This window comes from Cyclobacterium sp. 10D3-21, from assembly GCF_055809755.1.
The window spans coordinates 1,384,116-1,499,458 of sequence record NZ_CM147924.1 but is presented as its reverse complement, the minus strand read 5'-3'; the positions used below and the strand labels follow the sequence as shown (position 1 = coordinate 1,499,458).

Below are 115,343 nucleotides of genomic sequence, written 5' to 3'. Positions count from 1 at the left end.
CATTTTGGCATTTTCCAGCGTAACACATAGTTTCGTGAATTCTTCGGAAGTATGCTTGTTATAAAACTCCATCCAGCCACATCTGGACCCAGGCCATGGAAATTCTTTTGAAATCCCTTTTAACGAAATACCAGGCAGGTCATTTCCGAGAATTTCAGCCAGACTTATGGCCTCATAACCATTGTAAGTAATGTTTTGGTAAATTTCGTCTGCAATCAGCAGTAGATTAAATTCTCTGGCAATCTCAACAAAACGATCCAATACTTCCCTTGGGTAAACCATCCCAGTAGGATTGTCCGGATTAATGATAAGGATACCCACTACGGAGGTATTGTATTTCACCTTATTGTATAAATCCTCCATATCAGGATACCAGTTGTTGTCTGGATCCAATTTATAGGTAAGTGGAGCGGAATTGGCATGTGCGGCTTCTGCAGAGCTGTGGGTAGAGTAAGCAGGTGAAGGACCAATGATCCTCGCTGTGGGGGTAAGAAACTGGTACAGTTTGGCAATACCATCCCCCAGGCCATTGAAAAACAAAATGTCTTCAGCACCAATTTTAACACCGCCTTTTTCGTTGTTTAAATCTGCCAGAAATCTCCGGGTGGCTGGCATACCTTTGCTATCTGCATAGCCATAGCTGTGATCGTCCTGAACGAGTTCGGAAACTATTTCCTTCATCCAGGCTGGTATGGTATTGTTTTTCTGTATAGGGTCCCCTATATTCTCCCAGGTAATGTCATACCCGAGTTCTTCGATCATTCTTGCCTTTTTGACAATTCCTCTGATCTCGTAATTCAATTCTTCGGCGCCTGGGCGCAATAGCAATTGTCTCATCATATTCAAACGCGATGCTAGCTTTAAAACACAAATAAACGAAAAAGGGAAATAAACTGGGCGATAATTTGAAAAAAGGAGGGCTTATAAGTTCAAACTTTTATTTATAGCTGGTTACTGGCCCTGAAAACTGGCCCTTCAGCCAATTGAAATCAAGCCCCCTTCACCTCGTTTTAGTGCCGTCCACCGACTGACTACAAACCAATTCTAAAATTTCTTAATGCATTGTTGAAAACATACATTCTATTGCTAACTGAAAAAAAATCAAAACCAACTTTAGCTTCCTTGCTAGCCAGGTATAAAAAAAATCCCTTTGCTGCATCAAAATGCAACAAAGGGAAAACACCAGTTTATGGTACTTATTTAAGTTTTTTGTATTTAATCCTTTTTGGCATTAAATCACCTAAACGCTTTTTCTTGTTTTCTTCGTAATCTGAGAAATTCCCTTCAAACCAATAAACACTACTGTCCCCTTCAAATGCTAGAATATGCGTACAGATCCTATCCAGGAACCAGCGGTCGTGAGAAATAACTACTGCACAACCTCCAAAATTCTCCAATGCTTCTTCCAAAGCTCTTAGAGTATTCACATCCAAATCATTGGTAGGTTCATCCAGCAACAAAAGGTTGCCTCCTTTTTTCAAGGTCATGGCCAAGTGAACACGATTTCTTTCACCACCTGACAGCACACCGACTTTCTTACCCTGATCAGATCCTCCAAAATTAAAACGGCTTACATAAGCCCTTGAATTCACTTCTTTATTTCCCAGTTGTACAAACTCATTCCCATCGGAGATCGTCTCATATACTGTTTTATCAGGTAATAGGGTATCATGTTCCTGATCAACGTAAGCGATCTCTACGGTCTCCCCAATTTCAAAATGGCCGGCATCAGGTTTTTCTTCTCCAGTGATAAGGTTGAAAAGCGTGGATTTACCTGCACCATTTGGGCCAATCACCCCCACTATACCTCCCTGAGGCAGGGAAAACGTGAGGTCGTCAAATAGCAATTTATCCCCAAAGGCTTTAGAAACACCTTTTACCTCAATCACTTTACTTCCCAATCTTGGGCCCGGTGGAATGTACAATTCAAGCTTGGATTCCTTTTCCATGGCGTCTTGACCTACGAGTTTGTCATAAGCATTTAACCTGGCCTTTCCTTTAGATTGCTTGGCTTTAGGAGACATTCGTATCCATTCCAATTCTCTTTCGAGCGTCTTCTGCCTTTTCGATTCTGTCTTCTCTTCCTTTTTTAACCGGTCTTGTTTTTGTTCCAACCAGCTGGAATAATTCCCTTTCCAAGGAATCCCCTCTCCTCTATCCAATTCAAGAATCCAACCAGCGACATTATCCAAGAAATAACGATCGTGGGTTACTGCTATTACGGTTCCTTTATAATTCTTTAAGTGTTCTTCCAGCCATAGCACTGATTCTGCATCCAGGTGATTGGTAGGTTCATCAAGCAACAACACATCGGGTTCCTGTAAGAGCAAACGACAAAGCGCCACCCTTCTTTTCTCACCACCTGACAAGTTTTCTACCATTGCTTCAGCAGGAGGAAGACGAAGGGCATCCATGGCTTTTTCAAGCATGGTCTCTAGTTCCCAGGCATTTACTGCATCTAGCTTTTCCTGAACATCTCCCTGCTTATCGATCAATTTTTGCATGGCATCCGGATCATCCATCAGACCAGGATCCATGAATTTCTCATTGATGGCTTCAAATTCTTTAAGCAAATTAACTGTTTCACTTACAGCTTCTTCAACAACCTCTTTCACTGTTTTGGCAGGGTCCAATACTGGTTCTTGCTCCAACATCCCTACTGAATAGCCATCAGACCATACTAACTCTCCTTGAAATTCAGTTTCCGTTCCTGCAATAATTCTTAGCAAAGAACTTTTCCCTGAACCATTAAGTCCAAGTACACCGATTTTAGCACCATAAAAAAACGAAAGATAGATATCTTTAAGTACTCTTTTCTGTGGAGGGTACACTTTTGAAACTCCCGCCATAGAAAAAATTATTTTTTCATTACTCATGGTTTATTTTCGTTTAATTTAAACGGTAAAGATGGTAAAAAATCGGCTTTCTTAGGATAAATGGAGCATATTTAATTAATTTGCAGAAATCCATACCGCCACTAAAAATTTACAACCAATCTTTTGATCATGACTGAGCATCCATTTGGATATATTATAGAAGGTAAAATTTATCTGAAAGGCTTTTTAGGCCAGAAAGACCGTGTGATAGGAGAGGTAAAAGAAGATGAAGCCTCCACCTTTCGTTATTTTGAAGATAGATTTGAAGCCGTAAAACAAAAGGTAGAAAAACTGAAAAGCGACATTGAGGAAAACCAAAATAAGGGCTCTTTCCTAATGAAACTTATTCACCTTAAATCATCTCTGTTGACTTTTGATGGATTGGGGGATTTCCCTGCCCTGATAAAGGAACTCGAAGCACAGGAAGCCATTTTAGAAGAAATCATCCAATCCAACAGGCAAAAAAACCTGGAGATAAAAAAAGAACTTCTCAAAGAAGCGGAGGCCTATAAAGAAAGTACCGACTGGAAAGAAACATCGGAAATTTTCAAGGAGCTGAAGCTAAAATGGCTAAAAACCGGGCCTGTAGAGAAAGAATTAGAAGAAGAGATAAACGAAAAATTTCAAGGTATCTTAGACGTCTTTTACGGCAATCGTAAAAATTATTTCGATGGTTTGGCTTTACAGGCAGAGCAAAACATCAAAGTTTATGAGAACCTTTTAGAACAAGCGAGAGAGGCGCACGACATGGCAGATGTAAAAACTGCTTTTGAGATCAGTAAGCGAATTCAAAAAGAATGGAAAATTTCAGGTCGGGTTCCAGCCTCAAAACGTCAGCCCATTTGGGATGAGTTCTCCAAATTAAACAACCGCATTTTCAGCAAGTTCAAACGAATGAGTCAAAATATCCCGACAATTAGTCCGGGGCTTATGATTAAGAGGATTGAAAAGTGGGCTGAAGAAATGAGGCAAATGTCAAAAGGAGAGGTGAACGAGTACAAAGTCAGCCAAGCTAAAAAACTGCAAGCTGAATGGAAAAAACTTCCTCCAAAAAAACCGAGGAATGCACAACAAAGTATTGGCTCTTTCGTATTCTTTTCAGAAATCATTTTTGAAAAATCTTTTCTTGACAATCTTTGCCACTCTAAATATGAGGGTTTCGCTGGGAAATCTGAAGAGGAGCAGAAATCCTTAAAAGTAAATTTATTAAAAGACCTTATTGCCAGGGATCAGCGAGAGCTAATTACTGTTACAGAAAATGCTGAAAATTTCAGAAGCCAGGAGGGTGAATTTGATCACATCATGCGGAAAAAAATTGCTGCCCACAAAAGAAAGGTTGATGTCAAAAACAGTATTTTAAAAGAACTTACAAACAATTAATCCGTAAATGTTTTAGTTTAGGAAAGTATTTCTATTTTTGCACCCCTTTAAGGGGATCTTTAAATTTGTGTAGATTATGTATTGGACTTTAGAACTTGCCTCCTATTTGGAAGACGCTCCGTGGCCAGCCACCAAGGATGAGTTAATTGATTTTGCTATTCGCTCTGGAGCACCTTTAGAGGTTGTCGAAAACCTCCAAGAGCTCGAAGATGATGGTGAACCTTACGAAAACATTGAGGAAATATGGCCTGACTATCCGACAAAAGACGACTTCTTCTTTAATGAAGACGAATATTAAGCACTAAGCCTTCTCTTTTAAAAGTGAAGGCTTTTTTCGCCACTTATATCCGTAAAGCCTTTTTTAGCTTCACCATTCCTTTTTTGCTGACAGGTAATTGTGTGCCGTCTTTAAGAAATACCAAATAGTTTTCTTTTTGATAGGGTTCTATTTTATTTATCGCTGTGATATTTACCAGGTGAGATCGGTGAATGCGAATGAAAGCTTGTGGATCAAGCATTTTTTCGTAGTAAGCCATCGTTCCTAATTTCAGATAGGACTTTCCCTCCGAATTGATCTTAACATAATCACCGTCGGCGCTAAAGGAAGCTAAATTAGAGACATTTAACACTTCTATTTTATTTCCTGTCTTCACAACGACTCTTTTTAAAAAGGCATCTGTGGAGATATCTTCCTTTACTCTGGCTAGCTTGGATTGAGTATCTGATGGATGTTCCTCAGTAACACTTACCCTCTGAATGGCCTGAGCCAACCTGTCCTTGGAAAAGGGTTTTAAAAGATAATCTATAGCCTGCAACTCAAAAGCCTTTATTGCATAGGTATCGTAGGCAGTGGTGAATATTACTTTGGGTGGATTCTCCAAAAGCTCCATTAACTCAAATCCTGTAATTTTAGGCATTTGTATATCCAAAAATATCAGGTCAGGTTTAAGCTCCCCAATCCCCTTGAACGCCTCAAACCCATCATTGAATTTACCCAATACTTCTATCTCAGGAAAATCCTCCAAATATTCCTGAAGTAAATCTTGTGCCAATGGCTCATCATCAACAATCAAACAACGTATCATTTTAGTTGGGGTATCTTTAAAGTGGCTGTAAACTGGCCGTTACTTTCCTTATAGGCAAGTAAATCTTTCCGACCAAAAATAAGAAATAACCTTCTTTGAAGACTTTCCAAACCAAAGCCGGTACCGGAGGCATGACCTGATTCGTCTCCACATGGGTTTTTCACTGTTATTAAGAGATCACTGTTTGCCTGACTGACATCAATTTGTATTAATATATCACCCGTCACACCATAAAGCCCATGTTTTACAGCATTTTCTACCAAGGCCTGCACCATGAGGGAAGGCAATTGTAAGGAGGATACGTTCTCAGGTAAATTGATTGCATAACTTAACCTGTGACCAAACCTGATTTTCTCCAACTTCAGGTATTGACCAATAATCTTCATTTCCCTTGCTACAGGTTCCCACTTCTTTGGATCCATCTTGAGGTTCCCTCTATAAAAATCCGCAAGCCCTTGAACCATCTCACGGGCTTTCTCAGGATCTCTTACCAATAAGGCATTAATGGAGTTTAGACTGTTGAAAAGAAAATGAGGTTGCATTTGCTGACGCAAGTAATGGAGTTCGGCATCAGTGGACAACTTCTGGCGGGACTCCTCTTGCTGAAGCCTATTGAAATCTTTGGTGCTGGACTTATTTGATAAAATAATAAGCCCTATCAAGTGAAACAGCAAGGTAGCTACGGTCCCCCTTATAAGTATTGAAGCATCGAATAAGGAAAGTGACCCTGGGTAATCCAACCAATTGGCTTCCCATATCAAGCGGTTCGAAAAGGTAAGTGTGCCAGCTATTGTAAGAGCAAATAAAATCGTCGGCCAGCTTTTAATCTTTCCAACAGGATAATAATTTAGCATTAACTTTATAAGAAAAGCGCCTATACCAAATGTGATAGTGCTAAGAATGGCATCAGCAATGCTCCATTCTAAATTACTTTGCCAATAGAAAGTGCTTCCAAAGACCCCTGCATAGACCATCAAAAGAAAAATCACATGATCTCCAAAATTATCATTGATCAAAAAGGATTCATGTGATTTTTCCATAGGGTCCTAAATTTTAGTAGGAAGATATCTCTATTCCTCCAAATATTACTGATCCCGTAAGGATCAATCTCTTGTCAGCATTTTGAACGTTCCCTTGCTGGGTATATCTTTTATCATCTATACCTGCTGCCAAATTACTCACGCCAATCTGAACATCCCAATGTGGAGGTACAATCAATTTCAACCCACCAAAGGCAACAGACACTTTCAATACCGCCTGACCTTGAATGTCCGCATGCATTAAATCTATATCAGCTCCACCAAAAACACTGGTAACTTCTCCGCCTTTAAAATCCTTGGACATAACCTTACGCTTAATCCCAGTAAGAAAGGCATCTACTTTAATGTAATTAATTCCATCCTGACCAAAAACACCTATACCTTCCGCTGTACCTTGGTCAAAACCCTTTTCCCATCCTTCCATATTAAAAGACTTGTTCCTGTTTTTCTTAACAATGATATACAAGCCCAATAAAATTAAGCCTATAGGGAATATTAAAGGCCCCATATGAAAGGGTAGGAACATCGTATCTTTTAAGAGAAAGAAACCTCCTATTAGGATCAAAACCACTGAACCTGTATTCTGAAACCTGTTCTTATAGCCCGAATAAATCCCGATAGCGATTAAAATCATCGGCCATGAAAAAATCCAATACGGGATAAAAAAGCCCAATTGCTTTAACAAAAGGAGTGATCCAATAACTAAAATTATTACACCTAGTGCAAAATTTCCATTTCTTTTTCCATTCATAACATTTGTATTTATTTGATGGATTAAAGGTAGGGTTACAGCGATTCAATAAATAGACCAGTTCGACTAATGAAAAAACTTTGCCGATAAACGACCTGATTTTACTGTTAATCAGCTTTTCTTTTACGTTCTAATAAATAGTCTGCATAACTCAAATCTTCAGGCGTGGTTAACTTGATGTTTTCATGATTTCCAGCAATCAAATGCACCTTCCACCCCATGTTTTCATAAACTGTTGCGTCGTCCGTAAAAAAGGGCTCTTCATCTGTAAGAAAAGCAGCTTTTATTTTTTTTAGCTGAAAAGTCTGTGGCGTCTGTACCAGCCTGAATTCATCCCTGTTTTTAAACTGGGAGATTCCGTTGGCATAGATCCTTCTAATAGAATCTTTTAAAGTCACCACGGCAATGGCACTTCCATGTGTCGCAGCCCCCTCAAAACTTTCCTCGATCACCTCTCTTGAAACAAATGGGCGTACGCCATCATGAATGGCCACCAGTCCCTCTTCTGTAGTAATGCTGTCAAGTCCATTCTGAACCGAGATAAACCTGCTAGCCCCTCCTATCACCAGTCTGTGCGGTAGGTTAAAACCAAACTTTTCGCACAAACATTGCCAATATTCGAATTGACTTCCCGGCAATACTAAAATCAAGTGTAGGGCAGGGTCATAGGCATTAAATACATTTAAAGTATGCATCAATACTGGCAATCCTCCAATGGGCAAAAATTGCTTGGGTATTTCTCCTCCCATCCTCACTCCTGCTCCTCCTGCTACTAAAATGGCATATTTCGCTTGTCCCTTTTCCATGGTTTCTATTAACTGACCAATAGTTTAGAACAAACCAAAGCAGAAAGCACTTCCGTCTGCCCACCATAGGAGACTTTCATGTTTTTATCATACGTTTCCACCTCCAGAATTTCTACCTCCACACCCAAAGCCAACCCTTTGCTATTGAGGTATTTCAAAAATTCATCGGTCGTTTTGCTTAATGCCTTCAAAGTTACCAATTCCTGCGGTTGGCAATCTGAAAGCAAGCGGAATTTCTGTGTGGCAATTTCTCCATTACTAGTGGGAATCGGTGATCCGTGAGGATCTCTCTCTGGAAAGCCTAAAATTTCATCCATCCTGTCAAAAAATGCAGTGGACTGGATATGCTCCAATTGTTCTGCTATTTCATGTACCTCTTCCCATCCAAACCCCATTTTCTCAACCAAATACATTTCTGTGAGTCTGTGTTTTCTGATGATCATTGCAGCCATCTTTCTACCTTTGGCGGTAATCTTTAGCGGTTTGTACTTTTCATACTCCAGTAAACCCATTCCGGCTAATTTTTTAACCATACTGTTTACTGAAGGAAGACTGACATCTAGCGCCTGAGCTATACTTGTAGTATTGACGTCATCAGATGCGATGGCTTGATTAAAAATCACTTTAAGGTAATTCTCTATAGATTGGCTATTGGTCATTGCTTTCTTATTTCATAACAAAGATAAAAAAATATTGAAATAAATTTGTTAGTCAAATCTAACTATTTAAATTTGCCATGACTAAATTAAAACTGAACTTAGCGAAACAAAGTTGATTTTAAGTGATACCCATTAGGTTAAGATTTGCGCGAGGAAATAACTAACCACAAGCAGCCAAAAATCTTTTAAAAATAAAAATTATAATGTTTGATACCATTGTTGACTATTTAAGTAGTATTTCCCCAGCTTACGCAGCATTAATAGCAACCACATTCACCTGGTTCGTTACAGCTGTTGGTGCTGCTTTCGTCTTCTTCTTTAAGAAGATGAACAGACCTTTTTTAGACACTATGATGGGATTTACCGGGGGTGTAATGATTGCCGCCAGTTTTTGGAGTTTATTGGCTCCGGCCATCACAATGAGCGGAGGAGAAGGCTTTACTAAAGTAATGCCCGCAGCCATAGGTTTCTTTGGTGGCGCATTGTTTATTTTTGTTTTAGACAAAATTTTACCGCATGTTCACATCAATTTCAAGAAAACAGAGGGAATAAAAACGCCATGGCAAAGAACCACATTATTGGTGTTGGCCATTACAATGCATAATATCCCTGAAGGACTTGCCGTTGGCGTTTTATTTGGGGGTGCGGCTTCGGGTGTACCGGAAGCCAGCATCGCTGGAGCGGTTATTTTAGCCATAGGTATAGGACTACAGAACCTCCCTGAAGGCATTGCTGTAGCTGTCCCCCTTAGAAGAATGGGGATGAGCAGAGGAAAGAGCTTTATGATGGGCCAAGCTTCCGCTTTGGTCGAACCAATCGCTGGTGTTTTAGGTGCCGTCGCTGTTTCAATATTCACCCCCATACTACCCTATTCTTTGGCTTTTGCAGCTGGGGCCATGATATTCGTTGTAATAGAAGAAGTTGTTCCTGAATCTCAACAGGGTGGCAATACCGACATGGCCACAATGGGATTCATTGGTGGCTTTATCATCATGATGGTATTGGACGTAGCACTCGGCTAAAACCTGACTATTTGCTTTGCTGCACTTCTGGGTTTACTGGATAAGGCAGTGGGTCTCCCTTTAATCCTGCAATGATATTCTCAACTGCACAGGTAGACATCTTGTCCCTTGTTTCCTTTGTTGCAGAGCCAATATGCGGAAAGACAACAGCGTTTTCCATTTCCAGTAGTGGATTGTCTTTGGACATCGGTTCAGGATTCGTCACATCCAATCCAGCCCCCCAAATGATTTGCTGACGCAAAGCTTCGGTAAGTTCATTTTCCTTGTGTACGGCACCTCTGGAAGTATTGATAAAAATGGCTGTAGGTTTCATTTTCTTAAACTGCTCCATGCCAAACATGCCTTTTGTTTCCGGTGTAAGTGCAGTATGGACGGAAACCACATCACTTTGAGCCAGTAGCTCATCCATGCTTACCTTCCGAGCCCCTAGTTCTTTCTCCGCTTGTTCATTGGTACTTCGGTTATGGTAGAGAATTTTCATCCCCCAAGACTGGGTCACTATTTTTGCAAGCTCTGCTCCTATTCTTCCTAAGCCCACTATACCCAAGGTTTTTCCAGCTAGATCAAAACCCAGGTCCTGGGTAGGCTGTGAAGGGCCCCATTCCCCTTTTTTTATTTTCTCATGAAGATAAAGCGCCTTTCGAGCGACTGTTAGCATCAGCAACAAGGCCGTTTCTGCGGTTGCTTTATTTAATACATTTGGCGTATTTCCCACAGGAACGCCATTCTCGGTAGCTGCCTTTATATCTACACCATCAAAACCGACAGAGTGAAGCGCTACTACTTTAAGGTGCTTGCATTCTTTGAAAAAACCTGCATCAAGACCCGCCTGACCTACACTTAAAAAAGCATCATGCCCTTTACAAAATTGAATGGCCTGGCCCCTATCCAGGATGGGTTTTTCCTTCCAGACGGTATAGGCAATTCCAGCCTCATCAAGTAATTTAAAACCTATTTCTGGAATAATTTTATTTATAAAAACTTTCATAAATTTTAATTTTGGCACCTGAAGGTGTTCGTGAAATCAATAATGGCGGGAAAGTACCCGCCATTATTTATAATTATTTAATATACCTAAAGTCAAATTTCTGGTCAAAATCCTTTAAAAAGGCAAGCATTAACCCAATCACATTTTCAATATCTTCCTTACTGGCTGTTTCTACAGTAGTATGCATGTACTTTAGTGGTAAGGAAATCAATGCCGCTGGTACACCTCCATTGGAGTACGCAAATGCATCGGTGTCCGTACCTGTACTTCTTGAGGACGCTGATCTTTGAAAAGGGATTTCTTCTTTATTGGCAGTAGAAATGATCAAATCCAATAATTTTTTATGTACTGCAGCACCACATGTTAGGACGGGGCCTTTACCTGCTGTGTAATCACCACTGGCAATTTTGCTGTACATCGGAGCAGTAGTGTCGTGGCAAACATCTGTAATAATAGCAACATTTGGCTTGATACGGGCCGCAATCATTTCTGCTCCCCGTAAACCTATTTCCTCCTGTACAGCATTGACGATATACAGGCCAAAAGGCAGTTTGACATTTTCCTCCTTCAACATTCTGGCAACTTCAGCAATCATATAACCGCCAATTCGGTTATCAAGAGCACGGCCGGAATAAAACTTTTTATTCAACTCGGTCAATTCATCATTAAACGTAATGACATTACCCACATGGACGCCCATTTCCAGCACTTCATCTTTTGATCTTGCACCAATATCTATGAATATATTATCCATTTTAGGCGTTTCTTCCTTTGCTTTGTCACGTACATGGATAGCCGGCCAGCCAAAAACACCTGGTACAACTCCTTTATCTGTATGAATATTGACCCGCATGGAGGGAGCGATCATATGGTCCGATCCACCATTTCTAATCACGTAAATGTATCCTTCGGGGGTAATATAATTGACAAACCAGCTGATTTCATCGGCATGCGCTTCTATAACAACCTTGAATTCTGCATTTGGATTGATGACACCTACAGCCGTTCCGTAGGGATCTGTAAAATAGTCATCCACAAAAGGCCTGATGTAATCCAACCAAATCTGTTGACCGGAGGCTTCAAAGCCCGTAGGTGATGCATTGTTAAGGTATTTGTAAAGAAATTTCTCGTTAGTATCCATATTTACATTTAATTGTATTCCATTCCTAGCCACAAAATAGCTGCCAATAATCCCAGTACTGAACTCAATACAAGTAAAGCCTTAGCAGCTTGTATTGGGATAAAGTTACAAACAAGATTGTTAGGGTAAAAATGGTGCTTGCATCATTTTTAAGCAGAAACTATAAATTCTCTTTGTTAAACCTGAAATATGCTTCACCCAAACTATTTGGCAATAGGTTATTGTGATTGGTTGTCTCTTAATTTCTCTATTCTCAAATACTCACTTTCCATTCTGCTTATTTCATTGACCCTATTTTCTTTTCTCTTCAGCAATTCGAGTGCCTCGTTTATTTCTTGAAGCGCATCATCATAAAGCTTTAGACTTTCGTAAATCCCTATCTTTATCCCACTATACCATTCACTATCTTTATCGAGTTCTTTAGCATTTTCAGCCAATTTCAGCGCACTGTTCAAATCTACCCCTAAATAAGCCAAATAAGCCGCAGCCCCTGCATAATTGTCCGCCACTTTATTTTTCCCTGTCAATAACTCCTCTTGTATCCATTTATAAATAATCGCATTTGTAGTTGTTTCTATACTAAAGCTGATTTGTGTATTTGCCCATGAAAGGTACACCTGTGCGTCATGCTGATTCAATTCAATATCGAAATTTAAAGTCTCATAAAAGCGACTTGTTTCATCGGGGCTTACTACGAATCGGGCAACATCCTTGTTATAATCATAGTCGTAACTCCCATAAAGGGTAGTGTCTGAATTGATTATTACCACCCATTCATTTGGATTGGGTATGGTGAAAATCGAGTAATTTCCAGCAGCTACTTTTTGACCACCAATTTTAACCTCATGATCAAATCGAATTTTCGTGCAATTCCCCGCTCCTGTGCGCCAAACTTTACCCCAAGGAACCAGGCCTCCAAAAATTTCTCGCTTTCTAACAGAAGGTCTTTCGTATTCAATTGCGATCAACGTGTTCCCAACAATTTGGGAAATATTCCCTTTTGGACTAAAGGATGGGTAATTAAAATTTATTCCCTGCGCACTAACTTGAAAGGTTGCAAAAATCAGTAATGTGGCAACTATAATATTTCGCATCATTTTAGGGTTTGATTGTGTAAAGTGAAGGCTACTTGGCAGGCTCTTTTAATAGCTTAATTTTAACTACGGAAAATCAAACATCTCAATGATCTCCTATTTTTGGATTATTTAATCGAGCTATTGAATGACAAAGCTTTATCAACCCAATATTCTAAATCTGCATCCCTATCAAATCCTTCTGGAATTATGAAAATGTAGCCTTTCATTGGTCTCCCGGTAAAATCCATTGGTAGGCAAACTTCTTTTTTTATCTCTGATTCATAAGCATCTGTTCCAATTTTTGCCATTAGAAGACTGTCTCCATATTTTTTATCGATATGGATGCCGCAACACATTTTATCATTGACCATAAAAACCAATCCTCCCATCATTTTCTTGTCATAAAAAGAGATGTTTTTTGTTTGTAGGATTTGTCGGATTCGGTCGCCTAAATGTTCATCATATGCCATTTTTAAAAGGTACTAAATTCAAGTGTAAAAATTAAATCAACCACAGAAAAACTGACCCATAAAACATTAATAAACAAACTTATACAGAATACACCTACCCATCATTGCTAAGCAAATAAGCAGTTGCCTTAATATCAATTGACCTAGGATGATAAGGGGACAATGGTCCTCTATAAACCCTAGGAAATTTCATCAAGTATAAAATTGTACTACTGGTTTAGCTAAGTTTCCCTTCAGAAAAAAGCCTTCTGATTTCTTTCTTGTCAAACTTTCCAGTGCTGGTTTTTGGCACTTCATTGATAAAAACAAACACTTTAGGAATCTGGTATTTCACAAAGTCTCTTGATAAAAACGCAATTAATTCTTCCTCCGAAACCTCATCTTCCTTGTCCATTAAAACCATAGCAGCCAAAGGCACCTCTACCCATTTATCGTCTGGAATCCCTATAACTGCCGCTTCCCTGATTTTAGAATGGGCCATTATTGCTGATTCCAGGGCCACGCTGGAAATCCATTCCCCTCCACTTTTTATAAGGTCTTTTATTCTGTCCTTAATTTCCATGTACCCATCTTCATCAATTGTACTCACATCGCCTGTTTTAAACCAGCCATCTTTTGTGAAGTTTTCGTGATTATTGGTTTTAAAATAAGCACTAACGATCCAAGCACCTCTTGTTTGTAGCTCCCCTATGGATTTACCATCATTTGGAGCAACCTTCCCATCGTCTGTCACTACCCTTAACTCTACACCAGGAAGCGGAATACCCTGATTGGCCCGGACGGCAACTTTCTCTTTGTCGGATAAAAGGTCATGTTTTGGCTGTAGTCGGCTGACTGTTGCCAATGGAGAGGTCTCGGTCATTCCCCAGACTTGAACCCCTTTTATCCCAAAGTCTTTATCAAAAGCCTCAATAAGGCTATTTGTGAGTGCCGAACCACCTACAAGGTACTCCTCGAGTGCTAATTTTTCTTTCGGCGGATTCATTTTCAATGCATGGTACACGCCCAACCAAATGGTCGGGACACCATTGGCTTTATTTACTTTCTCATCTATGAGTATTCGAATAATTCCCTCTGGCTTTAAATTTGAAGAGGGCAAAACCATATCTGAGCCCGACAACAAACAGCTATAGGGCAAACCCCAGGCCATCACATGAAATTGGGGAATAATCAGTAAAACAATGTCTCGGTTATTGAAATTAAAAGCATTTGGAGCCGTAATAGCAGATGCATGTAGGTAGGTGGATCTATGGGAATACAAGACTCCTTTTGGCAAACCTGTGGTTCCACTTGTATAACAAATACAGCAAGCGTCATTTTCATTGATTTCAGGCCATTCAAAATCATGGGATTGTTCTGCAAGCAGATCTTCATAATGCAGGGTATTAGGCAATGTGGTTTTAAAATCTTTAGGGGCATTTAATAGAACATAGCATTCTACCGTTTCAAGTAAAGGGGCTATCTTCTCTAAAAGATGGACCAACGTAGCGTCAACAAATATTATCTTGTCTTCAGAATTATTGATTATATATTCCGTTTGATTGTCTGACAATCGAATATTTATTGGATGGCAAATCGCTCCTACACCAGATATCCCATAGTACAATTCTACATGCACACCATGATTCCATGCAAAAGTACCTACCATATCCCCTTTTGTGACACCTAATTTTTTGGTCAAGGCATTGGCTAGCTTTTTACATCGCTTGTACATGTCACCAAAAAGGTACTCGTCACGGGTTCCATCAGGCAAATAACTGATAATCTTTTTATGATGATAAACACTGTTTCCATACTCAAGAATAGTATTTGTCGTGAGTGGGTAATTCATCATTAAGCCTTCCATTCTTTAATATTTTGGGTTTTATATTATTAATAATTCTACTTACTATTGAATATTAAAGTAGCTTTCCTATGAAACCTACTCAAAAGAAAAAACCTATTCTCCATCATTATACAATGCTAAGAATAGGTTGTTACTAGGTAAATGAAACCTGTTTAAATGGGCGATTTCACTAATGAAGTTGGTTTCGATTATTTTATTTTTTGATGAAAAGCCTAGTTGATAAAAAGGTACAAGAATGGCTCTAGTAACACCCGTAATGCCATTAAAAAAATGGTCATTCCAATAAATGGCCCCTAGGAGCCAAATACTACAGGAAACCTGGTCCGAACACGCAATAAGTCCATTCCTTTTCAAAATTATTTGGGTTAAAGTTAAATTTAATTTTAGTCTTCCTACCTTAAATAGTCAAACCTAAGAGTAAATGCATCTCTACATTCATCCAAAAATCTTCATTACTAATCTACTGATTTTTTGAAGGGCACAAAATGATTTGTGGATACATGGTTAAAAAATACCCTAAACCGGCTACTCGGGCATCTAATTAGCCTCCCTATTCTAATTCAGAGAGGAGATTGTCAAAAGGCCTTAACTCGGTATTGGCTGTAGGCCACAATCACTTTGTGCGAGATCGGAATACTTTTAAAATAATTATTGTTTTATCAATTGTAGCAGAATCCCTACTAGCCCAATAAATAAACAGAGGGGGGAGAAAAAATTCAGATCTGCTTTTCCAAATGAGGTGTTTTTAATTTTTTTGAAAAATCCCACATACTTGAAATCACCAATGGCTCTGAAAATAAATATCCCAGGGATAATCCATCCCCCATAAGTCATTACCCAAACAGGGATTGGGAGCAGTAAAAAACCTGATTTCAATAAATAAAAGAGGCCGATAAAAGTTAAACCAAACCCAACAATTACACTATCAATGTTTTTTGGATTTAATACCCTTTCACCACTTTCATTGGTGGGTAAGGTTTTTTCTAAACCCCAAGTTCCTCCAAAAGCCCAGGAAAAATGAATAATCCCAAGAACTGTAAAAATAGCAAACAGCACTAATGCGCCTATTGAATGCATGATTTTTTAATTTAAATCTCCCTACAAGGTTTCGAATTTAACTATTACTTGTCATTCCTCTCCAATATTTCATTATAAAGGGTTGTAATGCTTTCGGTGGAAGGTTCTTTTCTCATATTGCCTACCTGCTCTTCGTGCGTAGCCTGCCACCTGTAAAACCAGGAAGCACCCCATTTTTTATAATAATTTTCCTTTTGCTGGTAAACCTTATCTGTCAAAGCCTCTCCCATACTTATGAATTCATACCCTCTCTTTTTTAACTCATTTATTAATTGAGGAAGGTAATCTGCATTCAGTTTAGTGTCGTGGCATAAATAGATTTGATTGACAGTACGCTGATAGTCCATAAAAGCCAGGTCTTCAAAAAATTCAAAATAAGCCAAAGTTGTCCTCAAATATTCCTCTCCGATCTCTTTCGCTTTTTCAACCTCCCCTTTATCTAGGAAATCCTCATAAACAAAATTGAACATCCAGTCCACACTCTCTACTGTATAGGGCGTAATGGTGTATCCATTCTCTTTTAAGAAGTTTCTTACTTGCACATGTTGGACAGAATCTTCGCCTAAATCATTGAATGGAAACCTAAAGTATTGAAGGCTTTTATTGTATTTCTTAGCAAGTTGTCGAGTGATGGCTTCCCCATTTATAATTTCTCTTGCATAGGCATCTACTCCTGTGATGGAATACCGGGCATGGCTAAATGAATGATTGCCTAAGGTTATGTATTCCTTTTGGGCCCAATCGTTTAGAAGTCCAAAGTTCCTGGTTATGGAGTCTGTACTATAAACACGTGCCTCGTTTATGAAAATGGCAATGGGTATTTCTAAGGAATCCAATTTCTGCATGAGAACAGATTGGAAGCCATCTTTTTCGAACCTGCGGGTGTTGGGAACATCATCAATGGTGATAGACACCATTTTTTGACAATTTGCCAACTGGCAAATCATTAAAAACCCCATTAAGAATAAGTATTTCAAATTCAATTTATTCCATCATTTTAGTTACATGCTAAGTTCTTATTATTTTATTAAAATTAGGCCTTTTCAATTAGGCTTTGGTTTAATTTTTTAAAGAATGTTCTAATAATCAATTGCCTTTACATGAGTAGTTCTCTAAAATGATGTTCTACGGACTAAATCCCATTCTATTGATTTAAGAAATTCAAGACTTCATTTGCAACTGTCTCCGGCACTTCAAGTTGGGGGGAATGGGAAGCATTTTCTATTAATTTCAGTTCTGATTTTGCAATGTTGTCCCTATAGTATTCGGCAACATTAAATTTAACCACCCCATCATGTTTTCCCCATAAAACCAATGTATTGGCTTTTATATGCTGCACCTCATTTTTAAGATCAAAATACTTCCCATTCGCAATTGAAGGAATTAACGTACCATCCACAAAATCCTTACTGTAGTTTATCTGTTCTATCATGTAATTGGCAACTGGTCCAGGAATTTCAGGGACTTTATAAAACACACGGCTAAGGACTGTATATAATTCATCAATATTCTCAATTTCTTTTCCAAAGCCTCCATAAACGATGTGTTCATCTAAGGTTATACCTGCAGCATTCAACAAAATCAAGTTGCTTACATCCTCCTGATACTTAACCGCATAAGCAGCTGCAGTATGTCCGCCCATAGAGTTCCCTATAAGATTGAAGTTCGAAACGCCAATTTCTTCTAAAAACGACTTTAAGAAGGAAGCTTGACCGTCTATTGAATAGTCAAGCCCCTGTTGTCTTTCATTTTCTCCATGCCCCACTAAGTCAGGCAAAATCAAATGATAGTCTTCCGACAAGAACTTTGCAGTTTGCAGGAAACTGCTTTTGTCATCTCCCATTCCATGAAGCAAAACCAAATCCGGTTTATTGCCGGCCTCATTTTCGTAATAGGATACAGTGTAACCATTTACATCAACTGTTTTATTTTCCAGGTTGGCTGCTTTGGCATAACTTTCTGGAGAAAAGAAAAACACAATTGTCTCTGATGCAAAAATATCAAAAGCACAACGACAACGATTTTTTTAAAGAATTTTTCATGAGTTGTCCTTGTATGACGTTTTTATATTATAAAAAGTATTCTTTTACATGTTGCAATAATTTACCTCCATCAGGGTCTGCTTGCGTTTTTAATTGGCACAAATTTTCAGCCCATTCAGAAGTCCGTACGCGCAATGGAGGATTGTCAGAAGTAGCTACCTTCAATATTACCCTCGCAACTTCCACACTTTCTTGGAAAAGAGGTAAACTTTGACTTTTTGATCGATTTTGTGCGCCTTCTATGTATTTTTTAAAAATAGGAGCATATTCTCCAGAAGCCATTTCTCCCTTTTCATTGGTTGTTTTAACAATGGCATTGTTCATAAATTCTGTGGAGATTCCACCCGGTTCAATTAGCGAAAACTTTATATTAAAAGGGTCTGAAAGATAGGAAGCTAAGGCCTCGGTAAATCCCTCTACTGCAAACTTGGCACCACAATACAGTTCGTTGAATGGCTGACCAACAAGTCCTCCCACAGAGGTTATGTTTATTATATGGCCTGACCTTTTCTCTCTCATTATTGGCAATACAGCTTTGGTTGTTCGGACAACGCCTGTATAATTGACATCAGTTACCCAATCAATTTCTTCCTGGGTAGTCTCTTCCAAAGTTTTGGCAAATCCTGCTCCTGCATTATTTATTAATACATCTATTTTTCCGTCTTTTTTTACGATATATCTTATAGCTTGGTCAATAGAGTCCAAATCTGAAACATCAAGCTGCAGTAGCTCAATATCCAAATTGTCTTTTTCTATTCTTTCCTTTAGAGCAGCTGATTTCGCCAAATTTCGCATGGTAGCATATACCTTAAAGCCTTGTTCAGCAAATAATATGGCAGTATCTAATCCTACTCCTGTTGAAGTTCCTGTAATTATTACGTTTTGTTTCATTGTTATAATTATTTAATTGGAATGAATATTCATTCCAAAATTTTGATAAAAAATTTTTATTCTTTTATGGCGTCCCAAACCATACACATTTGATTGCTAAGGGAAGCGTTTATTTTTCCAGATTGAGCAAAATACCATCTCAGATAAGACATTATCGCTCCACCTATGAAAATAAAGATTTCATCTATTTCAATTTGTTTAATGATCCGCTCTTTTTGCCCTTTAACCACCAATTCATAGACCGCTTTATAGGAATGCTCTCCTTGGATTTTACTTTCCGCAGTAATGATAGGCGAGGCTTGCAATTGTTCCATAAACCTGAAGTAAATGGGCTTTTCTAAAAAGAACTTGATAATTGCTGAAAAGTAATTTTCAAATTGTGTCTTAATTGGCTGATCATTGTCAAAAGGTGCAAATACCGACTTTTCCTCCCCCTTGATCTTCACATATATCTCATTTATTAAAATTTCTTTGTTAGGGAAATAGTTATAAATTGTACCCATCCCTGTTCCTGCCGCTTTGGCAATTGCTGACATAGGTGTATTGTGAACTCCGTTCTCTGTAAGTAGCTTCAATGCTGATGACAATATGGCCTCTTCTTTATTCACAGTACAAATGTAAGCAATTTGGAATGATTATTCCAAATTGCTTACCTATTTTTATTAAAATCACCCGATTATTTTATTGAAATAGAATTAAAAACTGTATATTTAGGAATGAACAGAGGTGTTTTAATCCTATTTCTATTGGTATTAAGTTCTTGTGAGACAGAATCAGAGGACCTTTCCTACAGAATTATCCAAGAGAAGGATTTCAAAGTAATTCCCATTACTTCAGAAAAGTATTATTTCGAAGAAATCATCAACCCTTCTAATATTGGATTAGTTGACAGCAAGGTTTTGATCTCTGAAGCATGGAGAGTACCTGAGGAACATCCCCGTATTCATATTATCAATTCCAAGGATTGGACTTATGACAAGCCAAAGGGTAAACATGGTGAAGGTCCTTTAGAGATAACTAGCGCTAGTTTGTTTTATAAGGGAAAAAACACCGATACTTTTTGGACTTATTCGATGATGAGAAGGAAATTGGTTGAATATTCGATGTCAGATGCTACACTTCTTGGAAAAAGTGAATGGAAAATGACAGCCCCCATGATGGATCTTTGGTTTTTCACTCAGGCTACTGACAGTAGTTTCCTGGGAATATCAAGAGTGAGTGAAAACAGAATTCTGGAGTTTGATAAAGAAGGAAATAAAATCGGAGGATATGGAAATTGGGAAAAGGTAAAAGATAGATCTGACCTGAATGATTATCAACTGTCCCACTTAAACGGCGGTTTTTTTAAAGGAAATGCTGATGAAGGTCTTTTTATTAGAGTGGGACTTTTCAGGGATAGGCTTGAGGTTTTTAACAACCGAGACAAATCCTTTATCATCATAGATGGGCCAGATCTAGCATTGCCAGCGTTTGAAATAATTGGAAATGAGTTATACTTGGGATCGGACCCTCACTATCGCTATAGAGATGCTGTTGTCACTAAAAGCTACATTTTTGCATTGTACGGCGGAGTAAGCCAATCTGAATACAACAAAACAGCGATTTTGGCTGAACAGATTTGGGTTTTTGATCACAAAGGAAAGCCCCTCTGGAAATTAATGCTGGATAGGTCGGTCAACAATATTGTGATTAATGAAGATACTAATGAAATTTATGGATTGACTACTGACGAAGATCCTGGCATTGCGGTTTTTAATATCCCAAAGGAGTTGTTGTAAAACAAAAAACAGCTAAAAAGGGCTGTCCAACCTAATTCCCACCACTTACTGGAGCAGACTCATCTACACCAATGGAATTCATGAGCTCTGGGGCCAAGCTTGTGATATTAATGGTCAATTCCTCAACGCCCGACACATTAGAAAGGATGATCACCCCATTTTTTGCTTTCACATCTATTATCGTGGACGAGGTATAGCCACCTGTTCCTCCATTGTGCCAATTCCACTCTTCTCCCGATTCTGTTTGAATGACACTCCAACCTAAACCACAAGAATAATTATCATTCACTTTAAAAAAATCAGTTCTGGATAGGGCCAGTTCTTGGTTTAAACTGTCAAATTGAGCCAGTGCAAACTTTGACATATCATTTACCGAGGATAAAATTCCACCGGCCCCCATAAGCACAGACATGTCCCAATTGGAAACGGCTTCCCCTTCGTCATTAAGCCCCTTAACCAACTTATCCCCTACTTTACTTCTTATCGTAGTGGAAACACTCATATTGTATTTAGAGAAAATTTTCTTTTGAAGCATTTCTTCATAAGTAATTTGCGCGCTATTGCTAAGCACATAGCCAAGCATCCCTAAGCCCAGATTTGAGTAGTCAGAAACCTCACCAGGTTTATGCTTCATAAGCAGGTTTTGGGTCAAATAGGTTTTAAGTTCTTTTTCCCCAAAATCCTTGTACGGATTTTCCAAGCTCAGAGAATCCAAACTGGCGGGCACCCTGGGCAGCCCAGAAGTATGGGTGGCCAATTGCTTTAGCGAAATTTTCACATCGCCTTTCAATGAATAATTAAGATAACCATCAATCTGATCCTCCAAATTCACTTTTTCATCCAATATGTAATTGGCGAGCAAAGTACCTGTAAAAACCTTTGTGATGGACCCAATTTCGAAAACCCGGTCCGGATTTTGAATTAGCACTGTTGAATCCTGTTCGCGTTTGACCCCTACAAAATTAACCTTCCCATTTTCAATAATGGCAATGGAAACCTCAGCTTGGTTTGGCAATGTCTTGACTTTGTCAAAAATCAATTCATATTGCACTTCAGTCAATGTTCCTACTTCTTCAACCGGAGCTTTGGATTCCTTTGAAGACGGATTTCCACAGCCATAAACGACTACTAATAAGATTAGAACTTGTAGGTATTTGTTCATTAATTCCTGAGTTTATGACTTCCAATAGAGGGATTGTTATGCGCTTTTCACTTCAATACAAACGACAATAACACTCAATTCAAATAGCCATTTTGCTATCCTTTTTAACAATGATAATGCATAGAATTGTTGATACCAAAGTCAGAAGCGTTCCAAGAATTAACTCTAATAGGCTTTCCGAAAAAAGATTTCCAATGGTATTCAGGCCAAAAAAAGCTGCAAAAACCCAAATGAGTGCATTTATAATTTTATTCTCTTTTTCCCTTTCAATCAGTTTGTATTTTATGAATAGTATGGTCAATAGGAATATATTCAACAGGATTGAGAAGGTTTCAAAAGTTTTCATCTCCTCCACAGAGTTGAGTCTTCCAGCCCAAACGATATCGTAGGGTATTTGCTCCCAATAAACCAAAAGGTGGAAAATTAAAACTATGCCAAGTAGGCAAAACATAATAAACAAAGCTGCTCTCTTACTCATTTTACAATATTTTAAGTATGGTTATACTTAATTAAATACGTTAACAAAACAATAAAACTTAGCACTGTTATTTAGCCTTGAACCAATGTATACAGCCCTAAAGTTAAATCCTCAACAAGCAAAACTTAGGGGAAGAGGGAGTCTTTAATGACCTCCGCTACGATTCTGTTTAGAAAATAATATGGCGGTATGCCTGCACAAAAAGTCACAATACTGCCATAATTCTGAACCAGTTAGCCACCTTTCTTTTCCTTTCTCTTGGAAACTGATTTCATTTGAAGTGAATGGCTCGAGATTTTCTTTAATCGTAAATTTAACCCCCTTTAGCTTTGAACCTCTCCTATCATCACATCAACTCCACCGCTTGCGAAGTGGGGGATATCGTTGACAGCCGCTTGACCTTCAGGAGATCCCATTTGTTTTTGTAATTCCTCGATGGTTTCAAAATACAATTCTGCCATTCTATACTGAGAAGGCTTTCCTCCATCTGGTGTTCCAACAAATTTCGTGAATTCCACCTTTTTTAAGCCTTGAATTTTTGCCGCGATAGGAAGATGTGTTTCTGCATAATAGCTCTCAAAAGCGTCAATATCTGATGGATGCCCATAGGTTACGATTAATTTCACCATAGCTAACTAATTTAAATTTTGGTTATTTTTTTTTTATTTTACAAAAATTATATTTCCTACAAAATGTGCGATACTCCGAATAATCGTAAGAGATGTTTATTCGATCAAATTACTTTTTCACAGATAAAACTAATAAAAAGAACAAAATACACAGCTGCTACAGACCTTCCAATTTATCTCTTTGTGAATTGAGAAAGATTAATATTCATAGGTATATTTAAAGTTACCCAAACAAACACTAAATCCAGGGTCAATTCCAAAATAATTAATCCTTTTTTCGATCAATTTATCATCAATATAAAGATATTCCTCAATTGTATTCTCTCCATCAAGGACCCTAATCAATCTATTTTGAGAATCATATTTGTACGTTTTTAGATAGATCAACCTACCATTTACAGTTTCTTTTTTTTCTTCAATTAATAAATTTCTGGAATATTTATAGTTCGTGATATGGTGCTTTTGAGCATTTTTAGTATAATCAATTTTAGTCTGCACCTTTCCGTTACTGTAGGTATAAGTATTGAATCCACCCCAACTTTCCCATTCTTTTACCAATAAGTTGTTCTCATATTCTCTAGGAGCTTCGCTTTCATTTTCACTTATTTTATTCCCATTAATATCAAAGTCAATGTATTTGAATTGGATATTTACCAATTGATTTAATTCATTGTAAATAAACGTCTTTTCAGTCTTTCGGAAATCTGAGGCATATGTTTCCAATAGCACTTGAAAACCAGCGTTGTATTGATATTCAGTAATGGAGTAGATTTCTGCATTCAAAAAAGTCGTTTCAGACAATATTTTTCCCATATCATACTCATAAACCACCATTTGTATGGTATCATTTGCATTGCTTTGGCAAAACACATTCATTGCCTTAGGCTCAGATTGCTCTAAAGGTTCAAAATTTTCACCAATTGAACAACTTGCAATAATCAATACAATGATATAGTAATTATTAATACATTTCAAATCGGATGAATTTTATGGCTGAAAAACCAAGACGATCATTTATTTGGTTTTGTTGTAACAGCAAAGGGAAATTAGGTTTTAGTCAGTAACTATTTCGATTTCCATTTGATTCCATTTATAATAGGTACTGTGGTTATTTCCAGCATCAGACCAGATCAAGACCATCTTTTTACCATCTTTACTGATCCATTTTGGGCTTAACTTCATGCCATAAGTACGATTTTCCTTGTTGTCGGGATAAAAGGCATCTTTATAATAAAACTGCTTCCAAGGCCCCCAGGGGTTTTCAGAATACCAAAACCCAATACTTCCTGGAAGCGGGCAGTCCCTACACCAGCCATCCCAGAATTCCTTACTTGGATCCTTTATTCCATAACTGGTCATGATGTATAAATCCAAACCTGCATTGTACACGACGCTGGGAAACCAACTGGCCCACATCCATTGCTCACCTTCACCTGCCTCAGGATACTGAATCGTAGCACCTCTCTGACGCATGTCTGTAGTCCATATAGGTTGCTTATTATTAATTCCCTGAAAATATTCATAAGCTGATTTTTCCAATATCTTGTCTTTATGTACTCTTGCCAAGGCCAGATTACGAGGATCATGCTGTTCCGGAGAGTACATATAAATAAACTCATCCTTAGCCGCTGAGTTTGCTTTCCCATTTTGCAAAAAGGCAATCCAATTGAAAGCATAAGCATCTTTCCCCTCCTTAGGCCGCGGATCTTCCTTATGGAAAAAAAAAGCTGTTGAATCCAACTCTTGATAAGACTTATAGTTTTCTAAGGTCCCATCCCATCGGTAAACCGTTTTTCCAAAATCTTTGGTATACAAAAGCCTGTTGGCGGTGGCCCTTCGGTACCAGGTATCTGTTTCGCTTCTCCAAAGCCACATATAAATAGTACTATCTACGGCTAAAGTGCCGTAACCATACAATGGAGAATCGACTAAACTTACGGGCCATCCAGGCATTTTTTTAACGTTCTTTTCGGTAAAATTTTGATCACCCGAAATTTGTAAGAACATAGACCCTTCCCAATCTGCCAAGCTGTTCAATCTCTCTGAGCTCCCCCACCATCCATTTCCATCGTCCAAAATTGTATAAACATTGTCATCAATGGCCCAGGTCTGACACCAGTTGTCACCAAAATTTCCCTTGCGAACAATGGTTGTAGAATCAAAGCGAACACCTATCGGATTGGTCTGTGAAAAGGCACTAATGGTGCTCGCTACAAACAAAAGAAGTATTAAATATTTTCTTGGTTTCATAGTGCAATAATCAGTAGTGAAACATGTGCAATTGATGGTGAAAGATCACAAGTACTTCTTTCTCCATTCTTTATTTGAAAGTCAACGGTTGAATAATTATTTCTCAACAAGCTATTACAATCTTGAGCAAAATACATAAAAATCACTGATGGCTCAAAAACATTGAGTAGACAACAAAAGCATTAAGCAGGTAAAAGTTATTGTTGTGTTATACCTAATTCTCATCTTTGGGTAAAACATTGTATCCGTTCGATAAACCACATCTTCCAAAAATTCCAAATAGGGTTAAACTTGTGTTATGAAAAGACATAGCTAGAAAGAAATGAAAAAGATATTTCAGGAAAGGTCCGAATAGGGTAAGAGCAAGTATGAATTTACTGCTTCCATGGGCTTAGTTTCTACCACGTTTTACTATCGGCAAAAAAATCCAACACCTGAATAGAAGCACCTTCAGCAGGAAACGGTTTTCCGTTGTTGAAACCGGGTCCTCTTTTGGACGTGGCCGCATATTGGGGTATATTCTTTATTCTCTAGGTGTAAGCCTAGAACTTTATAAAAACTGTTCCACTGAATACCTTGGAGTTCTGCTCAGGTAGTGGGATATTGATTTTTTTTACTTACTGCCATTACTTTAATTATGCCTAGCAAACCGACATGCGTTTTGGTATCAATACACTTTCAGAGCTATTTCAGAATGAACCTGGCTCCGATCCGATGAATGAGGACGTCTTCAAGTTCATAGGCAAGCGGTCCAACCAAGTCTGGACTTTGAGGTGGTACGGGGATGGTTTTACCCTGAACACCAAAAAGCTGGGACAAGGCATTTTGAACAATCCAGGCTTGAGAGAGACACAATATCAAGCGTTCAACTGGTTCTGCTTATACAGGAAAACCAATTCTATTCAAAAAACGGAATAACCCCTTAAAAAAGTGGAGAAAAAAGTGCTTTTTTATTTGATAAAAAGTGGATTAAAATGTTCATAACCAAATTTACACTTGTTTTCATAACATGAATAACAGGGCAATAGACTATAGAGAGTTATACGAGCATGAATTGTAGATTGTCATGTTCTATAACAACGTCTCATACAACAACAACTCGGGTTATACCCTTGGCAAAACGACGACTACGGTTAACAATATTGAATTTAGCAATAAAGTCCCGAGTTATCGGAGCGGATTACATCACCATAACAGTTGGAATTTATCTGAATACAAAGTTTCTGCCAGTGATTTTGTAAGTTTGGATCCTAGCTCACCGGGTTTCCTACGATTGAAAGCCGGGTCAGGACTTGTGAATATTGGATCTGATGTTGGATTCCCATTCAATGGAACTGCTCCGGACCTTGGGGTTTATGAACAAGACTAAACCTTAATCAATCACATAGCCTATAAGACTGATTTCGGCAAAAATGAATTAAAAACTACACATAATTAATTTATATTAACTTGAAAATTTTCATGAGACCTTTAAACTTGATCCTTGTATTCTCTGCCCTATTATTTTGGCATGATGGCTATAGCCAAACTCCAGATGAGAATACTACCAATCCTTATGCTGTATCTACCTACGAATGTACTGGCTTGTATTGGACCACACCTGAGTCTGGAACTTGCACAGTAAAATACAAAAAACCATCAGATTCAGCTTGGACAATAGGACTTAATCTGGTGTATGATGACAGAGATGGCCAATATCGAGGGAGTATTGTCGGTCTTGTCCCTAATACTGAGTATCAAGTCGAATTATCGAGTGATCAGGCCAAAACAGCCTTGAATTTCACTACTCGAAATGATCAATTTCCAATTGGGAAGACAACCTACCTGCCGGAAGGTGAAACAACTGATCCTTTCATTATTACAGAATCGGGGACACCAGAAGGCTACCATCTAATCACAGTACCTGAAAATACCCGTTCCGTAATCAATATGGGCAATTTAGGCTATGAGGGGATACAAATTGATGCTGACTATGTAATCGTTCGGGGAATAGAAATCCGTAATGCGAGAGTAGATGGTATTCGTATAAAGGAAAACAGACATGACATTGTCATCGAACAATGTTACATCACTTTTTGGGGAAGAATAGGCGGCCCCATCACTTACGGAAACCTAGAAGGAAGCACGGATAGTGGTATTAAAGCAGAAAGTGGCACATGGAATTTGACCATCCAAAGAAACTTGATTGAAGACCCAAGAGGTGCATCAAATGATTGGGAGACAGGTCATCCATCAGGACCTCAAGGTATCACTATTAGCCAAAGCTTAGGAGGGAATGTAATACGGTATAACGATATTCTTTCCACTGAAGATCATGGGTTCAATGATGCTATCGGTGGTGGCGCAAATTATTCCAATGTGGGCAATATGAACCGGGACTCGGATATTTATGGCAATCTGATCCGTAGTGTTTGGGATGATGCCATCGAAGTCGAAGGAGCCAATATGAACGTTCGGGTATTTGGCAATTATGCCCATAAGTTCTTCAATGGTATAGCTACCGCTTCTACTACGAAAGGCCCGATATATATTTATAAAAATGTAGTAGGAGAAAGCAGGATAGGACATCGTAACCCCAGTGGAGGATCCTTTATCAAAACTGGAGAGCGAGAACCGTTTGCCGGAGGTAGGAGATATGTATTTCATAATACGATAGTGCAACCGATGGGTGCTTCCCATGGTTTCTCTGGTCATGGTATTTCCAATACAGTCACAAGGAACAATATCTTTGATGTTCCCGGAAGACTGGCAGCTGATCGTGAAACAGTTGACAATAGCGATTACGACTACGATTATTTTTCAGGTCTATCATCGGGTGTGGCCAAGGAGAAAAATGGTATAAAATTCGGTACCACACCATCTGCCACCAGACTCTACAGGACTTCGTATTCCCTGGAATATTTCCCTCGATCTAGGATCAATTCTATAGTCTGGGGACGGAAGCCCTATCAGTTCGGCGATGTCAAAAGAAACATTACCGACCCTGTGGTGCAAATTCGTAACCCATTGATTGATGGTGGCATCGAAATCCCGGGATTCAATGACGATTTCAAAGGGGATGCTCCAGACTTGGGTGCTTTTGAGGTAGGAGCTGCCCCTCTGGAATTCGGTAGACGTGCCTATTTGGCCCATGATGAAGGCTGGTCTGCCTGGGAGAAATAGATTAGCCCTGGATAAATTGGTTGCATGTAGTCTATAGCTGAGACCAATTATCAGTCGCTTTACCCAAAAAGAGTGCAATAGATTGTCTATTGCACTCTTTTTGATTAAACCTTACTCAGCACAATCAATTACAAATGGCGAAGCTATATTTATTATTCCCCGATTATAATATAACTTCCATTTGCACCAGAAAACTTGACTCCCGTATTTGAAATGTCCTTAGTATCCACAGATAAATCCCCAGAACATATTACCAATGGTCTGGTTTTAAAAGGTCGCGTAAATTCCAGTGTTTCTCCACCAACAGCCAATCCTGTAAGCCTTCGCTCTGAATTGAGATTTGAACGGGAATCATAGGTAAAAACACTTAAAACAGCTACATCCGCATCTTTTGCCTGTAACCGGACCTTATGCAGGCCAAAACCCAAATTCAATATGCCCTTGCGGTTTTCCAGGTAATGAACCTTTTTGTCGGTATCGATGAAACCTATATTACAAGATTGAGACTTCATAAGCTGGTCATCAACGAAGATGTCAAGCGTCCCTGCATCAGGATCATCTACCCAAGCTACTGAAAGATCAGTACAAACAATTTCAATTTCAATGTATTCCCCAGGCTTAAGCGTGATTTTCTCTGTGCCGTATGGCGCTCCCCATTCTGAATGAAACGGCTCTATTGTTTGGCCCGATAAGTTCCAGTTTGGATTTGATACAGGAAAAAAGCGTCTATTTGGGTTTACTTTGGAATCTACGTAAGTTAATTTGGCATTCTCTCCTGCTATTTCAAGAATATGCCTGTCCCCTAAACTGGTTCGCCCATGTCGGAACATTGAATTGCGTAGGTTGTATGATGGACTTGACCTTCTTGATTCAAACTTTACCCCATCAACATAAGGTACTGGAGGCTCACTGTCGGTTTTGCCCCAGCTATTGATTGCATTGTCTTCAAATATGAATCTATTGGTCTTTATTCTTGAGCTAGTGGAATCAAACGTTACCATATTTCCTTCCCAACCGTAAGTATTCGTATGAAGCCTTTCAGGCAATTGAAGCTGAGCTTGTCCTGCGAAAATCGGATTCCAGCACTCAAAAGCTTTCTCCACTTGTTTGAACCAGAGATAATGAGCTGCTGCTTGTGGATGTCCATCCGATGGTACCAGGGAATACTTGTTTCCCAAGCCTGTAAGATCATCAGCTATTTTTGGATAATCCATATATGGGATCTGGTATCTTAGAGATAGCGCCTGAAGGTCTACTGTATTTGGCGTATATTTACCCTGATTCTGATAAGGGCTAAACAAGAATTCCGTATTGGGATAATTTTGTTGAATCCATCGTATTGCCCCCTCAAAAACAGCTACTTCATCTGGTGTATCCGTTTTCTCATTGGCACCACTGCCAAATATCACAAGATCAGGTCTTGCACCTTCGCTGCGGTTAAAAAGATCGGGATATAAATCTTCCCAGCTTTCCCCTTCCTTATGGCCATTTAAATTAGGATTGGGAGGTATTGACAATGAAAAATACTGCTGTAATCCTGAGTGTGATTCACCGATACTTGATCCATCAGCAGCCATAAAATTAAGGCATATTTTATCGGCACTAAGGTTGAATTTTCGCATTAGCTCAAGCTTTAGCCTTCCAGCATAACTGTAATAATGCCTCCACTCTCCATAATAGCCATCAAGATCCTCTCGACCAGCTTTTTCTGGATCAAAAAGACCTTCTGAAAGAGGCTGTTTGTAGGTAGCAGAGCTCGGGTCTTCGTCGTACATGTACATGGGAGGATTGGCACTTCCCCGGTCAATACTTGAGCCCATTACAATAACATGAATGGCTTCTCCTTTCCATAACTTTTGAATTGTTCTTGGAATGTGCCTGTAGTTTGGCGTCATCTCCCTTGAAGGATGGAGGCTATTTCTATAAGCCTCTTTAACGCTGAGCTTTGGAGCATAAATCCAGACCGTATCGGACGAGCTTAAATTCTCAAATTCAACCTGAATTCCAAATGTATTGATGTCTTTTGACCCTGATATATTGCCAACGCTTGCTTTTCCAATGATCGTGGCATTCTCTACCGAGACCTTAATGGTTCCGGACTTCTCCATTGAGGCGCTATATTCTTTGGCCACAACCAGCTCACCCCTTGCATGTTTCGGGAAACTACGGCTGTCTCTCATTCCAAAGTCCTTAGGACTCCACTCACCATCTTCACTATCTGCTTTCATCACTTTAATCGCAGATTTAAGCTGATTTGCTTCTTTTTGATATCCATGTACGGATAAACTCAATTCATCCCCATAGGCCAGACCTGCCTCGGGAAGTGTAAAAAATTGCCATATCTTTTTACCAGGGCTTATCGCTACAAGGTTATGGGTTGAAAAATCAGGTCTTATGGGTTTGGAGACATGTGATTCGCGCATCACTTCAATATCACCCCATGCCACAGTGTTCCAGAAAGCTACATTATGAGATTGAAAATCTGAAGCCTTTCCTGTTCTGTGACTCATAAAAGAATGGAACTCAAAAGATGAATTCAAAAGTAGATTGGGTGCCTCTTCTGTACTTCCTGAAGACGAGGGTTTTCCATCTTTAATCGTCAGGGCGCTTAGACTAAGGCTTAGCATCAGTATTGTAATCTTCAGTGTATTCTTCATTTGTAGCTTTTATAAGGTACTTTTTAAATCTCAGTTTAGGGCCCCTCTACTTCACCATTCTCGCCAGCAACAAATCACACAAAAGATTGCTGTCAAAGAATTTTCTTCAATATATTATTGTATTAAAAGCAATAAAAGTACAAATAAAAACCGATTTACAATAAATAAACCAAAATATACAAAAAGACTAACCAGTGAAAAGAGATCAGATTTTAGAGAATCCATTTGAATTCCGCATTACCTCCTGTATATACTGAGATCTGCGCTAAAGGCAATACCCATAGTTATCCAGCAAATAGAGGGAAATCCATGAAACCGCGCATCAGTACAAGGTTCATTATGTTTTGTTTAAAACTTAAACGATTACAAATGAAACCGCAATCAGAAATTGTTATGGTAGACAACCAACTATTCCTCGGTCATAGCAGCATTCCTTTATTAGGAACATCGCAGGCAGGTATATCTTGTAGCATGCCTTTTGAAAATGCGGGTAATCGGAAAAAGAGTGTTCAACCAGAAGAACAAAGTTTTCAAGAAAATGAATGGGGATATATTTAACCCGGATTTTGCATTAGAACTCGTGATAGTCTGTCCCGTATTTACGTAAAGTATGGCAATCACAAGAAAATAAGGCTTTTTGTAGATTTCATCTTAGCACAGGTATAGTGAAATTGAAAATAGAAACGAAGTAGCTTATTATTAAAGCGATATCATCACCTAATAGATTGTCTATTATGTATTTCGGGTTTAAGGAAGTTGTAAGTATCGAGAAATAGATGATCATAATCAGGTTGTTTTTCAGAAGGTATCAAGGCGTGCTTTAGGTACGCCTAATTACTAACTACAATTACCACTTCGCCAATGGGCAGATTGAAGTACAACCACTGCAATAATATGGCTGATCTAATATTCCTTTATAATTAAATGATGTTTTTTAAAATTTGAATTACAAAGTGGCTAGAAGTGCACAAAGGTTTTCTAAAAACTATAAAGGAAACTCCCAAAACGAGCGATATCCTTGTACCATCCATCCCAATTCAGTCGAAATAGATCTTTTATTGCTTAACTTGTATTGATATAAATCCAGACCAGCATTTCACGTTATATGATCAAACCGTATCGATGTTGATTCCAACAGTTTTCTACAGGGTTCGCATTAACCCCTATCAGAAGAGATGTTGCCAGTAAATATTGAAATAACACTTTCTTTTCAGTAGTCCTATAAACATTACGAATATGAAAAAGAGCAAGTTAAGCCGAAGAAAGTTTATAAAAGTCAACTCCATGACAGGACTTGGAGCTTCCTTGGCACTGAGCCATGCACCCTTCAAAACGTTAGACTTTTTTGACAGATCAAATCGGACCCCTGCAATACTTGGAGGAAATCCGGTCGTAAAACATGACTGGCCTTCCTGGCCCATTTGGAACCCTGAGACGGATGAAAAGCGATTGCTGGAAGTCATGCGAAGTGGCGTATGGTCAAGGAGGAATGTCACCATTGAGTTTGAGGAAAAATGGGCAGAAACAATCGGAAGCAAAAGGTGTCTTGCCCTGGTCAACGGTACTAATGCCATGATTACCTCTTTTGCTAACCTGGATATCGGATGGGGCGATGAAGTAATAACCACCCCCTATTCTTTCATAGCATCAGCTCAAAGTATACTGGCCAATGGGGCTATTCCAGTTTTTGTGGACGTGGACCCGAAAACGTTTCAGATAGATCCATCTAAAATAGAAGCGAAAATCACTAAACGTACCAAAGCCATACTTCCTGTTCATATTCTAGGTCTTCCATGTGACATGGATCCCATCATGAAAATAGCCGCAAAATACAATCTTAAAGTTGTAGAAGATGCCTGTCAGGGTTGGTTGGCAGAATATGACAATAAAAAAGTAGGTACTTTTGGAGATGCGGGTTGCTTTAGCTTTCAGAATTCCAAGAATATACCAATTGGCGAAGGAGGCGCAATCGTATCCGATAATGAAGCCTTTATGGACAGGTGCTATGCCTATCACAATTATGGAATGCCTTACGGTTCAGTAAAAAGTGAAGAAAAGGGAGCCGTGATAGGTGGTACCAAATTACGAATTACAGAGTACCAATGCGCCATTGGACTGGCTCAATTGGAAAGACTGGAAGATCAGACAGAAAAGAGGTCTAGAAATGCGAAATACCTTCGGGAGAAAATCAGCCAGATACCAGGCATCTTGCCTTATGAATTGTATCCTAAGGTGACCCGAGCATCTTTTCACCTTTTTCCATTCCGGTTCCAGAAAGAAGCATTCAAAGGTTTGCCGAGGGATAAATTCCTAAAAGCATTTTCTGCAGAAGGGATTCCCGGTTCATCAGGGTACATTCCACTAAATAAAATGCCCTATTTACAGAATACATTTGAATCCAAAAACTTCAAAAAGTTTTATGGCAAAAAGGCGCTAAATTATAATAAGTGGAGCGAAGAGAATGAATGTCCTCTAAATGATGTACTGTGTTATGAAGAAGCAGTATGGCTCCCTCAAAACGTGCTACTTGGTTCCAAAAGAGACATGGATTCTATTTCTGATGCCGTTCAAAAGATATACGATAATGCTGAACAGTTAAAATAAGCTATTAATTTTTAACCTAAAATAGGCAAAAGGCCTTAATGACCCCGAAAGACAAGGTACTTTAGCAGCTTATGAAGCTTACTGGGAATTGGATCCAAAAATGGTATTCAAAGTGGAATGAATCATACCATTTTTACCAGTTTGAAGGATCTGTGTTCCTATTCGTTCAAATTAACCTTAAAGAAAATGGCAGAAAAAAAAGGCTTTGGAACATATCCGGATTGTCATTCAAATTCTATTCTCTACAAAAATCCACCCTATTTTCATAGGATGGGCACTATAGCATTAGTGTTAGAAAGGGAAATAACCTAACGGATTATCCCTACTATTTTGGAACATCTACTCCTGCAAAATTAGCAATTGAAAAATGAGTGAAAACACAAATCAAACAACACCAGTGAAAAGGACAAGGTATTTATTTTTAATTAGTCTGTTAGTTCTGTTTATTAACCAACCGAACATGCTTAAGGCACAGTCCCATAACTCCCCTGGTTCATTCACTGATATTCTGTCTTCTTCTGCCAATCCAAGGAACAGTGAGGGTGATTTTATCACGCTTAATGATGGAAGGGTCTTATTTGCCTACACCCGCTTTATGAATTCCACAAGTGACCATGCCCCAGCTCAGATTATGGGAAGGTACAGTGAAGATGGTGGCAAGACCTGGTCTGAAAAAGATAAATTGATCGTTGAAAGGGAAGGCGATCAGAATGTGATGTCTGTCTCTCTCTTAAGATTGCAGAATGGTGATATTGCTTTGATTTATGCCAGGAAAAATTCACTTGAGGATTGTATACCCATGGTGCGCATTTCAAAGGATGAAGCACAGACCTGGAGTGCCCCAACACCAATCATCACTGATCAAAAAGGTTATTTTGTCCTGAATAATGACAGGGTTATTCAACTGAAGAGCGGAAGGATCTTAGCGCCCGTCTCTCTGCACAAAACGCCAAATTCCGAATGGCGCAACAGAGGCGAAATCAGGTGTTTTTATTCGGATGATAGGGGTAACACCTGGAAAATGGGACAGGTATTGCCGGTTCCCACAAATGTGATCAGCCAAGAACCCGGTGTTGTAGAAATGAATGACGGACGTATCATGATGAATATTCGGACGAATCAAGGAACGCAATACAGTTCATTTTCACTTGATGAAGGCATCACCTGGAGCCTTGCAAACAAGACCATTATCCCATCCCCCATCGCTCCCGCATCTCTGAAAAGGTTGAACGGAACGGGCGACCTAATTCTGGCCTGGAACAACAATGGTAAATCAGGACCGAGGTATTTCAAATCAAAAAGGACACCTCTCACGGTGGCTATTTCCAGAGACGAGGGTCAATCCTGGGGGAATATTCAGAACATTGAAGGAAGCATTCATGCTTCATACGCCTATGCTGCGATTCACGAAGTGGATGATCATATTCTCTTCGCTTATTATGTGAAGCATGATGACAAACCGGGCTATGACCTTCGCATCAGACGGATGTCTCTAAAAGAAATATACGATTTCGATAATCCAGACCCTGTTTTGATCGTCGCCAATAAACATTCCAATACTTTGTCGTATCTGGACCCAGTCAAAATGGAAGTTTTGGAAACCATTAACATAGGCAACAATCCCCATGAAATTACGATATCACCGAATCAGCGATTTGCTTACCTCAGTAGTTATGAAGCCCCTGGGGATAAGATTTTGGTAGTCGATCTGATGAAAAGGCAGCAGGTAGACACCATCCAAACGGGTGAGTATACGCGTATACATGGAGCTGCTTTCTCACCGGAAGGAACGCATGCCTACTTTACAGCCGGCCAAACGGGTTATGTGGTAGAAGTGGAAACCGCCAATAATACTGTATCACGAGCCATTCCTACCGGAGGTAAGACTTCTCATATGGTATATCTTTCGCCTGATGGGGAATACCTTTTGACGGCCAATATTTCTTCTGAAAATATTTCCGTCATAAACAGAGAATCAGGAGCATTGGAAACCTTAATCCCAGCTGGGAAAGGAGTGGAAGGAATGGCTTTCACGCCAGATGGTAAATTTTTATGGGCATTAAACCAGACAGGAGGTAGTATAACAGTGATAGATTGGCTTTCCAAAACTGTTGTAGCCGAATTTGAATGCCCTGGAATGCCTGTTCGCATCAAATTTTCTGAGGATGGCAGCCGGGCTTATGTAGCAGGCTGGGAAAAGAATGGAACATTGACGGTTATTGATGTTGCATCCAGAAAAGAAATTAAAAGAATTCCGGTTGGCAGCTTTGCCATAGGAGTTGAAATCTCAGCCGATGGCAAATATGCCTTTGTAGGCTGTGAAGATGCGGGAAAAACAAGTATTGGTAAGGATGGTGAAGAAAATCTTGAAAAAATAAAAGCCAAGTCAGATGGTGTGCATGTAGTAGACCTTCACAAACTGGAGGTTGTAAAGGTTATTGAAACCGGTTTAGGACCAGACCCCATGCAATTGTGGTGGCCTCCTAGTAAACTGGTTGAAGATTAAATATAAATAGCCTCATCAGGCCTAAGGTAGTTGAAACCTGAATTAATTGAGGCAATAATCACACATTACTCAAACCATGAAACTTGCCTTTTTGACTATTGAAAAGCGCAAAATGTCTTATTCAAAAGACAGTTAATAATTCGGTACAGTTAAAAAAATCGTTAAATTTTAAAGTATGAAAACTGGCAGAAAAGGTTATCCGCATATATCCGTTGATAATTGGATAAGAAATGGTAGCATCCTAAAGAAATGCATTTCTCTATTTGTCTTTCTATTGGTAGCAGGAACCTGTTTTTCTCAGGAGACAAATGAAGAATGGTTTTTAAATAACTACAGCAAACGGGAGGTTTACATTCCTATGCGAGATGGGGTAAAATTATACACTGTAATTTATACACCAAAAGACACAATTAGCCGACACCCTATATTAATGGAGCGCAGCCCTTATTCTTGTAACCCTTATGGCCCTGATAAATACATGGCTGTTTGGGGCTCCTATAAGATGGCCTACGCCAAAGAAAATTTCATCTTTGTGAAACAGGATGTTCGTGGAAAATACATGAGCGAAGGTGAGTTTGTGGAGGTGAGGCCATTTATCAAAAACAAAACCGGGAACCAAATTGATGAAGCCAGTGACACCTATGACACCATTGATTGGTTAATCAACAATATAGAAAACAACAATAACAAAGTTGGAATTATAGGTGTTTCCTACCCTGGGTTTTATGCAGGACAAGGTGCACTTTCAGGGCACCCTTCACTAATGGTGGCCAGTCCACAGGCACCTGTTACCGACTGGTATATTGGAGATGACTGGCACCATAATGGCGTTTTCTTCCTGATGGATGCGCAATCTTTTTATAGCCGACATGGTATGCCAAGGCCAAATCCAACTACATCTAACACTACAGGATTCTCATTCAATTCTGATGACAATTATAACGCATTTCTCAATGCTGGATCATTAAAAAACATCGCCCATTTGATGGGAGATAGCATACAATTTTGGAAGGAAATGTTCGCACATCCAAATTATGATGATTGGTGGCAAGCAAGAAATGCCCGAAATAGCTTCTATAATATAAAACCAGCAATGCTCTGGGTGGGTGGGCTATTTGATGCAGAAGATTGTTTTGGCGCCTGGGCTTCCTACAAAGCTGCAGAAGAGCAAAGCCCAGAAACAAACAGTAAATTGGTCATGGGCCCTTGGTACCATGGGCAATGGTCACATGACGGTAGTTTTTTGGGTAATGTAAGGTTCGGTAGCAATACCTCCAGGTATTATCAGGACAGCATTGAAGCACCCTTTTTGATGCATCATTTACTTGATAAAGGAGACAAAATAAATATTGCTGAAGCCACTGTATTTTTCACAGGTGAGAACACCTGGAAAAAGTTTGATCAATGGCCACCTAAAGCCACTGAAAACCAACCTTTCTATTTGCAAGACGGTGGAAAGTTAGGCTTGAATACGCCAGAAAATCAATCAGAAGAATTTGATGATTACATCAGTGATCCCGAACATCCTGTACCTTACACACAGCACATTCATTTCAAAAGAACGCGGGAATATTTAACGGATGATCAGCGTTTTGCCTCAAGGCGTGCTGATGTATTGACCTACGAAACCAATGTATTGGAAAATGAGGTAACCCTGGCAGGACCGGTTGTTGCGGATTTATTGGTTTCTCTATCTACTACTGATGCTGATTTTGTTGTCAAGATAATTGATGTATTTCCTAACGACTTTAAATATCCCGAAGAAATGAAAGGAAATGATGCAAATTATCCAATGGGTGGTTATCAAATGATGGTTCGCTCTGAAATCATGCGCGGTAAGTTCAGGAACAGCTTTGAAGCCCCTGAACCTTTTGTTCCAGGAAAAATTACCTCTGTGAAATGGACCTTACCAGATGTAGCGCATACTTTCCAAAAAGGCCATAAAATCATGGTTCAGATACAGAGCAGTTGGTTTCCATTAGCCGACAGAAATCCCCAAAAGTTTGTCAACATTTATCAGGCAAACGATGACGATTTTCAAAAAGCTGAAATCCGAATTTATCGCGATGTAGAAAATGCGTCAAAAATTATTTTGCCTGTTTTAGTAAGTAAATAATGGGTACGCCTTAAGTACTTTAGTTGACTCATTTTGATAAAGCTTTTGATTAGCAAAGAACAAGGTTTTTACTGAAAATTTCATAATTCAATATATATAATGGTATATTTCTTGGGTATTCTGCGTTTTAAACAATATTTTTAATTCGATAATACAAGTTTTAAATTTTATTACACCACTAGAACCTATGCCTTTCGGCCTATCTGACAAGATGAAGCATTATAAATGCTTCCCTTATTTGCTATCTGGCACTTTAAGTGAACATTTTGTAAAAAATGAACGTGAAAACAGTGCCCAAACTGAATTGATTTCAACATCATCACTTTTTTCAGTGCAAAAAATTCACAGCAAATTAATCCTGGTTTATTTACATAATTTGGCCAAGACCTGATAATGGTAACTGCTCATGCAGCACAATTACTACTTAAAAATACAACTAACATGAACACCAGCTATAAAACACTTATTTACCTCACATTACTGCTTTTTATTGGTATTCCTTATTGCGCTACTGCCACTGAAAAGCCCCGAGTCTTTGTATTGACAGATATAGAGAACGAGCCAGATGATGCCCAGTCTCTTGTCCGATTCCTAATGTACAGCAATCAATTTGATGTTGAGGGCTTGATCGCAACTACATCTACACATCAGCGGGATAAAACAGCGGCCTGGAGATTAAAGGAGATTGTAGAAGCGTATGGAAAAGTACATGCCAATTTACTAAAACACGAAGATGGATTTCCCACAGCAGAATACCTTTTGTCTCGTATTAAATCAGGGCTTCCTAAATATGGAATGACCGCCGTAGGAAAGGGCAATGACTCTGAGGGTAGTGAATGGTTAATCGAAGTGGTGGACAAAGACGATGAAAGGCCTGTGTGGGTTCCTGTATGGGGTGGTGCCAACGTTTTAGGCCAAGCCCTTTGGAAAGTAAGGCTAACGAGAACGAGAGAAGAGCTAGATAAATTTGTTTCCAAACTTCGGGTCTATGCCATTTCCGATCAGGATGATTCTGGCGTATGGATTCGCAATGAATTCCCTGGTCTCTTTTACATTGTTAGTCCGGGTGAGGATTATATCCATTCTACCTGGAATGGAATAGGAGGAGAATCCTATCGGAAATATGCTTCTGGAGCAGATGCTTCCTTGGCAGAAAACCCTTGGCTCAGGAAAAACATCATGCAAGATCACGGTCCATTAGGAGCTCAATACCCAGAAGTAGAATACATTATGGAAGGAGACACACCTAGCTTTCTGGGGTTGATAGACAATGGATTAAATGTTCCAGAGCGGCCAGATTATGGCGGATGGGGCGGCCGGTATGAACTGTACAAACCCCATTTTCAACCCTACCGAAATTTTGACTACCAAGAACCTGAACAAAGAGCCATCTGGACAAATGCTATAGATGAAGTAATGGGTATTGATGGACGAATTTACATTAACAATCAGGCGACAATCTGGCGATGGAGAGAAGCTTTCCAAAATGACTTTGCGGCAAGAATGGATTGGTGCATAAAATCCTATGAAGAGGCAAACCACCCACCATTGGTTAAGGTGGACAAAACCACAAACATCACCATACACCCTGGAGAAGAAATTCAGTTTGATGCCAGTGGCAGTACAGATCCGGATGGTGATTCCTTGTCTTATCACTGGTTTAATTACAAAGAGCCAGGGACCTTTTGGGCCTTTAACTGGTACAAGCCACTCACAATCACAAATCCTAACAGTGCAAAGATCACCTTAGAAATTGGTGAGAAAATTGAACTGACAAAAGCGCAAACCACTCATTTAATCCTTGCTGTGACAGATAATGGAACCCCTGCTATAACCAGGTACGAGCGTATCGTTATTAACATATTACCAAAAATAAAATAGCCCTACCACGACTGATCTTGCCTCATACTATCTATGGAATTGCTTTTGAAAAATCAGCTTCGGCCGGATAAACCCAGGGACATTAAAAAGGCAACAAACCATATGTAACACGCATTTTACTTAAAGATATCTTTCGCAAAACATTTATGCAATGAAAAACAATCGAAGAAATTTTATCAAATGGTCTGGGTTATCCGGATTTGGAATAGGTTTAGCACCTTCATTGGTATTAAAAGCGAAGGCTGAAAAGCAATCCTCTCGCCTGATGGTAGAAGGGGAAGCCAACAAACCGGCCCATCGTCTTCCTTCCATGATTCAAAATTACTACATCGATAAAGTGCGGGATATATCGAAAAAACACAGTGACAGAATCTATGGGCTTAAGACAAAAAAAGAGGCACTGGAATACCAGACTGAGATCAGAAATAAAATCAAGGATTGTCTTGGTCCTTTTCCGGATAAAAACCCATTGAATCCGGTCATAACAGGGAAACTGGATAGGGAAGGTTTTACCGTAGAGAAGGTGATTTACGAAAGTCGACCTGGTTTCAAGGTGACAGCCAATCTTTACATTCCCAAAAACAACGGCCAGCCAATGCCAGCGGTACTCGGAACTTGTGGCCATACCAGAGAAGCCAAATCAAGTGCCTACCAGTATTTTGCTCAAAGCCTTGCGAGAAAGGGGTATGTTGTTTTGATTATTGATTGTATTGGGCAGGGTGAGCGCTTACAACACCCAATTCCGGGCCGTGAAAGTGCAACCAGATGGGGCGTAACGGAACACATCTATGCAGGTAACCCCTTAACATTAGTTGGGGATTCAATGGCTGGTTGGTTTGTATGGGATGCTATCCGTGGGATTGATTATTTGTGTTCTCGTCCGGAAGTTGATCACCGACATATTGGGGTTACAGGGAATTCCGGTGGAGGCACTCAGACTACCTGGTTATGTGGAATTGAATCCCGACTGACGATGGCTGCTCCAAGTTGCTTTGTCACCACCATTCGCCGAAACCTGGAGAACCAGGAAGTTCAGGATGCAGAACAGTACGCACTAAAAGGCTTAGCAAAGGGTTTAGATCATTTTGATTTCATCGCCACTATGGCGCCAAAACCTGTGATACTGATCACCCAGGAAAAAGACTTTTTTGACACCCGGGGGACGCAAGAGACTTTCGAAATGCTCCAACATTTTTATACGTTATTGGGTGCGAAAGAGAATATACAGTTGTTCAGAGGGGACGACTACCACGGCTATCACCAACCCGCAAGAGAGGCCATGTATGGGTTCTTTAATCAGGTGACTAAAATTAACAATGACGGCAAAGAACCTGAATTTGAACTAGAAAAAGACGAAGACCTGTGTTGTACTCCCGCAGGACAGTTGTCCAAGGAAGAGTTCAAAACAATACCTGAAATCCTCAAAAAGGAATCCATAGAAATTGGAAAGAAAAGGGGTGCCGTTTCGGCATCCAAATTAAAAAAAGCCTTGTCTGAAGCTTTACGCTTGCCAGAAAAATTTGATGTGTCCGATTACCGGATTTACAGAGCAAGAAAGGAACCGTTATTTCCTCGGCCTTTTGTAACGGATATGTTTGTAGAAACAGAACCTGGCATTCACAATGCGGTCTATCGACTCACTGAAGAGAACATATATTCCAGACCACATGGTAGTCCGAAAAATGCTATACTTTATGTTTCTCATTTAGGGATGGACGATGAGTTAATCAATGATGAAAAGATACGAGACATCCTCGCCGATCATTCTGACAATGCAATTTATGCCTGTGATTTGAGGGGGATAGGCCAGACTGAGGCCAATACACATGTCAGTTATTCTATTCCTTATAACAAGGAGTATTTTTATGGCATGCTTTCAAATATGCTGGATGAACCAATGATAGGAAAACGAACGTATGATTTACTATGCATTTTAAATTGGTTAGAATCCTTAGGTCATACTGAAATCACCGTTGTTGGCAATGGCTGGGGATGTCAGCCCGCTACTTTTGCTTCTGTCTTAAATGAGAATGTCAAAAAAGTCATCTTAAAAAATGCCTTGAGCAGTTACAGTGATGTCACAGAATCTACTTTCTACAATTGGCCAGTATCAGCCTTTCCTTTGAATGTGTTGAATCATTTTGACCTACCGGATTGTTACCTTGACCTCAAACGAAAAAACCTTGAAATACTTGGTATGTGGGATGCTCAGGCCGGAGAGGAAAAATAAATAAGCTATTGTTCTTAAACCAAATAGCTCATTTCGATTTATTGTGAATTCATAAATGCCTGCCAGACCGAAAGGTATGACAGGCATTTATTTAACCCGAAATATGCAATAGACATTCTATTACGTGCTGAAATCGCTTCAAAATCAGCCACTTCGTTGCTGTTTTCAATTTCACCATAGCGGTGCTATGCTAAAATCTCCAAACAGTCTGATTTTCTTGCGATTGCAACACTCATTACGAATCCTATTACATAATCCGGGTTTAACAAACTATTTTATTTAGTTTAATATGAATAACTGACACCTTTGTTTGCATCAATACCTGTGGAAAGTTTAAAGATCAAACAACTCTTCCTAGCTTTTTGGCTTCTGCATCTTTTCTTGCCCCGTAAAGTATCCCAAAAAGCATTCCCAAACTTATCCCCATCGACAAACTCATACTTGACTCTAAATGGGTGTCAATAGAGGTCCCATACAATATCCCTAATGCGGTTCCGAAAATCATACCGTAAACCATCCATATTTCTGTATAATGTTTTTCCGTAGTGAAATAAAACTCCTCTTTTAGAAAGGCTTTAAATTCAGACAGTTTTTGTTTATAGTATTTTTTCGAGTTGTCCGTTGAAGCCGCTAGCTTCAAGAAACCAAGTTCTTTCTGTATTAATGGGGATTGGCTTTCAGTTAAACCCTTGCTTTTTAAACTATTCAGAATTTGAATAAAGCCCTTGTAAATCTTTTTTTTCCCTTTGTTGTCTGTTGTTTTCAATAATTTATTAAAAACTTCAATTGCCTCTGTAATGCTCATGTTCTTTGTGTTTTTTGTTTGTATCTAAAATGTTGGGTTGAAATTCTTTATTTTATTCAGCTCTAAGTTCTTCCATGTCTGAAATCAACTCATCAAGCTTTCTAATTACCCTTCCATAAATAATATTTAAATCCCAATAGTAAATCTTACCTCCAAAAAGTGCTAAAACAGCAAGAATTAATATCATCGCTAAAAGTCCGATCAATGGCATTCCAAAAACCACATTAAGGTCAGGGTATTTCACCATAAGCTCACTCATTACCGTTTCGTTTAGTTGCTCTCCATTTTTGCTCGAAAACCAAAACCCCATTATAGCAGATAGAAAAATTATGGGGTAATAAAACCTCGCCAATTTTATATTGACTGATATTTGAACATCCAACCAGCTTCTGAATGATTTAAGGTATTCATAGCTGTTAACATTTTCATCAATGCTCTCCAAACCCTTTGAAAGTCTTTTATTCACTATAAACACCCAACTCGAAACCAGAAAAAGACCTATTCCCATAATCGGAATTCCTAATAAAAAGGAAGCTCCTAAAACCGCTATGGACCCAATCGCAATGGCATTCAAATTAGTTTTAAACATCCTCTTATATTTATCGATAAAATGAATCGATTTTTGATTGTATAGGTTGGTTACTTTTGGACCTACCAATGCCTCATTTTTCATAAACCCTTCTTTCCAAATTGCTTCAATTGACTTTTCCATCTAATCGTTTTTTTAACCGTTCTTTAATTCTTTTAATGCGTACCCCAATGTTATTGGGGTTAGTACCAATAATGTCTGCTATTTCCTGGTAGGACTTTTCTTCCAGATAAAGTAAAATCACTCCCCTGTCAACTTCCGAAAGTTGCCTAATGGCATCATACAAATGATTTAGTGCCTCATCTGAAAATGCATGGCTATCTTCAACCACCTCATCAGGCAAGGCATCAGAAGCGAAATACTGAGAACTGTTTTTCTTTTTCTTCAACAGGGTCAAACAAACATTCAATGACAATCTGTAAACCCAAGTAGACCACTCAGACTGCCGGCGGAAATTGTCTCTGCTTTTCCAAATTTGTAAACATACTTCTTGATAGTAATCTTCAAAATCTTCTTGCGAATTGGTATATGCGCGGCATATCTTAATGATTATTGCTGCATAGGGTAAAATTGAAGATCTATAAAAGTCGCTGCTCACTGTTTTTTTCTTGGTTAGTGGCGAGAATTAAATATTATTACACCCTACAGAAAAAATTGTAAAAAAAATTCACTGTTAAGGAAAATTTTAAACCAGAAATAGCTGATAAGTCCTTTATTTATACCAGCACAATAAATGAAGTTTAAGCAAATTGGGTTCTTAATTGCTTGCAAAATTTGCAGGACTATAGGCTAAAAACTATTGATCCTGCTAAGCGGTTAATGTAAAAACCCACCAAAATCCAATATAAGGAGTCAAGGAGATAAATCAGCTTTTCCTTTTAATCCCTGGCCAAAGCGGATTCTTTCAGATTGTATTTAATGTCTGTAATTTTCAGTTTTAACCAGGTCCAATTTCCACTCTCTAATTTCCATTCTGCTTTAGATTCAACTGGGATTTTAATGCCATTTATTTCTTCGGTTTTGGTAGCGGTAACTGTCCATTCAATAGGCAAAACATCATCTGCATCCTTATACCGCATGGCCACAAATTTTTTAAAATCCCCATTTTCTTCAAAGTGAAATATACCTGAACCGACGGTCCCATTATATTCCATTGTGGCTTTCGCCGAATAGTCATCCATTGCCTCCCAACTTATATAAGGGCTCAAGGCAAAAGATGGGAACCAAACTATTTCGGCCAAATACCGCTGTAAGGTGGCTTGATTTACCTTTTCATTGTTTTTTGCATCTACAATAGAAAAGAATGAAAGCAGCTTAATCGTCATTTCTCCTTGACCATTTTTAAATTTATCCCTCCCAACCACAGTTAAAAATGGGTTCATTTTTAGCTTGACTGACCAATTAAAAGCTGGAGGTTCAATGGTGAAATATTGCCGGGCTTTTGCTTTGTTCCATTCTTTTTGCTCAGGTTTCATCAACATTTGTAAGTCTTGCTCCAAATAAACATTGTAAACCAATGTTTTTCCAATTGCCCCACTATTCAGTAACCATTTTTGAATTGTTGCAGGCAAGTCCACTATCATTTGCTCCGATAAAATGGTGTTTTCTAAGGTATTTGAATTCTCAAACATTTTCGCTGTTTCATCACCCACCATTTTTTTAAAGCTACCCGATGAATAAAGAAGAAAAATTAAAACCAGTACGATCAAATTTATAATTGTCCCGAACTTGGCATCAGTCCAATAGTTTAGAATTAATAACTGTGAAAGAATTACACCCACAATTCCAATTACCCACCAATAATTGGACTGAATGGACAATAAAAATACAGTTACAGCAAATAATACAAAGGTCAACAACCATAATAATCCAAACACTTTGGAAATGGGTTGGGTAATGGCATTAAATTCGGAAAGGTCAAAGGCCTTTAAAAATCCAAACAGATGGATAACGCCATGTATTCCAAGGACTATTATTAAAACTATTCGCATAAATTTTCTATTTTTAATGTAGAATAATGCTTAACAACTTAGTTTCTTCAACTGCTCTAAAATAGTGAAAAAATAAATGACTAGCACCTCAGGCCCTTCAAATCTTGAAAGGTTCCTTTGAGCACTTATTCTTTATTGAATTTAGTCTTAAAACTGTAAAGGCATTACTTTCAAGCCTACAGGCTACGTAAGCCTAGCAAGCACCTTCTATTGATTCATGAATACACTGGGAAGATTATCCCTACAAGAGAAAATTTCAATGTTTTCATAGTTCATTAAAGCCATGCTGTGTACCTTAGTTTTCTCTGTTAATGGTTATATTATAGATTAAAACCATCCTTCAATTCCAAAAACAAATACCAACACTGATGGCACACTTTATATGCAATGGCTTCTCTAAAATCCTTGGTTTTAGCAGGGGTAAAAATGCAGGAATATCCCTCTTCCTTACACTTTTTACCTTTTTCCCTCTACTCATTCAGGCGCAAGACAAAAAAGAACTGAATGTTTTGTTTATGATCTCAGACGATCTTACAGCTACCGCAATATCCAGTTACGAAAATAGCGCTAGCCATACCCCAAACATCGATCGTTTGGCTTCGGAAGGGACGCGATTTACAAAAGCCTACTGCCAGTATCCAGTCTGTGGTCCATCCAGGGCATCCATGATGTTTGGCTATTACCCAAATGCAACTACGACCTATGGCTACGTAAGCGGAAAAGAGAATGTAGGTCCAGACCGACAGTCATGGGCTCAATTGTTCAAAGACAATGGCTACTATACGGCCAGGGTTGGAAAGATTTTTCATATGGGCTCTGTAGATATCCTGAAAGGGAGAAATGGCCAGGATGATCAAGCTTCGTGGACAGAAAGATTTAACAGCCCAGCCCCTGAGGTCCACGCCAAAGGAGACCACGAATTGGTTCAAAACAATCCTTATGGTTTACTTACTTTATCAAAGGATACCAATTGGAATGGAGGCAATCAGATCCATATTGTCAAGACAGACGAAAATGAAATACAGACAGATGCAGAGACAGCCAAAAAAGTATCGGAATTACTGCGTGAGCATAAGAACAAGCCATTTTTTATTGCAGCGGGCTTTTTTCGCCCCCATGTCCCTTTTGTAGCGCCTAAATCTTCATTTGAAAACTATCCACATGAACAAATCGTGATGCCTCCCAAAGTTGAAAACGACTGGGAAGACATTCCTGAGCAAGGGATTAATTATGTGAACAGTGTCAATGGGCAAATGACAGTCGAACAGGAGAAAAAGGCTGTTGCTGCCTACTATGCTTCTACTTCCTTTTTAGATGACCAAGTCGGCAAAGTATTGCAAACCTTAAAAGAAGAAGGACTTGAGAAGAACACAATTGTCATCTTTACTTCTGACCACGGCTACTTTTTGGGAGAACATCGGTTTTGGATGAAAGTGGGATTGATGGAAGAATCCGCCAGGGTTCCTTTGATCATCAAAGTACCTGGACAAGCCCCAGCAGTGTGTCATTCTTTTGCAGAACTAATTGACCTCTATCCAACCATTTCGGAATTAGCAGGCTTACAAGCTCCAGAAGCTATCCAAGGCAAAAGTCTGGCCCCGCTGATCGATAATCCCAAGTTAAAAGTTAGAGACTTTGCTTTTTCCGTTTCTCAGCGGAATGGTAGAATGGGCTATCTAATTCGCTCATCCGACTGGGCCTATATTCAATATGGAGAGCAGGCTGAAGGAGGCATGGAATTGTATGACATGAATTATGATAAGGGACAATACAATAACCTGGCTTTGTATCCAAAATACGAAGAGGTGGTCTCAGAAATGCAGGGGCTCCTACAGGGTAAATTAGCTGAAGTACGAACCAATGATTTGGGTATTGAGTATTAGCATATCCTCCACCTATAAGCTAAAGCAATGAAGCTAACTTGAGAGATTTTGTCAGCAATGCTGCAGAAAAAGCAACAATACCGCCAATATCATTTAATGTTCATTCACTAGTGGCTGTTATATTTCTCCCTTCTAGGGCTGATAAATTAGGAGAATGACCCAAATTTTACTTCCCATAATTTCAGGTTTGTATTTATATAAAAACACCATATGTTTACAAAAGCATAACTACTTCCTGATGACGAAATGAAAAGACGAAAATTTTTAGAAAACCTCTCCCTCGTAACCAGTGCTGCTACTTTAACAGGTGCCACTCCTATCAAAAGCACCTCCACCCTTAAAAACAAAGACCAAAAAAAAGAGACATCACTGCTTGAAATTCGAGTTACTGCACCTTCGGTAGTAGAAGTAAACGAACCATTTTGGCTGGGGGTTAAATTAATGGGAGAACCTTTCTTCGCTGACTGGGTTCCTATCTGGCAAAGAAGAGGAGTCACTGTCAACGCCCCTTTCAATCATTCAGCCAGAGGAATCCGATTTATGGACAACGTCCTCCCCTCTTGGAAAAATGAGGTAGAAATACATGGAGACGATGGTTATGAAGGCCTTTCCACTTACTCGTTTCAAGAAGGCAATGGCCCTTATGCTGGAGATCACCGTCCAATCAGGCGTCTTGAAGGTTTTCGTTTTACCAAGCCAGGCATAAGGTACATCAAGGTAAAAGACCCAATTACCGGAAAAATTGGTACCAGCAATGCTATATGTGTAACAAAGGAAAAACCCACTCAACGATTGTTCTGGGGAAACCTCCACTGTCACAGTATTTTTGGAGATGGCATCCGTCTGCCAGAAGAAATTCACGCTTTTGCAAGGGATGAGTCTTTTCTTGATATATTCTCTCTTACAGATCATACAGAAGCTTTGACCAATGCCCAATGGAATTATTTCAGGGAGGTATGCAATACATTTAATGAGCCGGGAAGGTATGTCACTTTCAATGGTGGCGAATGGACCAGCCCGGAGTTTGGACATCGAAACTTCATCTATCCTGGAAATGAAGGGCCAGTTATTCGGTGTACAGATCCAAATCAAAACACCCTGCAAAAACTTTATGCTGTTGCAAGAGAACATAAAGCACTCCTAATCGCCAATCACACGGCCAGTGAGGGCCATACGACTCACTGGGACAATGGTCATGATGCGGAAGTTGAAAGACTAATAGAGATCTATTCCATAGGAGGAGTAAATGAGATGCCAAAAGGACCTGGAAATACCTTTGAAAGCAGGATAAAAAAGGACGAAGTCATCGGAAGTCATGCCGTAGATGGATTAAAAAAAGGTTTTAAGCTTGGCTTTATAGGTACCGGGGATGATCATGATGGGCGTCCTGGAGATTCAATTCATCACCTTCAGGAGAAACCTGAAAGTTATAAAGAGATATTGGGGCCGGGGCTAATGGGAGTCTGGGCTGAAAATTTATCGCGTGAATCTATATTTGAGGCCTTATGGAATAGAAAAGTATTTGGCACCACAAACAATCGGACTTGGCTTAAATTCTCCATCAACGACCAACCTATGGGTTCCATATTCACCGCAGGCAAAAAACTGAGCATCAAAATAGAGGCCGCAAGTAATTTGTCCATCCTTCGAATCGATCTTATCAAGGAAGGAAAGGTTGTGCAGTATACTGAACCCAATCAAATGCAGGCAATATGGGAAATCGAGGAGAAGCAACCGACTAACCCCACATGGTACTACGTGAGAATAACCATGGATGAGGAACATTTGGCCTGGTCAAGTCCCGTATGGATTGAAGGATAAGGTTTTGAGGCTGACTAAATAGGAAGAAAAGTTCAAACTGCCTGGCGGCAATCTATCTTCTTTGTTATTTTAAGGCCTAAATTTACTGCGCTACTCAGGGCACCCCTATGCTTAAAGAAGCTCCGAATCCGCAACATAACGCAGAAAAGGCGCTTATTCAATGCAAACCCTGTCGGGAGGGATTGAGCCAGAAAAGGTTCTAGCGGCCAAAGGGTAAAAGAACAAAGCTTTCAATAGAACTATTTTAAAATGAAGGAGACACTATCTATTCAAGAAGCGCAAAAACTAGTGCTATTATCACAGGATTTTTTACCTTCAAAACTAAAAGGAAACGCTATAGACCACACCCTATCAAGCATAGAAAATCTTGGCTATATTCAAATCGATACCATCTCTACTGTTCAACGTGCACACCATCACACCTTATGGAGCAGAAATCCGCGGTACCAAAACGTGCACCTTGATGAATTGGTAGCAAAGAAAAAAGTCTTTGAATATTGGTCGCATGCAGCAGCCTACTTGCCAATGAGAGACTATAAATATAGCCTTTTCCGCAAAAATGCCATTTTAAAGGGTGAACAAAAACATTGGTTTACGAAAGACTTTGGCCTTATGAAATCGGTATTGAATCGAATTGAAAAAGAGGGGCCATTAATGGCAAAAGACTTTGTTCACAAGGAAAAAGTAAAAGATTGGGGAAGTAAACCTGCCAAACAAGCCCTGGAGAATTTGTACATGCAAGGTGAATTGATGATTGCTTCGCGGAAAAACTTCCACAAGGTATATGACCTAACCGAGCGTGTGTTACCAAAAGGTATTGAGGACAGTGTCCCTTCTCAAGAGGAATACCTTCGGTTTTTGATTAAAAGTTACCTACGGGCAAATGGCATAGGACAGGCAGCAGAGATCTCCTATTTACTTAAAAACACTAAAGCACTTGTCACCGCAGCATTGAAAGAGATGCATGCAAGTGGTGAATTGATCGCCTTAAAGGTAAATGGGAATGGCTATTATGCGCTTCCGGACTCCTTATCTTTATTGAACAAGCCCCTGAACCGAAAGCAACTAAAAATCCTCTCCCCTTTTGACAATCTCCTTATTCAACGCAAGCGCATGCTAACTTTGTTTGATTTTGACTATCAAATTGAATGCTATACGCCCGAAAAGAAACGCAAATATGGTTACTTCTCCTTGCCCATATTGTGGGACGCCAAGTTGGTAGCGCGAATGGATTGCAAGGCGGATAGTAAAACATCCATTTTACATATCCATCATTTGGCATTGGAGGAAAGGCTGCAAGACAAAGATGGTTTTACGCTTGCTTTTTGTAAAGAACTTGAAGCTTTCAAGCAATTTAACAACTGTACCGAAATTAAATTGCACAAAACGACCCCACCTGACTTTAAAGCTACTATGCAAAACCTTTTATAGTCTGCTTTTAATGCTTTCAATAATGTGGCAGACCTCTACTGCTCAGGCTCAGCATTTTCTCAACGCATAAGAGCTCTCCACGCCTTCCGATGAGGATTCTGTTATGCAATTGAGGCGAACGGATGTTTACCGAATCCCAATAAATTTTCAACCTTTTGTCATAAAAAGCAAAATTGAATAGGACATCTCCTAAGCTATAAAGTAATAAAACAAGACATTGAGATTAGGCTAATTTAGACATCCGAAAGCTGGGACATTCCCTATATTTAAAACAATTGCTTATTGAAAGTCTATTAAACCCGAAATATGCAATAGACATTCTATTACGTGCTGAAATCGCTTTAAAATCAGCCACTTCGTTGCTGTTTTCAATTTCACCATAGCGGTGCTATGCTGAAATCTCCAAACAGCCTGATTTTCTTGCGATTGCAACACTTCCCGTAAAGACGGGACAGGCTATCACGAATTCTATTACATAATCCGGGTTAAATTATTTAAACACCCCCTTTTAAAGAATCATTATTTACTAATTTTAACACCTTTTAATCCTCCTTACAATTGCTTATGAAATCGCTTTTTATCTTTTTGGTTACCCTCCTCTCAGCAACAATGGCACAATCTCAACAACTGGCCAATTTGCACTTTAACAATGACAAGGAATTTAAAGTTGTCCAGTTTACCGACACCCATGTCAACGTAGAAGCAGGTAAGAATATGGAGGTATTTACGACAATTAAAAAAATACTTGAAATAGAAAAGCCTGATTTGGTCGTTTTGACAGGAGATGTAGCTACCGACGGCAACCCCCAAAAGACCTATCAAGCCATTGAAAAAGTATTTGAGGAGGCCAAAATGCCATGGATAGTAACCCTTGGAAATCATGATTCCCAAGCCGATCTCTCTAGAAAAGAGGTCTCTGACTTCCTCCAGGGATTAAGTTACTGTTTGAATAACGACAAGGGAGAAACTTATGGAAACTCAAATTTTGTATTTCCCGTCAAGAGTAAAGAAAATAAAGCCGAAGCACTTATTTACATCATGGACTCCAATGCTTATAGCACTTTAAAACCTGAAGTAGACGGATGGGGCTGGTTTGATCATTCTCAAGTCAATTGGTACAAAGAAAAGAGTCAGCAATACACCAAGGCAAACAATGACGAACCTTTACCTGCCATTGCTTTTTTCCACATTCCATTGCCGGAATATTACCAGGCATGGAGCAATAAAGAAGTGAAAGCCATAGGTAAAAGAAAAGAAGATGAGTGCGGACCGGAAATCAATACCGGCATGTTTGCTGCCATGTTAGAATCTAAAGACATCATGGGAACCTTTGTCGGTCACGATCACAACAACGATTATATAGGCGTACATCACAATGTGGCCTTGGCCTATGGAAGGGTTACCAAAACAAAAACCTACAGAAAAGCGCCCGTTGAAGGCGCAAGAATCATCGTTTTGACGGAAGGAGAAAGAAAATTCGATTCCTGGATCCGTGAAGTAAACGGAAGAAAAGTATATCCCTGTACCTGGCCGGATTCATTTGTGAATTAATCCAATTAGCAATGGGGCAACCCTTTTCGGTAACCTAATAAATAGATGCTAAGAATTGGAAACAATCACGAAATTGGCTAAATAAGATCAGGTATTATAAAATCCCCCTAGGCCTAATATTAGTTCTTAGCAATTAATATTAGGCATTTATGCCCCCAATTTTTGATCAAAATTGATTAAAAAATTATTTTTTAATCTCTTTCAACAACAAATGTTTTGGTCAACTTATCATATAGGTTTTGGTTTTTATTGTCCCAAAGCAACCATATTATTGGAATTAAAAGAATGCTTGAACCGTATTTTAAAAACTCACGAATGGCTCCCTCAGAAGCTTTCTTATAATCCGCTCCAGATTCAGCGCATATGACTTTCAAATTGAATATCTTATGACCTAAATTCCCTGAAAAAACCGGATACAATACCCCTCCAATAAAAAGTGAAAAAAGAGCATAATGTTCAACTTTTACAAATGTCCCATTAATAGAGTCCACATCTTTGGTAAAGATTTTAAATAGCACAATAGGTCCGATAAAAATTACAAAAAAGAGGATAAATTCTGTTAGATTGGCAAGAAGTCTGATTCTTTTCGGAGCTAATTTGTATCCATGAACCAAGTCTGATTTTATCCTATTTTCATTGTGCTGTTTCTCACTATTCAGTACCTCTTCTATGTTTAACTCAAGGGCTTCACAAATTAAACTTAAAGTTTTACCCCGAGGGTCACTTTCTTTGTTTTCAATTCGCTGAATTGTTCTTAAATTCACTTTAGACATTTCTGCTAATTCCTCCTGAGTTAACCCTTTAGCCTTTCTTGATTCACAAATTATTTCACCAATCACAACCATTTTTTTATCGTTAATTTTCTTTAAAGTTATTGAAGAAAATATATTTTGATAGCGGTTACCTTACGGCATTCTTACGACATTTCTAAAAATGCTGGTTGATCTTTTCAATTTTAATTGGCCTTAGATAAGTTTAATAGATTGCTCAATGCAATAAAAACACTTCCTAACACCATTTCAAAGGTTTTTTGGCTGGTTTTCGGGCTATGGCCTGATCCATTAAAGAAACCCTTTTCTTAAAGCGAAAAAGGGTTTCTTTAATAGAATTATGGTTCAGGAATATAAATATCAAAAGTAGCTCCTTTATTTAATTCGCCAGTTGCCAATATTACCCCTTCGTGGTTTTCTATTATTCTCTTTACAATGGCCAATCCAATACCTGTTCCCGTGTAAGTATCCTTACTGTGAAGCCGTTGAAAAACTTCAAATATTTTTTTGCTGTATTGTTGGTCAAAACCAATTCCATTGTCGATGAACTGGATATGGCTATAATTTTGATCAACATTTAGTGATTCGATTCCTGTTTTCTTTCCTTTTACCGTTTCACAATTAATTTGTATAAGGACAGGTTGGTTCTCTTTGGCAAATTTAATGGAATTACTTATCAAGTTAAGGACTACCTGTCTGAACTGAACGAGAACCACTTTGATCTTACCAAGATTATTTAGTTCAAAGATAACATCGCTTTGTTCCAATTCTTCGGTCAAAGTTTCTTTTGTATCTTCAATGATTTCGAGCAAGTCTATAACTTCGTAATTTATTTCTTGGTCGTTGGTTCTGGAATAAGCAATAAGATCTTGAATTAAACTCTGCATTCGGAAGGCTGACTTATGCATTCTCGTGAAATATTTTTTACCACTTTCTGACAGGGAAGCATATTCTGTTTCAATAATACGGGAAGCAAAAATCTGAATTTTACGTAAGGGTTCCTGCAAATCATGGCTTGATATATAAACGAATGATTGCAACTCTTTATTTATTTTTTCTAGTGCCATATTCTTTTGTTGCAACTCATTTGTTCGCATTTGAACCATGTTTTCCAGTTCAGTTGTAAACATCTTTTGCTCTTGAATATCTGTACTTGTACCCACCCACATTTTTATGGTTCCATCTGCATCCTTTTGAGGAATGGCTCTACTCAGCTGCCAGCGATAGTCACCATCGTATTTACGAAAACGATGTTCCATCAGAAAGTCTTTCCCCGAACTGACTGCTTTACCCCACTGCTTAAGGTTTTCTTCCCTGTCATCAGGATGCACGATATTTATCCATTGATCGTTATACAATTGTTCTGGTGTCAATCCTGAATAATCAAAAACAGATTGATTGAAATAATTAATGTATCCATCGGGATCTGATGTCCATATAAATTGCGGCATGGAATCTGCCAATAAGCGGAATTTTTCCTCCCGCTCTAATAACTGCTGATGAAATGTCCTTTCTTCTGTAATGTCCCGCACGGTTCCAAGCATTCGTTCAGGCTTATTGTTTTCGTCATAATAAACCTTGCCTTTTACATCTTTCCAATGCAAGGATTGGTCTTCCCAAACTATCCTAATTTGATAATGTAATACCCCAACTTCGTAGGCTCTTTCAAAGGCCTCCTTTCTAAGTTTAACATCATCGGGATGTACATGTGCGATAACTTCTTCTTGGGTTAAATTCTTGGTATTTGGAAAGCCTAAAATATTATAGCAACGTTCAGACCCAACCATAACCTGTGTCTTAAGGTCTAGATCCCAAATACCGAGCTCACTGGCCTCAATGATAAGTTTGAGCTTGTCCTCATTCTCCTCTATAATATGTTTTGCTTTAACAGTAGCCGTTACTTCGGTAACTACTACCATTATACCCGTTATAACATTTTTTTCCTTTAAAGGATGGTAAACAAAATTGTAATAACCGGATTCAGTTTTGCCATGACGGTTTATGGTCACCGGAAATTCGTAACCATAAAAGGCATTTCCAGTTTTATAAATATCGGCAATGATGGGTGCTATGGTTTTTTTAACTTCAGGCAGTGTTTCAAAAAGTGGTTTACCCACAAATTGATTTTCCGTTTTATCAATTATCTGTAAATAATTTTCGTTTGCTATTTCAATCACATTTTCTGGGCCGCGAAAAATAACAATACCAAGTGGTGCCTGTTTTACTGATTCCCGAAATCTTTTTTCACTTTCCTCTACTTTTTGAAAGGCTTCATTGACATCCTGTTCGGCTTTCTTTCGCTCTGTAATGTCACGGGCTATGGCAAATAACAAGGTTTTTTTATCGACTTGAACACCTCCCATATTAATTTCTACAGGATAAACATGTCCTTGTTTGTTTCTATGCATGGTTTCAAAAGGAGGGATTGTTTCCCTTTGCGCACGCTTAAATGCTTCTCTGTATTTTTTATCATCAAAAATAGTATCAACATCAGGTACTTTTAACAAGCTCATTTCTTGCGCTGAATAACCCCATTTCTGTAATGCCGAATTGTTGAGATAAGTAAAGCTTCCATCTTCCTCCATTAGAATAAAGGGATCAGCAGCAGTGTCTGCCATAAACTTAAACAGCTTAATTTCTGAAAGTGCTTCTTCTACTTTCTGTTTTGCTTCATGCAATTCTGTCACTTCAGCTGCCGTATTCATTACTGCGTCCACTTTTCCTGTAGCATCAAAAAGCGGTGTTAAACTGTAATTATAGTAATACGGTTTTAATTCTCCGTTTTTTACGATGTCTACCTTTTGATTTTTGGCATGAAAAGGAATCCCAGTATGCAGTACATTCCGTATTTGATCAAAAATATGCTGGTTTCCAAATTCTGGTAATATATCCGAATACAATTTCCCCACCACATCATTGCCTTTTCCCCATGCATCCATAATGGATTGATTGGCAAGAGATATCCGCATTTCCTCCCCTACAAAAACACCTATTGGAAAAGGAGCACTTTCTACCAAAGCCCGAATGCTTTGTTCACTTTCTTTTATTTTATTGTTCAAAATGGCTTGTGAGGTCACCTCTGTAGCAATGATGCCAAGACCATCTATATTCCCATCCAAATCACGCTGAGGATACACAGTGAAATTGTAATATTTCAGGGTCATATTACCCTGTTGCAGGATTCGTACAGGCCTTTCAATGGCTGTAAAAGGAATTCCTGTTTTAAATACTTTTTCAAATACCTCCACGTATCCTTGTTCTGCCATTTCTGGCAAAAGTTCAAAATAGGGTTTCCCTAAAACGTCTTTCCCTTTACCCCAATATTCTATGATAATATCATTGGCAATGGTAATCACCAAATCTTTTCCCGATAAAATAGCAATTGAAGATGGGGAAGAGTGGATGAGATTATGGTAACGCTTTTCGCTTTCTTCTACGGTTTTTCTTGCTTCTACCTGAGGAGTAACGTCATAGCCTATAGCCATGATACCGTTAATACCCCCAACTGTATCATACAATGCCTCGTAAGAAAAATGGATATAAACAGTCTCCAACACACCATTTCTTAAAAGTTGCACAGCTCTTTCGGGTGTAGCAAAACGATTGCCCGTACTATACACTCCATCTAGTAATTCTTTTATACCCTGAGAAGCAATTTCAGGCATAGCCTCAAATAGCGGAATGTTAAGCACTTCTTCCTCTTTTCTACCCCAAAGTTCCAAGGCATATTGATTCGCAATTTCTACTGTGTAATTGGCACCCCTAAATATTGATATGGCAACAGGTGCCTGAAGAATCATCAGCCGGAGATTTCTTTCGTTTTCTTCTATCTTTTTTCTTGCCAATACCCGATCGGTAACGTCTTCCAAAGTACCGTTTAATCTGTAAGCAAATTTTTCTTCATTAAACCTGGCTTTACCTTTGGCATGGACAATGGTTTCTTCTTTGGTCACAGCATTTACAATTGTATATTCGATATCGTAAATGCCACCAGAAGAATATTTCAGGACCTTATTAATGGCTTGGGATACACGTTCCCTATCCGTTTCCGCAATTGCAGCCATGGCTTGATTAAAAGTAATCTTTTCTTCGGGAGGATAACCAAACCACTCTTTTAATCTGGCATTACCAGAGAATGTGTTGGTCAATGGATTATAGTCATAGGTTCCTAACTGAGCCGCCTCGATTACGAATTCCAAATCATTTTTATTTTCTATAAGGTCGTTTTCAGCTATTTTTTTTGAAGTGGTTTCTACTACTGTAACCAGGACTCCTCCTACTTCCCCAGTCGCTAATCTTATTGGACTATATGAAAAATCGAAATAACAATTTTCTAGATATCCATTTCTGTCCAAAGGCAACATTAAATCCGAAAACCGAACCGCGTCTCCCTCCATTACCTCATCAAACATAGGCCCGATGATGTGCCAAATTTCAGAAAATGTTTCCGCTGTACTAATTCCCAATGCTTGTGGATGCTTGGTAGCACCTAATATCGGACGATAGCCATCGTTGTAGATTTGAATATATTCTTTTCCCCAAGAAATGTACATACCAAAGGGATTCTCAAGCAGAACACTCACCATGGTTTTCAAAGGTTGAGGCCAACTATGTGGATCACCTAGTGGGGTATTCCCCCAGTCTCTGGCCCTAATGAGCTGACCCATTTCCCCTCCACCTCGTAAAAAAAGATTGTCATCCGTTTCGGTATCCATATAATCCATCATGGTTTAATAATAAAACTTTCTCTTGAACGCTGAAGCGAGGTTTTGAAAGCTAAGCAGGTTATTGCATTTCCTTTGACATATTATTCCATGCCAATTGTTTCGGTTTAAAAGGTTAAAATGATCTCAATATTCCCAAGCAAAAATCTAAATCCATTTCAAATCTAAAACAGAAGCTCCGCTTCACAAAGGTTGTTCAAATTAACACCATTAAAATTAGCAATAAAAAGTAAACTACAAGCGCACGTCTCATTAAATTGAGACAGAAGTCTTGTCTCCTAAACTTGGTTCTTGGCTTTTCCTTTGATTAAAAATACAGGCATTCGGTAGAAAAAATAATATTCTTTTCTCTAACCTTTGAAATCTGAGCACAACAAAAACTGATAAATACAAAAAGGAGATGGTTATCTCCTTTTTGTGTTTATCAAAATACCTGACTTCATTTCTACTATAACCGATATAATTCTTGGCTATGAAATTCTAGGACCTTTCTAGTACAATTTTTTTTTAGATTGAAAGTAACACCTAGTTATTTACACGAAAATTCATATAGTATTTATATCGGTCTAGTATTGCTTTTTTATAATAGGCAGCATAATACTCATTCGTCATTAGATCTACTTGGTAAAAATGTTTGCCATAATTTTTAGCATTTTTTGCAAGTTTGCTTACATATAGTTGCCTAAAATCAGTATTGGTATAACTATTCAAATCTTCATTACTAATTCGCTTCCCGTCTACCCAAACCCCATACATTTTAGCATCCTTCCAGGACTCAATTTGCTGTTCAGTAGGTGTCGTTTTTTGCATCGGTGGAGGCAAGGTCCTAAACACAATGATTTGTTGTGCCTGTTGCTCCTTACTCATTAATAAAAACAAGGATTGCAACCTTTCTCTATCGCTCTTAGAAATTTTGTATTCCACAGGATGTCCTTTGTCATTTTTTGCCTTGTTCACAATCTCACTGTACTCAGCAAGTTGGGCAGGGGTCGCCCCGTCGGTCGTAGATGGAACGACAATTTGTTTGGGCTGAACAGCCTCGGTTTTATCTTGCGCAATTGTTATTGTACTGAAAAGTAATATGGCAATACCCAAAAGGGGAACAACGGCCATTTGCTTGTAGAAACTATTTCGAAATGATTTGGTTTTGGTCATCATAAGCAATCGTTTTTTGGTTATAGAATGGTTAAACTGACTCGTAATTAATGATCCTGCTTGCTTACTTACTTTTTCAAGCAGCAAAATTTGATAGGCTTTTACATCTGTATATTCCTTGATTACTGCCTCATCAGCTAAGAACTCATGGTTCAGCATTATGGCTTTCCGGTAAAGAAAAATAAATGGGTTAAACCAAAATAGGATTTGGACGATTTCTATGAATAAGATATCCCATGAATGTTTTTGTTCTACATGAACCAATTCATGAAATAGGATTTCTTGTTCAATATTCCCTCTCCTGTAATCCTCTGCATTGAGGAATATATAGCCTAAAAAACTATGTGGCCTTATGCTCTGCTCTAAAAGAATGAGCTTGACGTTCTTAAATGGAATTGTAGCATTTGCTCGTGCTTTATTTAATATTGTTTTAAGGTTGATTGAAAACCTGAAAAACAGAATAGTTGTAATGGTCACATAGATGGTCAAGAGAATAAGTAGTAGGTTATTGTTCTCATTGGATACCACTATTTGTGGTGCATTCCCTGCCCCGGAAAAAAACACCGTTTCGGTGATTACATTCTCCATTATTGGTAGCGTTTGCAGCTCCTGGGTAAAAGTAAGGGAGGGGACAAACAATGAAAATATCAAACTGCCAAGTAGGTAAAACCTATTGAATCGGTGCATTCTTTCTTTCTCTAAAATCACTTTGTAGAAAGCCGCAAACAATGCAGAACAAACAATTATTTTAATGAGGTAAACTGTCATTTTTCCTTCCTTTTAATCTCTTGATCTACAATTTTTTTAAGGTCTTCCAATTCAGCGGTTGTAAGATTTGTGGCTGTCGTAAAAAACGAGGCAAACTGCAACGGTGAATTGTCAAAGTAATTTTTAATCATCCCCTTCACATGCTTTGAAAAGTAATCCACCTTCTTTACCAAAGGATAATATTGCCGGGAATTTCCAAATACCTTGTAGGCAACAAATTTTTTGTCTTGCAACCTTTTTAACAAGGTGGAAATTGTTGTAGTAGCAGGTTTTGGTTCAGGGTAAGATTCAATAATGTCTTTCATGAAAACTTTGCCTTGCTTCCAGATAAACTCCATTAGTTGCTCTTCTTTTTTCGACAATTGCATTGCTCTATATTTATATATACTGATCTACATTTATATTTCTTACTCTACAAATGTAGAGTATTTATATTAGTAAACAAACTTTCAAACGAATTATTTAATAGGAAGTCCATTGCTTAATCAATCACCCTGTCCGTTATCACACCACACTAGAAACTAGCAGGATAAATCCAAAATATGAAATAGACCTTCTAACAAGTGAGGGAATCCTTCCCCTGAAGAAAAATCAGGACAGGCTAAGTAAAGGCAGGAAACCCTAATTCATAATTCCATCTAACCCCTTGCAAAACAACGTTATAATCAATAGTATAGGGTCTCAACCCATGGATTTGAGAAATATATTAGACAAAAGGTCGAGCCAAGTTAGCTGCCTACTTTACTTTTGCTATGTTTTAAAATTCTGACAAACGCGCTATAGCTTACCATTATTATTTCTATATTGATGTTGACTTCAATTTTTTTAAATCTCAAAAACCCCATTGGGGCGAAATTATTGTAGCCAAGAGTGTATGGTGAAAAAAGTGCTTAAGACTAGCTGGAATGCATCTAAAAACCTGCGTACAATTTAAAAATCGTCTTTAACCAACGCATTTGTCACAGCGGATCCTTTTGAAGGCAATAAGTAGGAAAGATTTTGGCAGTCTCGTTTTTCTGGCATTTCTATGGCTTCCTCCAGTCAAATCCCTATGTATGCTTACTGATTAGCTGTTTTAAAATTTAATTTGAAAAGGCCCAGGAGAAAATCAAAAATTCATGGGCAGATTATCAATATAACAGCCATTAGCACCGCTGCGGGGAATTTAAAAAAAAAGAAAAAAGGTGACCGGTTTTGAAATATATAAAACATATAATAGATCCCCCTTATAAGGTCACAATTCCAATTACTGGATTCAATTCTTCACCGGAAACATCAGAAAAGTTATGCGTTTTAATAAAATAAAATTGATCATTTGAAAGATCAAGAGGTCTTAATTTCACAATTTCATCTTCCTCAATTAGGAATCCCTCGTCCAAATTTAAAGAAAATGCTTTACTCTTATCACCAATATAATACATTCTGCTCCCCTCTCTGACGTATTCACAAATTAAATAGGTCTTTGAATACATCACATTTAAAATCACAATTGTTTTATTTCCCTCCTGATTGGTCAAGGGAGCAGCGAAATTTAGTTTCACTGATGGCTCTAAAGCCTTATCACCTATTCTATACAATGTATCTCTAATAAATTTTTCATTGGCGAGTACAGGTGAGAAAATAAAATGCTCTTCATCAACTTTTGAAATATAATTCTTAAAGGGATAGATCCCTCCCGATTGATTGTCCATTTCAATATGGAGAAGTGGAATTGAATCAGCTACATCAAATTCAGTATTAGTCCTAAACAGTGAACTTTGAGTTACAAATTTATCCTCAAGTCTAACGCCCCCCTCACCAGCCACAAGGTGCAAATCATTGTCAATCATAGCCAAATAATCGATAAAAAATGGCATACTTTTCTCCGAAATAAATTCATTTTCCAATGTGTAAGACATTAATCTTCTACCTGAGGCTATATAGACTATTTCTGATTCCTCATCAATAACAAATGATGAAATACGGAGAAATTCACCTGGTCCATCTCCTTGCTTCCCTATTTGATTTAAAAATTTACCATTGGTATCAAAAACCAGAATTTTACCTGAAAAATCTATTACAATTATTCTATCCTTGAAAATTTTTATCTCTTGAATTAAACTCAAAAAAGAGTCTTCACTTGTTTCAAGTGCAATGTATTCAAGGGATTTAGTGATTTCAGAAAGCTTAAATTCAGATTCTCCTTTTTTGGGTATATTATACGAATCAAGCTCCTTTTTTACTGGAAAAGAACAACTTAGAATACAAAAAATCAATAAACTAAGACTTAATTTTAAATAGGACAACCGATATTTTCCCTTCATTGGATTGAGCTTTTTTGTATGCATATAAATATTGATCGGAGTTTGTAAAATGTGGCGAATAAAATCCCGAGTCGTTTAGGTCATCATATATCCCAGCATTACCTCCACTTTTACTTAAGTATTGTTTATTGGATTTTATATCATAATAATAAACATAATATTTATTTGAAAAGCTAAATTTTGTTGTCGCAAATTTACCAATCCTACCTTGATTTGATGAAAATATAATTTGGCCTAGAGACGGTTTACCTTTGTAAATATTCTTAAACCGAATTGCAGCATTTTTAAATCCATCATTTGAAGAAAAAATATTATTTTCCTTTCCCATAGAGACAAAAAGTTCATTGTTATTAATTGACAAAGATGATAATCTTCCAATTTTTATCATTCCAACTTCATAATCCATTTTCTTTTCAATTTGAATCAGTTCTAAACTTAATGGATCATAAGATTCTAAATAATAAGTTTGGACATTTTCATTATAAGCTATACTCGACACATAGAGTTTATTTTTAAATATTTTGCTTTTGCCAATGTGCTTTTCAATACTTACTTCATTTATAATCTTATTACTTATTAGGTCAAAAGCAATAATTTTATTGCCATGAGAGATTAACAACCTTTCTTTTTCAGGATAATAGGCTATACTATTGATTATACGCCCCTGCTTTGACCGATATATCTCATCAATATATTTTCCTGATTTATCAAGTTTAGACACAGAGGTTGCAAATCCTTTAGAATCCTTCTCACCTGGACAAATAAAGAAGAAATTCTGAGTAATTACCATGTCTTGAATATTAATATAATCCTTTTCCAGATCAAAGACATCGACTTTTTCTGCAATTACCGAAGCATTAATTCGATCTAGGTATACATGCTCAACAACAATATCTTGCAGTATATAAAAGTTAAAAAGACCAAGTAATAAGGGAATAAATAAAGATATCATCATGTATTTTTAGTTAATTAACTCAATTTTATTGAAAAATAAACACTTGAATCTGTTTTTTTCTCTCAACTCTATTATTCCTAATGATTTCAATTGGAAATCTATGGTGGGACACAGCTGTTTGACAACTTCACCGGACACTAATAAATCCACATTGAACGAGTTGCAAAGCCCTTGAATTCGAGCAGTTGTATTCAATACATCTCCGGTAAATATATTGTCCTTTTTTAATTCTCCAATATCACCAATAGCTACCTTCTCAAATTGAAAACCTGCTTTATCCCGCCAAGAACAAGAACTGTAAACCCTCCAAAAACTAAGGGTTACCTGTTAGCTGGATAGTCGCTTAACTCATCAAGAAAGCCTCTCTCAATAAGCACATAGCTTATACCAAAAATCCACCATAACAAGCCAAATGGGGTGATTTAAACAATATTTCTTTTAATTTTTGGTGGCAACATATTGATATATTGAGGCTCAGAGAAGCAATACTTTATGGATAAAATTTGTGGTTTGGATCGTTTTACTCTCCTAATCTAAAAAATTAAATTTTGCAATGCATTACTATTAAAACAGCATACAGTGAAAAGCTTGGATTTTAACATAAAAAAATAGCAAACAACCTTACAACACTTGCTTTTAAATAATCACCAATAGAACACAAAAGTTAAAATACCCTAACACCAATAGATGTTCCATTGCATATTTCGGCTTCAAGCAGCTCTCCATTTTATCTACTTTTAAGGGTTGGCTGATAAAACAGGTACTTTTAGCAATCCGTGTTTCCACCTTTCTCCCATAGATCAATTGTCTTTTTGATAAATGCTTCCAGTCCGGTTTTGGAAAGGTCGATTGACTTTCTTATTCTAATACATCCCTTTCCTTTATCAAATGCGCTTAGCAGGTCTTGTGCATTTTCTACTTTGTCAATATTTCCTACGTATAGACTAACATAAGCACTTTGAGCATTCAGATGAAAAATGTTTTTTACTCCGTTGCCATAGGACAGCATTTTGTATTCAATGCCTTCTTGAAGAGAAGGTCCGTTATTTTTAATCAATTTTCGAACCTCTTGGACCTTGACTTTTCGCCAATCATTTTCCAATTCTTTTAAGTATTCACTTGGTGTTTTTGCTTCATACTGCATAATCTATTCTTATTGTTTTTTCAGGTATAAAACCGCATCCCCAGAAAACGGAGGGGAGAACGTTTGAAAACTATCCCCTTTAATCAGTGTATTTCCCTTAATGGTTTTATTAAAAATGGGAATAAACCATTCTATTGCATACTCTCCTGCTGCATTTATCAAGTTCAGTGTACCCGATTCCCCCTCAGGGAAATAGACCACATAAGCATCTCCAGGATTGGCCAAACAATAGCTTGTAGAACTAAGTCCATTATGAGGCACCATATTAACCAGGTCCAGCCGATAAGCCAATTGCCGTATATACCCCATGTTTTTGCGCAATGGCTCCCAATCAGGGTAATCTTTAGCAGCCTTTAAAATGCCACCTGTCAGGAACATTCCAGACATTTTATCTTTATCCAAGTCCCCCGCCAGCTCCACCCAAGAATCCATAAAGATCGGGTTGTGCCCACGAATAAATGCCTTCCAGGCCCAGGCATAGGTGCCACCAATTCCCCAAAGATGATCCGTATCTAGAATGACTACCTTTTCCCCCTTATTAACAGGTGGGTCGTATTGATAATTTTCAAGAAATTTGCTCCCCTTGTACATCCATGCCAAAGGTTCAGGTGTTGGTGAAACCCAGTCGGCTTCGCTTTCCCAAAGGTCTTGGTTGACCATTTTTGGTTCCACAGTAACCGAATGTGACATTCCTACCGGATGTTGTTTAGGCATTTTGGCTTCCGCTTTCTTTATGTAATCAATCATATGGTATTGCCAGTCTTTCGTACCGCCTTCATTCAAAATCTCATAAATCAGATTGTCAGAATCATTCAGTGTCTCCAATACTTTTTTAACAAAAGCTTCTTGATGAGAGAGCACATCTCCATTATTCATAGAATGCAAAGTACCTTTTTCGGCATCGTCGATATCATTATTAACCACCTGCTTGCCAACACCATTGACATTATTTTTGGGATTAAAAGGATTGTATGGCCAGGGATCTGCATTGGGAGTATCTGTCTTATTGAGGCTCCAACCTTGAAACAACATTACAGATACGTAAATACCTCTCTCCCCTGCATCTGTCACCCTTTTATGGAGGCGATCAAAAAAAGCCTCATTCCATTTGGTAAGGTCATAGCTTTCTTTCCCATTTTTCTGTACCGTCTGATAAGGTAAGGGAGAAAATTGAATAGGGTCTTGTGTCCAAGAGGCATTTTGGGACTGTTCCCATATCCATAATCTTATAAAATTATGGTGATTGTCCTCCAGCAGATCGAGATATCCCTCCCAATCAAAAGGAGCGTCGCCAGGCAATCCAATCTCCTGAAAATTGGCCCAGGTATGGGAACCCGTTAAGTAGATGGCCTTCCCTGAATTGTCCGTGAAATAGCGGCCATTTTCAGGATGAACAAATAAGGGGCCGTCAAAAGTTTGCCCAAATGACTGGATACAAACTATAGCGACCAAAACTATGGTAAAAATATTTCTAATCATGAATAAGCATTTACCTTATGGAAAATCTTCATCAGTTCTTTGACTCCTAAGGGAGGAGCCAAATAGTACCTAATCATTTGTTGTATTTCCTTTTTGCTGCTCACTAAAGCGCATCATCCAGGCAATACCAAATTTATCTTTCAGCATCCCAAAGTAATCTCCCCAAAATGAATCATGTAAAGGGGTTGTAACCTCTCCTCCTTCAGCCAATGCTTTAAAAATTGTATCCGCTTCAGCTCTACTGTTTGCTACTATTTGTACCGAAAAGTTATTCCCTTGCTGAAATGAGCTTGCCCAATCGCCACCTACATCACTTCCCATTAAAATGGAGGTACCGATAGGAAGTGATACATGCATGATTTTATTTTTGTCTGTGTCTGGAATACTATAATCATCACTTTCTGGCATCTCATTAAAGCGCCCTATAAATGTGAATTCTCCTCCGAATACAGTTTTATAGAAATTAAATGCTTCTTCACAATTCCCATTAAAATTCAGGTAAGTACTTATTGTAGCCATGGTTATGTTATTTTTTGGGTTTAATACGAAACATGCAACAGATAATCTGTTACATGATGAAATTAATTAAGGCCCGAGTCAGGAAACGCTTTTCATTATTTCATCTAAAATAATTATTATTTTACTAAACAATAACCTTTTCCTCACTTATTAAAGGCGAAATAAGCCATTCTCAACCTGTTTCTTCCTGTTCATCTTTGACCTCACTATTCAGGGAGTAACACACAATTTAGGTCCTGCCCTGAGTGGAGGGTAAATCAGGGCAGGCCCTGAGGGTATAAGAGTCAGGGCAGGCCCTGAGGAATATGCAAATCAGGGCAGGCCCTGAGGGCTAAAAAAATCAGGGCAGGCTTCAAAGCAAAAACCACGGGCAATAGACCCGTGGTAAGAAAAATGAATCCAATAAGCCTCCTAACTGTGCATCACAGCTATTGGGTCTTCTTCAACTAGTATATGCTTTTAATCTTCTAAAAGAATACCAGCCAGTTGCTTCAACTTTAACTCTTCATATTTAGCGTTGTATTTGGCAATGCTTTGGTTGTTTTGAGCGTTTAGCAAGTTTAACTGTGCTTGTCTAAATTCTATGGAATTAATTTGCCCTTGTTTGTACAAATCATCGCTGCGTTCAAAGTTCTTTGTAGCAGTTTCTAAATTGGCTTTTTCGGCATAATAAACAAACAAGGAATTTTGATACGACCCATAGGCATTTAGCACATCGCGCTTTACAGAGAATTCGGTTTGGTCTTTTAGAATCTGCTGCCGTTTTATTTCTAAACGTGCATTTTGACTCTTTACTCGGGTGGTTCCGCCATCGAAAATATTCCAGGACAAAGAAAGTCCTGCCTGAGGACCCAAATTATAACTACCCGTAACAAAGGCGCCTGCAGGGTTTTTATTGCCTGAATAATTGTAGCCTGCATTTAGGGACAATGCCGGAAACCATCCCGCTTGACTTGCTTTCAATGCAAACTCACTGTTGCGCAATTGGCTGTTGGTTTGCTGAATCAATACATTGCGGTGATATGCCTGGTCAACCAAATCTTCCCTATTTCCTGGCATAGCAAAATTAACAGTGGTGTCTACTGCAAATTCTGTTTCAATTTCTCTACCCATAATTAGGTTTAAATTGCGGCGGGAGTTTTCTAAATCCTGAATGGTGTTAAGCAAATTGATACTGTCGTTGTTTACATCCACTTGTGCATTTAACAAATCTATCTGGGTAGTTTGCCCATACTCAAAACTATATTTGGCTCGAAGCATCCTAGTGGTTGATATACTCAATGCGTTCTTTAGAATGCTAACGCTCTCTGTTAATTGCGCCATTAAAAAGTAGGAATTAGACAATTCTAAAACCGTATTTTCAATAATTTGCCGGGCTTGAAGTTCAGAAATATTGTACAATTCTTTAAGCTGTTTGTAATTGTACATTCTACCATAGCCGTTAAACAACACATAATCTACACCAACAGAAGCACTGTAATTATAGGCATCGGTAGGATCGTAATTTATGTCCCCATTGACAGTTTGGTTTTGCCCTTGGTACCCCGAAATGCCTGCATTTCCATTGGCCACCACTGTAGGTAAAAAACCGCTGTTTAAAATACTTTGATTGTTATCGGCTACTTCTAAAGATTTTTCGGCCACTTTAATATCGTAATTGTGCTCTAGGGTTAAACCCATAGCGTCTTCGCGCGAAAGCATTTCTTGACTGCTTACCAAAGTGCTTGATGTAGCAAAAATCACTACGGCCATAAGGGTAAACAGTAGCAACCTAGGTAGCCTTTTTATGCTCATTTCTTTTTGTATGCTCATTATTTTATGCATTATGAGTTGATTCATCGTTTTCGTGTAGCTCTTCTATTGCAGGTTCTACAGATTCTTTCGAAGGTTTTTCACCTTCCCATAGCCAAATTGTATACACCTTCAATGCGTTACCAACAGACAAAAGCATGGGCAACATGATCAGGGTAAGTACGGTGGCAATGGCAATTCCGTAGGCAATGGCAATGGCCATAGGAATTAAGAACTGGGCTTGTCTACTTTTTTCCAGAATAAGTGGGGACAAGCCAGCAATGGTTGTAATTGAAGTTAAAAAGATGGCGCGAAATCTGGATTTACCCGCTTCAATAAGGGCAGCGTCAAAAGTAAAACCTTCTTGCAAATAACTATTGAATTTACTGATAAGCACCAATCCATCGTTTACCACAATACCAATAAGTGCGATGATGCCGAGTAAGGAAAGCATATTGATCGGAAAATCATGCAACCAATGGCCCCATGCTACGCCAATTAAACTAAACGGAATCATTACGAGCAATAATACCGGCTGCATATACGAACGGAAAGTAAAGCCAATAATGATCAAAATTAAGAAGATGATAATTGGAAAAACCTTGCCGGCAGAGGCAGTAACTTTTCCTGCTTCGCGATTTTGACCTTCATACAATGCCGATACTGTTGGGTATTTAGAAATGATTTCAGGCATGATGTTTTCACGCACATCGGCAATAATATCTGAGGAGCTTTCTTTTGGATCTTTTAAATCTGCTTCTACTTTTATTTCGCGCTTTCCATCCAGGTGATTGATGGTGATTTCTCCTCGCTCAATATAATAAGTTGCAATTTCGCTTAGCGGAACACGATTTCCAGATGCACTTACAATGTGCATATTGTCCAGATTTAAAATTGATGAACGACCTTCTCTATCGTATCGCACCCAAACAATGATCTCGTCTTGTCCACGCTGAAAACGTTGCACCTGCAAACCATTAAATCCTGCACGTACCTGGCCAATTACATCACTTAGAGTAAAGCCCAACAAATATGCTTTGTCTTTTAACTCAACATTTATCTCGTTAATTCCCGCAGGGTCATTGTCGCTGATATCACGCAATAGCGTATTTTCTTTTAACTTTTCTTTGAGCTCTAATTTGGCGGCCTTTAGTTCCTCAATATTATAACTTAACAAAGAAACTGAAACAGGTTTACCACCAAAACTTGCTCCCGCATCAAAAGTCAAACTCTCTGCAGAAGGATATTCGCCTGCTGCTTGTGCGATAGATCCTGCGATTTCCGAAGCAGTAAAGTCCCGTTCTTCACCCGGAAGCAAGTTAATTTTTAAAGAAGCATTGGCAGTTCCAGGCCCGGTTCTTTTGATAATGCTTTGAAAAACATCTTTGCCACCTGTTTGCTTTGACGTGTATTCCTTGTTCACCTCAATGGCCGCTAATTCAATTTCAGAAATAATGGAATCTGTCACCAAAGGGTTAATTCCCTGCGGCATTTTTAGTGTAACATTAACCTGGTCTGAAGCAATAATCGGAAAGAAGGTGGTTCGAATAATTCCACCTTCCATGGCTCCTGTAGTAATTACAAACAGGGCAATGAGAATTGAAAATCCCAGAACTTTGGATTCCATAAAGAAATGCAAAACCGGACTATATAATTTGTCACGTAAATAATCTAAGAAAGTAGTGGCTCTTTCATTGAACCAATACATTTTTTGATCCTTGGAGAGTGCTTTGGAGTGGGCAATGTGAGCAGGAAGAATAACCAGTGCTTCAAAGAGTGAAAAAGACAGGGTCAAAATAACCACAATGGATACTTCTCCAAAAAACTCTCCTAGCCTTCCGTCCAGGTAAAAGAAAGTCGAAAAGGCTACCAAGGTAGTCATAATGGCTGAGGTAATGGCTGGCAAAACTTCCATGGTTCCGTCAATAGCCGCTTGAACACGGGTCTTTCCCTTTTCATAATGATGGAAAATGTTTTCGGCAATGACTATCCCGTCATCCACCAGGATACCAATCACGATAATCATCCCAAATAAGGAAAGCACATTAATGGTAATGTCAAAATAAGAGGCAACCATAAACATCCCCATAAAGGATATGGGAATACCAAAAGCCACCCATGCAGCCAATCTTGGGCGTAAAAACAATGAAAGGAAAAACAGTACCAAGGCAATTCCCTGAGCACCGTTTACCAATAAAAGTTTAGTACGCTCGACAATTATTTGGGACCTGTCGTTGGTAACATTCAACTGAAGATTGTTGTGTGTTTCGTTAAAACCTTCCGCATAAAGGGCCGCTTTTTCTGCTGCTTCCACCAAATCTTCATTGTTAGTGGTACTAATTTGAAAAGAGATAGAAGGTTGATTGTTGTAGTAACTTCGATCTGGCGTTTCAGACCAGGCATCTTCGGTAACAGCTACATCTTCTAATGTAACGATGGCTCCGTTTTCTTCGGTTTTTAAAATAATATTGTTAAGCTCTTTCCCGTAGTAAGAACGGTTATTTACACGTATAAGGTAATCCTCTGCCTCTGTTTTAATGGCGCCACCAGTAACCAGTATATTGTTATTGGCCACCGCATTGGCCACATCGCTAAAAGTTAAATTGTAGGAACGTAAAACCTCTTCATTTACCGAGACTGTAATTTCTTCATCAGGAAAACCAGTAATGGTTAACTGAGAAATCCCATCGATGCCACGTAGGTCATTTTCAATTTCCCGACCAATGGTTTTTAGTGTTTTTAATGGAATATCCTTTCCGCTTAGCTCAAGTTCAATGGCCACATTTAAGTTTTCGTTTTTGGCCACAACAGGTGGCTCCATTTCTGCGGGAAATGAGGGAACCTTATCTACCGCATTTTTTACGTCAGCCAATAAAATATCAATATCGTAGCCTTTTATGGCTTCCACATTGATGCTTGCAGTGTTTTCTGAAGAGGCCGAAGTAAAGCGATCAATCCCAACAATACCTCGTAAATTATCTTCAATTTTTAAAACCACGCCTTCTTCCATCTCTTCTGGAGAAGCACCTGGGTAACTTATGGTTATGTCTATAAATTTAGAATCTTGTAATGGAAAGAAACTAGATTTAAGCGATAACATTCCAAAGGTGCCAAGCACCACTACCGCAAGGATAATGACATTTACGGCAACCGGGAATTTTATAAAATGCGTTATAATCGACTTCATTGTAACTAGTGATTTATGAAAAACTGTAAGAAAAATGCAAAACAGAAATCACCGTTATTGCTCTTTGTAAATGTTAACCTTCATTCCCGAATAGGCCCCTGTTGGTAATTTCGAAAGAGCTTTTTCACCATCCTCAAGCCCCCTTATCACTACTGATTTATCATTGTAATAAACGGGTTCAATTGTTTTTTGAACGAGAACAGAATCCTCTACCACAAAAATTTGATCCTTGTCAAAAATCACACTTCGACTTATCTCGTAGGCATTTTCTATTTCCGTAGCCATAATATTGACTTTCACAAACATGCCTTCTTCCAATCCCTCACCGCGAAGTTGAATGTATACATTGGTTGTTTGCGTTTCACTGTTCACCAACCTGTTGATTCGTGTAATTTCCCCCACCCATTTTTGTGAAGTATTATTGGTTGGTGTAACGTCAACCTTTTGACCAATTTTTAAAAGATTAATCATGCTAGCGCTTACCGGTGCTTCAATTTCGTAAACCGTTGGCTGAATAAATGCACCCAATTTTTGCCCCGGTCTGATCAGCGAACCTGGCGTAACCAAAGCTTCTACCAGTACGCCATTAAAAGGTGCCGTAATATTGTATTTGGCCAGCGTCAGTTCCATATTACGCACGGTGTAATAGGTAGCGTAAATATTTCGTCCGGTAATAAACATTTTTTCCTTGTCGGATGCAGCATCTGGCAAAGGTGGCAATGGACGACTTACATCAATTTGCATTAGAAAGTCATTCCACTTTTTAAATGAAGACGGATAATCCAAACGGAGATCTGCCAATGCTGAAGTCACCAAATTTTGCAGACTACTTTTTTGCGACATCAATCCAGCACTGTAAACATCAGATTCTATGGATACCAAGGCGCTGCCTTTTTTATAAGTTGCACCTTCTTTAAAACTGCCTACTGGTGAAGTCATAATGCCTTGCACCTCGGCATAAATCTCTACTCTATTCTTGGCTTCTAAACTTCCGGTTGCGGTTAATTCCAGAGGTAGAGTTGAATTTTCAACGGCTTCCGCAAATACAGTTGCTGTAGTTATCCCTTTGTTCTTTAAAGGTACTTTTTTGCTTTCTTTCAGGAGATTTGAAACAAAAAACCCAATAACCAAGATCAAAACACTTGCGCCAATTATTATTATTTTTCTTTTCATACGTATTAGTTGCTATTGCAACCACTATTTAAATTCTCTATATTTTCTTTTATTTTGTCAAGTGTTCTTGCCGTTTGTTCTAGCTCCTGTTCCGGTATGTTTTCCTGAATTTGTAAAACTAACTTCTTAAAAATAGGAACAGTATTTTGAAAAACCTTTTCCCCATGCTTGGTAAGGTGTACCATGTTTATTCTTTTATCCGTAGCCAATGGTATTCTGGCCACTAGATTTTTCTTCTCTAAAGTATTGATAAACCTTGCCAAAGAGGCTTTATCACGCTCCGTTATAAAGGCCAAATCATGTTGTGGCAAGGGACCTTTCATGGACAAGGCCTTGAGAACAAGCATTTGTTTTTTTGTTAAGTCAATACCTGCTTGCTTTAAATTATTGTTAATGTAAATGTCAATGCATTTAATAGTTTTACCGAGCCATGGCAAAATGCCATACTCTGTAATGTATCCATTACATTCGTTTTTCATTTTATTAGAATTTGCTGCAAATATAAACATGATAGTTGCATATGCAACCATTTAAATGTTAATATTATTTAAATCCCATAAATGAATTCGTTGGTTTGGTTTTTTGCATGTATTGGGAAATTCAAAAAAATGTTTCGCCAATAGTTTGAAAACCTTTGTGCTTTATTTAAAACTAAAAAAATAAAAAACACCCATTTAGCATTCTAAATTGTCATCGCAAGCCTTGAATTTTCGGAGGGTGGTAAACACTAAAAATCAGGCTGACGCAACCGAAAATATGCCTATTTATTCGGTGCTCGTTTTTATTCTGTGATAACTATTCTAGTCACCATTTCATTATCGTCCGGTTTCTCAAACCAACTTTCCATAAAAAAAAATCCTCTTCACTTACCTCAAATTCGAAAGTTGCACCTTTATCACTATTCCTTTTCATTACCCTGTTGAGCCGTATTTCTTTAGGAATGTCTAAAAAATGAATTTTATAAAATTGGCAATCGTTATGATTTATTTTCTTGCGCCTTTAAATTCACTGCTATCATACCACTTTGGGAAATAATCTTCATTAGACAATTTCAATCCCACATTAAAAAACAGCTGAAGATCTAATCTAATACCACTTAATTCAAAAGTTTTAGCATCGTAATTATCTGACACCTGATGGTATTTAAATTCTTCATAGGAATCATTGAAGGCCTTAATCTCTTCGATGCTATTGTCAAATCCCTCAAAACTACCGCTCGAATACAAAGCAGGAATACCAATTTTAGCAAAATTAAAATGATCTGACCTGAAGAAATAACCTTTTTCTGCCACTGGGTCTGGAATGATATACCTGTCTTGTTCTTCGGCTGCTGCTTTGGCATATTCATCCATTTCAGACTGACCATACCCGGTAATGGTTAAATCTTTCATTTTACCAGGACTGAAAAGAGCATCCATATTAATATTGGCAACTGTTTTATTCGGATCAAAAATAGGGTATGCAGCATAATAGGCCGAACCTAACAAACCTTGCTCTTCACCCGTTAATGCGATAAACACAATCGATCGTTTTGAAGGTTTACTTTTCTTAAATGCTTCTGCTATGGCCAGTAAACCTGCAGTACCTGTAGCATTGTCCACCGCTCCATTGTAAATGGAATCACCATCTACGGATTTGCCTAGGCCTAAATGATCCCAATGTGCAGAATAAATAATGAATTCATCCTTTTGGCTAGTACCTGGTATCATCGCCACTACATTTTTAGAAACGTCTTTTTTTATCTCATTCTCAATACCCACTGAAACACTTAAATCTAGTGGTATAGGTTGAAAACTTTTTTCATGAGCAATGGCTTTATAATCCTGCCCTTTCATGGCTGATGCGTTAAATAATTTTTGAGCACTTTCAGCACTTATCCAGGATTCTACCTCCAAAAGGGGTAAATCACTTTCAATTACCAATCTGGCACCGCTCCAACTAGACTCTACCACATTCCAACCATAAGAAGCCGGTTCAGTTTCATGAATGATAATTACTCCAGCTGCACCTTGCCTTGCTGCTTCTTCATATTTGTAAGTCCAACGACCATAATAAGTCATTGCATTGCCTTTAAACAATGTAGAATCTCCCGATTTAAAGCCCGGATCATTGATTAAAACAACAGCTGTTTTTCCTTTCCAGTCAATGCCCTCATAATCATTCCACCCATATTCGGGAGCAACAATCCCATAACCAGCAAACACAAGTTCGGAGTTTTCAAGGTTCACTTTTGCTACTGTTTTATTTGTGGTGGCTACAAAATCTTTTAAGTAGGCCAAATCAAAACTGGTATTCTCGCCGCTAATCGTCATTTTTTCAGAAGGCATTCCTGTGATTTCTACCATCGGAACCTCCTGAAAAAAACTTTCCCCATTTCCTGGCAAAAGCCCCAATTCCTCAAACGCATCCTTTAAATAAGTCACGGTTTTTACTTCCCCTTCAGTAAATGGTTTTCTTCCTAGAAATTCATCTGAAGCCAACCTTTCCATGTGATTGCCGATAGTTGTTTGGTCTACTTCAACGCTATTTGCGTTTAACGTTTTGTTGTTTTCACAACTGCTAAAGAGCAATGCGATTATTAAAATTCTTAAATAATTTTTCATCCTTTTGACTTAAATTAATTATACAATTTACTGTTGTCAACAACTAAAACTACACATTAAGCGCCATAGAGGCCTATTGACTTTGTCTTGGGCAAAAGATGTAAAGCATGCAAATTTCTCTGGCACGAGCTCTTTTTTTTGTCAACTTTAAATCATTGACCAATCCAATTATTACCGACCACTTTACCATCTGAGTCGATAACAGTATTTCCATCATAACGATACGCCCCATCAGCACCAAACCATATACTTCCATCGTTTGCTTCCAAAATCCCAAAAAGCATCTTGCCTTTATTTGGATTTATTTCGCGTGCTATGGGTTTTTTATTGAGCAAGGATTTTTCTTCATAATTGGAAAGCACCCAACCTCGATCAGTTGATGAACTCGTCCAAATATCACCATCTTTACCTTTGTGGACGTAACTTACGCCATCCTGAGTGATTTTGGTAAATGTACTGCCATCGTAGCGCCAAAGGCCAAATTGGCTGCCCAGCCAGATAGTGCCTTTATTGTCTTCAATTATGGATCGAACATTGATAAACGGCTTGCCCTTATCTCTTAAAACTGTAAATGTTTCCCCATCATAAACGAAGGCATTCCCTCTTGTACCAAACCAAAATTTGCCTGAACTGTCTTCGATTATAGAAGTAACTTCATTAGAATTGCGCTTAAGATTTGGATAAGTTTCCCCTGGTTCCACTTCATGCATTGAATCTCCCTTCATCATATAATTCCTAAATGATGCTCCATCGAAACGGCTTGTTCCACCATTGGCACCGAACCAAATATCCCCTTTACTGTCTTCATAAATAGTACCAATTTCATTGTTAACAAGGCCCTCCTTGGTAGTGAAATTTTGAAAGGTTTTACCATCGTAATAATAGACACCTGACCCAATAGTACCAAACCACATATTGCCTTTACTATCTTCTAAAACAGAAAAGAAGCGAGCCGAACTTACCTCACTGGTAATATTGGTAAAAGAAACTCCATCGTAGCGAAAAACCCCATCAAAGGCAGCTATCCAGATATCACCTTTCCTGTCTTGAATGATCGTACGCGTAATACCTTGAGGTCCTTGCGAAGTGATTTCTTCTTTTTTGATTTCAGGCTTGACATCATTTTTAATGGACTCCATTTTGTCTTTTTTTTGACAGGAAGTGCAAAAAACAAAAAGGAAAAACAAACCAAATAGGTATTTTTTGATAACCTTATTTTTAGGATCAGGAATCCAAAAAAAGTTACTCGGATTTGGTAAAACACTTGTAGAAATAGGCAAAAGTTGATTGGATAGCATAATGAAAATATCAGTACTGAATCTTTGTATGTCAGGAATGTGAAAATGGTGTCCACTGGAGTCAGCACAAATACAAGGTAAGTGTAAGCGTTACTAATGCTGCATTCTAAAGTGGCTTATTGACTTGCCTTGGTCTGTGCATGGGGAAGTGAGGTAGGGCAATGGATGTATTATGCTCCTATCTATTCACAGGCAAGACACTCAACTAACGGATAAAGTGCAGCCTGAACTTTACCCATCCTGCAATAACACTTCAATCTAAATAAGTTTTTATGGTTTTAAAAGAATCTCTTACCCTATACGGATAAATTTCTTGGTCTTAATGGATGATGACATGTCTAGATTCATGGCTTTGCAATTAGATCAAAGCAAAGGTTTTAAAGGCATTCCGGCTCTTCGATCATCTCAATAATTCCCCAATCTGCAATGTAATTTTCACATAAAGTAAATTTTTCATTTACAGATTTATTCATTGGCACAAGTTCGTGGTTTTTACGTTGGTATTGGAAATCTAAATTTTCATCTATTTGATCGGGTGAGAATGTTAAAGTTGTTCCGTTAGCCTTCCATGTCCCGCTAACAAAACCATTAGCCTGACTACAACCATGATAACTGAATCTAAATGTGCTGTCCTTCATAAGGACCAAAGACTTGCCATAAAACCCATAATCTCCACAATAAGATTTGAGCACCTGTTCATTTTGTTTTTCGCTGGTAAGAAATAACAAAATCCCAGAAAACATTGCCACAAGCGTAAAGATCCCTGTCAAATTTAACAGCCTGTTCGAGTGCGTTGTTTTTTTGCTATTTGAAAAATATCGGCTCATAATAATAATCACTAAGTGGTAACCAAACTTTAATTACCCCTGCCGTACGAATACATCGACTCAATTAACTTTCAATTTAGTAGATTTTTAATTGGGTCAAAAGAAATTAATAAGTCCAAACATAGATTAATCCAGTTAGTCCTACTATTTTAAAATATATAATAACAATAAAGTGGGTCATCTTGAAGTGATTTATATACAATAGTTTCCTATTATATCCCCCCCTTTATCACCCTCGAAAAAATTGATCCAATTCAAATGCTATTCCCTGCTTTGATTGTCTCGAGGCCTTTGGTTAGATTCTCCTCCTGCATTGGGTTGCATTTTTTCTTGTGGAAACACCTCATTTAACTTTTCACCACCCTTGATTCCAAAATCCAATGTTCTGATAGGGAAAGGGATCATGATGTCTTCTTTATCAAATGCTTTTTTGATGGCTATAATCGCTTCACTTTGACTTTTCAAGAATTCCAATTGACTTTTGAATGCTACCCAAATCATAATTCTAAAATCAATAGAACTACTTCCAAAAGCCAAATAGACAAGATCAATGTCCTTGTCTTTATTGATATTTGGTGTATTTCTCACTGCTTCAATGGCGATGTCCCTTACACGTTCCAAATCTTCTCCATAGGACACCCCTACATTTAGGTCTATCCTTTTGTAAGTGTTCTCGGAATCGTTTATCAATGGGTTTTGAAACAACATTTTGTTGGGAATGATAACCTCTTGTCCCTGAAACGAAGTTATTTCTGTCGTACGTATTCCAATATGTTTGATAACACCACTGTGGCCTTCACAATGAATCACTTGACCAATTTTAAAGGGACGTTTAATGGCCATAAAAAATCCTGCAATAAAATTGGTAGCAATGTCTTGAAAGGCAAAACCCAGTGCCAAACCAATTATACCTGCACCAGCAAGTAAGGAAGAGACTGTCTTATCAAGGTCTAGTAAAGTTAATGCTGCAAAAACACCAATAGTCAAAACAACTATGTAGATAATTTTTGAAATTATAGAAGAAAGAGATTTGTTATTTATTGTCCTGTCCAGCAGCTTACCGCTAATGTCCCTAACTAATCTACCAGCAAAAACAAATGCAATAAGCACCAAAACTGCTACCACAAAATTTGGAAGCATTTTAACCAGAAGCTCTAACCAGCCAGTTAATTTTTCAGCAATAATATCGTAATATTTATTAATCTCCATGATGTATCCGTGGTCCAATTATTTAAATTAATTGTAATCAGTAACCTTCATTTCTAACTGCTTTCAATAAATATTGTTTTAAATCTCTCAAGGCTATACCCTACCTATATTGAGATTCAGGTTACTTATTTCACCTTGTCATGTTCAATCCAAATCAGGTCAGAAGTATTGAAACCGATCTCCTGGGCAATTTTCAGGTATTCCTCCTTTACATCATTGGGTATTACTGTTTCACGAGACAGTATCCATAAGTATTTTAGACTTTTCCCTGCAACCAAAGCATACTTATAGTCTTTGTCAATCGCAATCACATTGTATCCCGAATAAAATGGCCCAAAGAAGGACACTTTAAGCTTGGCGATATCCTCATCCCCTACAAATTTTGCTTTGCCTATCGCTTGAGTCCATTCTTCTTTTTTAGTATTGTACCCTTGATTGTCAACCTTAATGGTCCCGTTGTCATTTAAGGAATAGGTTGCAGTGGTATTATTTAAACTTCTTTCAAACTTGAAATCGATTCTGGCAATCTCGTACCATTTACCCAGGTACTTTTCTTTGTCAAAAGGTTTTACAACTTCTACTCCTTTGGGTATGGTCGCACAAGAAAAAAGTCCCATAATAATAAGGCCAGTTAATAGTGAGTATATCAATGCGCTAATTTTCATACTTGTGTAATTATTGAGTCAGTAGGTTTTTAATGATTTCAAGTGCAATTGTCGTGCCTGTTCATATACCAAGAATGACTGATCCAACTTTTGTATGGCCGGTATTCATCCCTTTCTAAAACCATTGATTTTCAACACTTTCCTTTACTCAAACAAGAATACCAAACCTAATTAAACTTCTATAACCATCGGTTCAGCCTCAAAAAACAGGGTTGGAAAATTGATCTTTATTACTTTTCAAAGTTTGAAGTTTCTTAGAATTGCTTTTAACATCATTTTTTTGAATATAAAACCACTTGCTATCAACATTTTTAGATAAACTTTATATATTCGCACAAACTTTTGAAAGCCAGGTTTTATGAAGAAAAAGGCGGCAGTCATCGACATGGGTACCAATACCTTTCATTTGCTAATGATAGCATTTGACAGCAATGGTTTTGAGGTTATTTACCAGGAGAAAGTACCTGTGAAAATCGGGCAGGGAGGCATCAATCAAAACCTTATCCTTCCGGAAGCTGAAAAACGTGGCTTACATACCCTCGAACATTTTAAAAACCTTATAAAAGGAGAAGATATTTCCAGAATTTTCACCTTTGCTACCAGTGCTGTCAGAAATGCAGACAATGGACTGGACTTTATCAAGAAGATAAAACAACAAATCGGTATTGAAGTTCAGATCATAGATGGCGAAAGGGAAGCGGAGTTGATCTACAAAGGCATTCGTCTAAGTGGCTGCCTAAATCCCGAAAATGCCCTGATGATGGACATCGGAGGAGGTTCTGTTGAATTCATTATTGGCAATGAAGAAGAAATCCTCTGGAAAGGTAGTTTTGAAATAGGTGGCCAAAGACTGCTGGACTTGTTTCATTACCATGACCCTATTTTACCTGAAGAAGTAGAAAAACTTTCCGCCTATTTAGCCGAAAAGCTCCTTCCACTTACCAATGCCATAAAAGAACATGCTCCTGAGCAACTTATTGGTGCCTCGGGTACTTTTGATACTCTGACGGACATGTTTCTTGCCACGGAAGGAAAGAAAAAAGACAGAAAAATAATCAAGCATATTTTACCTGTTGCTGCTTTTGAAACAATCGCTACAAACCTATTGCTCCTGGACAAAGCAAAACGTCTCCAAATCCCAGGCATGATCCCAATGAGAGTAGACATGATTGTGGTGGCCTCCTGCCTGATTCGTTTTATTACCCAACATGTTCAAACAGATCAATTGATTTGTTCTACCTATTCCTTAAAAGAAGGTGCCGTTTCAGAAGCCATGGTAAAAGTGGCAGAGAAAAAAAATACTAGCTTCGCTACCTCGCAATAAATTAAGGAAGTTCTTCCGATACGCATTAACTTTTTGCATTTTTGTACCATTGATCACCCAATAGCTTGTTCAAAAATGAATTTTACCCACTTTCAATTAGAAAAATTTACAATTGCTGTTTTACAGAAGATAGGTTGCCCTGAAGCAGATGCGAAAACAGCCGCTGCAGTATTACTATCGGCTGATCTTAGAGGCGTAGATTCCCACGGTGTTGCCCGATTATCTGGCTATGTCAGGTTATGGGAAGCCGGAAGGATTAATCCAACACCAAATGTCCGTGTGGTCCACGAAACACCAAGTACCGCTGTGGTAGACGGTGATGCTGGCTTGGGCCTGGTAGTCGCTCCCTTTGCCATGAAAGTGGCCATTGAGAAAGCCAAAATAGCAGGCACCGGCTGGGTGTCCGTCAAAAATTCAAATCATTATGGAATTGCGGGAGTACATGCCATGCAGGCCTTGCAACATGACATGATCGGCATTTCGCTTACGAACGCAAGTCCTTTGGTAAGCCCTACTTTTTCAAAAGAGCGCCTTCTCGGCACCAACCCAATTTCGGTGGCCATTCCAGCTAAAGACCAGCCCCCATTTGTGCTGGACATGGCAACCACCACTGCGGCCAATGGCAAATTGGAAATCTTGCAAAGAAAAAAAGAACAGGCTCCTACCGGTTGGATTCAGGACAAGGATGGAAAATCGACGACAGATCCATTGGGCGTAAAAGATGGGGGTGCACTTTTACCCTTAGGTGGAGACAGGGAACATGGTTCTCAAAAAGGCTATGGCCTAGGTGCCGTGGTAGATATATTTTCTGCGGTGCTTTCCGGAGCCAATTATGGCCCTTGGGTACCTCCTTTCGTTGCATTTCTGGAACCACACCCTAATCCTGTAGGAGAAGGTTTGGGTCATTTCTTTGGCGCAATGCGTGTGGATGCCTTCCGTCCTGCAGACGAATTTAAAGAACACATGGACAACTGGATAGGGAGGTTTAGGGAAGCAACACCTATAGAAGGCCATGAAAAAGTATTGATCCCGGGAGATCCTGAGCGTGAACTGGAAGCGGAAAGAAGAGCCAATGGCATCCCTTTGCTTACAGCAGTTGTAGACGACCTACGCGCCCTGGGTGATAAACTGGGTGTTGACTGGGAATAATTCATTAAATTTCAATTGAACATAAAACACTTTTTACAGACATTAGGCCCTGGGATTCTCTTTGCCAGCACAGCCATTGGCGTTTCGCATTTGGTGCAAAGCACCAGAGCAGGGGCTGAATATGGCTTTGGGTTGGTGGGATTTATTATTGCTGCCAATCTCTTCAAGTGGCCATTCTTTGAATTTGGCTCCAGGTATGCAGCGGCCACTGGCCAGTCCCTGATCGATGGCTACCAGAAGATCAACCCTTGGTTTTCCCGCTTGTTCCTTGGAATAAACCTCGTCTCCATGTTCTTTGTGAATGCGGCTGTAAGTCTGGTAGCCGCCGGTTTTTTACAAAATTTATTCAATATAGAATTGGCCCCCGCCTATTTCTTTGTCCCTTCTATTCTATTATTGTTTATTTCTTTTCTATTCCTTGCCTTGGGAAGGTATTCCCTGCTCGATTCTGGTATTAAGATCATTGGGAGCTTTATGTTTCTCAGTACGCTTTTGGCTTTCTTTATTGCCCTTGCCAATGGCCCCAAGGTACCGATTCAAAACTTCTCTATTTTTGCGAATCTTACACCTCATTCATTGCCTTTTGTAATTGCATTGATGGGATGGATGCCGGCTGCCATTGATTCCTCCACCTGGAACAGCCTGTGGACCATTGCGAGAAGCAAGCAAAGTGGTTATACGCCCACGGTGAAAGAATCGGTCTTTGAATTCAATATTGGTTATTGGATTTCCGCCATCTTGTCCATTTGTTTTGTAGTGCTTGGCGCTTTCCTACTTTTCAATACGGGAAACATGCTGCCTGATAACAATGTCGCTTTTGCCACTGGAGTGGTCAATCTATATGCTGCCCAATTGGGCTCCTGGACATTTTTGATCATTGCAGCAGCTGGCTTTTCCATCATGCTAGGTACTTGCATCGGGGTGATGGATGGCTATGCCCGCTCCACAGCAAGGGTAATTGCCGTGATGCGCAATCAACAAGAAAAAAAATCAGATTACCTGCTCTGGTTGCTGCTAATTACCCTTGGAGGAATGCTGGTCATCGGTTTTTTCATGGCTTCTTTTAACCAACTAATAGGCCTCGCCACTACCATTTCTTTTCTTATCGCACCAATAATTGCCATCCTTAATTACAAGTTAATTTTCAGCCACCACCTTACAAAAGCACAGCAACCGGGTAAAGCCATGCGCTGGCTCTCCATTGCTGGAATTGGTTTTCTTTTCCTCTTCTCATTTGTGCTTATTTATTTCAATTGGTTCAAATAGGTCAGCCAAAATCTCCGATTCCAATTCGAAATGGCTCGATATTCTCGTATAAAACCATAAGAGAAGGGGGATTTAATGCTGAATTGGCAGGATCAAAACGGCTGAGGCAATGCAAAGTCAGCTACAAACTCGTCAGTCCTATATGCACAAATCCCCCTTTAAAAAGGGGGACAAAGGGGGATTTATTTCGTAATCATTCTAAAATACCAGCTTGAAATAGTAGGACGTTCTCGTATTAATCCCCCTGCCCCATTGTCAAGGGGGAGTTGCGGAATTGGGAATTAAATACTGATTTAGTAGCATTGAAACGGGCTGAGAAAATGAAAAATCAGCTACAAACTCGTCAGTCCTATATGCACAAATCCCCCTTTAAAAAGGGGGACAAAGGGGGATTTATTACGCAAATATTCTAAAATCCCGGCTTCAGTTAGCATCATATCCCCCAATAATTCCCATGATCCCCTTGTCAAGGGGAAGTTGCTGAATTGGGAATTTAATGCTGATTTAGTAGCATTGAAACGGGCTGAGAAAATGAAAAATCAGCTACAAACTCGTCAGTCCTGAAAGCACAAATCCCCCTTAAAAAAGGGGGACAAAGGGGGATTTATTACGCAAACATTCTAAAATACCAGCTTGAGATAGTAGGACGTTCCCGTATTAATCCCCCTGCCCCCCTTGTCAAGGGGGAGTTGCTGAATTGGGAATTTAATGCTGAATTGGAAGGATCGAAGCCGGCTGAGGCAATGAAAAATCAGCTACAAACTCGTCAGTCCTATAAGCACAAATCCCCCTTTAAAAAGGGGGACAAAGGGGGATTTATTTAGTAATCATTTTAAAATGCCAGCTTGAGATAGTAGGACGTTCCCGTATTAATCCCCCTGGCCCCCTTGTCAAGGGGGAGTTGCTGAATTGGGAATTTAATGCTGATTTAGTGGCATTGAAACCGGCTGAGGCAATGCAAAATCAGCTACAAACTCGTCAGTCCTATAAGCACAAATCCCCCTTAAAAAAGGGGGACAAAGGGGGATTTAATACGCAAACATTCTAAAATACCAGCTTGAGATAGTAGGACGTTCCCGTATTAATCCCCCTGGCCCCCTTGTCAAGGGGGAGTTGCTGAATTGGGAATTTAATGCTGATTCAGTAGCATTGAAACGGGCTGAGAAAATGAAAAATCAGCTACGAACTCGTCAGTCCTGAAAGAACAAATCCCCCTTCTCTTAAAGGGGGACAAAGGGGGATTTATTTAGTAATCATTTTAAAATGCCAGCTTGAGATAGTAGGACGTTCCCGTATTAATCCCCCTGGCCCCCTTGTCAAGGGGGAGTTGCGGAATTGGGAATTTAATGCTGATTTAGTGGCATTGAAACAGGCTGAGGCAATGCAAAATCAGCTACAAACTCGTCAGTCCTATAAGCACAAATCCCCCTTAAAAAAGGGGGAAAAAGGGGGATTTATTACGCAAACATTCTAAAATACCAGCTTGAGATAGTAGGACGTTCCCGTATTAATCCCCCTGGCCCCATTGTCAAGGGGGAGTTGCGGAATTGGGAATTAAATACTGATTTAGTGGCATTGAAATGGATTGAGAAAATGAAAAATCAGCTACAAACTCGTCAGTCCTATATGCACAAATCCCCCTTTAAAAAGGGGGACAAAAGGGGATTTCTAACGCAAATATTCCAAAACAACTAGATCAATACTTTATCAAACTCCACTTCTTGTCCAGCCAGTACAAAGACCTTGGTAGGCAGGGATTTGGTGCGTTCCTTTAACGTTACGTAATAATCTTCAAAAGCCCCTTCTTCCTCAGGCACCGCCAAGCCCATCATGATCAGGTCGCTATCTTTTGATTCTTCAGCCATAATGTCCCAAAAAACCCTTCCATCAGCAATTAATATCTGGTAATCAAAACCAGTTCGCATGCCTTCAAATATTTTATCCAAGTTGTCTTTCGCACCACTATAAGCTTCCTTATTCGGCACTACCATTTTCACATTCACAGAAGCCTGTTGCCATTCTCTGCTGTTTTTTAACAGGTAGGCCAGAATGATCATCAGACTACCATTTTTCTTTAATCCTCCCCACCAGATATCGATGACATTCTTTTTCTTAAACCCTACATTTCCCTCATCCTGAACAATAATTACATTTTTCCGGGATTTAAAAAAGTGCCGTATCATTTCTGAATATGGGAGTAAATTCCTGTTTTCTCTGGTGTCCCCCAATAATATCGTATTGGGCACCAACTGCCCCAAACCATAGGAATTGACCATGTGCATAGCGCCGGTAAATGGATCTGAAGCCCTTACCACTTTCACCAATGCCTGCACATTTTTATTGCCCAGATAGTCCGAAATTCTATTCTCAAAATCCTTGACCTTTTCCTGGGGGACATTGGTTTCGGACACAATGGTGGTCACCGTAAACAGCGCATTTCCATTGGTAATGTCATCTGCAAGCTCAATCAAACGCCATCTTTTACCAGGGGAACCTGACAAAACAAGGATATTTGGACGCCAGCTTTTGGCATTGCCTTCTTTCTCTAGTCTGAATAAGGCATACCTTATAATGGAAGAAAACACACCCCTTCCCAAGCCACCCCATGTGGCCTCAATTTTCCTTCTCTCAAGCCATACAAAAATGATCCCTATCACCAAAAAGGCCATAAAGGTTGCCAGGGCATTGATCAATAACATCACGCCGGCACAACCAAGTGCCCCCAATAATGAGAATACCCAATGTACTTTGAATTTAGGCCTGAAGGAGGCACTACCCAAAAACCGCTCTGTGGCAGCCGTAATGTTTAAAACCGCGTAGGTAGTTAGAAAAAACATGGTGAGCACCGGAGCAATTAGGTTCAGGTTCCCAAAATATACTGTAACAAGTGTCAAGGCAATGGTAAAGAGTGTAGCTGCCCGAGGAATTTTCTCTTTGCCGTCTACCCGACTGAAAATGTTAGCCCATTTCGGTAATATTTTATCATTGGCCAGGGCCTGTAATACCCTGGGTGCTCCCAACAAACTCCCTGTTGCACTTGACAAGGTAGCCCCCCATATTCCAAGAACAATGGCTCCTCCCCATATAGCAATCTGCTGCATGATCAATGGGTTTTCGATCAGCGTAGAAGCATCTGCCCTGCTGGCCAATATTACGGGCAAAATCATGTAAATAACATAACCCACACCAATGGCCATAAAAGTACCCTTGGGTATGGATTTGGCAGGATCTTTTAAATCTCCCGACATATTCACACCTGCCATAATCCCTGTTACAGCAGGAAAGAAAATGGCGAAAACCTGCCAAAAATCAACAGATTGGGCAGCCGGAACACCCCAAAGTTCTATCTGAGAATCTTCCATGGGACTTCCTAGTGCCAATGACAATAAGGAAATGGCGATCAATCCCATGATAAAGAATTGAGACTTGATGGTGGCGGTAGTAGAGAACAAAGCCAGCCCTCCCAAAAACAATGTGGTAATAATGCCCACCCATTTCATGTCCAAAGTGGGGAATATAGCGACGACAGATTCTGAAAAACCGATCACATACAAGGAAACTGAAAATGCCTGGGCCAGGTACAATGGTATCCCAACTGCGCCTCCAATTTCCGCCCCCAATGACCTACTGATCAAAAAATAGGCGCCTCCACCTTTCACTGGCGCATTTGTAGCAATGGCCGAAATGGACAGTGAAGTCAGGAAAGTAATGGCCGTAGAGAGGGTGACGATCAATAAGGTTCCAATCAAACCCACATTTCCTACAACCCAGCCAAACCTTAGGTACATGATCACACCTAAAATCGTAAGTAAGGAAGGGGTGAAAACACCTCCAAAGGTCCCTAGTTTGGTCGAACTGCTTTTATTAAAATTTCTGATGTTCATACGAATATTCTACTTTCTAAATATTGGATTTTCAGTAGGGTTTATCATTTTAATCCAAATCCACTCTGTGTCACTCTTCCTGTTGATGCAATGACTATAAAATCTGCCAGTCCTTGATAATTCAGACCAACCCACAATTTTATCTGCTATCCATATTTTAAATTAATGGCATTACTTACCAATAAAGACCAGCATCGCTTATGGTGAATCCTATTTCAAACTCAGGTCTTTGTAAAATGAAAGGTGATTTTGGATTGAAAGCTTAATTTAATCTTTCTTCTTTTTTAACAGGACAACCCAATCTAAATCAGGTTCGCTTGGTGCTTTTCCCAGAGCGGTTTTTTCCTCACCTAAAGCCTCCTTTAAAGTTTCATTCTGGGACCAGTCTCCTGTTCGGGGATTAAACCAATGAATTTCAAACACCTCGGAAGGCAAATTGAGTTCCCCTTCCCCACCTTCTCTAAGGTAAACTACAAATACTTCCTCGTCAGCTGAGAGCACCCAGGAATTGTCATCCTCTGTAGTTATCGGGTTTAGTTGTTGAAATGGAATGCCACTCTCGGTAAAAAAGTTTTTGGCATGATTCATAATCTCATAATAGGCCTTGTATTTTCGGTAATCCTGGATCCTTAAATCCTCTCCTTTTCCAATATACACTTCCATTCCTGCAGCGCCCGCCATTAGCGGAGCCCAAAGCGAATTTTTTCTCCAGACATCCAATTCGGGATATTCAGGGCTTGTATATGGCTCGTCATAGGCAACTACCCATGGACGTCCCGCTGCAGCTGATTCCTTTCTCCAATGTAAGATACGGCCATAACCATGGTCAACATCCTGATAATTTCCTTGAAAGCTTATCCCTGTATAGGATGGGTCACCCAGCAAGTCCTCGAAAATAGCATCCGTATTAGATGGCCCATTGTGTACGACGATTAATTCATCATAAGGCAGCAAATTACTAAGGTAAGCTGCAAATTGTTTTCTTTGGTCGGTGGTAATAGATTTTCCATAGGTCGGATCTTTTTCCCAGCCGTTTTCCTCTCCTATATTCCAGGTAACCGCATTAAGGTAGCCAAATCTTGCTGCCAACTCCCTATAAAAGATCTTTCTACTGTTTGCAAAATCGCCTCCCTCTTTGTGTTCAAAATAAGATTGGTTCTCTTGTTCTGACAGTACAAACTGAGCCATCATACCTTCTTGCATCATGTAATCAAAAAGCACTTGCCATTGGTCAAGTTTAGAAACATCGTATAGATAATAATCGTCTTTTCCTTTCCAGGGAAAGGCTGCCTTGCCATCACCATAAGCATTCATTAATAAAAAATAATGCGAATTGATTCCTTGGCCTTTCAGGTAATTGATCACCCCTACTATTCCTTTCCCTTTATCTCCCTGCCATAAAAGGTCGCCCGCTTTCCAATCGCCTATATGATCCTTATACTCTCTTTCAGAATCGGTGCCGTCAAAACCTTTGTATTGAAGCAACACTTCTGGGGCGTTGGCTCCCATTTTAAAAAAATAATCACCATTGGTAAATTGAAGGAAAGGCTCCCCTATGTATTGCAACTTTCCTTTGCCAAGAAACCCAGTTTGGGATTCATCTGCTGGTGTCACCATAAAATCTCCCTTTTGCCCATCAAAGGCCAAACTTGACCCTTCGGTGTTTCCGGAAGCGAGCGCAATATTATCCCCCTCTAAAAAACTGACTTCATACTCCCATTTGCCCTCTTTAAGGGGCAACAAATGTGCTCTCCAGATATTCCCACTTTCAGCAGCCGTTTCTCCGGCATTTCCATCTGCAGCAAAATAGCCTGGAACATCAATACGATTACCATCTGGATCTGTAAAGTGCATTTCCATTCTATAATTTAGAAATGTCGCTTTGTCTTCCGCAAGTGCCGGGCCTTCCCAGGAAAAGGTCATTTTCTGGTAAGCCTGATTATTGCCGGAAATCATTGGTTTCTGCCCACAAGAGCTTAGCAGAAAACCTATGATAAATAAACACATCAATGATAAGTAACGCATAAAATCAGATTTAATGGTTGGAATTAGCACTAAATATAGGAAAAGCAGGGACTAATTCATAAAGTGTTTTCTGCTTAAAAAGAAAAGCAGAATAACCCAGGCTTGAAACCTATAGCAAATGAATATGCGCATCATCAGAGAAAGTGAATGAAAGCAAGAAAACCGACAAAGGCCGAGCAATTAACAGGTTTTTAGCCCTGAAAAAGCCACAACTTTATGGATTGATAAATCGTGTATCTTTGTTAATAGGAAATAAATAAAAGTGCTATAAACCAATTGGAGACATGAAAAACCTTAGCCAAATAACAGCGGTGACGATGTTGGCCTTTTTTACAACAACGGCCTTTTCACAAGCGCAAGAAACAAATGCCGCAAAAACCCAAGCGATCAACACAAGCTACATGGATACTACCATTCGGCCACAGGATGACTTTTTCCAGTATGTCAATGGAAGCTGGCTGGCTACAACTGAAATACCTGCAGACCAAGGTAGATGGGGCAGCTTTTTGGAATTGAGAGAATTAAGTATTTCCGGTGTAAAGCAGGTAATGGAAGCTGCCAAAGCCAATGTCACTGAATACCCCAAAGGTTCTGACCAATACAAAGCCATAGCCTTTTATACCATTGGGATGGATTCTGTCTTGGCAGAAAAAAGGGGACATGAGGCATTGCTCCCCTGGTTTGATCAAGTCAATCAGATAAAATCCAAGGGGGATTTACAATCCTTTTTGGAGAAAATCTACCCTGCTGGTGTAAATCCTTTTTTCAATATTTATGTAAGTACAGATGCAAAAGACTCTGACAAAAACACCCTCTATATAAGTCAAGGTGGACTTGGATTGCCTGATAGAGATTATTATGTGGATGACAGCAACGAAAAATTCAAAGAAATCAAGGCCAAATATGAGACCCATATTTCCAAAGTTTTTCAAATGCTTGGCAGTTCGGAGGAAGAAGCGGAAAAATTAGCTTCAGACGTGTTATTGCTTGAAACAAAGCTTGCAGAAGCCAGCAAGACAAGGATAGAAATGCGTGATTCTGAGGGCAGGTACAATAAATACTCCCTGGAAGAACTCCAGAAAGCCACTCCTTCATTGGATTGGTCCATTCTTACCAAGGCACTTGGGGCCAACACCGATGAGGTCATTATCAGCACCCCTGATTTTATGTTGGCCCTGGAAGAAGTATTTAGCGATTCCAATCCAAAAATGTGGCAAAACTATTTGAAATGGCACCTGGTTCGAATGGCTTCACCCTACCTCAACCATGACTTGGTGAAAGCAAATTTTAATTTTTATGGCAAAGTGCTACAGGGCACTGAGGAAATGAGAGCTCGCTGGAAAAGAGTATTGAGCAGTGCGGAAGGTGCCGCTGGCGAAGCCATTGGTAAATTGTATACGGAAGAATTTTTCCCAGAGGAGGCCAAAGAAAAAGCCAATGAAATGGTCAGCAATATTTTGGAAGCCATGGGCAATAGAATCCAACAACTGGACTGGATGAGCGAAGAAACCAAAGCAAAAGCCATAGACAAGCTGGCAACTTTCACCGTGAAAATCGGCTATCCTGACACCTGGAAAAGTTATGCGGCCCTGGAGGTGGATGATAACCCGGAAACAGCCTCTTACCTGGGCAATGTGATTGCCGCCAACAAATTTCAGTTCCGAAAAAACATAGCTAAACTGGACAAGGAAGTGGACCGTTCTGAATGGTTTATGACTCCTCAAACGGTAAATGCCTATTACAACCCTACTTACAATGAAATCGTATTTCCTGCAGCCATTCTTCAGCCCCCATTCTACAATTACAAGGCAGATGCGGCTGTAAATTACGGGGGAATAGGTGCCGTTATAGGGCATGAAATCTCACATGGTTTTGATGACCAGGGAAGCCGTTACAGTCCAGAGGGAAATCTGGAAAACTGGTGGAAAGACGAAGACCTTGAAAACTTCCAACAAAGAACTGGGCAGCTGGTCGCACAATATGACAAATACGAACCACTAGAAGGGCTAAATGTAAAAGGACAGCTTACGCTGGGTGAAAACATAGGTGACCTGGGTGGCGTATTGGTGGCCTATGATGGACTTCAAAAGCACTTGGAAGAACATGGTAATCCTGGAGAAATTGATGGCTTTACTCCCGAGCAAAGGTTTTTCCTTTCATGGGCAACCGTTTGGCGCACCAAAAGCCGGGAAGAAGCACTCCGAACTCAAATCCAAAACGATCCCCATTCACCAGCCCAATACCGCGCAAATGGCCCATTGGTCAATGTGGATGCCTTCTATGAAGCTTTTGACGTAGAGGAAGGGGATAATATGTATGTAGCTCCAAATGAAAGGGTTAGAATCTGGTAAGCTAAAACACTTTCTCGTTAACAATCAAATAAGGTCCTGTTGTAGAACAGGGCCTTTTTGTTTTTATAATGATCAAATTCCTATTAAACAATCGGCATTCCGAGAACTAACATTTTCGAAATGCGGCAATCCAGATGTCAATATCCAATGCCGCACCCAAGTTGGGTGCAATCTTTGTAGCCCTGGGTAAGTCGACATAGGAGGCGCGACCCAGGGTCTAAATGAGTTGGCATTTTTAGGGCATTAGCCTCCAGGAAGTTCGACATTGAAACCGCTTTTCGCTAATGCCATTGGCCCCTTATCCGAGAATTTTAATATCTGTCATTGGTAAACTTTACAGGGGCTGTGCGTAGAGAAAGCCGAAGGAATCTCCAACAAATTGAGACTGCCGCACCCTTGCCCAGCTCTAAAACCCACAAAAAAAGGGCTCGCAGTGACGTTACAGTTGATGATTGGACGATCGCATTTTCACAAAGCATCCGTCATTCCGAGGTTTAGGGAAGGTTTTTGTGCGGAGAAAACCGAAGGAATCCCCTGCAACAAGGGACAGCCACACCCTTTCCCAACTCCGCAACCCACAAATAAGGGCTCGCTGTGACGGGTTAACCTTTTTAAAAGAAAATCATAACTCAAACCTCCTAAGTAAAAGTAAATTCCAAATGATAAGGCATTGATTTTATGTAAATTCCCACTCCAATACTTTTCCAACCCGCCTTAAAAGGAACAGATTAATCGGCTAAATAAGTCTTTGGTTACTTATTCGGGAGGATTTTCCCAAAAAATAGTTAAATCAATATACTTTATAGGATTTTTTAACTAATTTCTAATCGGAAATAGTAATGATTAAAAGCAATTTTCAACTAAACCCAAAATAATATGTGTAAAAACCACGGTGTGGCTTATTTAGAACCCGGTAAGGTAGAGGTTCAGGAAATCGATTACCCTAAATTGGCCTTAGGCAACAGAAAATGTGAACATGGTGTCATTTTAAAAATTGTATCAACCAATATTTGTGGCAGTGACCAGCACATGGTAAGGGGGCGCACCACGGCTCCAAAAGGACTAATTCTGGGTCATGAAATCACCGGAATTGTAATTGAAGCAGGCAGAGATGTGGAATTCATCAAAGAAGGAGATCTCGTATCCGTTCCTTTCAATATTGCCTGTGGAAGGTGTAGAAACTGTAAAGAACAAAAAACAGGCATTTGTCTTAATGTAAACCCTGCCCGACCAGGCGCAGCTTATGGCTATGTGGACATGGGTGGATGGGTTGGTGGTCAATCTGAGTATGTAATGGTTCCTTATGCGGATTTCAATTTATTGAAATTCCCAGACAAGGACCAGGCCATGGACAAGATCAGAGACCTTACCCTACTTTCAGATATCTTCCCTACAGGATTTCATGGAGCCGTAACAGCAGGCGTTGGGCCAGGATCCATCGTATATGTTGCAGGCGCAGGCCCGGTTGGCTTGGCATGTGCAGCTTCTTGTCACTTATTGGGAGCAGCAGTAGTGATCGTGGGAGACATGATTCCCGAGCGACTTGCACAAGCCAAGAGCTTCGGTTGCGAAACAATTGACCTTAGGGACAAAACGCCACTTGCAGATGCCATCGCCGAAATAACAGGTGAACCTGAAGTAGATTGTGCAGTGGACTGTGTAGGCTTTGAAGCCAAAGGCCATGGTGGAGATGCTGACAAAGAAATGCCAGCTACGGTATTGAATGCCGCCATGGACATCACCAGAGCAGGAGGAAGCATCGGTATCCCCGGTTTGTATGTAACGGGTGACCCAGGGGCTTCAACCGAAGCAGCTAAAAAAGGAAGTCTAAGCATTCGTTTAGGACTGGGATGGGCCAAATCATGCAGTTTTCATACGGGACAGTGCCCGGTAATGAAATACCATCGCCAGCTTATGAATGCCATCTTGTACGATAAAATTCAGATTGCAAAAGCGGTCAATGTGCAGATCATTACATTGCAGGAATCTGTTCAAGGGTACAAAGATTTTGACGGAGGTGCCGCCAAAAAATTCGTAATTGATCCTCACGGAATGATTCCAAATTAATTCCGTCAGTTAGAAATATCCTCCCAAAAAGCCCCCGAAACTTAATTTCGGGGGCTTTAATTTTATCTGCCAAAATGGATATTTGCTCTATTCTTGGTTTTGTTGGTTGATTATATCCGATAATGGACAGGAAGGTTAATGTCCTGATTTACCAATGCTATTCCCCAAATGCACTTTGAATTAAACTTCCATAAACCTATACCCAATGGAAAATAGTTGCGCTACATAAGGAGCTATCATTCCCAAAAAAAATCCTAATATCCAAACCCCTTACTATGATGCAATAAAAGTGCAGCCTGATCTTGGCCCCTGAGCATGGTCCCTGAGCATGGTCCCTAAGCCTGTCGAAGGGTGCCGAAGGGTCAGAATGCTTGGTTATTGCCAACTGTATTTTATTTTTAAATCTTTTTTCAAGTTCCTGAATACATATTCGTGTTCTTGTTCAATTCCGATTTTTTCCAAAGGTCTCCAATAAAATCTTGGATACAGTTCGGAAGTATAAGTCGTTATTCTTGTCATTTTTGTCAGTCCGTTCTCTAATTCGTCAAAAAGATAGATGGCTTCTTTAAAGCCGAGCCATTTCCTGCCTGTTAGTTGATAATCGATTACGTCCATTTTCAAAATTTTGCCTTTGTCAAGCTCGGTTATCTTTTCAACTATTTGCCCGCCTTGAAAGTAGCATATCCTTATTCCACCAACTTTTTCTTCTTCAAGCACGCATTTTTGTGGGATTGGCAAGTCAAGTTTCATCAAGAAAGGTTTTTCAGCATCAAGTGTGTCAACTGACTTTATTGTCTCATAAACTTGAATGGGAGAATAAGGAAGAATTATCTCCGATTTAACTTCAATTATAAATTGCTCATTTTTTGTCAGTTCCGTTTCTATGAATGCTAAAGTCAGGAAGAGGCAAAATGGTAAAAGTGAGCTTTTAATCAAGTTGTCTTGCTTTTCTGTGTTGCGGTACTTCTTAATCAAGAACTTTAATAATGCTCCAAGAGCAATAGCAATCATTATCAAAGGCATTGCCATTATAATACATACCATCCCTTCAAGTCCTCCAGCTAAAAGTAAAATAAAGAAAATGGCAAGAGAAATAATCAGTCCCCACAAGCTGATCGTCTTAATCGTCGATTTTCCGAGGATGTATCCGAGTGCAAATGGCAAGAACACAAAGAATGACAATCCATATCCAATTAGTTCGTAATGAAGCAATGCAAAACCTAAAGACAAAAATGTCAGACTAATCATTATCGATATGACGAAATCTTTTTTCATATGGTTGTTAATGGCGTTTATAAGCTTTCTGGCTAGATTTCAAGTTCACTAACTTATCAGACGAGACCATCGCTATTTGACAAGAAAAATTCCTGGGACAAGCTGTTAAAACAACTGAAAAGTAGCTAACTATGGTCTGTCGTTGTTTTTTATTTTTACTCAATTTTTTCATCAGTAAGAGGATCTCTTAGTTCTGGTTCATCCGATGATGTCTTTTTAAAGAAACCATTTGCATCTACCGCATGTCCGAACCCGCAACCAAAATTGTAATCATCTGTTTTTTCTTTAACAGTCACACCTTCGTTCGTGAAGACAAATGTTATTTTACAACTAACATCGAGTTCAGGGTCAGTATAAATTGCATTGCTTAGTTGATAATCTAAAGTATCGATGAAAGAACCTGAATTATAACTTGGAGCTCCTTTGTTAATCATGAAAGTCATAACAATTAACTTTTCATTCAATGGTTTAACTTGTATTTGTCCAAAGTAGCCATAGATATCATCTCCGTCCTTTCTGGTTTTGCTTACAAGATCATAAGTACCTGAAGGGTCAATATACTTGTCTTGAAGAGTAAAACAGGTAACGAAAACCCAAGTTGCCAATATGATAAAAGTCTGTTTCAAAAATTTTTATTTAATGCACGCCAACGTCCATGTGTTGATATTTTAACTACTAAATTGAGTATATACGCACTATATCAGGCTATTTCGGTCATTATTTCTGTTAAATTAAGCTGGTAATTGCAGGTGTTTTCACAGGTTCGAGGTAGCTAAACTCACTATTCTCTTGGCTAAAATTAAAGTAGGGTCTACAAGCTCAACTGATATTTTGCTATCTGTAATCTCCTTATTTTGAGGGAACAGAAGTGGCAATTCAGTACAGCCTAAAACAATTACCTGAGCCTCTTTTTCAATAAGGTGCTTCACTCCATTCAGAATTTGCTCTTTGCAAAGTCCATCTGTATAGCCTGCTTTTACACCTAATTCCCCATATATGCTTTCCATCACATCCTTTTGATGTGTTTCATCTGGAATAACAACCTGCAGCCCAAAATGGGTAAGTACATTGAGATAAACTTTACTTTGAATAGTGCCACTTGTAGCCAATACCCCTACTTTGCTGCCCTTTCCAAAATTTCTTACAATATACTCCGCTGTAGTTGTTATCATATTAACAATCGGCACATTAAGGTGTTCTTGTATTTCTTTTACAAAAGCATGTGCGGTATTGCAAGGTATTGCTATTGCATTAGAACCCGCGGCTTCTAATTTTTTGCATGTTGAAAATAACGCAATGGTTGGGTCTGTTTCATTTAGAATCAAATTGGCTGTTCTATCAGGAATTTGAGGGTTTTGTTCAACTATCATTTTTATATGGTCCTGATCCTTCTTCGCTGGTGTATTTTGAATGATTTTATTCATAAAGTCCACCGTTGCAGAAGGGCCAACTCCTCCAACAATACCAAGTTTAAAAGGCTTAGGCTGTGGAACATCCCCTGTTGCCAGTGCATAATCTGCATAGACCTCATTAACGTCTATAATAGAAATTCCCCTTGTCCAAAGCTGGTTTACCAATAGGGAGATTTCGGTTATACAAGGTAAAATCACTTCACAACCTTCTGCTTTTAGCGCTATACAAGCCTTGTATACATACTCTAGGGGCAAACCGTCTAAGTAGCCATTTTTTATACCCAATTCACCATATATCGCACGCATTAACTGGGTTTGATTGGTGGGAAACACCAATTCATAGTCTTGAAAATATTTCTTTAATAGGGATGATTCTTTCACAAAACTAGATGTAAGCACGCCTATTTTAGTCCCCTTCTCAAAATTCAAACTTAGATAATTGGCTATAGCGTCAAAAATATTTACAATAGATATGGATGTTTCCTTTTGTAGTTCATCTATAAATGAATGACTTGCAAAACATGGCAGTAAAATTTTAGACACATTTTTTTGCTCAAAGTTTTTGCATAAAGTGTAGGTGTAGAACTTTCTTGATTTAATGTCCTGCTCCTCAAATAAAGCAGATTCAATCTGACTGTAGGGTTGCTGTTCAAAAATGAAATGGTAGTGCTTTTGATTTTTTAAAGCTGATTTGTTCTTCAAAAGTTTAAAAAATAAATCTGCACCAGACAAAGCTCCCAAGCCACCAATTACTGCAATTTTATCCATTTCCTGTTAAATAATTTCCTAGCATTCGCATTCCCTGCAACACCTGTATATACCGATTTTTCAACCTTAAAGTTGGGGAAATTCGTACTTTAAACCAGACGCTTACTGCTTATTTTTCATTATCAAATTAAGAGCCTTCGACAAGGAACCCAGTGCAAATACTGAAATTTTAACGGAAACCATCAATAGTGGGTTAAGAAATAAAAAAAAGCGGCATTTATTCAAATTAGTTTTCCACCTTGAATCCCAAAACCCCATAGGGGTACCATTTTTGTAGCCAAGGCTGTGAAGCCTTGGTCAAAACGATAAGCACAACCCGATTTTGGCGGTATTGTTGCTTTTTTTCCTGCAACAATCCTGACAAAATCATTTAATGTGTATTTCCTGAACCACGGTTACAACGTTGTTATATTTTGCCATGTCGGCTTGTTTTTTTATTTTTATTTTGATCCCTGAAAGGGTGATATCTACCAGCGCTGGGTGAAGCCCATCGTTAAAAAGCATACGATTTTACAAGCCCTAACAGGAAAATGGCACTCACACCATAGGTACTTCACCCTTTCAGGGATTGGTTATATCATTGAATCCTTAACACAGGGCTTCACCCTGTGCTTTGATATATCGCCCTTTCAGGGCTTGAGTACTTTAAAATACCCAATAAACTTTCTTCCTGTATTCAATATTTCCGTAGAATCTGAAAAGATATAAATATCAAAACCATGGGTGCGTGCAAATGGTAAGAAAAAAGTAAGATACGATTTTGGCATTATTGTAGCTTTTTTCCCCACCACAATGCTGACAAAATCACTATCTAGGTTTCATTTCTAAACGGTGTTGGTATTCCATTTCCAATGTTATCGCTTGACATTACTCCCTATGGTAATATTAACGGCAAAGCCTAACGAATCCCAAAACCCCAAAGGGGTGACATTTTTGTAGCCAAGGCTGTAAAGCCTTGGTTAAAACGATAAGCACAACCCGATTTTGGCGGTATTGTTGCTTTTTTTCTGCAACAATGCTGACAAAATCACACCCTAAGTTTCATTTCTAAACGGTATTGGTATTCCATTTCCAATGTTATCGTATGACATTATTGCCTATGGTAATATTGGCAAAGCCTAACAAATCCCAAAAACCCCATAGGGGTGACATTTTTGTAGCCAAGGTTGTAAAGCCTTGGTTAAAACGATAAGCACAACCCGATTTTGGCGGTATTGTTGCTTTTTTTTCTGCAACAATGCTGACAAAATCACACCCTCAGCGAAGAGGATAAGAGTAGTAGGGATGAAGGTGCTACAGCTTCTCTATTGTTATGTGGACTCCTTTTTTCATCCTATTCTATTCGGAATATCCATTCTTTCCTATACGATTCGGTCAATTTTTAGAAGTTCCCCATCTACTTGATAGACGATGAAATGAGCATTAATTTTAATCATTCTGTGGTTAGGTTTTATGCTGAAAATTTGCCTTCCAAGTTCCGGGTTATTACAAACGTTATTGATTTGAGTCATTATTTGCTTGACATAATTATCCGCTTGTTTTAAAGACCAGTTTGTAAATGTATATTCCCAAATGTTTTCTAAATCATTAATTGCTAACCTACTTAATTGGAATTCCAATTTCATTTCGAATGTTTTGCATGCATTCTTTCTAAAAATTCTTTGGGATCAAAATCAGTGATATAGCCACTATTTTCTCCTGCTTCAATTGCGTTTCTTAAAGCAGTTATTTTTTGCTCTTCTTCATCAATTTTTCGTAATCCTGCTCTAATTACTTCACTCGCCGATGCATACCTTCCGAAGCAATACTTTTTTCTATTATGGTTTCAAAGTGCTCACCTAAAGTAATTGAAGTATTTTTTGCCATTTCCTATTGTTTTATTATTCAATATACCAATTATTGGTATTGATGTCAACATTGTCATGTCATTTTTCAATGATAGGCATATAGGTAAGAGTTCTTGAATTTCTAGATTCCAAAAACCCCAAAGGGGTGCCACTTTTGTAGCCAAGGCTGTGAAGCCTTGGTCAAAACGATAGGTATAACCCGATTTTGGCGGTATTGTTGCTTTTTTTCTGCAACAATGCTGACAGAATCGCTTTCGTAAACTATAAAAAAGAAGAAAACCGCATCCCTTAATACCCCATATCCTAGGCAATAAAAATTCTCTCAACTTGCCCCATACTTGGTTTTAAGAAAAAAATGGTGAACTCGTCCGATGGTGTACTTTCGTTTTTTTAATTATTGGTCTTCATCTTTAGTGTGATCTCTCCAATATTGTATGCATATATCGAAGCGGGAAGAAAAGTAAATCTCAAACCTTGTATTTCTTTCATCCCCATTTGATTAATTGAAGTGACAACGGCAGATTTAAGGCTATTTGCTTCACAAAAGTTAATTAAACTTTTCAATTCTTGGGGTTTATCGAAATATCGGTTACTCCATTTAATTTCTACTCCCCAAACAGGTTTATAGTTTTTATCATCTACCAAAACAAGATCTACCTCCCCTTCATTTCTGCCGTCTTTCCATCTAGCATAAGTTAAATCTAGTTGCTCTCGATGCATCCATTGTGAAAGAATTGCTGTTTCAACCATGTTTCCCATTTCTGGGTCTGTTTCACTTATAGGGGAAAATAAAGCCGTGCGAAGAGATGGGTTGGTAAGATATACTTTGAAGCTTGTGATTCTTTTTAATCTTTTCGCATTGACCCCAACCTTATTTAATACCTTAATTAAGAATGCTGCTTCTAAATATTCGAGATATTTTTTTAATGTATCCTTTTGAATCCCACTTTCTCTAGACATGGTCTCATATGAAAATTCATTACCAGTATTATAAGCTATGTAGGTGAAAAATCTGTTTAACTCCTGAACATCTTTGATTCCGTACAAGCTTGGAAGATCTCTAAGTAGCACTTTGTCTACAATGTCATTTTTCACATACCTACCCATGTCACCTTGTGTTTTTTCAGATAACACAACCTCTGGATATCCACCAAAATTTAAATAATGGACAAATTCTTTATTCAATGCTTTAGGATCATGAGTTAAGCAATACTTTATATCCTTGGACCCATATTGAATCTCCCCTTCAAACATTAAGTGGTCTAGTTTTTTTAAATGTATATATTCCTGAAATGTCAATGGAGGCAACAAGAAATCAGTGAATCTACCCGCACCACTTTCCGTACTGTGCCATTTCAAAGCTGCTGCTGCGGAGCCAGAAACGATAAATTTTATTTCCGGATATGAGTCAACCAATACTTTTAAATGTCTTTCCCAATCTTTCAAGTATTGTATTTCATCAAAGAAGACGTAACAACCGTTTAGGTTTTCAAGGCTTAAAGAATCTTTACATAAAGTTAAAACATCCTCCAAGCTTAAATTGACATAAATTGGATTGTCAATCCCGATAAAGAATAATCTATGAGGATTCGTTCCTTCTTTCAGTAAATTTTCTATACAATGAAATAACAATACTGTTTTACCAACCCTTCTAGGCCCCATTAGAACTAAAGCCCTCTTAATGGTCCTTTCAAGGACGAATGGATAAAAGAGATCAAAGTATAATCTCCTGGACATTAAGCTATAGGTGCTCGGTATCTCTTTGGTAATCCACCATGGATTTTCATATCGAAGACGTTCAATAATCTTTTCTGTCGGAATAAGGTTCATCATTACCATATTTTCATCTTAATACAGCAATATAGTAAATTTAAATATATCGTAACCTATCTATTAATACAAATAATGAAACTTTAGGAGAAATACATAGTAAATGGATAGTTAATTGGACAATTGCTCAGCTTGTCGCAAATAAGCATAACGGTTAGTTTAATATTCTTTCTCCATTTTTAAAGTTCACCTCTTCTTTAAGTTTCCTTAACTCACTAATCAACATCCTAGCGTCCCATCTAACACTTTAAAACTTAACAATACTTTATGTGGCCGTCCTACCCTGATTCCTAACAAATCCCAAAACCCCATAGGGGTGTCATTTTTGTAGCCAAGGCTGTGAAGCCTTGGTCGAAACAATCAGCACAACCCGATTTTGGCGGTATTGTTGCTTTTTTCTGCAACAATGCTGACAAAATCACTTTCCTAATTTCTGTTAAAAAAAGTCGGATGAATTTTGCCCATTGTTAAGCGGTAGGCATTTTTTTTCAGTACACTATTTTCCTATTGTTCAGCTCTACATTAAATTTTACGCTTGCCCCTAATACTTCAAAAACTTTTATAATGGTTGAAAATCGGGCGTCTGTTGTGCTGTTTTCAATTTTAGAGATTTGTGCTTTTTTTACGCCGACAAGTTGGCCAAGTTGTTCTTGTGTCAAATGACGTTCTTTTCTTGCTTGTTTTATGGCATATCCCAAAAGGTCAAGGCGAAGTTCATTCTCAAACTCGTCGCGCTTTTCTGTTCCTTTTTTGCCGATATGTTTATCGGTCATTTCTTCTAAGCTGTATGTTTTCATGTTTTCTTGTAAGTACTCAGCTCGTGCTGCTTCTATGTCTGAAATCATCGCCTTTGCAGCGGCTTTTCAGTTGGGATCTGTGATCTGTGATTTTGTGATCTGTGATCTGTGCCTATTTTATGAAAACACCAACATGAAGGCAATTTAAAACCATCACCTATCACCACATCACACGATCACTTCATTGCTAAATCACTACATCACTTCATCACCCTGAGCCTGTCGAAGGGTCAAACCAGGTGGTTCCAATTGTCAGAATGATTGGGTTTTGGCCACATTTTTTTATTTCTTTTTTCAACCAAAATAATACCCTGTGTCTATAATTGTATTTCCATGTAGCCTTTCTACAGTTAAGTACCATTCAGCATAATTATGGCCTTTAAAAGCAATGTAAATTCTGTCGTTGTCTATGTTAAGGTCATAGTTCTTAGATACTATCATTTGTTCTAATTCTTGATAGTCTGAATCGTCCAATATTCTTTTGCTTATCCATTTAGCTTCATTAAGCCAATGGTCAATATTGCCGGTTGAATGATCATCATTTGACTTGACTAGTTTGCCTGAAATGCCAAAGTGATAACAACCTCCTCTTTGAGCATACAACGTATCACCGTTTTGGAGAAGAATGGTTGCAGTTTTTGTTGAATCATTCCATGTGTAATTTTTAAATTCCGGAATGTGCTGAATGAACTCGTCCGATTGTGTGGTTAGATCAAAAATGCAATCGTCTTCGGTCTCCTTTTCCGAGATGTTATTTGATTCTTGATTTGTCGATTGTGTTCCACTTTCCGGTGAATATTCAGTCTCATTAAATACTAAAGTTTCGTTTCTGCTCGCTTTTTTAGAGCAACTAATTTGAAGTCCCAGAATTAGAAGGATAAGTATTCTCAGTTTCATTTTACGAAAATGTGGTAACGTTCTGGCTAAACTTCGTTTTATTGTAATTTAGGTTTTGCACTGTTTATTTGATATTCTTTGGTCTTTATATTTAATCACAAATTCCTGCGCCTCTTTTATTGTCTTCGGCCATTCAACATAATTATCGGATTTGCCTTCCTGAATTATATGTTGAAATGGAAAACCTTCAGAAACCAGAAATCTTACTAGGTCCCAATTTTTCTTATCAGTTTTTTTTGGAGGTCTAAATCTCTGATTGAGCAGGGTCATGTAGTTATTACATTCAGGGCAATCCCCGATTTTTAAATGGGTTAAATCGGACCCTAAATTCTCGACCCTATAACACTCCAAACAAACTAGCTTATGTCCCATATCTTTTAATTCAACACAACATCCGAATACAATCACATTCCATCTTTCAACTTGCATGTATATGCATTATATATCAGGATTTTGCAAAAGGAATTCAGCATAGGCGGCTGATTTTTCATCGGCTACTGATTGTTTTAGGTCGTAGGCTTGTCTGGTTTCGGTTAGCTTTGCTTTGCCTTCTCCGATCGCTGCGGCATCATACCCTAATTCAGCCATGATCGCAGCGATTCTCGACTGGGATGCTACATTGTCCAATGCAATCCTGTACTGCTCTAAAATTCCGGCTTCTGAAAATTTGGGTTTACTGGCCATACAAATTGAATTTAAAGGTTTATAAAAACATCATGAAAATTCCCATTCATAACCAAACCCTCACCCAATCACTAGATCACCCCATCACTACATCACCCAATTTCCTTACATCTCCCTTCCTACGACCTGCATTCGCGTTCCTACCGCTTACAAGCCTATACCTTCACATCTCACTAAGTCATTGACCCTATGGCTATAACTATGAATATAATAAATTTTTATGAAATCAAAAAAAATGGGGTAACCAAAGATTATATTAAGCTTAATGAATAAGTTTATATTGTTTATAAATTCAAGCCAGGTTTCGGAACCTAAGCTTGTCAAATGGTTCAAGCCATCAAAATGCTTAGTTATCAGGTACAGTTTTTTAATTTTTCAGGTTGAATTGATTAATCCCAACTCAAAAACTAACTTATTATTCAGTTTGATTTGTTTCCCAATTGGGTCATAAAATTCTGAATAAACTTTATTCTTATCTATATACTTCTAAAATAGCTCTCTTTTGTCCCACCTTCAGTTCAGAATTCAGATTATCCGTCAGCTCAATATTTTTATAGAGTAATTTTTCCTCAAGTGCTTATTTCGGTTTAATTGGTTTTGCTTTAAGTCCAAAAACATTGACACGGATAAATTCAACGGTTTTTTTATACAACCTATAAATTCCAAGGATTAAACCCTCAAAAATAAAATCAACAAATATCCGACTAATAATTTCTCCTATAATATCAATTACGATCATAATTATATTAAATCAGTTTTTCGGTTTTCTCAAATGGATCATGTAAAGTTGAGTCTGACAGGCCACTTTATTTATACCTATAAAGATAATAATAAGAAGCAAACTATCAGCGCTATTTACGAAAGCGTATCCTGATAAATACAAAAAAATCCTATGGAAAAATCGGGTGAACAATGAAATTATTTCCGCCTAAAGCTTAACAATAGACTACTTATTTTTTTCTACTTAAGATTCAACCCTGGAAGATTAAATCCCTCTATAACCACTACACCCCTTGATTCCTACAAATCAAATGCCTGGTGATCTTTGTAGTAGAAAAGTCTTCTCCTGAAAAACCGGGATCAAAACTGTCCCCAAATCTATGGGTACACCTATTGAAGCTACAACGGGTTCATACTTGCACATTTCGGCTTAAATATTTGAAACAACGGAGCTTCAGCGAATTCCCCACGAAATTTACTGTCCGCTTTTCTTCAGGGTTAACAGTCAATTGCCCTAGAAGGGTTTACACCTACTGGATAAATGCCACTTCGTGGCGCACTAACTTTCAAGCTATGCGCAGTGTGTACAAGGGCATTGTCTATAGTTGTTATTTTGCCTAATTTATTTTAACCATTCTTTTTGATTATTAAACTTGATTTTAAATTCATTTGCCTCAAATTCAATATTTTTATGATTACGAGTGTAAGCATTGCATTTAGGTGTGATAATAAGTTCAGCATTGTTCAGCTTTAAAGTTTTAATCATGCGATACATCCCAATTCCATTCCCTTCTACATTTATTTTTTGAGCAATCTCTGAACGAAATCCACGTGTCGTAATTTTTCTCAAATCTGAAGAGCTAATTTTTATCGAAATCATAATAAACAAAATATAGAAGTCGTCACCCTCTTGCTTAAATATGATTTTATAATTCGTTTTTGGGCAACAGTACTTAATGGAATTGTCCATTAAATAGAATAAGGATACAAATAAGGAGTCGTAGTCTATATTCAGCGATTTTTCGCAGGCATCTAAAAAAACATCAATTTTTTTAGATTCAAAATCCCGTATAAATATTTGAAGAATTGATAATAGTATAGGTCGTATAGGAAAGTCCGATTTACTTACAAAGCCAGAAGGTTTTAAGGTTCGTTCAAATACGGAAAACTCTACTTTGGTTGCTAAGTTGTACTTGATTAGATTTAGAAGAGTGAACGCTGTTACATTCGGCTTTTCTTTAATTATCTCCTTTACCTTATCGGTTTGTTTGTTAATATTTTCTGTCAGAAAATCTTGAGGAATTAGAGCAAACAGGTCTTGAATTGAATATGTATTAAGTGAAGTTACATTGTGGATAAATTCTTCGTTCTCCTTATTATGTAAATTAATCAGGTCATTTCTAAAATTAACTGCAGGTTTTAACGCGATAGTGCTTAACTCCACGAGTTCATTGAAGAACTTCTTACGGTTAATAAACTTAGATTCTGTAGTTAAAACGAAAATAGATCCAAATTCATTTTGTTTACAGCCCATTCGAGCTTTTCGATTTACACCTTCAATTTCAATTTCAAAAACATTGTTTGGGTTTGGATTTTCGTATATCAGACCTTTTGCACAAGGAGGGAAATTGTCAAAAACATATTCATCCAACTTATTTTTTGCATAATAATATGTCCTCATCTATCTTACCATTTTTGAAAGACAATAATTGTCAGCGACATTTTGAAACTGTATTGGGAGTGCATTTTTTTCAATACGGGCATCAATTATATCCCAAGCTTTGTGAAATGAATTGGCATCTTTTTTTGCCGAATAAATAACAACTTTCTTTTCCGGGTACTTCTGCTTAATCATGTATGCTAGATCTAGGCCTTCATATTCGAGCCCTAATAATCTCCCTACTCCATTGATGTCAACGAAAACAATATCAGCATTTTGAACTATTGGTAAATCAATACTTTTTACATCCTTTACTGTTTTTGTATTCTTCCATCCGCTGTTCTTCAAAATTGTTACTGTATTAAACTTTGCATCATCATCAATAAATAGAATATGAGTTTTGGGTTTTTGTACTTCAATTATTGAGTGTCTATCGCTAATAGGTTTTATTTTGCTTGTAGCCACTTTTTCGTTCTTATCACCCACATTTACTTTTACACTGACATTTTGTGTGTTATTTATCTTTTGTATGTTATTCTGTTGAGGTCCACTCAGACTTTTTTGTTTATCTTTTATTTCTTTATAGGAAAACAATTTTGCTAAAATAAAACCTAAGATTGTTAATGCAGAAACTGAAGCTAAAATTAATGGTTCATAATCATAATTGGTTTTGTAAGCCCAAATGGCACCTCCAATTAAACCTATCAATGCTCCTATAAATGTTATTGTATTCTCAATTATTTTCATTTGTTTCAATTAGGTAGTAAAATAGAGCCTGATTGCCTACTTTATTAATACCTCTAAAGATACTAATAACAAGTAAAATCAGCGCCCCCTTCATCAAACCTCATCCCAAAAAAATTGAGAAGACATCGAAATACACAATTTCATGGCTGATGGTAAAAGCTACAGAAACTAAAGTCCAAAGGTAAATTGTATGGTGCGAAGGGCATTAGAAAGAACTTTCCTGTCAAACCGCTAAGTAGCCGAAGAACAGGTTTGACACATGTAATTTGACTAACCGTCGAAGCTGCGCTTCGGCGGGGTTGACGAAAGCGCAAAAGGTTCAAATACAGCATATCTGCCCTATGCTCTATACAAAATGTTGTGTGCTGCCATTTCTACATAGAAAATCCCATTTGAGTCAACCGAATTCCTCCTGTACCAACACTTAAATTTCCACCCAAACTTATTCCTCCAACTTTCATAATTGAATTATCTGCATGAACTTTAAAATTACCTGCATAAAAATCACCTGTAATTCGCAAAATTGCATCTACTGGATTCGCTCCAAGTTCTTGAGGAATTGGTCCTGTTTTAGGTAAAGAAGAGTCTGTGGAATCTAATTGCTCGATTCTTATAATAATACTATCATCAGGTCTGTAAGCAGTGAGTACTTTGTCATTTTTTTCAATTCTAACGGAATCGTCTTTTACTACCGGTTTACTTTTAAATAATTTAATTTCTCTTTCATTATCAGAGTCTTTTATGTCACAGTCAATAGCTAAATGAGAGCCATTAGACCTTTCATTAAAAATTTCTCTAATTTTGAAGAATTCCTTATTCTTACCATTAATTTCTACATTAAAAACTCCATTTGTTCCAATAAGCATATTAGAACCAATCATAATTGCATATTTCATATCTTACGTATTTTTTGGTTGCCCATAGCAATTGCATATAACCACATTTAAGCCAAGGAGTTGCCTATATATCAACTATACCCCCAACTCCTTCGGCGTATTCCCCCGTTAAATTAACAATTTAGGCCAACCAAACCATTGCAAACACTAAAATATTAATATAATTTATTAAAAACGGTCAGAAAACCGATATAAATGGACGTTTATTCAACTAAATCACAGAATATCCTTGGGTTTACTCTTTTACCACTTCCATAATTTATAAGCAATAACCCCTAAAACCCTTCCCCTCACACAAAAAAAAGCAACCAAAACAAATGCTTGGCGGCTTCCATTCGGTGATAATTGAGTACAGACAATAAGTAACTATCGTCTCGGTTTTAATTGGCCAAATCCCACCAAACATGGGTAATATAATTATCGGCTCCTTGGCTGCTTACAGCAGCGTTATAGTTTTCTACGTTGCGTACAGGCTCGTTGTCTTGGTACCTTTGCCTGCCAGGGAACAATCCTCCGGTTTTATTGTCGGGGTAGTTGATAGGGGTTAAGACTGGGTAAACAGATTTGCTGACGTTGGAAAAGGCTTCATAGGCATTCAGGAAGGTAGAAATCTTAATCGCTAAAAAATATAACCAAGTAAACACACAGCCTATACTGTTTTTCTATAGCGTTCTGAAAATTCAAGTGCATCAATATGGCTAATCATTGGTGGGTTTTTCCAAGGTGTTTTGTGATTGGTCCTACTCCCACAATTGACAATAATGTTCCCATCCATAATCGGCTTATAAAAAGTGTCCAATTATTTCTCTTGTTCTATTTTTTCCAGCAATAATTGCTTGACGAATTCCCATTCTTCTTTGAACGCTGTTAACTGTATTTTTAGCATCTCAAGAGAATCCTCTTCGGTCTCATCTCCTATTTCGGCAGCGATATCAGCCAAAAGATTACAGCGAATGGCCATCATTGAACCCTTTATTGAATGCGCAATTTGGCTAATGGTTTTGCTATCCTTTTTCTTATACGCCTGATTGAGTTGGTTTATTTTATCCGGCATGTCAGCCAATAACATTGAGATTAAAAGTTGCGCACTCTTTATATCTCCTCCAAGACTACTTAATAGTTCGCTGTATCCGAAATGAACTTCATTTGTGGCAACTGCCTCCTCACTATTTGTATTGGCTTTTTTTGCCAGCCGAATGAATTTATTCAGCACCAATTCAATTTTTTGTACCTCTAGTGGTTTTGTCAGGAATTCATCCATTCCTGCAGCCAAACACTTCTCTTTTTCCTCCTTTATTGCTCCCGCTGTAAGTGCAATAATAGGAATATGGTTGCCGGTACTATTTTCTATGGCTCTAATTTGCTTGGTGGCTCCAATACCATCAAGTTCAGGCATTTGTATGTCCATAAATACTATATCAGGATTGAGCTTCTGGTATTGTTCTACAGCCATTAAGCCATTCTTTGCTTCATAAATATCGCTATTGGGCATTAATTGGAGCAGCAAAGTTTTGCTTAGCACCATGTTCAAGGAATTGTCTTCAGCAACGATGATTTTTATCTTTTCATTTGGCTCAATTGCATAGGTTATTTCTTCCGTTTCTTTCTGTGGGCTAGTTTTTAAGTCTTGATTTAAATTGGAGAGATAAATGAATAGATCATTGCTTTTGACAGGCTTGGTTAAACGATAACGAACCCCAATTTCCATACATTTTTGGTGAAGTGCTTCATCCTGAGCGGAAGAGTAAAGTAGAATTACCGGCTGTTTTTCAAGGTTTAAATTCAACTTTTCCTTCATGAGGCGAATGGTTTCCAGGCCATTAATATAGGGCATATTATAATCGCAAATGATTACATCATAAGGCAATGCGGTTTCCAACAATTGTAGTGCCTGAAATCCATTTTCACAGGTATCTGATTCAATCTGCCATTGATTAAGCATTTGTTGCAAAATAACCCGGTTGTTGGCATTGTCATCAATAATCAAACAGCGTTTTACACCTCCAATCTGTTTGTTGTCTGGTTTTTCTCCTTCCTCAAAATGAGTCATGATCTCAAAAAAGAAAGTAGTGCCAACGTCAGGTTCACTATCAATATTGATTTTGCTTCCCATTTTTTCTGCAATCATTTGCGAAATGACAAGCCCTAAACCAGTACCTCCAAATTGACGCGTTGTGGAACTGTCTGCTTGAGAAAATGATTTGAAAAGCTTGGTTATTTGTTCTTTGTTAATGCCGATACCGGTATCTTTTACAGAAACTTTAAGGGTACCTTGATGGCCATCGAGTGGAAAAAAAACTACTTTAACGATCACTTCCCCTTTTTGGGTGAACTTGACGGCATTGCTTAAAAGGTTTGCCAAAATCTGCTGGGTACGAATGGGATCTATGTGGGCAAAACGAGGCATATTGGGATCAATATCCATTAACAATTCAAGCGCTTTCTCTGCTGCCGAGAATTTGACGATATCAATGGAATTTTCGAGAAGCGCTATCATATCGGTCTTCATCACCTCAAGCTCCAACATGCCTGCTTCTATCTTAGAAAAATCAAGAATATCGTTGATAATACCAAGTAGCGTATGGCCTGACACATTGGCGCTATTCACATATTGCTGCTGAACAGGGCTAAGTGGCGTCTTGGTAAGTAAGTCGGTAAAGCCAATTACTCCATTTAGTGGGGTACGGATTTCGTGGCTCATGTTAGCCAAAAACTCAGATTTTGCTTTACTGGCCGTTTCTGCTTGTTCCTTAGCAATCTTCTGCTCTTCCTCCGCATTTTTCTGAGGGGTAATATCAACATTGGTCCCTATCCAACGATAGGGTTTGCCAACTTCATCCCGGAGAATTTTTCCCCGCGTCATGATCCAATGCCAGCTGCCATTTTTATGAAGACAGCGATGTACTATTTCATATTTTTGAGTGATGCCATTCAGATGATCTGATACAGATTTTTCAATTGAAGTGACATCATCAGGATGCCATAGTCTTTGCCATCCCTCAAAGGAATTTTCTATTTCTGAGTCTTCATACCCAAGCATGGCTTTCCATTGTCTGGAGAGAACCACCTTGTTGTTTATCATGTCCCAATCCCAGATACCTGCTTCCGTGCCATCTATGGCCACTGCAAAACGCAATTCGCTTTCCTTCTTCTCTTCATCTTCTTTTTTGCGTTCGGTAATATTCTTATGAGTGCCTACAACCCGTGTCGCTTCTCCATTTTCGTTTCTTTCAACTACTTTTGCTGTGTTCAATATCCACAGATACTTACCTTCCTTGTTTCTAAATCGGTATTCATGGCTAAAGGTGTCGCCATTTTCCGGTGTTTGTGTAACTTCGTTGATCGCTGCAAACACCCATTCAATATCATCAGGATGCAATCTGTCCGACCATTCACTTGCTAAGGATGCAAGCTCGCCCACTTTATACCCCAGCATTTCTACCCATGCCTTTGAAAAGACTGTAACACCATCCATAGGAGTCCAGTCCCAGATCCCGTCACCCGAAGCATCCATCGCATAATTCAATCGCTTTGTGAGTGCTTCTTTTTCCAATTCAATGTTCTTTCTTTCCGTTATATCCTGTGCTACTCCCCTTAGTCCTATAATTTCCTTGCTTTCACTGTGTATCGCTTCCCCACGTACCCACATCCACCCGTAGCTTCCATCTTTTTTAATGCTTCTTAGTTCTAACTCATATGGAATACCTTTTTCTATAGTTAAGGTCATGGAGGAAGAAACTTGCTGCCAACTTTCAGCAGTAAATAACTTCATGTGTTCGGTGTAGGGAGGAGGGGGCTTCGTGGGGTCGAAGCCATAAATTTTATAAAGCTCCTCTGTCCAAACCACCTCATTGGTTTTTAGATCAAGTTCCCAACTACCTAGCTTAGAAACTTGTTGGGCGTTGCGAAGTAGAGCGGTACTCTTTTGAAACTTTAATTCGGTATTTTTAAATGCTGTAATATTTTGGTGAGCCCCCAATATTCTTAGTGGTTTGCCATGCTTGTCTCTAACTGCTAAACCACGGCACCTTATCCATACAGTAGAGCCGTTTTTATGCGTGTACCGTACCGTTTGGTCGTAAGGATAATTTGGGTTTTCGAGATGTTTGGCAATGTTTTCCGTAGCAATTTTTAAATCATCAGGGTGAATAATGTCTTTCCATGCCGAAGTTTTGTGTGGCATTTCATTGTGGTTGTACCCTAAAACATCCCAAAATTTAGCATTCATCCATTCTTCTTCAGGATTTTCCAAATCCCAATACCACATGCCATCCATACAAGATTCTTGAATGAAATCGAAAATTCGCTCATCTGATTTAATGAGTTCGTAAAGTTCTTTTTTGAGGTAATTTGTTTCCATCAATGAGCTTTTTATTCTGTTTAAAAAATTTGAATAACATGTGTATTTAGCTATTTTTTAGGTGGGAAGTTGCGTACTTTAGAATTAATCGCCCAGCTCCCTCAACTTGTTTTTTTGTAAATTAGGGATTTCAGACAAAGATTGCATTGGAAACGCTAAAATATTAAGGATAACTGTGAGAAATGTGAGAATCTTTGCAAAAAATGGATGTTATTTCCCAGGCCAGCACATCCATAGGTTTATCCTTTATTTTTTTGGATTATTATAAGCGGTGGGCGGGAAAGTCTACCTTTGGCCCTTTACAAAAAAAAAGCCACCAAGATTTACTCTTGGCGGCTTCCATTCGGTGACAATTGAGTATGGACAAAAAGTACCTATCGTCACGGTTCTAATTGGCTACATCCCACCATACATGGGTGATGTAGTTATCGGCTCCTTGTCTGCTTACTGCTGCGTTGTAGTTTTCTACGTTGAGTACAGGTTCATTGTCTGGATACCTTAACCTACCAGGGAACAATCCTCCGGTTTCATTGTCGGGGTAGTTGATAGGCGTCAAGACTGGGTAACCAGATCTTCTGACATTGGAAAAGGCTTCATAGCCATTCAGGAAGGTAGCTGCCCAGTACTGGGTATTGATTTGCTCCAGCGCGGCTTCCATATTTGAAGTGCCTACAAATGGATTGGCAGTCAAATAAGCAGTGATCTCCTGGTCAGTGATGGTTGCTGACTGGTCGTATTGCTGAAGCATTTTCATGGCTTCAGACACTCCCGTCTCGTAATAGGCAGCAGCATCTCCACTTATCCAGCCTCGCACTGCGGCTTCTGCCATCATGTACTGCACTTCAGCATTGGTGATGAACATCCTTGGCCCATCTAGCTTGGCATATACAGACCTGTTTACACCGGAATATTGGTGTTCCTGACCAGGGCTGTCTGGATTGTAGCTAGGGTGAGCCTCAAGGGTTTGTCTGTCCAAACCGTTTGGCAAGCCTTTTTGAATGGCAGGATCGGTGTTTTTAGTGCTTATATTGGTAGGGTCAGTATAGACGGCTACCGTGTGTTTCAGCCTGGGATCATTGTGGTCACTTAAGAAATTAAAGAAAGTGGCAGCGATTTTACCAGGACTCCTTGTGCCAACACTTATCGTCCAGCTCATGCCATTGGCTAGATCGGAGGAGGTACCTGTAGGATCTGTTCCGCTGATAAAAAGGTTGTCATCGTTGTCGGTAAATACGCCACCCGCTACCGCTTTTTTGACCCAGGCTTCAGAGGTAGATGGCTCTACTTTAGACAAGCGCATTCCCAGCCTAAGCATCATGGAGTTTCCCAATTTCTTCCATTTGGCGATGTCGCCATCATAGGCAATGTCTGCTTCGGAGAAATTGTTTTTGGTTGCATCCAATTTGCTAACAGCATCCTCAAGTTCGCTTAGCATATCGAGGTAAATGTCCTTTTGGGCATCATACTTGGGCTTGTAAATTTGCTCATAATAACCTCTGCTGGATTCAAAATAAGGAATGTCGCCATACATATCTGTTAACCTGTGGTAAATGATGGTTCTCCAGATTCTTGCCATCTGGTGCAGGTTGTTGAAATCTGCATCCCCTTCCGTTTGGATGACAATGTCCTCAATTAGTTTGGCGGTATTGCCATAAGTAGCATTCCAAAGTGCCTCATTGTTGCCTTTATGATAAACGTATTTGTCACCATGGTAATCAAAGATCCCCACATTACTCAAAGAGGCCATTTGTTGCACAAAACAGGTTCCATAATACAAGCTGGTATTGTGATCTCCCTGCGCGGACTTTAGTTGTGCGGTAGTCAATAAAAAGGAAGGATTGAATTGATCGGCAGTGACTGCATTCGGGTCTTTATTAAGCTCTTCAAACCCCTGGTCGCAAGACGCCAGGATCACGAGACAAAATAAAATCGCGTTTTTTAACAGATTATTTTTCATGATAATTCGGTCTATTATTGAGATTAGAACTTAAGGTTTACATTCACCCCTATACTCCTTGTTGGAGGCAAGGCACTTGATTCAACACCCTGGCTATTTCCTGGATACAAATTGTTTTCCGGATCTATGCCTGGTGAATGACTCATTAGTATTAGAAGGTTTCTTCCTACCAAAGAAATGCTTCCACCTTTCACGAATCCTAACTTGTTATAAAATGATGCTGGAGGGCTATAGCTCAAGGAGATGTTCCTCAATTTGATGAAACTTGCATCATAAAGGTAATCGTCAAGTGCATCTCTACGCCTTACGATAATGGCCCTATTGTTTACCCTATCAGCAGAGACCAATACATCATTGACTTCACCGTTTTCATTAACACCCGGCAAAACGGCTCCGTTTTCTCTACCTAGTAGCGATCCGTAAGACATGCCTCGGTGTTCCAGGTCATAATTGGTTTGGGAATAAATGCTTCCACCAAATTTACCATCTACCAAAACGTTTAAATTAAAGGATTTGTACCTGAAATTATTTATCAAACCACCAGTCCATCGGTGTACACCTGTACCAAAAGGAACCACACCTGCTGGAACGATGGGAAGGCCAGTAGCATCAATAATGTCTCTTCCTTCTTCATCTCTCAAAATGGTTCGCCCTACAATCTGAGAATACTCCATTCCTTCTATGTGCTTGATAAAGGCTTTGGTCGTTGTGGCCAAAATCAATTCATTCGAAGTATCTGAGATTTTCAATACTTTACTTTTGTTGTAGGCAAGGTTACCCGTGATGTACCAGTCAAAATCTGCTGTAACTACAGGCTTGCCAGTTAGCAAAAACTCAACGCCTCTGTTCCGGATACTTCCTACGTTTACTGACACGCCAGAATAACCACTGGTAGTAGATATACTTTCCACTGCAATGTCATTGGTGGTTAATTTATTGTAAACGGCAAAGTCTAAACCCAATCTATTGTCCAATACCCTAATGTCTAAGCCAGCTTCGTATTCATCCACATTAAGTGGTTGAAGCAAATTGTTCGGCACTGTCTGCTGGTTGATGGTACCTAGCGGCACCCCATTGTAATTGTAGTCCATCAAACCATAAGTAAGATTCAAACCATAAGGATCTGTATCACCACCTACAGAGGCATAGGCTACACGGAATTTACTAAAGCTAATTGCTCTTGGCAGATCAATAGCATCAGAAAGCACAAAACTCACTCCTGCAGAAGGATAGAAGAAGTTGTTTGAATTGGGATTAAGGGTTGAAAACCAATCATTCCTTCCCGTCAGGTTGAGGTAAAGATAATTCCTAAAGCTCAATTCCATAGTTCCGAAAACCGAGTTGATTTTCTTGTCATAATTCTGAGTAGAGGTGTTTCTAATGGAGGTATTGTTGACCACATGCAATTGAGGCACAACAAATCCCAATCCAGAAATAGAGGTGGTATACCTGTGTTGGGACATCAAGTTACCTCCCAAATTCACGGCCAGGTCAAAGTCTTCATTCAAGTCTTTGTTTATGCCTATCAGCCCTTCAAAGTTTCTCTCCCAGAAGTTCATGACCCTTTGGTCGATCTGACCATTTGCACGGAAGCCTGTACCATCAGGTATAATATTGTCTCCTCTAAAGGTGTAATAATCCTGACCTGCTCTACCCTGAATAAACAACCATGGAAGCACATCCCAACGCGTCGTTATCCCTGTGATAAACCTGTCCTTTTGGGTTTTGTTGCTCATTCTATTGACAACATAATAGGGGTTGGTGGCATTGAGATCCGTACCTAGCACCTTCTCGCTATAATCATCATTGTAGCCTGGTGCCAATGCACTTGTTGGCATATTGGTGTTGACAAAAAGGATGGTTCCGCCAGCACTCCCCTGGGTGCCTCTATTGACATACCTGTTGTTTACATTTTCTGTAATGTAATCTACATTGGCAGAAATCGTAAGGTTTTTAGCCGCCTTTTGCGTAAGCCCCAAACTGATATTATTCCTTTCCATGCCTGAGTTTGGAATAATCCCACTGTTTTTCAAATTGGTGATACCAAGCCTGAAAGAGCCATTGTCACCACCACCTGAGAAAGAGATATTGTTACTAGAGGTGCTACCTGTTCTGTAAAAATCATCCAAAACCTGGTCTTTCACATAAGAATAAGGACGCTCAACCCCATCCAATTGAATTAC

Annotated in this window: 85 protein-coding genes and 1 pseudogene (2 of these 86 cut by a window edge); 22 read left to right on the top strand and 64 right to left on the bottom strand. The window is 38.8% G+C overall.

The genetic code is table 11. The annotated features are described in order from the left end of the window. Positions 1 to 837: the 5' portion of a pyridoxal phosphate-dependent aminotransferase gene (locus AC0L7T_RS06260; protein WP_473343356.1), read on the bottom strand. Its footprint begins 495 nt before the window's first position; 837 of the gene's 1,332 nt are visible here — the first part of the coding sequence; it begins with the start codon at positions 835 to 837; its stop codon lies off the left edge, out of view. Positions 838 to 1,196: 359 nt separating this feature from the next. Further along, positions 1,197 to 2,876: an energy-dependent translational throttle protein EttA gene (ettA, locus tag AC0L7T_RS06255; RefSeq protein ID WP_473341636.1), complete on the bottom strand. Its 1,680-nt coding sequence runs from the start codon at positions 2,874 to 2,876 to the stop codon at positions 1,197 to 1,199. 129 nt (positions 2,877 to 3,005) lie between these two features. Here ettA and AC0L7T_RS06250 point away from each other — a divergent pair, with 129 nt between their 5' ends. Next, positions 3,006 to 4,256, top strand: a complete 1,251-nt coding sequence (locus AC0L7T_RS06250; protein WP_473341635.1) for a DUF349 domain-containing protein — start codon at positions 3,006 to 3,008, stop codon at positions 4,254 to 4,256. A 76-nt stretch (positions 4,257 to 4,332) separates the two neighbouring features. Then, entirely contained in the window at positions 4,333 to 4,554 is a 222-nt protein-coding gene (locus AC0L7T_RS06245; RefSeq protein WP_010855875.1) for a DUF2795 domain-containing protein, read from the top strand. Between the two features lie 43 nt (positions 4,555 to 4,597). On the opposite strand, the gene AC0L7T_RS06240 is transcribed toward AC0L7T_RS06245, so the two are convergent. The 5 genes from AC0L7T_RS06240 to AC0L7T_RS06220 all read right to left on the bottom strand — a co-directional run bounded on the left by AC0L7T_RS06240 (position 4,598) and on the right by AC0L7T_RS06220 (position 8,597). Continuing rightward, positions 4,598 to 5,341, bottom strand: a complete 744-nt coding sequence (locus AC0L7T_RS06240) for a LytR/AlgR family response regulator transcription factor (protein WP_473341634.1) — start codon at positions 5,339 to 5,341, stop codon at positions 4,598 to 4,600. Then, on the bottom strand, positions 5,338 to 6,381 hold the full coding sequence (locus tag AC0L7T_RS06235; RefSeq protein WP_473341633.1) for a sensor histidine kinase: 1,044 nt from the start codon (positions 6,379 to 6,381) through the stop codon (positions 5,338 to 5,340). Before AC0L7T_RS06235 ends, AC0L7T_RS06240 begins: the two co-directional genes overlap by 4 nt. 13 nt (positions 6,382 to 6,394) lie before the next feature. Further along, positions 6,395 to 7,132, bottom strand: coding sequence for a LiaF transmembrane domain-containing protein (locus AC0L7T_RS06230; protein ID WP_473341632.1), 738 nt, complete (start codon positions 7,130 to 7,132; stop codon positions 6,395 to 6,397). A 107-nt stretch (positions 7,133 to 7,239) separates the two neighbouring features. Then, positions 7,240 to 7,938: a 2-C-methyl-D-erythritol 4-phosphate cytidylyltransferase gene (locus AC0L7T_RS06225; RefSeq protein WP_473341631.1), complete on the bottom strand. Its 699-nt coding sequence runs from the start codon at positions 7,936 to 7,938 to the stop codon at positions 7,240 to 7,242. An 8-nt stretch (positions 7,939 to 7,946) separates the two neighbouring features. Beyond that, a complete protein-coding gene (locus tag AC0L7T_RS06220; protein WP_473341630.1) occupies positions 7,947 to 8,597 on the bottom strand; it encodes a metal-dependent transcriptional regulator in 651 nt (216 codons plus the stop codon). 203 nt (positions 8,598 to 8,800) lie between these two features. Between AC0L7T_RS06220 and AC0L7T_RS06215 the strand changes: the two genes are divergently transcribed. Further along, complete coding sequence (locus AC0L7T_RS06215; RefSeq protein ID WP_473341629.1) at positions 8,801 to 9,619, top strand: ZIP family metal transporter; 819 nt, start codon at positions 8,801 to 8,803, stop codon at positions 9,617 to 9,619. A 7-nt stretch (positions 9,620 to 9,626) separates the two neighbouring features. Here the strand turns inward: AC0L7T_RS06215 and AC0L7T_RS06210 are convergent, their stop codons facing one another. The 10 genes from AC0L7T_RS06210 to AC0L7T_RS06165 form a co-directional block, all read right to left on the bottom strand. After that, entirely contained in the window at positions 9,627 to 10,607 is a 981-nt protein-coding gene (locus AC0L7T_RS06210; protein WP_473341628.1) for a 2-hydroxyacid dehydrogenase, read from the bottom strand. A 73-nt stretch (positions 10,608 to 10,680) separates the two neighbouring features. After that, positions 10,681 to 11,748: a M42 family metallopeptidase gene (locus tag AC0L7T_RS06205; protein WP_473341627.1), complete on the bottom strand. Its 1,068-nt coding sequence runs from the start codon at positions 11,746 to 11,748 to the stop codon at positions 10,681 to 10,683. 218 nt (positions 11,749 to 11,966) lie between these two features. After that, positions 11,967 to 12,845 (bottom strand): DUF2911 domain-containing protein, encoded by an 879-nt coding sequence (locus AC0L7T_RS06200; protein WP_473341626.1) that lies wholly within the window; start codon positions 12,843 to 12,845, stop codon positions 11,967 to 11,969. 104 nt (positions 12,846 to 12,949) lie between these two features. Beyond that, complete coding sequence (locus AC0L7T_RS06195) at positions 12,950 to 13,294, bottom strand: TfoX/Sxy family protein (protein WP_473341625.1); 345 nt, start codon at positions 13,292 to 13,294, stop codon at positions 12,950 to 12,952. A gap of 217 nt (positions 13,295 to 13,511) precedes the next feature. Further along, positions 13,512 to 15,128, bottom strand: coding sequence for a long-chain fatty acid--CoA ligase (locus AC0L7T_RS06190; RefSeq protein ID WP_473341624.1), 1,617 nt, complete (start codon positions 15,126 to 15,128; stop codon positions 13,512 to 13,514). Positions 15,129 to 15,788: 660 nt separating this feature from the next. Next, a complete protein-coding gene (locus AC0L7T_RS06185) occupies positions 15,789 to 16,217 on the bottom strand; it encodes a DUF3995 domain-containing protein (protein WP_473341623.1) in 429 nt (142 codons plus the stop codon). A 44-nt stretch (positions 16,218 to 16,261) separates the two neighbouring features. Beyond that, positions 16,262 to 17,152 carry a polysaccharide deacetylase family protein gene (locus tag AC0L7T_RS06180; RefSeq protein ID WP_473341622.1) on the bottom strand — a complete coding sequence of 297 codons (891 nt, stop codon included), beginning with the start codon at positions 17,150 to 17,152 and terminating at the stop codon, positions 16,262 to 16,264. Between the two features lie 209 nt (positions 17,153 to 17,361). Then, positions 17,362 to 18,195: an alpha/beta fold hydrolase gene (locus AC0L7T_RS06175; RefSeq protein ID WP_473341621.1), complete on the bottom strand. Its 834-nt coding sequence runs from the start codon at positions 18,193 to 18,195 to the stop codon at positions 17,362 to 17,364. A gap of 91 nt (positions 18,196 to 18,286) precedes the next feature. Beyond that, a complete protein-coding gene (locus AC0L7T_RS06170; RefSeq protein ID WP_473341620.1) occupies positions 18,287 to 19,150 on the bottom strand; it encodes an SDR family oxidoreductase in 864 nt (287 codons plus the stop codon). A gap of 56 nt (positions 19,151 to 19,206) precedes the next feature. Next, on the bottom strand, positions 19,207 to 19,758 hold the full coding sequence (locus tag AC0L7T_RS06165) for a TetR/AcrR family transcriptional regulator (RefSeq protein WP_473341619.1): 552 nt from the start codon (positions 19,756 to 19,758) through the stop codon (positions 19,207 to 19,209). A 108-nt stretch (positions 19,759 to 19,866) separates the two neighbouring features. Between AC0L7T_RS06165 and AC0L7T_RS06160 the strand changes: the two genes are divergently transcribed. Beyond that, positions 19,867 to 20,928 (top strand): BF3164 family lipoprotein, encoded by a 1,062-nt coding sequence (locus tag AC0L7T_RS06160; protein ID WP_473341617.1) that lies wholly within the window; start codon positions 19,867 to 19,869, stop codon positions 20,926 to 20,928. A gap of 31 nt (positions 20,929 to 20,959) precedes the next feature. Here AC0L7T_RS06160 and AC0L7T_RS06155 read toward each other — a convergent pair whose 3' ends face one another. From AC0L7T_RS06155 to AC0L7T_RS06135, 5 genes are all read right to left on the bottom strand, one after another. Beyond that, positions 20,960 to 22,090, bottom strand: coding sequence for a serine hydrolase domain-containing protein (locus AC0L7T_RS06155; protein ID WP_473341615.1), 1,131 nt, complete (start codon positions 22,088 to 22,090; stop codon positions 20,960 to 20,962). Between the two features lie 79 nt (positions 22,091 to 22,169). After that, a complete protein-coding gene (locus tag AC0L7T_RS06150; protein WP_473341614.1) occupies positions 22,170 to 22,568 on the bottom strand; it encodes a hypothetical protein in 399 nt (132 codons plus the stop codon). 323 nt (positions 22,569 to 22,891) lie between these two features. Next, positions 22,892 to 23,197 carry an EthD family reductase gene (locus AC0L7T_RS06145; RefSeq protein WP_473341613.1) on the bottom strand — a complete coding sequence of 102 codons (306 nt, stop codon included), beginning with the start codon at positions 23,195 to 23,197 and terminating at the stop codon, positions 22,892 to 22,894. Between the two features lie 198 nt (positions 23,198 to 23,395). Then, a complete protein-coding gene (locus AC0L7T_RS06140) occupies positions 23,396 to 24,172 on the bottom strand; it encodes a hypothetical protein (protein WP_473341612.1) in 777 nt (258 codons plus the stop codon). A 78-nt stretch (positions 24,173 to 24,250) separates the two neighbouring features. Next, entirely contained in the window at positions 24,251 to 25,447 is a 1,197-nt protein-coding gene (locus AC0L7T_RS06135) for a hypothetical protein (protein ID WP_473341611.1), read from the bottom strand. Positions 25,448 to 26,101: 654 nt separating this feature from the next. On the opposite strand from AC0L7T_RS06135, the gene tnpB reads away from it, so the two are divergent. The 3 genes from tnpB to AC0L7T_RS06120 all read left to right on the top strand — a co-directional run bounded on the left by tnpB (position 26,102) and on the right by AC0L7T_RS06120 (position 28,609). Continuing rightward, positions 26,102 to 26,365 carry an IS66 family insertion sequence element accessory protein TnpB gene (tnpB, locus tag AC0L7T_RS06130; protein ID WP_473341610.1) on the top strand — a complete coding sequence of 88 codons (264 nt, stop codon included), beginning with the start codon at positions 26,102 to 26,104 and terminating at the stop codon, positions 26,363 to 26,365. 148 nt (positions 26,366 to 26,513) lie between these two features. Next, positions 26,514 to 26,816 (top strand): hypothetical protein, encoded by a 303-nt coding sequence (locus tag AC0L7T_RS06125; protein WP_473341609.1) that lies wholly within the window; start codon positions 26,514 to 26,516, stop codon positions 26,814 to 26,816. A 92-nt stretch (positions 26,817 to 26,908) separates the two neighbouring features. Further along, a complete protein-coding gene (locus AC0L7T_RS06120) occupies positions 26,909 to 28,609 on the top strand; it encodes a right-handed parallel beta-helix repeat-containing protein (RefSeq protein WP_473341608.1) in 1,701 nt (566 codons plus the stop codon). A 152-nt stretch (positions 28,610 to 28,761) separates the two neighbouring features. Here the strand turns inward: AC0L7T_RS06120 and AC0L7T_RS06115 are convergent, their stop codons facing one another. Further along, the gene (locus tag AC0L7T_RS06115) at positions 28,762 to 31,266 is read right to left on the bottom strand and encodes an SGNH/GDSL hydrolase family protein (protein ID WP_473341607.1); all 2,505 of its coding nucleotides are present in this window, start codon (positions 31,264 to 31,266) and stop codon (positions 28,762 to 28,764) included. A gap of 369 nt (positions 31,267 to 31,635) precedes the next feature. Between AC0L7T_RS06115 and AC0L7T_RS06110 the strand changes: the two genes are divergently transcribed. The 6 genes from AC0L7T_RS06110 (at position 31,636) to AC0L7T_RS06085 (ending at position 42,603) form a co-directional block, all read left to right on the top strand. After that, positions 31,636 to 31,824: a hypothetical protein gene (locus AC0L7T_RS06110; RefSeq protein WP_473341606.1), complete on the top strand. Its 189-nt coding sequence runs from the start codon at positions 31,636 to 31,638 to the stop codon at positions 31,822 to 31,824. A 678-nt stretch (positions 31,825 to 32,502) separates the two neighbouring features. After that, complete coding sequence (locus AC0L7T_RS06105) at positions 32,503 to 33,870, top strand: DegT/DnrJ/EryC1/StrS family aminotransferase (protein ID WP_473341605.1); 1,368 nt, start codon at positions 32,503 to 32,505, stop codon at positions 33,868 to 33,870. A gap of 460 nt (positions 33,871 to 34,330) precedes the next feature. Next, the gene (locus AC0L7T_RS06100; RefSeq protein ID WP_473341604.1) at positions 34,331 to 36,376 is read left to right on the top strand and encodes an exo-alpha-sialidase; all 2,046 of its coding nucleotides are present in this window, start codon (positions 34,331 to 34,333) and stop codon (positions 36,374 to 36,376) included. A 175-nt stretch (positions 36,377 to 36,551) separates the two neighbouring features. Then, positions 36,552 to 38,492, top strand: a complete 1,941-nt coding sequence (locus AC0L7T_RS06095; RefSeq protein WP_473341603.1) for a CocE/NonD family hydrolase — start codon at positions 36,552 to 36,554, stop codon at positions 38,490 to 38,492. A gap of 441 nt (positions 38,493 to 38,933) precedes the next feature. Beyond that, entirely contained in the window at positions 38,934 to 40,373 is a 1,440-nt protein-coding gene (locus tag AC0L7T_RS06090; protein ID WP_473341602.1) for a nucleoside hydrolase-like domain-containing protein, read from the top strand. Between the two features lie 151 nt (positions 40,374 to 40,524). Further along, a complete protein-coding gene (locus tag AC0L7T_RS06085) occupies positions 40,525 to 42,603 on the top strand; it encodes an alpha/beta hydrolase family protein (RefSeq protein WP_473341601.1) in 2,079 nt (692 codons plus the stop codon). 340 nt (positions 42,604 to 42,943) lie between these two features. Here AC0L7T_RS06085 and AC0L7T_RS06080 read toward each other — a convergent pair whose 3' ends face one another. The 4 genes from AC0L7T_RS06080 to AC0L7T_RS06065 form a co-directional block, all read right to left on the bottom strand. Then, a complete protein-coding gene (locus AC0L7T_RS06080; protein ID WP_473341600.1) occupies positions 42,944 to 43,408 on the bottom strand; it encodes a hypothetical protein in 465 nt (154 codons plus the stop codon). Positions 43,409 to 43,460: 52 nt separating this feature from the next. After that, complete coding sequence (locus tag AC0L7T_RS06075; protein ID WP_473341599.1) at positions 43,461 to 44,120, bottom strand: hypothetical protein; 660 nt, start codon at positions 44,118 to 44,120, stop codon at positions 43,461 to 43,463. Further along, positions 44,104 to 44,595: an RNA polymerase sigma factor gene (locus tag AC0L7T_RS06070; RefSeq protein ID WP_473341597.1), complete on the bottom strand. Its 492-nt coding sequence runs from the start codon at positions 44,593 to 44,595 to the stop codon at positions 44,104 to 44,106. Before AC0L7T_RS06070 ends, AC0L7T_RS06075 begins: the two co-directional genes overlap by 17 nt. Before the next feature lie 280 nt (positions 44,596 to 44,875). After that, a complete protein-coding gene (locus AC0L7T_RS06065) occupies positions 44,876 to 45,988 on the bottom strand; it encodes a DUF6920 family protein (RefSeq protein WP_473341596.1) in 1,113 nt (370 codons plus the stop codon). A gap of 368 nt (positions 45,989 to 46,356) precedes the next feature. Here AC0L7T_RS06065 and AC0L7T_RS06060 point away from each other — a divergent pair, with 368 nt between their 5' ends. The 4 genes from AC0L7T_RS06060 (at position 46,357) to AC0L7T_RS06045 (ending at position 52,674) form a co-directional block, all read left to right on the top strand. Continuing rightward, positions 46,357 to 47,871 carry a sulfatase gene (locus AC0L7T_RS06060; protein ID WP_473341595.1) on the top strand — a complete coding sequence of 505 codons (1,515 nt, stop codon included), beginning with the start codon at positions 46,357 to 46,359 and terminating at the stop codon, positions 47,869 to 47,871. Between the two features lie 246 nt (positions 47,872 to 48,117). Continuing rightward, the gene (locus AC0L7T_RS06055; RefSeq protein WP_473341594.1) at positions 48,118 to 49,692 is read left to right on the top strand and encodes a CehA/McbA family metallohydrolase; all 1,575 of its coding nucleotides are present in this window, start codon (positions 48,118 to 48,120) and stop codon (positions 49,690 to 49,692) included. A 249-nt stretch (positions 49,693 to 49,941) separates the two neighbouring features. Next, positions 49,942 to 51,123 carry a winged helix-turn-helix domain-containing protein gene (locus AC0L7T_RS06050; protein WP_473341593.1) on the top strand — a complete coding sequence of 394 codons (1,182 nt, stop codon included), beginning with the start codon at positions 49,942 to 49,944 and terminating at the stop codon, positions 51,121 to 51,123. 564 nt (positions 51,124 to 51,687) lie between these two features. Next, positions 51,688 to 52,674: a metallophosphoesterase family protein gene (locus AC0L7T_RS06045; RefSeq protein WP_473341592.1), complete on the top strand. Its 987-nt coding sequence runs from the start codon at positions 51,688 to 51,690 to the stop codon at positions 52,672 to 52,674. 191 nt (positions 52,675 to 52,865) lie between these two features. Here AC0L7T_RS06045 and AC0L7T_RS06040 read toward each other — a convergent pair whose 3' ends face one another. The 18 genes from AC0L7T_RS06040 to AC0L7T_RS05955 form a co-directional block, all read right to left on the bottom strand. Continuing rightward, entirely contained in the window at positions 52,866 to 53,519 is a 654-nt protein-coding gene (locus tag AC0L7T_RS06040) for a helix-turn-helix domain-containing protein (RefSeq protein WP_473341591.1), read from the bottom strand. 263 nt (positions 53,520 to 53,782) lie between these two features. Next, entirely contained in the window at positions 53,783 to 58,171 is a 4,389-nt protein-coding gene (locus AC0L7T_RS06035) for a PAS domain S-box protein (RefSeq protein ID WP_473341590.1), read from the bottom strand. 522 nt (positions 58,172 to 58,693) lie between these two features. Next, positions 58,694 to 60,091, bottom strand: a complete 1,398-nt coding sequence (locus tag AC0L7T_RS06030; RefSeq protein WP_473341589.1) for a M56 family metallopeptidase — start codon at positions 60,089 to 60,091, stop codon at positions 58,694 to 58,696. After that, positions 60,088 to 60,459, bottom strand: coding sequence for a BlaI/MecI/CopY family transcriptional regulator (locus AC0L7T_RS06025; protein ID WP_473341588.1), 372 nt, complete (start codon positions 60,457 to 60,459; stop codon positions 60,088 to 60,090). Before AC0L7T_RS06025 ends, AC0L7T_RS06030 begins: the two co-directional genes overlap by 4 nt. Positions 60,460 to 61,317: 858 nt before the next feature. Beyond that, on the bottom strand, positions 61,318 to 62,394 hold the full coding sequence (locus AC0L7T_RS06020) for a 6-bladed beta-propeller (RefSeq protein ID WP_473341587.1): 1,077 nt from the start codon (positions 62,392 to 62,394) through the stop codon (positions 61,318 to 61,320). Beyond that, the gene (locus AC0L7T_RS06015; RefSeq protein ID WP_473341586.1) at positions 62,351 to 63,349 is read right to left on the bottom strand and encodes a hypothetical protein; all 999 of its coding nucleotides are present in this window, start codon (positions 63,347 to 63,349) and stop codon (positions 62,351 to 62,353) included. Before AC0L7T_RS06015 ends, AC0L7T_RS06020 begins: the two co-directional genes overlap by 44 nt. A 766-nt stretch (positions 63,350 to 64,115) precedes the next feature. Next, on the bottom strand, positions 64,116 to 64,493 hold the full coding sequence (locus AC0L7T_RS06010; protein ID WP_473341585.1) for an iron chaperone: 378 nt from the start codon (positions 64,491 to 64,493) through the stop codon (positions 64,116 to 64,118). A 9-nt stretch (positions 64,494 to 64,502) separates the two neighbouring features. Beyond that, the gene (locus tag AC0L7T_RS06005; RefSeq protein ID WP_473341584.1) at positions 64,503 to 65,972 is read right to left on the bottom strand and encodes an apiosidase-like domain-containing protein; all 1,470 of its coding nucleotides are present in this window, start codon (positions 65,970 to 65,972) and stop codon (positions 64,503 to 64,505) included. Positions 65,973 to 66,041: 69 nt separating this feature from the next. Next, positions 66,042 to 66,491 (bottom strand): VOC family protein, encoded by a 450-nt coding sequence (locus AC0L7T_RS06000; protein WP_473341583.1) that lies wholly within the window; start codon positions 66,489 to 66,491, stop codon positions 66,042 to 66,044. A 459-nt stretch (positions 66,492 to 66,950) separates the two neighbouring features. Continuing rightward, positions 66,951 to 68,303: a TolC family protein gene (locus AC0L7T_RS05995; protein ID WP_473341582.1), complete on the bottom strand. Its 1,353-nt coding sequence runs from the start codon at positions 68,301 to 68,303 to the stop codon at positions 66,951 to 66,953. Positions 68,304 to 68,307: 4 nt separating this feature from the next. Further along, positions 68,308 to 71,469, bottom strand: a complete 3,162-nt coding sequence (locus tag AC0L7T_RS05990; RefSeq protein ID WP_473341581.1) for an efflux RND transporter permease subunit — start codon at positions 71,467 to 71,469, stop codon at positions 68,308 to 68,310. Positions 71,470 to 71,523: 54 nt separating this feature from the next. After that, entirely contained in the window at positions 71,524 to 72,642 is a 1,119-nt protein-coding gene (locus tag AC0L7T_RS05985) for an efflux RND transporter periplasmic adaptor subunit (RefSeq protein WP_473341580.1), read from the bottom strand. 5 nt (positions 72,643 to 72,647) lie between these two features. Beyond that, the gene (locus AC0L7T_RS05980; RefSeq protein WP_473341579.1) at positions 72,648 to 73,121 is read right to left on the bottom strand and encodes a MarR family winged helix-turn-helix transcriptional regulator; all 474 of its coding nucleotides are present in this window, start codon (positions 73,119 to 73,121) and stop codon (positions 72,648 to 72,650) included. 504 nt (positions 73,122 to 73,625) lie between these two features. Beyond that, on the bottom strand, positions 73,626 to 75,245 hold the full coding sequence (locus AC0L7T_RS05975; RefSeq protein WP_473341578.1) for a M28 family metallopeptidase: 1,620 nt from the start codon (positions 75,243 to 75,245) through the stop codon (positions 73,626 to 73,628). A gap of 152 nt (positions 75,246 to 75,397) precedes the next feature. Next, the gene (locus AC0L7T_RS05970; RefSeq protein ID WP_473341577.1) at positions 75,398 to 76,384 is read right to left on the bottom strand and encodes a ligand-binding sensor domain-containing protein; all 987 of its coding nucleotides are present in this window, start codon (positions 76,382 to 76,384) and stop codon (positions 75,398 to 75,400) included. 536 nt (positions 76,385 to 76,920) lie between these two features. Then, on the bottom strand, positions 76,921 to 77,313 hold the full coding sequence (locus tag AC0L7T_RS05965) for a hypothetical protein (protein WP_473341576.1): 393 nt from the start codon (positions 77,311 to 77,313) through the stop codon (positions 76,921 to 76,923). Between the two features lie 318 nt (positions 77,314 to 77,631). Continuing rightward, a complete protein-coding gene (locus tag AC0L7T_RS05960) occupies positions 77,632 to 78,579 on the bottom strand; it encodes a mechanosensitive ion channel family protein (RefSeq protein WP_473341575.1) in 948 nt (315 codons plus the stop codon). 125 nt (positions 78,580 to 78,704) lie between these two features. Then, on the bottom strand, positions 78,705 to 79,244 hold the full coding sequence (locus tag AC0L7T_RS05955) for a lipocalin family protein (RefSeq protein ID WP_473341574.1): 540 nt from the start codon (positions 79,242 to 79,244) through the stop codon (positions 78,705 to 78,707). Positions 79,245 to 79,602: 358 nt separating this feature from the next. On the opposite strand from AC0L7T_RS05955, the gene AC0L7T_RS05950 reads away from it, so the two are divergent. The 3 genes from AC0L7T_RS05950 to AC0L7T_RS05940 all read left to right on the top strand — a co-directional run bounded on the left by AC0L7T_RS05950 (position 79,603) and on the right by AC0L7T_RS05940 (position 82,983). Continuing rightward, positions 79,603 to 80,568, top strand: a complete 966-nt coding sequence (locus tag AC0L7T_RS05950; protein WP_473341572.1) for a Ppx/GppA phosphatase family protein — start codon at positions 79,603 to 79,605, stop codon at positions 80,566 to 80,568. Between the two features lie 75 nt (positions 80,569 to 80,643). Further along, entirely contained in the window at positions 80,644 to 81,717 is a 1,074-nt protein-coding gene (locus tag AC0L7T_RS05945) for an Ldh family oxidoreductase (RefSeq protein ID WP_473341571.1), read from the top strand. Positions 81,718 to 81,732: 15 nt separating this feature from the next. Continuing rightward, positions 81,733 to 82,983, top strand: a complete 1,251-nt coding sequence (locus AC0L7T_RS05940; RefSeq protein WP_473341570.1) for an NRAMP family divalent metal transporter — start codon at positions 81,733 to 81,735, stop codon at positions 82,981 to 82,983. Between the two features lie 1,691 nt (positions 82,984 to 84,674). On the opposite strand, the gene AC0L7T_RS05935 is transcribed toward AC0L7T_RS05940, so the two are convergent. Both AC0L7T_RS05935 and AC0L7T_RS05930 read right to left on the bottom strand, forming a co-directional pair. Further along, the gene (locus AC0L7T_RS05935; RefSeq protein WP_473341569.1) at positions 84,675 to 86,867 is read right to left on the bottom strand and encodes an APC family permease; all 2,193 of its coding nucleotides are present in this window, start codon (positions 86,865 to 86,867) and stop codon (positions 84,675 to 84,677) included. Between the two features lie 267 nt (positions 86,868 to 87,134). Further along, complete coding sequence (locus AC0L7T_RS05930) at positions 87,135 to 88,892, bottom strand: DUF5060 domain-containing protein (protein ID WP_473341568.1); 1,758 nt, start codon at positions 88,890 to 88,892, stop codon at positions 87,135 to 87,137. A gap of 284 nt (positions 88,893 to 89,176) precedes the next feature. On the opposite strand from AC0L7T_RS05930, the gene AC0L7T_RS05925 reads away from it, so the two are divergent. Beyond that, entirely contained in the window at positions 89,177 to 91,243 is a 2,067-nt protein-coding gene (locus AC0L7T_RS05925; protein WP_473341567.1) for a M13 family metallopeptidase, read from the top strand. A gap of 876 nt (positions 91,244 to 92,119) precedes the next feature. Further along, positions 92,120 to 93,310: a formaldehyde dehydrogenase, glutathione-independent gene (gene fdhA, locus AC0L7T_RS05920; RefSeq protein ID WP_473341566.1), complete on the top strand. Its 1,191-nt coding sequence runs from the start codon at positions 92,120 to 92,122 to the stop codon at positions 93,308 to 93,310. A gap of 375 nt (positions 93,311 to 93,685) precedes the next feature. Here fdhA and AC0L7T_RS05915 read toward each other — a convergent pair whose 3' ends face one another. The 17 genes and pseudogenes from AC0L7T_RS05915 to AC0L7T_RS05835 form a co-directional block, all read right to left on the bottom strand. Beyond that, complete coding sequence (locus tag AC0L7T_RS05915; protein WP_473341565.1) at positions 93,686 to 94,585, bottom strand: SRPBCC family protein; 900 nt, start codon at positions 94,583 to 94,585, stop codon at positions 93,686 to 93,688. Positions 94,586 to 94,740: 155 nt separating this feature from the next. After that, complete coding sequence (locus AC0L7T_RS05910; protein WP_473341564.1) at positions 94,741 to 95,211, bottom strand: hypothetical protein; 471 nt, start codon at positions 95,209 to 95,211, stop codon at positions 94,741 to 94,743. A 129-nt stretch (positions 95,212 to 95,340) separates the two neighbouring features. After that, positions 95,341 to 96,765 carry a cysteate racemase gene (gene cuyB, locus AC0L7T_RS05905; protein WP_473341563.1) on the bottom strand — a complete coding sequence of 475 codons (1,425 nt, stop codon included), beginning with the start codon at positions 96,763 to 96,765 and terminating at the stop codon, positions 95,341 to 95,343. A 1,361-nt stretch (positions 96,766 to 98,126) separates the two neighbouring features. After that, positions 98,127 to 98,390, bottom strand: coding sequence for a type II toxin-antitoxin system RelE/ParE family toxin (locus tag AC0L7T_RS05900; protein ID WP_473341562.1), 264 nt, complete (start codon positions 98,388 to 98,390; stop codon positions 98,127 to 98,129). Then, positions 98,387 to 98,631, bottom strand: a pseudogene (locus tag AC0L7T_RS05895) (type II toxin-antitoxin system ParD family antitoxin). The gene AC0L7T_RS05900 and the pseudogene AC0L7T_RS05895 overlap by 4 nt, the downstream one beginning before the upstream one ends. Before the next feature lie 371 nt (positions 98,632 to 99,002). Continuing rightward, positions 99,003 to 100,445, bottom strand: coding sequence for an ATP-binding protein (locus AC0L7T_RS05890; protein ID WP_473341561.1), 1,443 nt, complete (start codon positions 100,443 to 100,445; stop codon positions 99,003 to 99,005). 485 nt (positions 100,446 to 100,930) lie between these two features. Continuing rightward, positions 100,931 to 101,239 carry a helix-turn-helix domain-containing protein gene (locus AC0L7T_RS05885; RefSeq protein WP_473343355.1) on the bottom strand — a complete coding sequence of 103 codons (309 nt, stop codon included), beginning with the start codon at positions 101,237 to 101,239 and terminating at the stop codon, positions 100,931 to 100,933. Between the two features lie 294 nt (positions 101,240 to 101,533). After that, positions 101,534 to 102,136, bottom strand: coding sequence for a hypothetical protein (locus tag AC0L7T_RS05880; protein WP_473341560.1), 603 nt, complete (start codon positions 102,134 to 102,136; stop codon positions 101,534 to 101,536). Between the two features lie 48 nt (positions 102,137 to 102,184). Continuing rightward, positions 102,185 to 102,565, bottom strand: a complete 381-nt coding sequence (locus tag AC0L7T_RS05875) for a hypothetical protein (protein ID WP_473341559.1) — start codon at positions 102,563 to 102,565, stop codon at positions 102,185 to 102,187. A gap of 9 nt (positions 102,566 to 102,574) precedes the next feature. After that, positions 102,575 to 102,820 carry a hypothetical protein gene (locus AC0L7T_RS05870; RefSeq protein WP_473341558.1) on the bottom strand — a complete coding sequence of 82 codons (246 nt, stop codon included), beginning with the start codon at positions 102,818 to 102,820 and terminating at the stop codon, positions 102,575 to 102,577. 1,342 nt (positions 102,821 to 104,162) lie between these two features. Continuing rightward, positions 104,163 to 105,221 carry a sensor histidine kinase family protein gene (locus tag AC0L7T_RS05865; protein WP_473341557.1) on the bottom strand — a complete coding sequence of 353 codons (1,059 nt, stop codon included), beginning with the start codon at positions 105,219 to 105,221 and terminating at the stop codon, positions 104,163 to 104,165. Further along, positions 105,222 to 105,947, bottom strand: coding sequence for a response regulator (locus AC0L7T_RS05860; RefSeq protein ID WP_473341556.1), 726 nt, complete (start codon positions 105,945 to 105,947; stop codon positions 105,222 to 105,224). Between the two features lie 374 nt (positions 105,948 to 106,321). Continuing rightward, positions 106,322 to 106,843, bottom strand: coding sequence for a hypothetical protein (locus AC0L7T_RS05855; RefSeq protein WP_473341555.1), 522 nt, complete (start codon positions 106,841 to 106,843; stop codon positions 106,322 to 106,324). Between the two features lie 380 nt (positions 106,844 to 107,223). After that, complete coding sequence (locus AC0L7T_RS05850; RefSeq protein WP_473341554.1) at positions 107,224 to 107,487, bottom strand: SusD/RagB family nutrient-binding outer membrane lipoprotein; 264 nt, start codon at positions 107,485 to 107,487, stop codon at positions 107,224 to 107,226. Positions 107,488 to 107,642: 155 nt separating this feature from the next. Next, positions 107,643 to 111,203 carry a PAS domain-containing protein gene (locus AC0L7T_RS05845; protein WP_473341553.1) on the bottom strand — a complete coding sequence of 1,187 codons (3,561 nt, stop codon included), beginning with the start codon at positions 111,201 to 111,203 and terminating at the stop codon, positions 107,643 to 107,645. A gap of 388 nt (positions 111,204 to 111,591) precedes the next feature. After that, the gene (locus tag AC0L7T_RS05840) at positions 111,592 to 113,160 is read right to left on the bottom strand and encodes a SusD/RagB family nutrient-binding outer membrane lipoprotein (RefSeq protein WP_473341552.1); all 1,569 of its coding nucleotides are present in this window, start codon (positions 113,158 to 113,160) and stop codon (positions 111,592 to 111,594) included. Between the two features lie 23 nt (positions 113,161 to 113,183). Continuing rightward, positions 113,184 to 115,343, bottom strand: the 3' portion of a protein-coding gene (locus AC0L7T_RS05835; protein ID WP_473341551.1) for a SusC/RagA family TonB-linked outer membrane protein. Its footprint extends 1,284 nt past the window's final position; only the last 2,160 of its 3,444 coding nucleotides appear in the window; its start codon lies off the right edge, out of view; its stop codon occupies positions 113,184 to 113,186.

Bases quoted from the DNA above. Each gene is read 5' to 3' on its own strand.
- AC0L7T_RS05975 (WP_473341578.1), bottom strand. From the start codon at position 75,245: ATGAAAAATTATTTAAGAATTTTAATAATCGCATTGCTCTTTAGCAGT.
- AC0L7T_RS06090 (WP_473341602.1), top strand. From the start codon at position 38,934: ATGAACACCAGCTATAAAACACTTATTTACCTCACATTACTGCTTTTT.
- fdhA (WP_473341566.1), top strand. From the start codon at position 92,120: ATGTGTAAAAACCACGGTGTGGCTTATTTAGAACCCGGTAAGGTAGAG.
- AC0L7T_RS06135 (WP_473341611.1), bottom strand. From the start codon at position 25,447: ATGAAACCAAGAAAATATTTAATACTTCTTTTGTTTGTAGCGAGCACC.
- AC0L7T_RS06010 (WP_473341585.1), bottom strand. From the start codon at position 64,493: ATGCAGTATGAAGCAAAAACACCAAGTGAATACTTAAAAGAATTGGAA.
- AC0L7T_RS06025 (WP_473341588.1), bottom strand. From the start codon at position 60,459: ATGCAATTGTCGAAAAAAGAAGAGCAACTAATGGAGTTTATCTGGAAG.
- AC0L7T_RS06225 (WP_473341631.1), bottom strand. From the start codon at position 7,938: ATGGAAAAGGGACAAGCGAAATATGCCATTTTAGTAGCAGGAGGAGCA.
- AC0L7T_RS05870 (WP_473341558.1), bottom strand. From the start codon at position 102,820: ATGGCCAGTAAACCCAAATTTTCAGAAGCCGGAATTTTAGAGCAGTAC.
- AC0L7T_RS05950 (WP_473341572.1), top strand. From the start codon at position 79,603: ATGAAGAAAAAGGCGGCAGTCATCGACATGGGTACCAATACCTTTCAT.
- AC0L7T_RS06100 (WP_473341604.1), top strand. From the start codon at position 34,331: ATGCTTAAGGCACAGTCCCATAACTCCCCTGGTTCATTCACTGATATT.
- AC0L7T_RS06080 (WP_473341600.1), bottom strand. From the start codon at position 43,408: ATGAGCATTACAGAGGCAATTGAAGTTTTTAATAAATTATTGAAAACA.
- AC0L7T_RS05945 (WP_473341571.1), top strand. From the start codon at position 80,644: ATGAATTTTACCCACTTTCAATTAGAAAAATTTACAATTGCTGTTTTA.
- AC0L7T_RS05845 (WP_473341553.1), bottom strand. From the start codon at position 111,203: ATGGAAACAAATTACCTCAAAAAAGAACTTTACGAACTCATTAAATCA.
- AC0L7T_RS06095 (WP_473341603.1), top strand. From the start codon at position 36,552: ATGAAAACTGGCAGAAAAGGTTATCCGCATATATCCGTTGATAATTGG.
- AC0L7T_RS06065 (WP_473341596.1), bottom strand. From the start codon at position 45,988: ATGCGAATAGTTTTAATAATAGTCCTTGGAATACATGGCGTTATCCAT.
- AC0L7T_RS06220 (WP_473341630.1), bottom strand. From the start codon at position 8,597: ATGACCAATAGCCAATCTATAGAGAATTACCTTAAAGTGATTTTTAAT.
- AC0L7T_RS06210 (WP_473341628.1), bottom strand. From the start codon at position 10,607: ATGAAAGTTTTTATAAATAAAATTATTCCAGAAATAGGTTTTAAATTA.
- AC0L7T_RS06160 (WP_473341617.1), top strand. From the start codon at position 19,867: ATGAACAGAGGTGTTTTAATCCTATTTCTATTGGTATTAAGTTCTTGT.
- AC0L7T_RS06030 (WP_473341589.1), bottom strand. From the start codon at position 60,091: ATGACAGTTTACCTCATTAAAATAATTGTTTGTTCTGCATTGTTTGCG.
- AC0L7T_RS06190 (WP_473341624.1), bottom strand. From the start codon at position 15,128: ATGATGAATTACCCACTCACGACAAATACTATTCTTGAGTATGGAAAC.
- AC0L7T_RS06055 (WP_473341594.1), top strand. From the start codon at position 48,118: ATGAAAAGACGAAAATTTTTAGAAAACCTCTCCCTCGTAACCAGTGCT.
- AC0L7T_RS06230 (WP_473341632.1), bottom strand. From the start codon at position 7,132: ATGAATGGAAAAAGAAATGGAAATTTTGCACTAGGTGTAATAATTTTA.
- cuyB (WP_473341563.1), bottom strand. From the start codon at position 96,765: ATGGATAAAATTGCAGTAATTGGTGGCTTGGGAGCTTTGTCTGGTGCA.
- AC0L7T_RS06250 (WP_473341635.1), top strand. From the start codon at position 3,006: ATGACTGAGCATCCATTTGGATATATTATAGAAGGTAAAATTTATCTG.
- AC0L7T_RS06185 (WP_473341623.1), bottom strand. From the start codon at position 16,217: ATGCATTCAATAGGCGCATTAGTGCTGTTTGCTATTTTTACAGTTCTT.
- AC0L7T_RS06195 (WP_473341625.1), bottom strand. From the start codon at position 13,294: ATGGCATATGATGAACATTTAGGCGACCGAATCCGACAAATCCTACAA.
- AC0L7T_RS06200 (WP_473341626.1), bottom strand. From the start codon at position 12,845: ATGATGCGAAATATTATAGTTGCCACATTACTGATTTTTGCAACCTTT.
- AC0L7T_RS06155 (WP_473341615.1), bottom strand. From the start codon at position 22,090: ATGAACAAATACCTACAAGTTCTAATCTTATTAGTAGTCGTTTATGGC.
- AC0L7T_RS06060 (WP_473341595.1), top strand. From the start codon at position 46,357: ATGGCACACTTTATATGCAATGGCTTCTCTAAAATCCTTGGTTTTAGC.
- AC0L7T_RS05980 (WP_473341579.1), bottom strand. From the start codon at position 73,121: ATGAAAAACGAATGTAATGGATACATTACAGAGTATGGCATTTTGCCA.
- AC0L7T_RS06125 (WP_473341609.1), top strand. From the start codon at position 26,514: ATGTTCTATAACAACGTCTCATACAACAACAACTCGGGTTATACCCTT.
- AC0L7T_RS06205 (WP_473341627.1), bottom strand. From the start codon at position 11,748: ATGGATACTAACGAGAAATTTCTTTACAAATACCTTAACAATGCATCA.
- AC0L7T_RS05875 (WP_473341559.1), bottom strand. From the start codon at position 102,565: ATGCAAGTTGAAAGATGGAATGTGATTGTATTCGGATGTTGTGTTGAA.
- AC0L7T_RS06170 (WP_473341620.1), bottom strand. From the start codon at position 19,150: ATGAAACAAAACGTAATAATTACAGGAACTTCAACAGGAGTAGGATTA.
- AC0L7T_RS06035 (WP_473341590.1), bottom strand. From the start codon at position 58,171: ATGATGGATTATATGGATACCGAAACGGATGACAATCTTTTTTTACGA.
- AC0L7T_RS05990 (WP_473341581.1), bottom strand. From the start codon at position 71,469: ATGAAGTCGATTATAACGCATTTTATAAAATTCCCGGTTGCCGTAAAT.
- AC0L7T_RS05860 (WP_473341556.1), bottom strand. From the start codon at position 105,947: ATGAAAATAATTGAGAATACAATAACATTTATAGGAGCATTGATAGGT.
- AC0L7T_RS05890 (WP_473341561.1), bottom strand. From the start codon at position 100,445: ATGATGAACCTTATTCCGACAGAAAAGATTATTGAACGTCTTCGATAT.
- AC0L7T_RS05855 (WP_473341555.1), bottom strand. From the start codon at position 106,843: ATGAAATATGCAATTATGATTGGTTCTAATATGCTTATTGGAACAAAT.
- AC0L7T_RS06015 (WP_473341586.1), bottom strand. From the start codon at position 63,349: ATGATGATATCTTTATTTATTCCCTTATTACTTGGTCTTTTTAACTTT.
- ettA (WP_473341636.1), bottom strand. From the start codon at position 2,876: ATGAGTAATGAAAAAATAATTTTTTCTATGGCGGGAGTTTCAAAAGTG.
- AC0L7T_RS06215 (WP_473341629.1), top strand. From the start codon at position 8,801: ATGTTTGATACCATTGTTGACTATTTAAGTAGTATTTCCCCAGCTTAC.
- AC0L7T_RS06045 (WP_473341592.1), top strand. From the start codon at position 51,688: ATGAAATCGCTTTTTATCTTTTTGGTTACCCTCCTCTCAGCAACAATG.
- AC0L7T_RS05885 (WP_473343355.1), bottom strand. From the start codon at position 101,239: ATGAAAACATACAGCTTAGAAGAAATGACCGATAAACATATCGGCAAA.
- AC0L7T_RS06040 (WP_473341591.1), bottom strand. From the start codon at position 53,519: ATGGTTGTGATTGGTGAAATAATTTGTGAATCAAGAAAGGCTAAAGGG.
- AC0L7T_RS05865 (WP_473341557.1), bottom strand. From the start codon at position 105,221: ATGAGGACATATTATTATGCAAAAAATAAGTTGGATGAATATGTTTTT.
- AC0L7T_RS05900 (WP_473341562.1), bottom strand. From the start codon at position 98,390: ATGAAATTGGAATTCCAATTAAGTAGGTTAGCAATTAATGATTTAGAA.
- AC0L7T_RS05985 (WP_473341580.1), bottom strand. From the start codon at position 72,642: ATGAAAAGAAAAATAATAATAATTGGCGCAAGTGTTTTGATCTTGGTT.
- AC0L7T_RS05840 (WP_473341552.1), bottom strand. From the start codon at position 113,160: ATGAAAAATAATCTGTTAAAAAACGCGATTTTATTTTGTCTCGTGATC.
- AC0L7T_RS05935 (WP_473341569.1), bottom strand. From the start codon at position 86,867: ATGAACATCAGAAATTTTAATAAAAGCAGTTCGACCAAACTAGGGACC.
- AC0L7T_RS05930 (WP_473341568.1), bottom strand. From the start codon at position 88,892: ATGCGTTACTTATCATTGATGTGTTTATTTATCATAGGTTTTCTGCTA.
- AC0L7T_RS05995 (WP_473341582.1), bottom strand. From the start codon at position 68,303: ATGAGCATACAAAAAGAAATGAGCATAAAAAGGCTACCTAGGTTGCTA.
- AC0L7T_RS05925 (WP_473341567.1), top strand. From the start codon at position 89,177: ATGAAAAACCTTAGCCAAATAACAGCGGTGACGATGTTGGCCTTTTTT.
- AC0L7T_RS06245 (WP_010855875.1), top strand. From the start codon at position 4,333: ATGTATTGGACTTTAGAACTTGCCTCCTATTTGGAAGACGCTCCGTGG.
- AC0L7T_RS06145 (WP_473341613.1), bottom strand. From the start codon at position 23,197: ATGGTGAAATTAATCGTAACCTATGGGCATCCATCAGATATTGACGCT.
- AC0L7T_RS06050 (WP_473341593.1), top strand. From the start codon at position 49,942: ATGAAGGAGACACTATCTATTCAAGAAGCGCAAAAACTAGTGCTATTA.
- AC0L7T_RS05880 (WP_473341560.1), bottom strand. From the start codon at position 102,136: ATGAAACTGAGAATACTTATCCTTCTAATTCTGGGACTTCAAATTAGT.
- AC0L7T_RS06085 (WP_473341601.1), top strand. From the start codon at position 40,525: ATGAAAAACAATCGAAGAAATTTTATCAAATGGTCTGGGTTATCCGGA.
- AC0L7T_RS05915 (WP_473341565.1), bottom strand. From the start codon at position 94,585: ATGAAAAAAGATTTCGTCATATCGATAATGATTAGTCTGACATTTTTG.
- AC0L7T_RS06000 (WP_473341583.1), bottom strand. From the start codon at position 66,491: ATGGCTACAATAAGTACTTACCTGAATTTTAATGGGAATTGTGAAGAA.
- AC0L7T_RS06240 (WP_473341634.1), bottom strand. From the start codon at position 5,341: ATGATACGTTGTTTGATTGTTGATGATGAGCCATTGGCACAAGATTTA.
- AC0L7T_RS06020 (WP_473341587.1), bottom strand. From the start codon at position 62,394: ATGAAGGGAAAATATCGGTTGTCCTATTTAAAATTAAGTCTTAGTTTA.
- AC0L7T_RS05955 (WP_473341574.1), bottom strand. From the start codon at position 79,244: ATGAAAATTAGCGCATTGATATACTCACTATTAACTGGCCTTATTATT.
- AC0L7T_RS06150 (WP_473341614.1), bottom strand. From the start codon at position 22,568: ATGAGTAAGAGAGCAGCTTTGTTTATTATGTTTTGCCTACTTGGCATA.
- AC0L7T_RS06105 (WP_473341605.1), top strand. From the start codon at position 32,503: ATGAAAAAGAGCAAGTTAAGCCGAAGAAAGTTTATAAAAGTCAACTCC.
- AC0L7T_RS06005 (WP_473341584.1), bottom strand. From the start codon at position 65,972: ATGATTAGAAATATTTTTACCATAGTTTTGGTCGCTATAGTTTGTATC.
- AC0L7T_RS05960 (WP_473341575.1), bottom strand. From the start codon at position 78,579: ATGGAGATTAATAAATATTACGATATTATTGCTGAAAAATTAACTGGC.
- AC0L7T_RS06120 (WP_473341608.1), top strand. From the start codon at position 26,909: ATGAGACCTTTAAACTTGATCCTTGTATTCTCTGCCCTATTATTTTGG.
- AC0L7T_RS06110 (WP_473341606.1), top strand. From the start codon at position 31,636: ATGAAACCGCAATCAGAAATTGTTATGGTAGACAACCAACTATTCCTC.
- AC0L7T_RS05970 (WP_473341577.1), bottom strand. From the start codon at position 76,384: ATGGAGTCCATTAAAAATGATGTCAAGCCTGAAATCAAAAAAGAAGAA.
- AC0L7T_RS06115 (WP_473341607.1), bottom strand. From the start codon at position 31,266: ATGAAGAATACACTGAAGATTACAATACTGATGCTAAGCCTTAGTCTA.
- AC0L7T_RS06075 (WP_473341599.1), bottom strand. From the start codon at position 44,120: ATGGAAAAGTCAATTGAAGCAATTTGGAAAGAAGGGTTTATGAAAAAT.
- tnpB (WP_473341610.1), top strand. From the start codon at position 26,102: ATGCGTTTTGGTATCAATACACTTTCAGAGCTATTTCAGAATGAACCT.
- AC0L7T_RS06235 (WP_473341633.1), bottom strand. From the start codon at position 6,381: ATGGAAAAATCACATGAATCCTTTTTGATCAATGATAATTTTGGAGAT.